The organism is Acidobacteriota bacterium (assembly GCA_026707545.1).
In the GTDB taxonomy this organism is placed as follows: domain Bacteria; phylum Acidobacteriota; class Thermoanaerobaculia; order Multivoradales; family Multivoraceae; genus Multivorans.
This window is the reverse complement of record JAPOWR010000004.1, coordinates 55,269-170,611: the sequence shown is the minus strand read 5'-3', so window position 1 is coordinate 170,611 and position 115,343 is coordinate 55,269. Positions and strand designations below refer to the sequence as shown.

90 protein-coding genes, 2 tRNA genes and 3 pseudogenes (2 of these 95 cut by a window edge) are annotated in these 115,343 nt (G+C 67.0%); 47 read left to right on the top strand and 48 right to left on the bottom strand.

Annotation, left to right across the window (positions count from 1 at the left end):
* From OXG83_15605 to OXG83_15585, 5 genes are all read right to left on the bottom strand, one after another.
* Window positions 1-466, bottom strand: partial view of a response regulator gene (locus OXG83_15605; GenBank protein ID MCY3966457.1) — the 5' portion only. It extends 965 nt beyond the left edge of the window; 466 of the gene's 1,431 nt are visible here — the first part of the coding sequence; the start codon lies at window positions 464-466; its stop codon lies off the left edge, out of view.
* Window positions 463-1,185 carry a HAMP domain-containing sensor histidine kinase gene (locus tag OXG83_15600; protein ID MCY3966456.1) on the bottom strand — a complete coding sequence of 241 codons (723 nt, stop codon included), beginning with the start codon at window positions 1,183-1,185 and terminating at the stop codon, window positions 463-465. Before OXG83_15600 ends, OXG83_15605 begins: the two co-directional genes overlap by 4 nt.
* A gap of 161 nt (window positions 1,186-1,346) precedes the next feature.
* Complete coding sequence (locus OXG83_15595; GenBank protein MCY3966455.1) at window positions 1,347-3,185, bottom strand: AAA family ATPase; 1,839 nt, start codon at window positions 3,183-3,185, stop codon at window positions 1,347-1,349.
* A 180-nt stretch (window positions 3,186-3,365) separates the two neighbouring features.
* Window positions 3,366-3,626, bottom strand: a complete 261-nt coding sequence (locus OXG83_15590; GenBank protein MCY3966454.1) for a hypothetical protein — start codon at window positions 3,624-3,626, stop codon at window positions 3,366-3,368.
* A 77-nt stretch (window positions 3,627-3,703) separates the two neighbouring features.
* Complete coding sequence (locus OXG83_15585) at window positions 3,704-3,847, bottom strand: hypothetical protein (protein ID MCY3966453.1); 144 nt, start codon at window positions 3,845-3,847, stop codon at window positions 3,704-3,706.
* Between the two features lie 283 nt (window positions 3,848-4,130).
* Here OXG83_15585 and OXG83_15580 point away from each other — a divergent pair.
* The 3 genes and pseudogenes from OXG83_15580 to OXG83_15570 all read left to right on the top strand — a co-directional run bounded on the left by OXG83_15580 (window position 4,131) and on the right by OXG83_15570 (window position 7,253).
* Window positions 4,131-4,271 (top strand): annotated as a pseudogene (locus tag OXG83_15580) (excalibur calcium-binding domain-containing protein).
* Between the two features lie 370 nt (window positions 4,272-4,641).
* Window positions 4,642-6,153, top strand: coding sequence for a DNA methyltransferase (locus tag OXG83_15575; GenBank protein MCY3966452.1), 1,512 nt, complete (start codon window positions 4,642-4,644; stop codon window positions 6,151-6,153).
* Window positions 6,154-6,188: 35 nt separating this feature from the next.
* A complete protein-coding gene (locus OXG83_15570; GenBank protein MCY3966451.1) occupies window positions 6,189-7,253 on the top strand; it encodes a hypothetical protein in 1,065 nt (354 codons plus the stop codon).
* Window positions 7,254-8,138: 885 nt separating this feature from the next.
* Here the strand turns inward: OXG83_15570 and OXG83_15565 are convergent.
* The gene (locus tag OXG83_15565) at window positions 8,139-8,339 is read right to left on the bottom strand and encodes an AlpA family phage regulatory protein (protein MCY3966450.1); all 201 of its coding nucleotides are present in this window, start codon (window positions 8,337-8,339) and stop codon (window positions 8,139-8,141) included.
* A gap of 1,612 nt (window positions 8,340-9,951) precedes the next feature.
* Between OXG83_15565 and OXG83_15560 the strand changes: the two genes are divergently transcribed.
* Complete coding sequence (locus tag OXG83_15560; GenBank protein MCY3966449.1) at window positions 9,952-10,275, top strand: hypothetical protein; 324 nt, start codon at window positions 9,952-9,954, stop codon at window positions 10,273-10,275.
* Window positions 10,276-10,424: 149 nt separating this feature from the next.
* A complete protein-coding gene (locus tag OXG83_15555; protein MCY3966448.1) occupies window positions 10,425-11,378 on the top strand; it encodes a replication protein RepA in 954 nt (317 codons plus the stop codon).
* Window positions 11,379-11,644: 266 nt separating this feature from the next.
* Here OXG83_15555 and OXG83_15550 read toward each other — a convergent pair whose 3' ends face one another.
* A complete protein-coding gene (locus OXG83_15550) occupies window positions 11,645-12,859 on the bottom strand; it encodes a tyrosine-type recombinase/integrase (protein ID MCY3966447.1) in 1,215 nt (404 codons plus the stop codon).
* Between OXG83_15550 and OXG83_15545 the strand changes: the two genes are divergently transcribed.
* The 23 genes from OXG83_15545 (at window position 12,858) to OXG83_15435 (ending at window position 42,505) form a co-directional block, all read left to right on the top strand.
* Window positions 12,858-14,198, top strand: coding sequence for a zincin-like metallopeptidase domain-containing protein (locus tag OXG83_15545; protein ID MCY3966446.1), 1,341 nt, complete (start codon window positions 12,858-12,860; stop codon window positions 14,196-14,198). The genes OXG83_15550 and OXG83_15545 overlap by 2 nt on opposite strands.
* Window positions 14,199-14,203: 5 nt before the next feature.
* A complete protein-coding gene (locus OXG83_15540; protein MCY3966445.1) occupies window positions 14,204-15,100 on the top strand; it encodes a hypothetical protein in 897 nt (298 codons plus the stop codon).
* The gene (locus OXG83_15535) at window positions 15,097-15,273 is read left to right on the top strand and encodes a hypothetical protein (protein ID MCY3966444.1); all 177 of its coding nucleotides are present in this window, start codon (window positions 15,097-15,099) and stop codon (window positions 15,271-15,273) included. Before OXG83_15540 ends, OXG83_15535 begins: the two co-directional genes overlap by 4 nt.
* A gap of 1 nt (window position 15,274) precedes the next feature.
* Window positions 15,275-15,580 (top strand): hypothetical protein, encoded by a 306-nt coding sequence (locus tag OXG83_15530; GenBank protein ID MCY3966443.1) that lies wholly within the window; start codon window positions 15,275-15,277, stop codon window positions 15,578-15,580.
* Between the two features lie 4 nt (window positions 15,581-15,584).
* Complete coding sequence (locus OXG83_15525; protein MCY3966442.1) at window positions 15,585-15,902, top strand: hypothetical protein; 318 nt, start codon at window positions 15,585-15,587, stop codon at window positions 15,900-15,902.
* A gap of 33 nt (window positions 15,903-15,935) precedes the next feature.
* Complete coding sequence (locus OXG83_15520) at window positions 15,936-16,256, top strand: TrbC/VirB2 family protein (GenBank protein MCY3966441.1); 321 nt, start codon at window positions 15,936-15,938, stop codon at window positions 16,254-16,256.
* Between the two features lie 14 nt (window positions 16,257-16,270).
* Entirely contained in the window at window positions 16,271-16,432 is a 162-nt protein-coding gene (locus tag OXG83_15515; GenBank protein MCY3966440.1) for a hypothetical protein, read from the top strand.
* A complete protein-coding gene (locus OXG83_15510; protein MCY3966439.1) occupies window positions 16,417-16,731 on the top strand; it encodes a VirB3 family type IV secretion system protein in 315 nt (104 codons plus the stop codon). The genes OXG83_15515 and OXG83_15510 overlap by 16 nt, the downstream gene beginning before the upstream one ends.
* On the top strand, window positions 16,728-19,151 hold the full coding sequence (locus OXG83_15505) for a type IV secretion system DNA-binding domain-containing protein (GenBank protein MCY3966438.1): 2,424 nt from the start codon (window positions 16,728-16,730) through the stop codon (window positions 19,149-19,151). The genes OXG83_15510 and OXG83_15505 overlap by 4 nt, the downstream gene beginning before the upstream one ends.
* Before the next feature lie 6 nt (window positions 19,152-19,157).
* Window positions 19,158-20,000: a TrbG/VirB9 family P-type conjugative transfer protein gene (locus OXG83_15500; GenBank protein ID MCY3966437.1), complete on the top strand. Its 843-nt coding sequence runs from the start codon at window positions 19,158-19,160 to the stop codon at window positions 19,998-20,000.
* Window positions 20,000-21,316: a TrbI/VirB10 family protein gene (locus OXG83_15495; GenBank protein ID MCY3966436.1), complete on the top strand. Its 1,317-nt coding sequence runs from the start codon at window positions 20,000-20,002 to the stop codon at window positions 21,314-21,316. Before OXG83_15500 ends, OXG83_15495 begins: the two co-directional genes overlap by 1 nt.
* Complete coding sequence (locus tag OXG83_15490) at window positions 21,313-22,209, top strand: hypothetical protein (GenBank protein ID MCY3966435.1); 897 nt, start codon at window positions 21,313-21,315, stop codon at window positions 22,207-22,209. The genes OXG83_15495 and OXG83_15490 overlap by 4 nt, the downstream gene beginning before the upstream one ends.
* Window positions 22,210-22,355: 146 nt before the next feature.
* Entirely contained in the window at window positions 22,356-23,450 is a 1,095-nt protein-coding gene (locus OXG83_15485; GenBank protein MCY3966434.1) for a type IV secretion system protein, read from the top strand.
* Entirely contained in the window at window positions 23,447-24,100 is a 654-nt protein-coding gene (locus OXG83_15480) for a VirB8/TrbF family protein (protein MCY3966433.1), read from the top strand. The genes OXG83_15485 and OXG83_15480 overlap by 4 nt, the downstream gene beginning before the upstream one ends.
* A 2-nt stretch (window positions 24,101-24,102) precedes the next feature.
* Window positions 24,103-25,071 (top strand): hypothetical protein, encoded by a 969-nt coding sequence (locus OXG83_15475; protein ID MCY3966432.1) that lies wholly within the window; start codon window positions 24,103-24,105, stop codon window positions 25,069-25,071.
* A 337-nt stretch (window positions 25,072-25,408) separates the two neighbouring features.
* Complete coding sequence (locus tag OXG83_15470) at window positions 25,409-27,844, top strand: TraM recognition domain-containing protein (protein MCY3966431.1); 2,436 nt, start codon at window positions 25,409-25,411, stop codon at window positions 27,842-27,844.
* Window positions 27,845-27,885: 41 nt separating this feature from the next.
* Entirely contained in the window at window positions 27,886-28,860 is a 975-nt protein-coding gene (locus OXG83_15465) for an ATPase, T2SS/T4P/T4SS family (GenBank protein MCY3966430.1), read from the top strand.
* 288 nt (window positions 28,861-29,148) lie between these two features.
* Window positions 29,149-30,297, top strand: a complete 1,149-nt coding sequence (locus OXG83_15460) for a helix-turn-helix transcriptional regulator (GenBank protein MCY3966429.1) — start codon at window positions 29,149-29,151, stop codon at window positions 30,295-30,297.
* A gap of 494 nt (window positions 30,298-30,791) precedes the next feature.
* Window positions 30,792-31,769 carry a hypothetical protein gene (locus OXG83_15455; GenBank protein ID MCY3966428.1) on the top strand — a complete coding sequence of 326 codons (978 nt, stop codon included), beginning with the start codon at window positions 30,792-30,794 and terminating at the stop codon, window positions 31,767-31,769.
* 456 nt (window positions 31,770-32,225) lie between these two features.
* Window positions 32,226-32,483, top strand: coding sequence for a hypothetical protein (locus OXG83_15450; protein ID MCY3966427.1), 258 nt, complete (start codon window positions 32,226-32,228; stop codon window positions 32,481-32,483).
* A 1,451-nt stretch (window positions 32,484-33,934) separates the two neighbouring features.
* Window positions 33,935-37,162, top strand: coding sequence for a SwmB domain-containing protein (locus OXG83_15445; GenBank protein ID MCY3966426.1), 3,228 nt, complete (start codon window positions 33,935-33,937; stop codon window positions 37,160-37,162).
* 191 nt (window positions 37,163-37,353) lie between these two features.
* Window positions 37,354-38,220 carry a hypothetical protein gene (locus OXG83_15440; GenBank protein ID MCY3966425.1) on the top strand — a complete coding sequence of 289 codons (867 nt, stop codon included), beginning with the start codon at window positions 37,354-37,356 and terminating at the stop codon, window positions 38,218-38,220.
* A gap of 94 nt (window positions 38,221-38,314) precedes the next feature.
* Entirely contained in the window at window positions 38,315-42,505 is a 4,191-nt protein-coding gene (locus OXG83_15435) for a SwmB domain-containing protein (protein MCY3966424.1), read from the top strand.
* Between the two features lie 445 nt (window positions 42,506-42,950).
* On the opposite strand, the gene OXG83_15430 is transcribed toward OXG83_15435, so the two are convergent.
* The 10 genes from OXG83_15430 to OXG83_15385 all read right to left on the bottom strand — a co-directional run bounded on the left by OXG83_15430 (window position 42,951) and on the right by OXG83_15385 (window position 51,482).
* Window positions 42,951-43,042 (bottom strand) — tRNA-Ser (locus OXG83_15430).
* 507 nt (window positions 43,043-43,549) lie between these two features.
* Window positions 43,550-43,954 (bottom strand): ATP synthase F1 subunit epsilon, encoded by a 405-nt coding sequence (gene atpC / locus OXG83_15425; protein ID MCY3966423.1) that lies wholly within the window; start codon window positions 43,952-43,954, stop codon window positions 43,550-43,552.
* Window positions 43,955-43,988: 34 nt separating this feature from the next.
* The gene (gene atpD, locus OXG83_15420; protein ID MCY3966422.1) at window positions 43,989-45,497 is read right to left on the bottom strand and encodes a F0F1 ATP synthase subunit beta; all 1,509 of its coding nucleotides are present in this window, start codon (window positions 45,495-45,497) and stop codon (window positions 43,989-43,991) included.
* Window positions 45,498-45,517: 20 nt separating this feature from the next.
* Entirely contained in the window at window positions 45,518-46,426 is a 909-nt protein-coding gene (atpG, locus tag OXG83_15415; GenBank protein MCY3966421.1) for an ATP synthase F1 subunit gamma, read from the bottom strand.
* Window positions 46,427-46,465: 39 nt separating this feature from the next.
* Window positions 46,466-48,004 carry a F0F1 ATP synthase subunit alpha gene (atpA, locus tag OXG83_15410; GenBank protein ID MCY3966420.1) on the bottom strand — a complete coding sequence of 513 codons (1,539 nt, stop codon included), beginning with the start codon at window positions 48,002-48,004 and terminating at the stop codon, window positions 46,466-46,468.
* A 32-nt stretch (window positions 48,005-48,036) separates the two neighbouring features.
* The gene (gene atpH, locus OXG83_15405; GenBank protein ID MCY3966419.1) at window positions 48,037-48,597 is read right to left on the bottom strand and encodes an ATP synthase F1 subunit delta; all 561 of its coding nucleotides are present in this window, start codon (window positions 48,595-48,597) and stop codon (window positions 48,037-48,039) included.
* On the bottom strand, window positions 48,594-49,208 hold the full coding sequence (gene atpF / locus OXG83_15400; GenBank protein MCY3966418.1) for a F0F1 ATP synthase subunit B: 615 nt from the start codon (window positions 49,206-49,208) through the stop codon (window positions 48,594-48,596). The genes atpH and atpF overlap by 4 nt, the downstream gene beginning before the upstream one ends.
* Window positions 49,205-49,627, bottom strand: a complete 423-nt coding sequence (locus OXG83_15395; protein ID MCY3966417.1) for a hypothetical protein — start codon at window positions 49,625-49,627, stop codon at window positions 49,205-49,207. The genes atpF and OXG83_15395 overlap by 4 nt, the downstream gene beginning before the upstream one ends.
* Before the next feature lie 168 nt (window positions 49,628-49,795).
* A complete protein-coding gene (locus OXG83_15390; GenBank protein ID MCY3966416.1) occupies window positions 49,796-50,629 on the bottom strand; it encodes an SUMF1/EgtB/PvdO family nonheme iron enzyme in 834 nt (277 codons plus the stop codon).
* Between the two features lie 40 nt (window positions 50,630-50,669).
* Window positions 50,670-51,482, bottom strand: a complete 813-nt coding sequence (locus tag OXG83_15385; GenBank protein MCY3966415.1) for a protein phosphatase 2C domain-containing protein — start codon at window positions 51,480-51,482, stop codon at window positions 50,670-50,672.
* Between the two features lie 42 nt (window positions 51,483-51,524).
* Between OXG83_15385 and ftcD the strand changes: the two genes are divergently transcribed.
* Complete coding sequence (ftcD, locus tag OXG83_15380) at window positions 51,525-52,406, top strand: glutamate formimidoyltransferase (protein ID MCY3966414.1); 882 nt, start codon at window positions 51,525-51,527, stop codon at window positions 52,404-52,406.
* On the opposite strand, the gene OXG83_15375 is transcribed toward ftcD, so the two are convergent.
* From OXG83_15375 to OXG83_15355, 5 genes are read right to left on the bottom strand one after another with little or no spacing between them, the layout of a single operon-like run.
* The gene (locus tag OXG83_15375; protein ID MCY3966413.1) at window positions 52,374-53,768 is read right to left on the bottom strand and encodes a Mur ligase family protein; all 1,395 of its coding nucleotides are present in this window, start codon (window positions 53,766-53,768) and stop codon (window positions 52,374-52,376) included. The genes ftcD and OXG83_15375 overlap by 33 nt on opposite strands.
* 6 nt (window positions 53,769-53,774) lie before the next feature.
* Window positions 53,775-54,617, bottom strand: a complete 843-nt coding sequence (gene rph, locus OXG83_15370; protein MCY3966412.1) for a ribonuclease PH — start codon at window positions 54,615-54,617, stop codon at window positions 53,775-53,777.
* The gene (gene murI, locus OXG83_15365) at window positions 54,614-55,447 is read right to left on the bottom strand and encodes a glutamate racemase (protein ID MCY3966411.1); all 834 of its coding nucleotides are present in this window, start codon (window positions 55,445-55,447) and stop codon (window positions 54,614-54,616) included. Before murI ends, rph begins: the two co-directional genes overlap by 4 nt.
* A gap of 3 nt (window positions 55,448-55,450) precedes the next feature.
* The gene (locus tag OXG83_15360) at window positions 55,451-56,134 is read right to left on the bottom strand and encodes a GerMN domain-containing protein (GenBank protein ID MCY3966410.1); all 684 of its coding nucleotides are present in this window, start codon (window positions 56,132-56,134) and stop codon (window positions 55,451-55,453) included.
* Window positions 56,131-57,927, bottom strand: a complete 1,797-nt coding sequence (locus tag OXG83_15355) for an N-acetylmuramoyl-L-alanine amidase (protein ID MCY3966409.1) — start codon at window positions 57,925-57,927, stop codon at window positions 56,131-56,133. The genes OXG83_15360 and OXG83_15355 overlap by 4 nt, the downstream gene beginning before the upstream one ends.
* Window positions 57,928-58,028: 101 nt before the next feature.
* Here OXG83_15355 and OXG83_15350 point away from each other — a divergent pair.
* Window positions 58,029-58,104 (top strand) — tRNA-Glu (locus OXG83_15350).
* Window positions 58,105-58,515: 411 nt separating this feature from the next.
* Here OXG83_15350 and OXG83_15345 read toward each other — a convergent pair.
* The 7 genes and pseudogenes from OXG83_15345 to OXG83_15315 form a co-directional block, all read right to left on the bottom strand.
* Window positions 58,516-59,310 (bottom strand): hypothetical protein, encoded by a 795-nt coding sequence (locus tag OXG83_15345; protein MCY3966408.1) that lies wholly within the window; start codon window positions 59,308-59,310, stop codon window positions 58,516-58,518.
* A gap of 63 nt (window positions 59,311-59,373) precedes the next feature.
* Window positions 59,374-60,900 (bottom strand): arylsulfatase, encoded by a 1,527-nt coding sequence (locus tag OXG83_15340; GenBank protein MCY3966407.1) that lies wholly within the window; start codon window positions 60,898-60,900, stop codon window positions 59,374-59,376.
* 4 nt (window positions 60,901-60,904) lie between these two features.
* A complete protein-coding gene (locus OXG83_15335; protein ID MCY3966406.1) occupies window positions 60,905-61,591 on the bottom strand; it encodes a glutathione S-transferase family protein in 687 nt (228 codons plus the stop codon).
* Between the two features lie 43 nt (window positions 61,592-61,634).
* Window positions 61,635-62,207, bottom strand: coding sequence for a protein-disulfide reductase DsbD family protein (locus OXG83_15330; GenBank protein ID MCY3966405.1), 573 nt, complete (start codon window positions 62,205-62,207; stop codon window positions 61,635-61,637).
* Between the two features lie 3 nt (window positions 62,208-62,210).
* Window positions 62,211-62,486 (bottom strand): annotated as a pseudogene (locus tag OXG83_15325) (redoxin domain-containing protein).
* 15 nt (window positions 62,487-62,501) lie between these two features.
* The gene (locus OXG83_15320; GenBank protein MCY3966404.1) at window positions 62,502-62,846 is read right to left on the bottom strand and encodes a hypothetical protein; all 345 of its coding nucleotides are present in this window, start codon (window positions 62,844-62,846) and stop codon (window positions 62,502-62,504) included.
* Window positions 62,847-62,917: 71 nt separating this feature from the next.
* The gene (locus tag OXG83_15315) at window positions 62,918-63,862 is read right to left on the bottom strand and encodes a hypothetical protein (protein ID MCY3966403.1); all 945 of its coding nucleotides are present in this window, start codon (window positions 63,860-63,862) and stop codon (window positions 62,918-62,920) included.
* A 50-nt stretch (window positions 63,863-63,912) separates the two neighbouring features.
* Here OXG83_15315 and OXG83_15310 point away from each other — a divergent pair, with 50 nt between their 5' ends.
* The gene (locus tag OXG83_15310; protein MCY3966402.1) at window positions 63,913-65,544 is read left to right on the top strand and encodes a sulfatase-like hydrolase/transferase; all 1,632 of its coding nucleotides are present in this window, start codon (window positions 63,913-63,915) and stop codon (window positions 65,542-65,544) included.
* A gap of 6 nt (window positions 65,545-65,550) precedes the next feature.
* Here the strand turns inward: OXG83_15310 and OXG83_15305 are convergent, their stop codons facing one another.
* Window positions 65,551-66,708 (bottom strand): alpha/beta hydrolase, encoded by a 1,158-nt coding sequence (locus OXG83_15305; GenBank protein ID MCY3966401.1) that lies wholly within the window; start codon window positions 66,706-66,708, stop codon window positions 65,551-65,553.
* Between the two features lie 49 nt (window positions 66,709-66,757).
* Here OXG83_15305 and OXG83_15300 point away from each other — a divergent pair, with 49 nt between their 5' ends.
* Window positions 66,758-67,672, top strand: a complete 915-nt coding sequence (locus OXG83_15300) for a TauD/TfdA family dioxygenase (GenBank protein ID MCY3966400.1) — start codon at window positions 66,758-66,760, stop codon at window positions 67,670-67,672.
* A 3-nt stretch (window positions 67,673-67,675) separates the two neighbouring features.
* The gene (locus OXG83_15295) at window positions 67,676-68,737 is read left to right on the top strand and encodes a hypothetical protein (GenBank protein ID MCY3966399.1); all 1,062 of its coding nucleotides are present in this window, start codon (window positions 67,676-67,678) and stop codon (window positions 68,735-68,737) included.
* A gap of 87 nt (window positions 68,738-68,824) precedes the next feature.
* Here OXG83_15295 and OXG83_15290 read toward each other — a convergent pair whose 3' ends face one another.
* The 6 genes from OXG83_15290 to OXG83_15265 form a co-directional block, all read right to left on the bottom strand.
* Window positions 68,825-70,483 (bottom strand): CRTAC1 family protein, encoded by a 1,659-nt coding sequence (locus tag OXG83_15290; protein MCY3966398.1) that lies wholly within the window; start codon window positions 70,481-70,483, stop codon window positions 68,825-68,827.
* Between the two features lie 104 nt (window positions 70,484-70,587).
* The gene (locus OXG83_15285; protein MCY3966397.1) at window positions 70,588-71,439 is read right to left on the bottom strand and encodes a tetratricopeptide repeat protein; all 852 of its coding nucleotides are present in this window, start codon (window positions 71,437-71,439) and stop codon (window positions 70,588-70,590) included.
* A complete protein-coding gene (locus tag OXG83_15280; GenBank protein ID MCY3966396.1) occupies window positions 71,436-73,556 on the bottom strand; it encodes a tetratricopeptide repeat protein in 2,121 nt (706 codons plus the stop codon). The genes OXG83_15285 and OXG83_15280 overlap by 4 nt, the downstream gene beginning before the upstream one ends.
* Before the next feature lie 86 nt (window positions 73,557-73,642).
* The gene (locus tag OXG83_15275) at window positions 73,643-75,394 is read right to left on the bottom strand and encodes a VWA domain-containing protein (protein MCY3966395.1); all 1,752 of its coding nucleotides are present in this window, start codon (window positions 75,392-75,394) and stop codon (window positions 73,643-73,645) included.
* A 21-nt stretch (window positions 75,395-75,415) separates the two neighbouring features.
* The gene (locus tag OXG83_15270; protein ID MCY3966394.1) at window positions 75,416-76,567 is read right to left on the bottom strand and encodes a hypothetical protein; all 1,152 of its coding nucleotides are present in this window, start codon (window positions 76,565-76,567) and stop codon (window positions 75,416-75,418) included.
* Window positions 76,568-76,589: 22 nt separating this feature from the next.
* Window positions 76,590-77,621, bottom strand: coding sequence for a LacI family DNA-binding transcriptional regulator (locus tag OXG83_15265; GenBank protein ID MCY3966393.1), 1,032 nt, complete (start codon window positions 77,619-77,621; stop codon window positions 76,590-76,592).
* A 182-nt stretch (window positions 77,622-77,803) separates the two neighbouring features.
* On the opposite strand from OXG83_15265, the gene OXG83_15260 reads away from it, so the two are divergent.
* The 4 genes and pseudogenes from OXG83_15260 (at window position 77,804) to OXG83_15245 (ending at window position 85,573) form a co-directional block, all read left to right on the top strand.
* Window positions 77,804-81,244 carry a carboxypeptidase regulatory-like domain-containing protein gene (locus OXG83_15260; GenBank protein MCY3966392.1) on the top strand — a complete coding sequence of 1,147 codons (3,441 nt, stop codon included), beginning with the start codon at window positions 77,804-77,806 and terminating at the stop codon, window positions 81,242-81,244.
* 275 nt (window positions 81,245-81,519) lie between these two features.
* Window positions 81,520-83,292, top strand: a pseudogene (locus OXG83_15255) (glycoside hydrolase family 3 protein).
* A gap of 135 nt (window positions 83,293-83,427) precedes the next feature.
* Window positions 83,428-83,925, top strand: a complete 498-nt coding sequence (locus OXG83_15250) for a putative glycoside hydrolase (protein MCY3966391.1) — start codon at window positions 83,428-83,430, stop codon at window positions 83,923-83,925.
* Between the two features lie 16 nt (window positions 83,926-83,941).
* Window positions 83,942-85,573: a sodium:solute symporter gene (locus OXG83_15245; GenBank protein MCY3966390.1), complete on the top strand. Its 1,632-nt coding sequence runs from the start codon at window positions 83,942-83,944 to the stop codon at window positions 85,571-85,573.
* Here OXG83_15245 and OXG83_15240 read toward each other — a convergent pair.
* Window positions 85,558-88,155 (bottom strand): sulfatase-like hydrolase/transferase, encoded by a 2,598-nt coding sequence (locus OXG83_15240; protein MCY3966389.1) that lies wholly within the window; start codon window positions 88,153-88,155, stop codon window positions 85,558-85,560. The genes OXG83_15245 and OXG83_15240 overlap by 16 nt on opposite strands.
* Window positions 88,156-88,195: 40 nt before the next feature.
* Here OXG83_15240 and OXG83_15235 point away from each other — a divergent pair, with 40 nt between their 5' ends.
* Window positions 88,196-88,846: a TetR family transcriptional regulator gene (locus tag OXG83_15235; protein ID MCY3966388.1), complete on the top strand. Its 651-nt coding sequence runs from the start codon at window positions 88,196-88,198 to the stop codon at window positions 88,844-88,846.
* Between the two features lie 16 nt (window positions 88,847-88,862).
* Here OXG83_15235 and OXG83_15230 read toward each other — a convergent pair whose 3' ends face one another.
* On the bottom strand, window positions 88,863-90,125 hold the full coding sequence (locus OXG83_15230) for an ATP-binding protein (protein ID MCY3966387.1): 1,263 nt from the start codon (window positions 90,123-90,125) through the stop codon (window positions 88,863-88,865).
* 36 nt (window positions 90,126-90,161) lie between these two features.
* Here OXG83_15230 and OXG83_15225 point away from each other — a divergent pair, with 36 nt between their 5' ends.
* Both OXG83_15225 and OXG83_15220 read left to right on the top strand, forming a co-directional pair.
* Window positions 90,162-91,442 (top strand): aspartate aminotransferase family protein, encoded by a 1,281-nt coding sequence (locus OXG83_15225; protein MCY3966386.1) that lies wholly within the window; start codon window positions 90,162-90,164, stop codon window positions 91,440-91,442.
* Window positions 91,420-92,418 (top strand): phosphotransferase, encoded by a 999-nt coding sequence (locus tag OXG83_15220; GenBank protein MCY3966385.1) that lies wholly within the window; start codon window positions 91,420-91,422, stop codon window positions 92,416-92,418. The genes OXG83_15225 and OXG83_15220 overlap by 23 nt, the downstream gene beginning before the upstream one ends.
* Before the next feature lie 102 nt (window positions 92,419-92,520).
* On the opposite strand, the gene OXG83_15215 is transcribed toward OXG83_15220, so the two are convergent.
* Genes OXG83_15215 through OXG83_15205 form a run of 3 tightly spaced genes read right to left on the bottom strand, consistent with a single transcriptional unit; the run spans window position 92,521 to window position 96,319 of the window.
* Entirely contained in the window at window positions 92,521-93,024 is a 504-nt protein-coding gene (locus OXG83_15215) for a GNAT family N-acetyltransferase (protein MCY3966384.1), read from the bottom strand.
* The gene (locus tag OXG83_15210; protein MCY3966383.1) at window positions 93,021-93,758 is read right to left on the bottom strand and encodes a gamma-glutamyl-gamma-aminobutyrate hydrolase family protein; all 738 of its coding nucleotides are present in this window, start codon (window positions 93,756-93,758) and stop codon (window positions 93,021-93,023) included. The genes OXG83_15215 and OXG83_15210 overlap by 4 nt, the downstream gene beginning before the upstream one ends.
* Window positions 93,759-93,760: 2 nt before the next feature.
* Complete coding sequence (locus OXG83_15205) at window positions 93,761-96,319, bottom strand: DPP IV N-terminal domain-containing protein (protein ID MCY3966382.1); 2,559 nt, start codon at window positions 96,317-96,319, stop codon at window positions 93,761-93,763.
* A 31-nt stretch (window positions 96,320-96,350) separates the two neighbouring features.
* Between OXG83_15205 and OXG83_15200 the strand changes: the two genes are divergently transcribed.
* Both OXG83_15200 and OXG83_15195 read left to right on the top strand, forming a co-directional pair.
* Entirely contained in the window at window positions 96,351-97,643 is a 1,293-nt protein-coding gene (locus OXG83_15200; protein ID MCY3966381.1) for a hypothetical protein, read from the top strand.
* Window positions 97,644-97,777: 134 nt separating this feature from the next.
* Window positions 97,778-99,526 carry a DUF3604 domain-containing protein gene (locus OXG83_15195; GenBank protein ID MCY3966380.1) on the top strand — a complete coding sequence of 583 codons (1,749 nt, stop codon included), beginning with the start codon at window positions 97,778-97,780 and terminating at the stop codon, window positions 99,524-99,526.
* 1 nt (window position 99,527) lies between these two features.
* Here the strand turns inward: OXG83_15195 and OXG83_15190 are convergent, their stop codons facing one another.
* Window positions 99,528-101,438 carry a PQQ-binding-like beta-propeller repeat protein gene (locus OXG83_15190; GenBank protein ID MCY3966379.1) on the bottom strand — a complete coding sequence of 637 codons (1,911 nt, stop codon included), beginning with the start codon at window positions 101,436-101,438 and terminating at the stop codon, window positions 99,528-99,530.
* Between the two features lie 22 nt (window positions 101,439-101,460).
* Window positions 101,461-103,164: a PQQ-binding-like beta-propeller repeat protein gene (locus OXG83_15185; GenBank protein MCY3966378.1), complete on the bottom strand. Its 1,704-nt coding sequence runs from the start codon at window positions 103,162-103,164 to the stop codon at window positions 101,461-101,463.
* Window positions 103,165-103,213: 49 nt separating this feature from the next.
* Here OXG83_15185 and OXG83_15180 point away from each other — a divergent pair, with 49 nt between their 5' ends.
* Together OXG83_15180 and OXG83_15175 are read left to right on the top strand one after the other, a co-directional pair.
* Window positions 103,214-104,236 carry a hypothetical protein gene (locus tag OXG83_15180; GenBank protein MCY3966377.1) on the top strand — a complete coding sequence of 341 codons (1,023 nt, stop codon included), beginning with the start codon at window positions 103,214-103,216 and terminating at the stop codon, window positions 104,234-104,236.
* A gap of 83 nt (window positions 104,237-104,319) precedes the next feature.
* Complete coding sequence (locus tag OXG83_15175) at window positions 104,320-105,303, top strand: hypothetical protein (GenBank protein ID MCY3966376.1); 984 nt, start codon at window positions 104,320-104,322, stop codon at window positions 105,301-105,303.
* A gap of 12 nt (window positions 105,304-105,315) precedes the next feature.
* Here OXG83_15175 and OXG83_15170 read toward each other — a convergent pair whose 3' ends face one another.
* Window positions 105,316-105,720, bottom strand: a complete 405-nt coding sequence (locus tag OXG83_15170; GenBank protein ID MCY3966375.1) for a cobalamin-dependent protein — start codon at window positions 105,718-105,720, stop codon at window positions 105,316-105,318.
* On the bottom strand, window positions 105,717-107,321 hold the full coding sequence (locus OXG83_15165; protein ID MCY3966374.1) for an acyl-CoA mutase large subunit family protein: 1,605 nt from the start codon (window positions 107,319-107,321) through the stop codon (window positions 105,717-105,719). The genes OXG83_15170 and OXG83_15165 overlap by 4 nt, the downstream gene beginning before the upstream one ends.
* A gap of 139 nt (window positions 107,322-107,460) precedes the next feature.
* Between OXG83_15165 and OXG83_15160 the strand changes: the two genes are divergently transcribed.
* On the top strand, window positions 107,461-108,537 hold the full coding sequence (locus tag OXG83_15160) for a hypothetical protein (GenBank protein MCY3966373.1): 1,077 nt from the start codon (window positions 107,461-107,463) through the stop codon (window positions 108,535-108,537).
* 11 nt (window positions 108,538-108,548) lie between these two features.
* Here the strand turns inward: OXG83_15160 and OXG83_15155 are convergent, their stop codons facing one another.
* Window positions 108,549-110,042, bottom strand: a complete 1,494-nt coding sequence (locus OXG83_15155; protein MCY3966372.1) for a sulfatase-like hydrolase/transferase — start codon at window positions 110,040-110,042, stop codon at window positions 108,549-108,551.
* 53 nt (window positions 110,043-110,095) lie between these two features.
* Between OXG83_15155 and OXG83_15150 the strand changes: the two genes are divergently transcribed.
* A complete protein-coding gene (locus OXG83_15150; protein ID MCY3966371.1) occupies window positions 110,096-112,057 on the top strand; it encodes a PQQ-binding-like beta-propeller repeat protein in 1,962 nt (653 codons plus the stop codon).
* 70 nt (window positions 112,058-112,127) lie between these two features.
* Window positions 112,128-113,717: a tannase/feruloyl esterase family alpha/beta hydrolase gene (locus tag OXG83_15145; protein ID MCY3966370.1), complete on the top strand. Its 1,590-nt coding sequence runs from the start codon at window positions 112,128-112,130 to the stop codon at window positions 113,715-113,717.
* Window positions 113,718-113,735: 18 nt separating this feature from the next.
* On the opposite strand, the gene OXG83_15140 is transcribed toward OXG83_15145, so the two are convergent.
* Both OXG83_15140 and OXG83_15135 read right to left on the bottom strand, forming a co-directional pair.
* Window positions 113,736-114,914 carry an ABC transporter substrate-binding protein gene (locus tag OXG83_15140; protein MCY3966369.1) on the bottom strand — a complete coding sequence of 393 codons (1,179 nt, stop codon included), beginning with the start codon at window positions 114,912-114,914 and terminating at the stop codon, window positions 113,736-113,738.
* On the bottom strand, window positions 114,911-115,343 hold the final stretch of the coding sequence (locus OXG83_15135) for a long-chain fatty acid--CoA ligase (GenBank protein MCY3966368.1). The gene runs 1,352 nt beyond the window's last position; the window shows 433 of its 1,785 coding nt (coding positions 1,353-1,785); its start codon lies off the right edge, out of view — the gene reads right to left on this strand; the stop codon is at window positions 114,911-114,913. Before OXG83_15135 ends, OXG83_15140 begins: the two co-directional genes overlap by 4 nt.

Below are 115,343 nucleotides of genomic sequence, written 5' to 3'. Positions count from 1 at the left end.
TGCCCTCCACCTCGACACTGGCAAGCCCCTCGATAGCCTTGGCAACGGCGCCGAGCATCTCGGGGCACTGATCAAAGTGGTACTTCGTGAGAAACCGAATAGTTCCTCGCTTCTTCCCCTCGCTCCAAATGTCGACCTGCTGCTGACTCTTCATAGCGTGGTTTACGAGGAAGTCCTCGGCAGGAGAGCCCGTCAACACCAAAACCGGTGTGCCTGGAGCCGCAGTACGGATCTTGTTGAAGACGGCATAACCGTGCTGCGGATCCGCGTCGAGAGCTCCTTTCACTGTCGGTATCTTCAGATCTAGGATCACGAGATCGAAGAACGAGGACGTCAGCGCCTCGTACGCGTCATCTCGACTACCTACTACGCAAGCCTCTGCTTCGCCCGGAAGGTCCTCCACGGTCCGCTGTAACTCCTCAACGAAGTCATCGTCGTCCTCAACAATGAGCAAGTGCAGCGTCATCGCTCCCAGCGCAGCTCGAACCACGCTCCTCCTCCCAATGCGCGCTCGAGCGTGCACGTGCCACCCAAGGTCTCGATCGCCTGTCGAGCGATAGCCAGTCCGAAGCCGCTGTGCCCCTTCTTACTGGACTGACCCACACCAAACGCAGACTCCACAGGACCGACCAGTCCGGGACCGCGGTCAAGAACCGCGACCCAATAGTCGACGTCTGTCTCACCCCAAGTCACAACTATGGAGTGCGCCTCCTCAGCCTCCGAACTCGTGACAGCCTCAACGGCGTTCCTCATGCCGTTCGAGACAGCCAGGCGCAGCAGCGCTGGGTCGGAGCTAATCAGCGTGGGGCGAGCGCCCTGAAGCGAGACATCCACAGCTTCACCACCGACCACCTCCCACACGAGGTCCTCTAGCCATTCGGCAAGGTCGAACTCCGTCGGGTTCGGGAGCGTCGTCGCACGTTTCAATTGCTCAATTGCCTCTAGGACCCCCTTGAGAGAACCCACGTGCCTCTGGGTCTCAGAACCTTCGTATGCCCGAACTTCCCGTCGTGCGGAAGTAGCTATGAGTCCGACAAGTGGCGTAATCTCGTGAAGTAGCTGCCCGGTAACGCGCTCCACGGCCACTTTCTCAATCTGTGTACGCGTATCCCGCGGAATCTCGAATTCACCGGAGGCTTCTGCCGGCAGGGACCACTCTCTACTCAGAATCCTCTTGATGGCCAATTGCAGAGCCGTGCGCACATACGAAACGGGCTCTCTCCTCAGAGCTTCGTTCAGCGTACGAAGATCGGCAGCTTCGCACTTCCGCACGAGAGTGCGTGCCGCCCGTAGTCGTTCATGCGCAGATTCCGAACGAAGCTGCGCTAGTGCTTCTTGGCGAGTCACTACTTCACATGACGACGATAGAATCTAGCGCGTCTCCTGAAAGCCTCGGCACCACCTTCCATCACCGTCGTTATCGCATTGACAACTTCCGGGTCATCCAAGCCGGAAGCCAGTAGCGAGAAGCCGCGCCGGCCGTCCGAGCCAAGCTGTATCACACGGTCCGCATTTCCGAGTACCGGGATGTTCGCGTTGTGAGTCGTCACGATGATCTGACTGTCCAGGCTCCTCGCTAAGACGGAGATGATCAGCGTATCTGCGATGAACGCGTTGTCGATGTGATCTTCGGGTTGGTCAATAAGCAGGACCCGCCCGGTATGCTGAAGGACTAGCGGCAGGACGACAGTGCACCGTTGCCCGGTGGATAGGTCGTGAATTCCCTTGTACGCCCTCCCGTCAAGTAGCTCCAATGCAACAGTGTCGTCTACCGCAGCAGTACCGATTACGCCTAGGTCGCACTCGCGTAACCAACTTAGCACTCGGCCAGCCCGAGCTTTGGTGATTCCGGCTGCCTCGGCAATGAGGTCGTCATCATTCGAGTCGACGGCCTCGAGCAGCTCGCGCGGGCTCACGCTCTGGGCCAAAGTGGTAGACAACTCGTTGTAGCGGAGTCCACTCCCACGCAGCGCGTTCGCTATCGCGGAAGCGAAAGCGTGGAACTGGCCGGCGCGGGAGACTCTGACCCGGATCTGGGGACCGAGAATCTCGTTGAGTCTCTCTGCTACAGACGAGCGCCGCTTGAACCTCTCCTCCCTGATGGAGTCCAGGGACTCCAGCGCGACGTCGCGCATAGCCAGCGGCGATTCCAGCCCCTTCTGCCCGTCGGCCAGGATCTTCTTGAGCGACTCTAACTGCGCCCTTCGCTCCCGAAGCTGCTGCCCCTGCCGAATGATTGTCCCCGCCCCTTCCCGCAGGGCTTCGACCTCCTGCCGCAACTCTCTAGCCTGGCTCTCAACCGTAATCTTGTCTTCCTCCGCTGAACGAAGGACCGCCTCCGACTCGCCCACCGCTTCCCCAAGCTCCCGGAGTGCCTCCTTCATGTGCGCCTTCGCCTGCTCAACGCTTGCGCGGCAACTCGCCAGTAAATCAGGGCCAGCCGACGCAGAAGCGGACTCGACTACCGGCTCGGCCGCCAAGGCCGACGAGAGAGAGGTCTTCCACCGCATCAGGCCCTCGTGGAACCGCTCGGTCGATACGACGCGGGCTGCAAGATCGGCAATCTTCACTGACACGCCGTCGAGGAGGTCCTTTTTCTTCTTCGCCGCCGTAGAGGTCTTTGCCACTTCCTGCTCCTGAGGCGCCAAGGAAGCGATCTGCCTATCAACAGCTGGTATCTCCCTGACGCGTTCGGCTAGGTCGTCTATCTCACGCCGCTGCGCCCGGACCTCAGCCGTTAGCGAACGCACCTCGGACTGTGCAGCCGCCTCACTAGTCTCGGAGTCGCTCGGACTGCCGTTGAAGCTGTCCAGTAGCCTGACTCGCCCCTCCTGCCGAAGGCCAACCGTTTCTATCTCTGTCTGCGAGAACACGATTGGGGTAGCGAATGGCGCTGAGGCGCGAGGTTCATCTTCGGCAGCAGTGCGTGTCACAAGAACCTCTCTGTCGCCATCGGATAGCGTGACGGTCACTTGTCCGCTCCCTAGAACCGACAGAGCATGATCCAAGCTCCTCTTCTGCGACTCCCCTGTGTATCCCGGTACAGCCAAACAGAACCGAATGAGCTCAACGAGAGACGTCTTTCCAGTACCGCGCGCACCGATAACGACGTTTAGCCCCGACGCGAACGACACGTCGAGACCGTCTAGGAAACCTTCCTCTACCTGTACACGCTGTATTCGCATCACTACGCCCCTCGAAACATCTCTTCTCGACTGGGAACCACGAAGCGCTCACTCTTACGTCCGACAGACACAATCTTCGCGCCGTCCCAATCACCTCGCTAGCTATCCTGAACGGCCCCTGCTACGTAGTTTCGGGCCGAGAGGTGCGGAACCGGGGATCCTACCTGAGAGCTGTCGAGTCTATGAAGATGCCCGAGAAGGAGCTCTGCCCTTCATGTAGCGACGACGACCGTCTCCAGTGTACCCCTCGCCCGCCTGCCGATTGACGGCCAGCGCCTCGCCCAGAGTGATGGTCAAGGTCTCCAGCAGCTCCTCGCGGCTTCGTTCCTGGCAGTTGACGCCCGGCACCTCATCGACCCAACCGATCCACCAGTCTCCGGCGCGTTTGACGACGGCGTTGTACTCCTGCATCTTGCTCCGGTTCCTCTCTCGACGACACATCTGGCCGGCGCCCGTGCACCTAGACAGCCACGTAGAGTCGACTCTATCCCGGTGAAGAGCAGCGATCCTCCGTACCGTCACCCGCTCTTCGCCCGCCGCCCGCCGAGACTGATCGAGTACGAAAGCAAGAGGCCGGCGAGCACTCCGGGTTGTCCGCTGCAACGCTCAACGCCGACCACCGCGAGCAGACCCATGTACACGATCTCGCCGATTCTGGACATAGCAGGGCGACGGGCCGGACTAGACCAAGTCCGACTTCCGTCTGCATAGGCCAGGGACAGGTCGGCGCGTACCGGGGCCGTCGTTTCCCCCAGTGGCTTCCACGGTCCCGGTTTAGGGCGAGGCCGGTGGTTTGACGCCCTGAACGGACCGGTCTAGGGTCGCGCCTCCCTCCAGTCCACAAGGGAGGCCCCCATGAAGAAGGCGCTGCCGTGCGCAGCGGTTTTGATGCTGCTTGTCACGGCCTGCGACAGTCTGACCGGACCCGATCCCGACTGCGGACCGTTCCAGAACTGCACCGAACTACGTCGAGTCCACCGGAACGGCGTCCCAAACGGCCACTGCGCCTACCGCTCCGAACTCGACCGAGACAACGACCGACACGCCTGCGAGACCTCAGCCGACCAAGGCCAGGGACCTGGTTAACCAGCGTTGTGACCCCCGGCTCTCTGCCCTTACACGTCTGCCCTCGCCACATTCACGGCCTACGAGAGCTCGTTCGGTGTACCTAGGCTCCCGGTGCCAAGATACCGAGTCGCCAAGCCGATGCACTTGGGTAAGCGCTTCTCCGCTCCGGACTCGTCAGAGGTCCTTCCCCCAAGTATGGTCCCGCTTCGCCACCGAAGACCGATCGAGCGACCATCGACTCGACGAGCTGCCAGAAGTGGCTACCGAGATGGCGTACAATGCTGCGCGTCGACGGGTCTTGGTGAGGACTTACCGTTGGCCCGATCCTCGATACGCTATGGCCACGCCCCCCCTTGACACCCTCTGCTACGGGGATTGTCTGGATTGGATGGCACGCTGGGACGATGCTTCGGTCGACCTGATCTACCTCGACCCACCCTTCAACTCCAACGCCAGCTACAACCTGCTCTACGCGCGGGACAGTGCCGGCGGTGCCCAAACACGAGCGTTCGCGGACACGTGGTCCTGGGACGCAGCCGCAGGTGAGCGGCTAGCACGTTTCGAGGGGGCGACCGCGCGACCGGCGCACCGAGCCATCCTTGGCCTAGCCAAGATTCTCGGGCCGTCAGGGATGCTCGCCTATCTGACTTACATGGCTGAACGGCTGGAGCACATGCACCGGCTCTTGAAGCCGAGCGGCTCGCTGTACCTGCACTGCGACCCGACGGCGAGCCACTACCTGAAAGTGCTGTGCGACGCCGTGTTCGGGACGGACAACTTCCGCAACGAGATCACCTGGCGACGCTCCAATCCGAAGAGCCTCATTAAGATCAACTTCCCGAATTGCCGGGACACGATCCTCCGCTACAGCCGGACGGCAGACTGTTGCTTCAACATGGTGTACGGAGAGCACGACCCGGAGTATGTGAAGAGAGCGTATAGGCATCGAGACGCCCGAGGACGCTATCGGCTTCTTCCCCTCCTGAATCCAAACGACGACCGACCAAACCTGACCTACGAGTTTCTCGGCGTGACACGGGTCTGGCGATGGACTCGCGAGCGGATGCAGGCCGCCTACGACGATGGCATCGTCGTTCAGACCAAACCTGGCGCGGTTCCTCAGTACAAGAAATATCTCCACAAGTCGCGTGGTCGGACCGTCACGAACGATTGGCACGACATCCGACCGGTGGCGGGCAAGGAAGAACTCGGTTATCCGACGCAGAAGCCCCGTGCGCTCTTAGAGCGCATCATTGCCGCTTCCTCGAACGAGGGCGACTTCGTGCTGGATCCGTTCTGCGGATGCGGAACGACAGTTGATGCCGCGCGCCGATTGAAGCGTCGCTGGTGCGGCATCGACATCTCGGCGTTCGCTATCGACTTGGTGAAGGATCGGCGTCTAAGAGACCCGACGATTCCGACCCTCGGGATTCCCGCCGACTTGGCGAGCGCTCGGAAGCTCGCCGCCGAGCAACCGTTCGCGTTCGAGTCGTGGGCCGTCACCCGGCTACCGGGCTTTGCGCCTAATGACCGGCAACGCAGCGATGGTGGGGTCGACGGGCGCGCGACGCTGGCCGTCGCACCTGACGACGTCGATTCGAGGCTCGCCCTGGCGCAAGTCAAGGGCGGTCGCTCGTTCAAAGTGTCACACTTCCGGGACTTTCGGCACGTCATGGAACGTGAACGCGCTGCATTGGGTTGCTTCGTGACTCTCGAGCCGGCTCCAGCTCGTCCGAGGGCAGACGCAAAGACGGCGGGGCGTGTACACGTGGCCGGGCGGCCGTACGATCGGCTGCATCTGTGGTCGATGGCCGACTACTTCGATGGCCGTTGGCCGACGCTGCCGATCATGACTGATCCGTACTCGGGCCGACCACTCCATCAGACTGAGCTGTTCTGACGTCCGATGATTACCGGCCGGGGGAGTGCGGCGCGATGACGAGCGCGTTCGTGGCCAGTGGACCGGCCGGTACTTCCTACAGGACACTGTTCCGCAAGCAGATCTTGCGTGTCAGGCCGCGCGTGGTTGGCATGGCGGTAGCATACGTATCTGCATCAGGCTTCAGCCTCGTCAAGAAGATCCTCGATGAAGGAGACGTCGGTGAGGTCAGGCTAGTCACGGACACCAAGGACGGTGTGACGCACCCGAAAGCGCTACGGAGTGCGCTCGAAAACGGCTGGGAAACTCGCATCGTCCACAATCCGGGCGGCACGTTTCACCCGAAACTCTACGTGGGCGCGACCCGATTCGACGACGAGGCGGGCTTGGCGGATGTTTCTCTCGCGATCACAGGTTCGCCGAACATTAGCCATGGCGGCTTCCTGAGCAACTGTGAATGCGCCTTCTGGAGTTCCGCCCCTCGTCATCGCAGATCTGCGGCTAGGGCTTGGCATGAGTGCTGGAACGCCGGCGAGGAGGCCACGGAGTCGAGGATTCAGACGTACGAGGAGTACTTCGCAAGGCGCAATCGAGACCGGAGCCTCCACGACCTGGTCACTTTAGGCATCGTGGACAACGTGCCCAGCAGCACTAACGGAGCGCCGCCCAAGAACGCGCGGCGGCCGAGTTCCGAGGACAGAGCGATCTCGGAAACGGTCGCGTCAGTAGCCTGGGCGGGCCTGGAGACTTTCACCGGCGAACACACGCTTCAAGTTGAGTTTCCCAGGGAAGCCGGCCAGGTGCTTCGTCGCATCCTAGAGGATTTTCTGGACCACGATTCCGTGGCGATCTCCTGCACGGACGGCGACCGCTATGAGTTCATCTACAGGTACTACCGCAGCAATGGCATGTACCGGCTCAACGTCCCGAACACCGCTCCCCATGTCGATTGGGCGCGTAAGCACAAACGAGGCCTCGCCTATGTCGAACGCCGCGGGACACCGGAGGGCCTTCACTTCGCCATTGTGCCTCCCGGTCAGGCGATGGACGAGATTGTGGGCCGGTCTCTCATGCTCGGCACGTGGGGGAGGACACCAACGAGACTCTACGGTTGGTACTGATCTACTCGCACTGGAACCCCACCCGAGTCTCGGGTCATCAGCCGAAAAGATGGTCCCGAACCGCCCGCCTGTCCTGCTCCGCCTTCTCGGTCAAGTCCGCGGCGCGGCACCGCGTAGCCGGCCTCCTCGTACCCGGCGATCATGACGGCGCGGTCGCAGACGAGGCCTCTGGCGGCCCGCTGGAGGAGGTGGGTGGTCGATGGCGGCTCGCTCGGCGACGTCGGCACGCCGAGCAGCTGACACAAAGTCGACGAAGTGCTCTTGGGAAGCGGAGCGCTCCCCCAAACGTGGCGGCCCGCCGCATGGCGATGAACTGGTGCGCCGTCAATCGCGAAGTCAGCGTAGTCCATCAGAAGCTCGAGCCCCAAGCCAGGCGGCTACACAATCTCGCCGCGTCACGTGCCACTCCCCGATACCGCAGAGGCGGCCGCCTCGGGCTATGCGGCGGTGAAAGCTGGGTCGACAAAGGGACCATCGTCGTGGAAGTCACGGCTCAATCACGAGCCACACCGCATGCCGCACCAAGCGCCGAACAGAATTGACCCGCAGCGCTACGCGCCTCCACCCCGTGCTGATGACAGAGTCGCGGCCAAACCGTAGACAATACGACTGAACAAAAGAAAACGCCAAGGCACTAGACGCCCGAAACGAGCTAGCCAGACGTAGCACCTCAGAAGTCGGGACAATGCCTCGCTTCCACACGCGAGGGATGACCGCTGCGGCTGCCATGTCCATGCGGCACGCGGTTCTCGAATCCGGTCTTTACCAAGCCAACGATGCCGGAGAGCAAAGACCTCGGCGTGAATGCACGGCACACTACACCGGTCGATCTACGGACCACGCTTCGCGACGGCGGGGCTTGTTAGTCAGATGGTCCTAGGCCGATCACTTCGCGCGAGGACCGTCCTTCTTGCTCCGCTTGCCAGCGATGAACGCTTCGATCTCGTCGACTGGCCATCGCTTCGACCGAGGCCCCAGAGCAACAGGTTGTGGGATTAGCCCTTCCCGTTGCCAGCGATACAAGGTCGCCTCTGAGATCTGTAGTAGGTCCATTACTTCGTCCCGTCGGAGGAGTCGTTTTTCCATAGCACAGACAGTTATACACGAAAACGGCGGGTTGGTGTACAGCCTTGCGGAGAGAATCGCAACGTGAAGATCGCAGGACTGAGCCTGCGATTGCATGGAATCGGTCTTTCCCGTTCCAGCTTCCGGCTGCCGCGAAGCTCTCATCCTTGGTCCAGCTCTCTTCCACTCAGGAGCGCGAAACTCCCTCTCAAGGAGCGAAGGATCGCGCCGGCCGCTCACTTTGCCCCCCCTCGACATTCCTCACCTGGAAGGCCCGCCTCTCCGGTATCGGCGAGTGACACGTGACGCGGCGACCCCGACCCGGTCGAACACACGCCACACTCGGATCGTCGGAGACGACACTCACCAGTAGCTGCCGGCAAGGGGTGCCCGGGGGAACGGCGCGACAAACTGCCCAACGGAATCGAGAACTCGGCTCTCTTGAGGCACGTACCAAGCTAGGTCGGCCTACCTGTCGACGAGCCCCTACAGGCGCGGAGCACCCTCGTCAGGCCAGTGCACGACACACAGCCGTAGAGACCGTCCCGCGGCAACCTACCGCGCGACCGCGGCTCCGCCCCCACCTCGCGTACCGCTTGCTTGGCCGGCTCGAGATCAAGCGACCCACCAACAACGAGGCGAAGGCGGAGTCCGCTCCTCCTCGCGACTAGAGGCGCTAGACTGCACGGTCTGTGACCGCAGCGTAGGCGCCGATGTCGGGTCGCCTGCCGAATACAACAGCCCTCAAGAGGCCGCGGGTAGCTCCCGAAGCCGGCGAATAGGCGGGACCTTCCATGCCTACGCGTGGCGGTCACATACGGCCCGGCGCCAATTCGGGCGCCAGGTCTCTCCTCCAAGGAGAACGACCGTCATGCTGGCTCGAAGGGTCAAGCCCGTACTAGCCCCCGCTCCGAGGCGCCTCGCACGCGACACCCGCAAGTCCTGCGTAGGTGGCTCGCTTCCGAGCCTCAATGGGCTCTTCACTGGGGCACCATCCAAGCCGCCGCAGATTGCTCCTCACAAGACTGGATCCTGGATCCGGTCCTTGAGGACCGGCTCGACCGCAGGGCACCTGCCTTGAGTGGCAGCGAGAAAGTCGATAATCGTCAAATGATAGCCCCTTGGGTCAGCGAGAAGGTTGACTGTCAAGCCGAAGACTCTCCTGGGCCTTCCGGACGGTCCGAGAGGCGTAGTCGGCTGGGTTGAACTTATCTTGACGGTGTTCCTCGAGGATGGCGACCAGAGCACCTCGATCAGCGCCTTTCCGCAGACGGTCGCGCACGAACGCCCAATCGCGCTCACTCTGGCTGATTGCGGCGTGGGTCACGACGCGGCGGCCTGCGGGCCGCGGGTCCGGCCTAACCTGGGCGTCACAGGCTGGCAAGTGGCCGAAGCTTGCAGGCGCGACCGGGTCGCCGCCGTAGTCCGTCCATGTGGCAAGGGCGTCGTTGCGGAAACCGGGGAAGCGCATGACGCGCGCTACGTCGGCAACGGAGTGATCGCCTACGTAGTGATCAGCCAGACGCTTCATAGCGTCTTCCGCCTGCTCCGGCGTCCAGGCCCCTGGCGTCGTGTGCCAGAGGACTTGGTAGTTGTGCCGGGAGCTGCGGATCACGATGGCCGGCGTGGCTAAGTGCGCCAGCTGCACGTCTGCGAGGAGGCGCTTGAGAGAGTTCGCGCCGTCCGCATCGAGGTCAAGTTGGAGGCGCCGAACCCCGACTACGTCTCGCTTTTCACGCCTCCCTCGCGCCGGGTCGATGGGGTTCACCCCGAGGAAGAGGTCATACCCCCGCGAGTTCAGGTGGCGAAGCCAGGCTTGATAGCGCTCGCCGGCCACACTGCCGGCTTCTACGATCCGCTGAAGAACCGCCGGCCCCTTGGGGGTCGCGCGACAGACGGCGAGAACGGCGACGTGCTCGACCGGCTCAAAGAGCGCGCGGACGTAGGCAGCGGCTGAAGCACGAGGTTGCATGGTGAGGTTGGATAACATGGTTATCACACACTCAACGACATGACAAGGGAGAAGAGGGTGAACGCTCGCCTGCGGCCCCGAGCAACGCCGATAAGGCTGTGTGGAGGAACTACGACTACGTGGGAGTCCTACTCATGAGACCGCTGTCAGACGTGCTGCTGACGGAAGACCGCCGCAGGCTCTCTAGGAGGCTTCAGCGGTTGCCGGCGCCCCGACAAGGGGGGCTAGAGCGGCACGACCACGTCGAAGTGGCCTTCATGGCGCGACTGTTGACGCTCTGTGCGCTTCCCCGCCGAGATCGAGGCGACGAGCGGCAGTACATGCGAAGAAACGGGCCGTACACGATGATCGTGACGGCAACCGGACGATCCGGCCTCCCGTTCGGAACGCTCCCGCGCCTACTGCTGGCGTGGATCTGCACCGAAGTCGTGAGGACTCAGGCCGCGAGACTCCGGCTGGGCGCAACGCTCGCGGAGTTCATGCGCGAGTTGGGAATCACGAGCAGGAGCGGCGGCGTTCGCGGGGATCGGACGCGGCTCCGGGATCAGATCGAGCGGCTCTTCAACGCGTCGATCCGGCTGAGCTATGAGGGGGAAGGCGTCACGCGAAGCGTGGCGTCGATGATCGCGGACCGATCGGAGCTGTGGTGGAAGGTAGAATCGCACGACACACCGAGCAGGTGGGTGAGCACGGTTCGCTTAGGGAGCGGCTTCTTCGCGGAGATTCTCCGCCGACCAGTTCCGGTGGACATGGCGACGCTCAGAGCGCTCCGGCGCTGTGCACTGGGACTCGACCTCTACCTCTGGCTGACCTACGCGACGTTCAGATTGGACCGGCCGCGGCGGATCACCTGGCCGGCGCTGTATCGCCAGTTCGCGGATCAACCGAGCGAGCTCTACGACAAGAACGAAGTGCAGATGTTCCGTCGGCGAGCGCTGCGCGAGCTACGGAAGATCAAGAGGACCTGGCCGGCGCTGAACTACAGCGTGGAAGCTGGCCAACGAGGGCACAAGAGCCGGGCGGGAGCCCTGGTGTTGGGACCAACGGCACCCAAGATCCCGGCGCGGCGGAGTCGCGTCGCTCGCTAGGGCCGGCTCTCTCTCCTCGCTGTGGTTCCTCCGCATTATCCACTCGTGTGGGCGCCTTCCGCAGGTGCATCGCGCCCTACTTGCTAGGCAGGTCTAGTTGGATCTACTTGCTAGGTGTACGTTTTCAGCGAAGGATCGCTGGCTTAGGTGTACGCTTTCAGCGCCCCAAGATGGACCTTAGGTGTACGTTTTCAGCGACGAAACTGTGGAGCGGTTCCGCGGCCCCTTAGCGCCGTCAGGCGCTTGGCTGTCGCTCTCGGAGTGGTTCAGACGGAGATTCGTCCGACGAGGTTACGGGTGACGCGGCGCCTCCGGCGGTCGTAGACCTGGGTGGTCGAGGGGTGGGAATGGCCCGCGAGGTGCTGGACTTCCTCGATCGGCACGTCCTGACTCAGGAGATCGGTGACCACCATGACGCGGAAGCTGTGCGGCGTGATGATGTCAGGCAAGCCGGCGTCATGGAGGCGTCGCTTGAGAAGCGTGCGGATGGTCCACGGCTGAATGCCACGGTTCGTGAAGCCTGTAGCGGTGGAGTGGGACATCGTGCGAAAGAGCGGAGCTCTCTTGGGGCCGCCTTCCGGCACCGCAGCCGCCATGTACTCGGAAACCCATTGATCGAGGTCTAAGCGGAGGGGTATCTCGCGCTCCTTCCCGCGCTTCTCCCGGAAGACGAACGATCGACGATCTCCGTAGTCGCGGAGATCTTGGAGCCGGAGTCGGGCTACCGCACCCACGCGCTGGCCCGTGTAGGTCAAGGTACCCAGTATCGCGCGATCGCGGAGCCCCACCGGCCTGGCAGTGTCGAGAGAGTCGAGGAGCTGTCGAGCTTGCGGGACAGTGATCTCGGGCGTTTTACCCTCACGGGTTTCGCGTCGTGGCCCGCGGACGGAGCGAAAAGGGTTGAGCATCACGGCATGACGCGTCACGAGCACGTCGAAGAACTGGCGTAGGGCGGCTATCGCGAGCTTCTGGACCGACACGGATGGAAGGCTGTCGATAAACCTGGCGGCGTCGCCAGGCGCAACGGAACGCAGGTCAAGCTCGTGATCCCTACACCACTCTAGGAAGAGCATCACGGGGCGCTGGTAGGCCCGGCGGGTGTGGGCGTTTCGGATCCTCGCGGTGAAGAACTCGTCGGCGGCAAAGAGAGCAGCGGGACCGGCTTGACGTAGACCCTCGGGGTAGTCCTGAGAGTCGCGGCGAACGACTTCCTCAGGTCTGTCAAGCAGCACGGTCATGTGGCGATAATCGACTTTATCGCACCCGGAAACACCGAACTCCAAGACATCGACGGCCAGCCGGTAATCGAGGCCCTCACCGAAGAAGGTCTCGCCACCGCCCTGAGCGCCTCGCTCTCGACCGGCATCCTCGTCGCTGTCTCCCCGGGTCTCGCCGAACGCTTCGGCCTCGTCGATCATACCGACGGCAGCGCCGAGTTCGCCGACGTCCTCCACGCCGACATCGACGCGGGCTCCTGACATGGCCCCCTCCAAAGACCGCGTCGGCGAGTACCACAAGACGTTCGCCCGCCAGATCATCCGGCAACTGAAGGAGGGAACGGCCCCCTTCCAGAAGCCCTGGAAGCCCGGCGAGCGCTCCCTGCCGGAGAACCTCGCAACCGGCCGGCGCTACGCGGGAGGCAACAGCCTCTACCTCGGCGTCGCCGCCCAGATGAAGGGCTACACCGACAACCGATGGGCCACCTACCGCCAGATCAGAGAGGCCGGCGGCCACGTCCAGCGGGGCGAACGGGCCACTCAGATCCTCTTCTTCTCCACCACCAAGCTCGTCCCCGCCAAGGACGACCAGGGAAACCCCAAGCTCAACGATGCCAGCGAACCGGTCTACACCGTCCTCGAACGTCCCAAGCCGTTCGTCCGCACCTACTCAGTATTCAACGCCGAACAGACCGGCGGCCTCCCCGAGCGACCGCCCGCCACGGCTCCCCCCGAATGGGAGGGCCACGCCGCGGCCGACGCCATCATCGAGACCAGCGGCGTCACCGTCAAACACCAAGCCGGCGACCGCGCCTACTACAACCTCCGTACCGACGAAGTTGTCCTGCCTGAACCCGGCCAGTTCCCCAGCACCGGCAGCTACTACCAGACCGCGATCCACGAGCTCGGCCACGCAACCGGCCACCCCGATCGCCTCAACCGCAACACCCTCGGCAAGAAGTTCGGCAGCCCCGAGTACGCGAGGGAGGAGCTCCGCGCCGAGATCGCCGCGATGATGACCGGCGAGAAGATCGGCCTGGGCCACGAACCCCAGAACGACAGCGCCGCCTACGTCGCTAGCTGGGTAAAGGCGCTCGAAGACGACCCCAGGGAGATCTACCGCGCCGCCGCTGACGCGGAGCGGATCTCCCGATACTTGATCGAGCCCGCGCGCGAGCGCATCGAACAGCTCGAGCGACGCGAAGGAGTCGAGCCGACTCAGGCTCTGGAGGCAGCAGCGGCCCAACAGCAAGCCGCCACCCGCTTCAACGAGAACATCTCGCGCGCGGCTGAGGCCGCGCTGGACGTCCTGCGCCCCAACGGCAACGAGGACCGCCCGCCCGAGAAGTTGATCCGCGACCTCCAGGCCGTCCACTTGACCGCCTCGCAGAACATCTACACACCGAAGACGGCCGACTTCCGCGGTCTTCGCGATGACCTGGAGAACCACGCGATCGACGCCCAATCGCTCAGTTCAGACGAGCGCAAGGCCGTCCTCACCGTCGCCAACAGCTTCGCCAACCAGGCCCAGAACCACGCGCTTCACGACCGGGCGATCGCCGAACGAGCGCACGGCCGGGACGTCGGACCCACTCGCGGGTAGATCCGATGACCCGCTTCTCCGACGCCAGAGCGGAGCTTCGGCAGGCCCAGCGGCCGCCGTCTCGAGAACGAGGCCACCGCCGCGAGCTCGCCGGCCGGGAGCCTGAGCGCCGCTCCTTCCAGGACCGGCTCCAGGCGTCTCTGGTGGACGTAGCCGTCCATCGCGCCGTCGCCTCACGCGACCTGATCGACCGCCAGTTCGACGGCCATCTCTTCGCCGGCCGTCGCGGCATCGACAACCTCAAGAAGGCCGGCCTGGTCGAGGAGCACGAACTCCCAGACACCAAGACCGCTCGGGTCACCAACGTCCTCACGGCGACACCGGCAGGCGAACGCCTCGCCAGCGACGTCGCCCCTTTGCGCGGCTGGGCCTCCGACCAACGCACCTGGAGCGGTCTGGGCAAGAGCGCCGACCTGAAGCACGACCTCGCTCTCTACCGGGCCGTCGCCGCGGCGCGTGAACGCCTGGCCGAACGTGGTCTCCACCTGCGACGAGTCCTGCTTGACGCCGAGATGCGCAGCGAGATCATGAAACGCACCGAGGCCGTCCGCACAGCGCGCGGCCGTGACGCGGCCGACGCCCTGCGCGAGGAGATCGCCGCGCGACTTCAACTGCCCCTTGACGACAAGGGAGCGATCCTCTGGCCCGACGCCCAGATCGAGGTCGCCCGCGAGCCGGACGGCCCCACGGAAGGCCGGGTCAACATCGAGATCACCACCGAGCACTACACCCGCGCTTCGATTGCCGCGAAGAGCGCAGCCGGCTTCGCTCTCTTCGCGTCCAGCCCCAGGGCCGCCCGCCACCTGGCGGGTGCGCTACGCGGCCTCTCCTCTCCGAGCAGCGGCTCCGCCAATAGCGGCGGACGCCGCGGCGGCATCGAGGACGGCCTCCTCGACCTATGACCGGCGAACTCCCTCTTCTCGGCACCGAAACCGGCCCCGTGGCGCACGTCGTGGCCGTTCTGACGCTTCTTGTCCCGTTTCGCGTCTATCTCGACGCCCCTTGTCCCGACCGCCCCCTCGACGCGGCCCAGCGAGCCTGGGCCCGCGTCACTGGCCGCAACAAGGACCATTGACATGGGCTATCCCGCCATCCCGCTCGCCAGGTTGCTCCAGGACACTCTGAGCGGCTGGTCGCTGTACGCCTGCTTCGCTCTGGTCCTCGCCGTCGCCGTGGCCGTTGCCGTCGCGGAGCGCCGGGAACGCCGCCGCCTGGAGCGCGATCTAGCTGTCGCACGCCGGCTGCCGGCTCTACCCCGGACCTGGACCCCGCAGCCGCCGCCAGAACGTGGGGCCGCCCGCCTCTGGCTGTTCCCGATCGTCGCGATCGCCCTCGGGCTGATCGTCGGCGTCTGGTCCATCTGGAACGTCCTCAGCGACTGATCCCGTGCATACCTGGCGCATCAGCTTCGGCGTGACCCTCTCCCTGACAGCGATCCTCGCCTTCTACGCCTTGGCGCGCTTGGACTTCCTCGCGCCCCATGGCCGCTTCATCCTTCAGGAGTACTGGCTACCCATCACGCTCTACACCTTCCTCGCCGCGGCCACCTTCATGGTTGCCCTGGAGGCCGTGCTGCGCCGTCTGGGCCTGCACGACGTGGGCAGGAAGGTCGACCTGGTCGAACGCTCTTTCCGCCGTGGGGAGGGCGACCCGGACTTGACGCGGCGCCTCGCCGATCAAGAGCAAGGCGAGTTCGTCGAGTAGACCCGACAAACCCCCTAACAAGGAGGACATCCCATGACCCCGGAAACCGTCGACGCGAAGCCGCAGGCTCCGCCTTCTCGACTCCAGAGCCTCTCCATTCGGTTCACGACGCTCCTCTTCCTCGTTCCCGCCCTGGCCATGGCCCAGGGCACCAGCCCGTGGCAGACCGCCGTCACCCGGCTCCAGACCGTCTTCACCGGTCCGATCGCTCGAGGCCTGAGCCTCGTGGCCCTCGTGATCGGCGGCTTGATGTTCGCCTTCGGCGAAGGCGGCTCGAAGAAGCTCCTGGCCGGAATCATCTTCGGCCTGGGCATGACGATGGGCGCGGCGAACTTCCTCAACTGGCTCTTCTGAGCGGAGCGAGTTGGATGCCCGAAGTCGTCGCTCTCCTCCCCTCCCCGGCGTTCATGGTCTTCGCCACGAACTCTCTCCTCGCCGCCTTCAGCTACACACGTCGGCGCCGGTTCCCCGCGGCCCTCGCCATGGCCGCGCTCTCCACCGGTCTGACTGACCTATGGGCCGGTTCCTAGCTTCCCTCTTGCGCGGCGAAACACCCTGGTACGGCCACCCGGCGCTCTCACGCCCCATGAAGATTCTGGGCGTGGAACGCCGGTGGTTTCTCCTCTCCATGACGCTCGGTCTGGGCGTCTGGAACGGCCTCAACTCGATCATCACCGGAGCGCTGATCTTCGCGGTCCTCTACGTGGCCGGCTTTCTCGCCTGGAAGCGCGATCCCAACATGCTCTCGATCCTTGCGAAGGCCGGCTCCAGCCGCACCCGCTACGACGCCGGCAAACCGTCCACCTGGCACCTCCATCTCATCGAATGAACCTGGACGCTGAACGCGCCAACTACGAGGCCGCCGGCAGCCTCGCCGAGGAGCTTCCCTATTGGGGCTGGCTCCAGGACCACCCGTTCTGCCTTACCCGCAACGGCGAACTCCTCGCCGTCGCCGCCCTCTCCCCGGCCGTCGTCGACGGCCGCACTCCGCAGCAGATGGACGAGGTTCTCCGTCGCTGGCTCCGGCTCCTCAGCAGCCTCGATCCCCACACCCGTCTCTACTTCTATCTCCTCCGCCGCCCCGGCCGGCTCTCGCCGATCGAGGGTCTGGACGGCATCGCCGCCCTCTCCCAGGAGAAACGGCGGCGCTTTCTCGAGCGCCGCGTCCAGGACCTCCGCGCCTACGTCGTGTGGTCCCATGACGCCCAACTCAAGAGCAACGCCCGCTCCGGCAACGCCGGCGTCCTCACGGCCGCCCAGGAGTGGATCAAGAACCGCACCAAGCCGGACGAGTGCGCCTTCCTGCTACGCCATGTCACCGACGCGGCCGAACGCTTCCGTCAGCTCGTCGACGCCTCCGCCGCGCTCGCTTCCGACGTCACCCCTATCCGGCTGTTGCCCGCGGCCGAGGCCACCGGCGTCCTTTCCGAGCTGGTCAACCGGCCTGGTCAACCCTGGCACGGCGACCACATCGCGAGCGCCCTGAACTGGCGACTCGGCCTGTCCCAGCTCGAAGCCGAGCGGCGCTTCCTCCGCCTAGACGGACAGCCCCTCATCCTCTACAACCTGACTTCGCCCCCCGTTCAGGCCAGGGCGAACCTGTTAGCCGAGCTCTACCGCCTCGAAGCGACCCTCACCGTCTCGCTCGAGTGGCGGCCGCAACCCCTCGCCGCCTCGCGGCGCAAGATCCGGAGCGTCCAACGGCACTACTTCAGCAAGCGCTACTCGATGGTCGCCCACATGCAGGACGCCCAGGGTACGGCCGCCGCCATGGTCGACTCCGCGGCGGACGCGGAATCGGCCCGGATCGCTCACGCTCTCGTCGAACTCGAAACCGAGGGCGTCGCCTACGGCGACATCTCCCTCAACATCGCGCTCCACGGCGACGACCTGGCCCAGATCGAGGCCCTGGACGCCGACCTCTTCCGCATCTTCGGCGCCGCGGACGCCAAGCTGATCCGCGAAGGCTTCGGGCAGCTTCCCGCCTGGTGGAGCCGCTTGCCCGGCCAACCTCGAAAGCGCCAGATCCGGACCGTCTTCAGCAGCGCCGGCGTCGCTGCGTGCCTAGCGCCCCTCTTTGGCCCGCCCCCTGGCCAGGCCGAATGCAAACACCTCCGAAAGCCCGCCATGGCCACCTTCGAAACGCCCTGGCGCACCCCTTACCACTACGACCTCTTCGGCGGCAGCGACGTGGGTCACACCCTCATCCTGGGCGCCACCGGAGCCGGCAAGAGCTTCGCCTTGAACTTCCTCCTCGTGCAGTCCCAGCACTACGGCCCGCGCGTCCTCGTGCTCGACCTGGGCGGCTCCTACAAGTGGCTGACCGACTTCCTCGGCGGCGGCTACCTGGAGCTCAACCCCGACGCCGCCGGCGACGAGCTCGCGCTCAAGCCCTTCAGCCTCCCGGCCGGCGAGCGCACCTTCAGCTTTCTCACCGGCTGGGTCAGCCGTCTCCTCCGAATCGGCGGCTACACGCTCAGAGGAGCCGACACAACCGAGATCCGCGAGCGCATCGAGGACCTCTACCAGGCCGCCGATCCCCGCGAGCGCACCCTCTCCAACCTGGTAAGCACCATGCCCTCCGGCATGTGGCCGGCCATGAGCCGCTGGCACGGCGAGGGGGTCTGGGCCAAGTTCTTCGACGGGGGCGGAGAAGACACCCTCGAACTCGCCGACTGGCAGGTCATTGACCTCGCCGGCGCCGCAGAGCACGACGACCTCTGCGAGGCCGCGCTCTTCTTCCTCCTCGAACGCCTCCGCCTCGCCCTGGACGATCCGGCCGAGGCCGGCCGCGTCAAGCTCATGGTGGTCGACGAGGCCTGGCGCTATCTGAACGATCGCGCCGTCCTCACCTACCTGGCCGAAGCCGCGAAGACCTGGCGCAAGCGCAACGCCGCGTTGGTCCTGGCGACCCAGAGCGCCGTCGACCTGACCGACACCGATGGCGCCCAGGCCCTCCTTGAATCCCTCCCAACCAAGCTCTTCCTCGCGAATCCCGACCTACCCGACAGCGTTCAGACAACCTTCCGCCTGAACGACACGGAAATGCAGACCATCCGCGGCCTGCTACCGAAGCGCGAGCTCTACCTGCGCCGCGCCCAAGAGGCCGGCGTCGTCCGCCTCGAAGTCGATCCCGAGTCCTACTGGCTCTACACCAGCTCGCCCGTCGACAGCGAACGGAGAGCGGAGGCCGTCGCTCAGCACGGCCTCGCCGGCGCGCTGGAGGTCCTGGCAAACCAACGGAGGTAACACCCCTTGTACATCCCGCCCACCATCACGGCAGTCGTTGCTTTCCTCTCCGCTCTTCCCCTGGTCGCCCAGAACGACGCCCACATCCTCCGCATCGATCCTTCCACCGAGGAGGTCTGGCGACTCAGCACCCGCGTACGACACACGACCGTCATCACCCTCCCGGCCGGCGAGAACATCCTCGACTTCGTCGTCGGCGACCTGGAGTACTGGCACCTCAGCGGAAGTGCCAATGTCGCCTTCCTCAAGCCCACCGACGAAGGCGTCGCCACGAACGTCGCCCTGGTCTGTGAATCCGGCCGGATCTACCCGTTCCTGGTCTCCGAATCCTCCGAGACGCCGCCCCACCTCATCGTCCGCCTGGACGACACCGAGGAGGAACCCGCCACCGCCGCCGCTGAAGCCCACCGCCCGGCTTTCGTCGCGGCCGACCAGGTCGCCTCCTACCAGGCCATGGCCCGGGCAGCCGCCGAGGCCGCCGCTGACCACCGGCGGACCGCCGCCGAGGAGATCGCCGCGGCGAAGGCCGACGCGGTTGACCGGGTCAACGGTTTCCGCGCCGAGTACCCCACTCGCGTCCGCTTCCCTTACCGGCTCCAGGACAAGGCCAAGCGCTGGCCCTTCCTTGTCGAAGCGATGTGGCACGACGGCCAGTTCACCTACCTCCGCAGCCTTGCGCAGGAGTCGCCGGCTCTCTACGAACGCAAGGACGGACAGCCGTCCCTCATTCCCTACGACCTGACCGAGGACGGGCTCTACGTCGTTCGACGCGTCGTCGGCGCCGGCTGGCTCCAGATGGGCAAGCAGCGCGCTGCCTGGACTTTCGACGAGCCCCAGCCTCTCCAGTAGTGCCCGACTGGAAACAGATCGTCGCGAGGCCGGCCGGCGCACTGCCGGCCAACCTCATGAACCGCGCGGTTGCCATCCTCGCAGTGGTCCTCGTCGTCGTGATCGTCGCCGCCACCATTGGCGGCGGCGCCGGCAGCGAGGAAGACGTCCCCGATCCCACGCAGGAGATGGTCGACCAGGGCGCGGTCGACGCCGACGTCGAGGAACGCCTCGGCAGCGAGGTCGAGAACCAACGGCGGCAAGCCGCCTTGCAACTGGCACAGACAGAGCTTGATGCCCAGCGCGAGGCGGTTCGCGAGGCGAACATCAACCTCCTGCAGCCGGATCCGGATCCCGGCCAGAGGATCCTCGAACGCCTCGCCGGCATCGCTCCCGAGGAGGAGGGCGACCCCCAGAAGTCCGACGTATTCTCTCCCGAGGAGGCGGAGCTTCGCCTCAAGCTCCACCTTGAGTCCATCGAGCGGCGCCAACGCTCCCTGCTCGCCGCCCCCGTAGCCCACTCGGTCCGCGTCGCTGACGCGGACCGGCCGAGCGCCGAGCCCGAGCACGAAGCACGGTCCCGGGATCGCCTCGACAGCCTCTATGACGCCATCAGCGCCGCCGCGAGACAGCAACAGTCGCCCGTCGACGCCCTTCTCGAGGCCGCCACGGAGCCGCAAGGCGGCACCCTGGACGTTCCCCTCCCCGACTCCAACAATCTCCCTACCTACGAACGTCCGGAGCGCGTGATCGCCTCTGACGACCCGGAGGGCTTCCACCGCATTCACGAGGGCTCCTTCGTCGAAGCCGTCCTCGTCACCCAGCTAAGCGGGGACTTTCCAAGTCCCGTCGCGGCCGTCGTCGCTGTGCCTTTCTACAGCGCCGATCGCCAGACCGTCCTCATTCCCCGTGGCAGCCGCTTCATCGGCACCGTTCAGGCGGTCCGCGACCAGAACCAGAGTCGTCTCGCGGTCGGTTTCCACCGCCTGGTGTTCCCCGACGGCCGTTGGGCCGCTCTCCGTTTCCAGGGCCTCAACCAGATCGGCGAAGGCGCGCTCAAGGACCAGGTCGACCGGCACTACCTGAGCACCTTCCTCGCCGCCGGCGGCGTCGGCTTGTTGAGCGGCCTTGCGGCCGCCGGCACCAATCCCTACGCCGGCACGCAGGAGCAGTTCCAGCTAGGTGCCGCACGGAGCTTCTCGGAAACCGGAATGCAGATCATGGACCGCTTCCTCAACCGGTTGCCCACCATCACCATCCGCGCCGGCCACCGCCTGCGGGTCTGGTTCACCGCGGACCTTCTCCTTCCACCCCAACCCATAGGAGCCGACCAATGAAGAACCGTCCCCGTCTACTCCGCGCGGTAGCCGCCCTCCTACCTTTCCTCATCGTCCTGGCGACTCTCCCGGCGTCCGGCCTTCTGGGCAGCCTCTCCGGTGTCGCCAGCGAGATCACGCAGATCCTCAACGTCGCAGAGAACGCCTTGAGCGCCGTCGAGACCGCGGCCACCGCCGCGGAAGCCGCGAACACAGTCCTCGAACTCAAGGACCAAATCCAGCAGGACCTAGACCAGGCCATGGGCCGCGTCGGTGCCCTTGTCGAGCGCTTCGAAGACCTCAGCAGTGATCCCATGAGCCTGATCGAGGACTCCGCCGGCATCACCTGGGCTGGCGACTTCAACGGTGCACCGCTTCAAGTCCTCAACGCCATGGCCGACATGCAAGACGCCACGGGCAACTCCCTGCTGACCCACTTCCGGCAGGAGCTCGCCACGGCCGACACCGTTTCCCGGCAACGGTACGCGCGCACCTTCCGCGACGTCCCGAGCGCCTCCAACAACTGGCTCGCCCAGCGCCAACGCGCGGACCGCGCGCTGGTCGCCGACTACCTCGTCCTCGACAGTGCCGAACGCGTCGTCGAACTGATCGGCAACGCTTCCGAGTCGGTCGCGCGGAGCCGCCAGCAGACGAACCTGAGCGAGACCGCCCTCGCCCAGGAACAGCATGCGAATGCACTTACCAAGACCGAGATCGACATGGCAGTAGCCCAGCTTCTCGCCCACAACGCGGCGCGCGACATGCTGGCCCAGACCGCTCAGGTCCGGGAGCACCGGGAACAACTAGAGGCCTGGGTCGCCGCTGAGCGCGCGGAGCGACGGCGAGCCGATCGCGCTCAGAACCGCGTCCGCGGCCAGGGGAACGCCTGGAGCCGGGCCTTCCGGCTCAACTAGCGGCATACCCGATGCCCTCCCTCTCTACACTCCCGTCCACGCCCCGCGAGGCGAGGGCTGCCTCCGCGCAACGTCGCCCAGGCAGGCCCTATCCACGCCGGCCGCGCGTTCCCCGCGTTGCGCGGCGCTTCCCGGCGACTCGCGCCTTGCGGCGCAACTCATGCGCACGATCCGGAACTGAAGCGTCCCGCCGACCCCTGCCGCTCATCCTGGCGGTCGCCGGCATCCTCCTCCTGACCGCTCCCCCTGCCCTCGCTCAACCAGGAACGCCCAACGTCAACGAAAACAACGTCGGTCAACTTCCTCAGTTCGTCGACACCGCCATCAACATCGTGCTCTCCGGCGCCGCGCAGAACACGATCCTCGGATGGGGCAACGGCCTCGCCCGCGGCATCGCTCTCATCCTGATCGTCTGGACCGGCGCTCGCATCGCCCTGAGCGGCACCTTCCAGGCGTGGGAGCTCATCAAGTTCATCCTCACTCTCTCCCTCCCTGTGGGCCTGCTCCAGTTCTACGCCACGCCCTTCGCCGGCGGCTTCTCCTTTCCCGAGCTGATCACCGCGCAGGGGAACGCGATCACCGCGCTCTTCGGCACCGACATCCTCGCGCAAGGCATGGGCACCGTCATGGCCCTCGCCAGGGACCACTACAACATCGTCGCCGAGCAGGCCGGTTCCACCAATCTCTGGAACGCGGTCACGACCGGAGGCCGGCAGGTCACCCACGTCGCCCTGCTCGCCGCCATCCTGGGCAGCTTCGTCCTCGGCATGGTGGTGGTGATCGCCCTCGCGCTCGCCCAGGTCATCTTCGCCAAGATCGCCGTCGCCGTCCTCGTCACCCTTGGCCCCATCTTCATCCCCTTCATGATCGTCCCGAAGATGGACTTCCTCTTCTGGGGCTGGTTCAAGGCGATGCTCCAGTACAGCCTCTACAGCGCGATCGCGGCGGCCATGATCGGTCTCTGGACCCGGATCATCATGGGCTTTTCGCGCGGCCTCTCGGCCACGGACTTCACCGTCCAGACCATGACCGCTGCTACCGGCGTCTGGCTCGTCCCCGTCTTCGGCGTCATCATCTGCGCCATCGTCTCCATCCTCAAGATCGGCGACATTGCCGGCATGATCGTCGGCGCCGGCAGCGACGGCGCCGGCTTTGTCGGTGGAGCCTTCATGGCCGGCCGCATCGTTGCCGCTCCCGCCCGGGTCGCCGCGGCGCCGCTCAAGGGAGGCCTTCCGGCATGAGCAAGCCGAATCCCGGCAAGGAATTCGCCGACGTGTGGGGCGAGCTGGTCGTCTCCAACCGGCACTTCCGCCTGGCCACATACGTCCTTGGGGCCGTCCTTCTCCTCCTCCTGATCGCGGTCGTCCGGCTCTCCAGCGTCGAGCTCCCCAAACCGATCGTGATCCGCGTCGACGAAGTGGGCCGTGCCGAGGCCCTGGCCTACGACGCGCTCGAAGCCCAGGCCGACCCCCTCGATCCGACGACGAAGTACTTCCTGGCCAGCTTCGTCAGTGACCACTTCAGCCGGCGCACGGCCACCGCTCAGACGGCCTGGGCCCGGTCGCTACGCTTCCTGGCCACCGGTCTCGCGGACGCCGCCTTCCGGCGCGACGGCCAGGCCGTCGCCGGCGTCGCGGCCGGCCTCGCCGAACAGGAGCGCCAGGTCGAGCGGGTGGCACTCTCCATCCGACCCCAACCAGACCCGCCTCATAGCGCTGCCGCCGACTTCGAACTCGTCATCCTCGAGGACGGCGAAGAGGTCTCACGCGAGCGCTGGAGCGTTTCCCTCCAGTTCACGTTCCTGCCCGAGGTTCCGCCGGATCTCCTCCCCGTCAACCCGATGGGCATCCTGGTGACCTACATCCAGGCCGACCAGGTCGTCGACTTCTGAACGTGGCGCTCAACGCCCCGGACGTTCCTCACCTGGCCGGCCGCCACGCCGCGCTCCGCGAGCTCGGTTTCCGACCGCACGAGGCCGCGTGGCTTGCCCTCGTGTGCCTCCACTCGGGCGTGTTCACCAGAACCCAGTTCACCGATCATCATCAATGCTCGCCGGCGACGGCCCGCACCTTCGCGCGTTCCCTGGTCGCCGCTGGCGTCGCGCGCGAGCATCCCCTGCCGAACATCGATACGAGGCTTCACTACACCCACGTGCACGGCCGCAGCCTCTACCGCGCGCTTGGCATCGAGAACGTCCGCCACCGCCGGGCGGCCGAGGACGTCGTCCTGTTCCGTCGTCTCCTCTCCCTCGACCACGTCATACGCCACCCGGACCTCCCCTGGCTCGCAAGTGAGCAGGAGAAGGTCGCCCACTTCACGGGCCGCGGCGTCCGCCGCGACCAACTTCCGAGCCGCCGCTACGGCGGCCCGAAGAAGCGCACCGTTCGCTACTTCGCGCTCAAGCTGCCGATCGCCGCCGACGAACAATCGGCGACGTTCGTCTACATCGACCCCGGCCGACAAACCGACCGGGAACTTCAGGGCTGGGCCGCCGAGCACCGCCCCCTCTGGAGCGGACTCCGCGCCCTCGGAACGGAGGTCCGCGTCGCTGCCGTGGCGCGGACTGTGGCGAAGCAGCACGAGCTCTCCCACAAGGTCGCCGCCTGGACCAACGACACGCCGGCGGCCGGGCAGCCGCTCACCCCGGAGGAGAGGCAAACGCTGGCCGATCTCAGAGCGGCCCTCCTCGCGGCCGACCCCGCCGGCTTCGACCAGTGGGGCGGCTTCGAGCCCGCCCGCCAACTCTCCATTCACCTTCGCCAGCGGGCCGAGGCAGAGGACTCAGGCCTCGCCTCCGCACCGGTGATCGACGCCTACTCGAGCCACCACGCTCGCGGCCTCTCGCCGCAAGGTCTGGCGTGACTCCGGGTCAACCAGCGGGTCGCACCAGGACTGAAAAAGGACAGCACCCCCCTTTTTCAGTTTTTCGGCGCGGCCTTTTTCGGTTTTCGTCTCTCGCCGCCACTTGCGGCAGTGTCCTTGAAACACAACGTGTTTCTCGGGCTCTGTTCCCGACATGCGCCCTGACGGGCGCAGCGACCCGACCGCTCCAGGCGGTCGGGTCGGGACGTGAGCGACCCCCCCTTCCGGCCGCCTGGAGCGGCACGGAAGGGTCTCCCTTTTTCAGCCCTGTTTTCAGTGCTGCGGGAGGGTCGCTCACGTCCAGATTGATCCCTGCGGGAAGGCTCGGACCGGAGCGATGACGACCCCGAACGGATCGGCGGCCGCGGCTCCGCCGCGTCTGATGGGCCGCCTACTCTGGCCGACTGCCGTAGGCGTCGGCGTTCTACTCTTGACGCTCCGCTTCGCCGCCTGGCCAACCCCTGGAAGCGTCGCCTGGCTCGACTCTCTCGCTTTACGAACCGACCTCGACTTCGCGGTGCTGCGCGCGGCCTGGTGGGCCACCCTCGCGGCCGCGCTCATCGTCGCGGCCGACCTGGTCCCCGCCGCGGTCCGCCGCGTTCTCGATCGCGGCGGCCGCGTCGCCGGCGCCGGTGTTCACCGCCGTCTCGGCCGACTCCTCCGTGGGCTGCGGGGCATCCTCACGCTCCGCCTGCTCGCCGCCCTGGCGGCCGGCTTCGGAGCGCTCCGGTGGGCCGGCCAGGTCCGGCCCTTCCCGGCTATCGGCGACGACCCGCTCCTCGATTTCATCCTGTACCACGACCCGGCCGCCCATGCCCTCTTCCGCGCCTGGCATCAGGCCGCTCCCGGCGTCCTCGCCTTTGGAGGGGTCCTTCTCCTCTCCGGCGCGGCCCGAGTCTGGCTCGGCTCCCGCACCGAGTCCGCCAGCCGCGGCCGCGGCGTCCTTCCCGCCTGGCCGGCATCCACCGACGACCAAGCTCCCTCCCTCGTCTTGGGTGAACTCCATCACCCGATCGAGCCCAGGGAGGCCAGTCGGCCGCGGTGGCTCAGGATCCCCGAGCGCGGTCTCTATACCGGAGTCGCCGTCTTCGGCGCCGTCGGTACCGGGAAGACCAGCGGCCTCATGCGCCCCGCCGCCGAGCAGCTCTTCTCCTGGCAAGCCCACGACCCGCAACGGCGCGCCGCGGGCCTCGTCCTCGAGGTCAAGGGCGACTTCTGCCACGACATCCGCCAGCTCCTCGCCGACAACGACCGCGAGGACGACTACGTCGAAATCGCCCTGGGCGGCCGCTGGCAGTGGAACCCCCTCGACTCCGACATGGACAGCTACAGCCTTGCCTACACCCTGGCCAACCTCCTCAACCAACTCTTCGGCAAGTCCAAGGACCCCTTCTGGCAGCAGGCGTCCACCAACCTCGTCCGGTGGATCATCGAACTCCACCGAGTCTTCCCCGATCCCTGGGTCACCCTCCGCGACGTCTATCGACTCACGATCGACGCTCAAGCCTTCCAGACGAAGATCACCGTCGCCCGGACCCTCTGCAACCCTTCGGCTTCCGAGCCCCGGATCCGGATCGGCGCTCAGGACATCGGCCACGCCGAACTTCCCGAAGGAACCTTCAAGCCCGACCGCGGCGGCTACATAGCCGCCGGCAGCGCCGAGCTCACGGAGCGCCTTGACCAGCTCGGCGTCCGCTGGGAGCCCGTGGCCCCGCGGGCCGCACCGCCGAACGACCGCCTGGCCAGGCTGGAAGCCGTCAACCGGTGGTACCAGAACGACTGGCTGACCCTCGACAACAAACTCCGCAGCTCCATCGTCGAGAACATCAGCGTCTTCCTCTCCATCTTCGACCTGCCCGACATCGCCAGGCTCTTCGCCCCGCCGTCTCCACTCGAAACCCCGGCCACGAACGCCCCTAATCTGCCCTGGACCCCCGGGGAAACGGTGCAAACAGCCCCCGAAACGGAGCCTTCTGACGCCGATCGCGACGAACAGGCCACCGAAACGGACGGCCGCGTCGCTGGCGGAACGCTCGCGCCGCTGCCGCCCCTGGCCGACCTCATCGAGGGAGGCAAGGTGGTCGCCCTCAACATGCCCGCGGGCGCCAATCCCGCTCTCGCGCGAGCCATCGGCGTCCTCCTCAAGAACGCCTGGCTCCAGACCCTGCTGAAGAGGCCGGCCCAGATGAAGCGCGATCCCGATCGCTACTTCCGGCCGGCCGTCTTCCTCTGCGACGAGTACCAGAGCTTCGCCACCGTCGGCGAGGACGATCCCTCAGGCGACGAGAAGTCCTTCGCCCTCACGCGCCAGTGCAAGTGCATTCCCATCGTCGCCACCCAGTCCATCGCCTCGCTGCGCTCCGTCCTCGCCGGCAACGACGCCTGGCGCACCCTCCTGCAGACGCTTCGCACCCGCATCTTCCTCACCCTCAGCGACGACAGCAGCGCCGATCTCGCCTCCAACATGTGCGGCAAGGTCGCCCGGCTCTCCCCCTCCTACTCCTTCTCCGAGTCGAGCAAGCCCGGCTTCTCCCTCGTCGCCGCCCGTCCGGGCGGCGGTCAGGGCGGCAGCCTGGGCGCCAGCAAGACCTACCGCGAGCAGCGCGAGCCCATGTTCCACCCGCGCACCTTCACGCTCCTCCAGAACTACCAGGCGATCGCCCTGCCCTACGACGGCTCGCGGTCCCTGCCCGCCACCAGGCTCTACCTCAAGCCGCACTACCTCCCGCACGACCGCTCCTACTGGCGGCAGCGCGACGCCGGCGAGATCTGAGATTCCGTAGCGACGATTCACACCGTCCGCGCCGACACTCCATGACCGACAGCCTCGCCACCCTCAAGACCTTCCTACCCGGCCTCGAAGCACTCCTCGAGGATCCGGAAGTCACCGAGATCATGATCAACGGCCCCGGCAACGCCTGGGCCGAGCGCGCCGGCGCCGGCCTCGAACAGGTCGAAGCGCCCCAGCTTGACGACGGGGCGCTCCGCAGAGCGGCCATCAGCATCGCCCGACCCCTGGGCCTCGATCCCAAGACCGACCCGGCCCTGGACGCCCGCCTCCCGGACGGCTCCCGAGTCGCCATCACCACGCCGCCCGCCGCGCCGCACGTCGCCATCACCATCCGCCGCTTCGGCAACCGCTCCTTTTCGGTGCAGGACCTGGTCGACAACGGCAGCCTCACTCCGGCCATCCTTGACGCCGCCAAGGACGCCCTCCGCAACCGCCAGAACATCCTCGTAAGCGGCGGTACCGGTAGCGGCAAGACCACTCTTCTCAATGCTCTCATCGAGCTGCTGCCGCACCACGAGCGCATCGTCTCCATCGAAGACACCCTCGAACTCCGCATCGAGCAAGCCAACACCGTCCGCTTCGAAGCCCGCGAGCTCGGCGAGGGCTCCCTCACCATCAGGGACCTGGTGAAGCACTCGCTCCGCCACCGACCCGATCACATCGTGGTCGGAGAAGTTCGTGGTCAGGAAGCCGCCGACCTCCTCCAGGCCCTCAACACGGGCCACGGCGGCTCCCTGACCACCGTTCACGCGAACAACGCCCGCGCCGCGCTCTCACGCCTGGCCAGCTGCGCCATGCAGGCCGGTGAACTCCCCTGGGAAGTCGTGTGCCGGAGCGTCGTCGACGGCATCTCCCTCGTCCTCCACATGACGCGCCTCAAGGGCCGGCGCTACGTGGAGGACGCCCTTCTCCTCCACGGTTGGCAAGCCGAGGATAACGCCTGGATCACCGACCAGGTCCCGGCGCGGTCGCATCACTCTCCCTTGTCTGAAACCTAGCAAATGCGATGCGTCACTGACTTCGTTCTACACACGTGTCTTCACGGATCTACACCACCAAAGTCCGTCGATTTGTACCTAGAAAACGCGAGATGCGTGGCACCCCGACCCTGTTCTATAAGTCTTCTTGCAAGTTGGGCGGCCCTTGCTCGGAACATGCCCCGCGCGGCGTCCGAACGCCGACTCTTCCTGATGTATGCCTAAGCCTGAGCCCGCATCTCCCCAGGCCCGGATATCTCGGGGTCTAGCGTCAGCGGAAGCTCGGCGGTCGTTCCGGAGCATGGTGCCGTGAACCCTCTCGATGCCTTCGAGCGGATACTTCAGTCGGTGTACCGGGCCGCACTCGACGACGCCCACTGGCCCGCCGCGGCCTCCCTGATCGAAGAGGCCGCCGGCGCCACGGGCAATCTGTTGGCGGTCGGCGAAGTGTCGGGCGACGGTTCTCGGGTCCGTTTCGTCCAGCAACTCTACCGCGGCGAGCCACGCCCGGACCTGACGCAGAAGTACTATCAGCTCTACTACCGGCACGACGAAGCGCCGCCCCGCCTCAGGGAACGGCCGTCCGGCCAACTGATCCACGTCCCCGACCTGTACACCGAAGTAGAGTTGAGGAGGTCGGTCGCGTACAACGAGGGATGGCGCGCCGCCCGCATTCAGAACGGCCTGATCACGCGCTTGGATGAGCCGGACGGCCTGCACCTCGTCTGGACCCTCGGCGACCCGTTGGACGGTGGCGGTTGGCAGTCCGCTCAGGTCCAGTTGGTCGAGTCCCTGCTGCCGCATGTCCGCCAGTTCGTCCGCTTCCGTCAGGCGCTGGTCGCCGCCGATGGCCTGAGCGCCGGTCTGACCGGTCTTCTCGACAACAGCCGGATCGGCGTCCTGCACCTGGATCGCGGCGGGCGCGTGCTGGCGGCGAACGACGCCGCCGTGGACATCCTGCGCCTCCACAAGGGGCTGTCCGACTGCGGCGGTGCCCTGCGCGCCTCGCTGCCGGCGGACGATAGCCGCCTGCAGAAGCTGCTGAAGCGCGCGCTGCCGGTCTTCGGGAGTTCAACGCCGCCGACCGGCGGCTGGATGAGGATTCAGCGTCCCAGGCTGCGATCGCGGCTGGAGCTTCACGTGCACCCCGTCGATGCCGGGTCGGCGGACTTCGGGGGTCGCCGGGTAGCGGCGCTGGTGCTGGTGGTCGATCCGGAGAGTGGTCCGCGAATCGACCCGGCCCGCGTGGCGACGCTGCTCGGCCTGTCGCCGTCGGAGGGTAAGGTGTCGGCGCTGCTGGCCGAGGGCCGGTCCGTGCGCGAGATCGCCGCGATCACCGGCTTCAAGGAGACCTACGTGCGCTGGCTTCTGCAGCAGACCTACAAGAAGCTGGAAATCTCCGGTCACGGCGCCTTGGTGGGGCGGGTTCTGACCGCATACGCGTTCCCGTGGCGCTGACCGCCCTCGGGCGGTCCTGGCCATGCCCGTCCTCGAACTCGGTGTCGGCTGCACACGATTCATGCGTATGGGCGGAATCGGGAACGGCGTGCAGCAGACCCTTCTTCCCGACCGCTGCCTTCGCGGACCGTGGCCTTGGCCTTGACGGGACTCCTCAGAGAGTGCGATAATATTGTTATCCAAACTCACAGCGCCCCCCTCCTCCCGGCCGAACTACCGAGTACGTCCTCACTGCCCACCGCCGTTCGGACTTCGCGACGCCGTCCGCAAGTCGCCACGCTAGCCAACGCCATCGTGTCCTTGGACAAGCAGGATCGAAGAACCGTCCCAGTGGCTCCATCCCAGCCCGGAGGACTCCCTTGACGACCGTGGCCGACTCGAACCAGCGGTGCTTAGACGAGCACCGAAGCCTCGCGCAGCGCGGGTCCGAAGTGACCTGACCCGACAGGCCCTGCCACGTTCGCCTAGTCCCACGAAACCAAGGACGTGCAGCCATGCTCTCACCCAAGATTTCGCACCTGGCTGGCCGCGACGCCGCCCTTCGAACACTAGGCTTCTCGCCCACCGAGGCCTCCTGGCTGACCCTCGTCTGCCTCCACTCCGGCGTCTTCACGCGCCATCAGTTCTGCCGCTTTCACAACTGCCGCGAGAACGCCGCACACCGGTTCGTCCGTCGCCTGGTCAACGACGGAATCGCCCGAGAACACCCTCTTCCCGCCAGCCGCCACCGATTCACCCGCGTCTACGGGCGCGGCCTCTATCGCGCCCTCGCCGTCGCGCCTTTCCGCCATCGCCGTAGCGCTACGTCCGCGGTCGTCTTCCGCCGCCTTCTCTCGCTCGACCACGTCCTCGAACATGCGGACTCCCCCTGGCTCGCCACCGAAGAGGAGAAGGTCGCCCACTTCACGGCCCGGGGCATCGAAGCCAACCTCCTGCCTCAACGCCTCTACGGCGGCGCCGTCCGATCGCACCGCTACTTCGCCCTCAAGCTGCCCATCGCCGCGGACGATCACTCCGTGACCTTCGTCTATGCCGACCCAGGCCGAGAGACCCAACGCGAACTCCGGCGCTGGTCCGCCACGCACCGGACGCTCTGGTCCCGTCTCCGCGCGGCCGGCACGGCCGTGCACCTCGCCGTCGTGACCCGCACAGCCGCGGCACAACGCGACTACTCCCGAAGCCTCGCCACCTGGCTCACACGACCGGGCGGCGATGCGGCACCAGCACCCGAGGACGAGGCCAACCCGGCCTCCACCGAAGCAGCTACGCTCAATGGAAACAGCCGCGGTCTCGCGAGGTGGGGCCGTTCTCAAGCCGCCGACCGGATCGCGGTGCAGCCGCGACGACGCGTCGACCAGGCCGATGCCACGGAGACGGTCATCGACAGCTACTCCACGCACTACGCACGCCACCTCGCACCCGCGGGCGGAGACGGTCAACCATCTCTCGTCCGCCGCGCCGGCCCTCGGTGACGAAGTCGCCTCTGCATCCCGTAGCGGCGCGCAACCTCCCGCCACGACCCCTCTCTGGCCCGCACCGCTTCCGCACTCCGCTCAGTCCTCTCCGTTGCCTCTCGTGGCTCCCGCGGTGTCCGGAGCGAGCCCTCCTCACCTTGCGCCTGCAGCAATGCCCGTCGTCGCCGACTCCGTTCGACCGCGACGTTGCCGACCGCGAATCCCGTTCCGCTGGTCGAGGGTGACACTCAACAGCAGCCTCGGCGAGAACGCCCCGCGGGCCGGCGCAAGAAGCCGCCAGACCGCTTCGCATCGGCCCAAGGACCGTCTGTCACCCCCTTGCCTCGTGCCGGCTGCCTCGCGGCGCGCAATCGCCTCCGCTGCATCCTCCTATGGCGCGGGACTGTTGCTCGCCGCCAAAGGGGGGTGAGCGGCGAAAGCCACAGACCCACTAACCAAGGAGGAGAGAGAATCGTGTCCACCCCAACTCCCATCGACGAGGTCCGAATCGGATCCGTCAAGGCCGCGATCTGGAAGAACCAGGTCGGCGACGACGGGGCCATCCGCTACAACGTCACCTTCGGACGGCTCTACCGCTCCGACGAGGACGGCCAGTGGAAGACCACCCGGAGCTTCGGCCTCAACGACCTGCTCGTGCTCAGCAAGCTGGCCGACCAGGTCCACACCCGCATCTACGAGCTGCGCGAGCAGCCCGCGGGAGACGACGCCTAGAGCGTCGTCAGCGCCGGCGGCGGCTTCGGCCGCCGCCGGCCTTCACGCATTCCCCTTAGGCTCTTATCCTCGCAGCGCCCTTGTCCGGTGAGTTCACGAACGGAGTTCGACGCTTGGCGGGGCCTGGCTTGTCCGTTCCTCGTTCGGGTGGCCGGACGGCCTGGCCGCCCGTGACCCGTAGGTGATGGCGCACCAGCTCTTCCCCAACCGCTCGGAGCCCTGGACGCGGCAGGCAACGGCTGTTTGACTCCCTTCCTGCGGCAACCGCGTGGAGCGCTCCGGGAGCGTCCAGCTGCAGGTCAAGACCGCGATACCGCCCCGCCCGGCACCGTAGGTGCAGGTCCCAGGTCGGCTCGCCTTGTCGAATCCGACCGCCTGGCTGGCGGCGGCTGATCCCCAAACGCTAGGCGAGTAGAGGGCGCCTCCACGTCCATACCCCCCCCCCCAACAAAACGCGAGATGACAATTCCCGTCTGGTTCGCCGAGCGTGAATCCGCATCTCGCCCCCCACCGCTACTGCATGTCGGCCAGTTCCTCCACGCCCGCCAACCCCTAGCGGGCCCGGCGGTACCAGCTCACGCGGCGCTGACAATGGATCAGCGCCGACGCGGAGAGGGTCTTCAGGAAGCCTGCTCTCCTGGTTCGCCTGACCGTCCCGGCACCTTCAAAGTGCGAGATGACACCGCCGCAGGAGTGTGCGTAGATCCGCTTGTGGCTACCAACTTGCCTTACCTGAGATTGACGCGCAACCACATGAGCACGCTCTTGCGGCACCCGGTGCTCCCGACCCGCCAAAGGCGACCTGCAGGACTTCCGTGATGAATCGGGCAGCCCTCAGGAGACTAGTGGCGTTCACGTTCGTGTGGGCGTTGCTAGGCGGCCTGACCGCGACCAGCGCCATGGCGCAACCCACGCCCACTGGGGGTGGATTCTACCGCAGCGGGAACGACGGGGGGAGAGCAGAGGTCGCCGTGAGGTTTGACGGGAGACTAATGGACGCATGGGGCGACGAGAATCTGTCATTCGCCACGTGTACCGGAGGTATCGACAAGACTCATTTCAGCGTGGACCTGGAATGGACGAAGGAGGATGGAACTGTAACAAGACACCAAGACGAGCCAATCTGCGTCGTGCACGCGTCAGGCGAGTGGCTCGCCATCCACACCGTAGACACTTACTCCCAGGTTCTCGACCCTCGAGCCCATATCTACAAGGTCACGGTGTCGTACGACAAGCCGTCCGAGGGTTTGCTCAAAGCGTGCACCGGTGAAGAGGGCGTAAACCCTTGCACAGAAGGAGGGGCCGAAGTCGCCTCATTCACCAACCTCCAGGTTTGGAACCGTCGCTCCTCGGACCTAGATCGAGATGCAACCGACACGACGCCCCCGACCATCTCGTCGGTGACACTCAACGCGACCGGCGACAAGGTAGAGATTCGGTTTAGCGAAAACATGGACGTTCAGGCAGCAACGGCAGCCTCCCTCTTCACTCTCTCAGGCACCAGCGCCGTTGTTACCGGTGACCCCAACTTCAACGGCACCTACGACACCTTGAGCCTGAACCTCAGCCCCGTAGTTCAGACAACCGACACGCCGACGCTGAGCTACGCGCCCAAGACGAGCGGCGTCACGTACTTTGGCTGGACTGCCGAAAACGCGGATCTCCCGACATTTAATCCAGACACCAAGGCCCTGTTGCGAGACCGCGCCGCCGGCAACGCCCTGCCGAAGTTCACGCGCCCCCTTGTCCGCGAGAATGGGACTGACACGACCGCGCCGACCGTGGTGTCGGCCAAAGCGGAGGGCTCGGTGCTGACGCTGAAGTTCACCGAGGACCTGGACCGATCGGCCGCTCCGGACAAGTCCCGCTTCACCCTGACCAAGACGGGGGTTACAGCCCCGACGGTGACCGCCGTGACGTTCGGTAGCGACGACTCGACCGTCCTGAACCTGGCCCTAAGCCGGTTGGTCAGCACCGCCGACGCCGGGACTACCTTGGCTTACACCAAGGGAACCGATTCGAACCCGCTCAAGGATACGGCTGCAACCGCGAACGAGGTCGCGAACTTCTCGGGCCAGTCGATAACGTTCGGCGACACGACGGCACCGACAATTCTCGACCTTGGGGTGATCGGGACGAAGCTGACGATCCAGTTCAGCGAAGAACTGGACACGACGACGGCCCCGGCCGCGTCGCGCTTCACCATGAGCGGGACTCCTGTCACCACCGTGGACGCGGTGGCGTTCAAGGACGGCGACGCTTCGTCCCTGGTGCTGACGATAAGCCCGGCGTTCACCGCAAGCACGGGGGACACGGCCGGCGTGAGCTACACGCCAGGGACGGAAGCGAACCCACTGCGGGATCCCATCGGCAACAAGGTCGCAGCCTTTGGCGAAACCGCGTACAACCTGACCGGTAGACCGAATCTGGCGTCGGCCGTAGTGGACGGGACGTTGCTGACGCTGACCTTCACGGAGGACCTGCGGACGGGGTTGGCGGCACCGGCCGTGGCGGCCTTCACCTTGTCCGGCCCAGCCATTACCAGGAGCGTGACCGCCGCGACGTTCAAGAGCGGCGACGCGAAGTCAGTGGAGTTGACCGTCTCGCCGGCAATCGAAGAAACCGACACCTGGATCACGCTGGAGTACAACCCCTCGTACGCAGTGCGCGCGCTGGCGAACACGGAAAACAAAGGGGTCGAGTGGTTCGAAAGGCGAGTGTTCAACGAGACGGACAATACGGTCCCGACCCTGAGCTTCGGCACGGTCAACGGGACGCTGCTGACATTGACCTTCTCCGAGGATCTCGACACCACGACGGCCCCGGCCGCGTCGCGCTTCACGGTCGTCGGGACTGAGAGTTCCACGACGGTGACTGCCGTGAAGTTCAAGACCGACGACGCGACATCGGTGGAGCTGACGCTTTCCCCGGCAGTGACGAGAAGCGATTCCGTCTTCGTGAGCTACGTCCCAGGGGACGACGCCAATCCGCTGCAGGATGACGCAGCCACACCGAACAAGGTTGCCCAAATCTTGGCCGCGAGGACGCGAAACTTGACGCCGCCGACAGCGTCGATCGCGAGCGACGGGGACGTCACCGCGGGCAGCCCGGCGACGTTCACCCTGACCGTAACGCCCGCGCCTACCTCCGCTATCTCCGTCCTCTACGACGTCACGCAGACCGGCGGCGTCGCGACGCCGGTGCGCAGCCATCTGAGCGTCGAGACCTCGGGTTCGGCGACCGTTTCGGTGCCGACGAATGCCGGCACCACCGGCAGCGTGACCGCGACCGTGGAGGCCGGCAACGACTACACCGTCTCCTCCACGGCCGGCTCGGCCACGGTCAACGTCACCGCCGCCACCACGCCGCCGGATCCGACGCCGGATCCGACGCCGGACCCGACGCCGGACCCGACGCCGCCACCGCCAGGACAAGACCTGGAGCCCGCCGGCGCCACCGCCAGCGGAGCGAGCGTGACGCTGGACTTCGGCCAGAGCCTGGACACAACGTCGGTGCCGGATCCGGGCGACTTCACGGTGACGTCGACGTCACCATCGGTCGCCTCGGCTTCCTCGTCGCCGAACGAGCCCGTTTCCGTCGCGGCCAGCCAGACCGTGGAGCACACCGTGACCGCCGTGCACATCCGTGGCAGCTCGGTGCTGCTGACGGTGTCGCCGCTGATCCGCGCCGGGGACTCGGTCACCGTGACCTACACGAAGGGCGCGATTCCCCTGCGGACGGAGGCGGGAACGGAAGCCGACGACTTCAGCTTCACGATTCCCGGCGGCGCGCGGCCCGCGCCCGCCGCATGCGCGTCCCACGTGACGCCGTACTGGCACGGCACGGGCGGTTTCGCGGTCAGGCCCATCGACGGCAGGTCGGCGATCGTCTCGATCGAGTGCGGCCGCTACCGCCACTCGTTCCGCGAGTATGCCGGCGAGGACGGCCTGATCGTACGGGGGATCGGGCCGGTCTGCGTGGCCGAGGACGGCCGGCCCACCGCGGGCGAGCTGACGTTCGAGGGCATCGACGGGGACGGCTGGCACTGGGTCAACGGCGACCGGAACGTGGCGGTCGCCCCCCTGGTCTGCGACGCGCAACTGAGTCCGCAGTTGCGTCCTCTGGTCCCCGGCGGCGTCACGGCGCGGCCGAGCGGCAACGAGCTCTTCGACTGGAGCATCCTGGGACGACTGCGTGGCACTCTGATGGAGCATGATGCAACCGGGTTCATAGGCATCGTTCCACACCTGAAGGACCTGGAGGGAGAAGGCGAGCACGTCGCACCGTTCTGGAAAGGCGGCGGCGGAATCGTCGGCCGCGCGGCGAACGGCGAATGGGCCGCCGCACACCTGGTCTGCGGCGAGGACGACCCGGAGAGCCTCGCGCTGCGCGCGGGCGAGGATGGCCTCATCGCCGTGCTCGTACCGGGCTGCTTCGACGCCGATGGCGAGGCGGTGCAGGGTCGGCTGGAGACCATCGGGTTGGCGGATGGCGCCTGGTACTGGCTGAAGATCGGCAGGGTGCCCGCAGTGGCGCCGCTGGTTCGACCGCGGCCAGGCGTCAACCTGACCACACCGGTGCTTCCCGCCGGCGTGGAGGCCGAGGAGGGTCCGCTCGGGACCTTGTTCACCCGTCGCGACCTGATCGGCATCGTCCCCAAGGTGCAGGTTCCGCCGTGACGCACCGCCAGCCCGACGGCCCGGACTCTTGGCCAGCGAACGGAACCAAGACCCACGCACCGCGACGATCCAGCGGCTCCTGGAAGCCACCATGGAGGACCAGCCTCCTGCCTAGAGTACCTGGGTCTCTCGCACTGTTCCTGCTCTTCCTCTCGCTGCCGGCGGCCGCGGCGGCCGCATGCGAGTCCCACGTGACTCCGTACTGGCACGGCACAGGCGGGTTCGCGGTCAGGCCCACCGACGGCAGGTCGGCGATCGTCTCGATCAAGTGCGGCGGCAGCGGGCTACAGAGCCGCGAGTACGCCGGCGAGGACGGCTTGATCGTGCGCGCCGTGAGCCAGTCGACGTGTATCGCCGACGACGGACGGCCGATCGACGGCGAGATGACGTTCGAGGGGATCGACGGAGACGGCTGGTACTGGCTCAACGGCGACCGGAACGTGGCGGTCGCCCCCCTGGTCTGCGAGTCGTCGTTCAGTCAGCGGGTGGCGCCTCCGATTCCCGGCGGCGTCACGGCGTGGCCGGACGCCAATCGCCGCTTCTCGCTGTCAATCCTGGGCCGATTGAACGGCACGCTGATGGTCCACGACAACACCGGGTTCATGGGCATCGTCCCCCACCTGAAGGATCTCGAGGCCGAAGGCGAACACGTCGCCCCGTACTGGAAGGGCGGCGGCGGAATCGTCGGCCGTCCGCTGAACGGCAGGTGGGCCGCGGTGCGCCTGGCCTGCGGCGAGGCCGATCCGGCGATCCTCGCGCTGCCGGCGGGCGATGATGGCCTCATCGTGGAGCTCCTGCCCGGCTGCTTCGACGACGACGGCGAGGCGGTGCAGGGTCGGCTGGAGACCATCGGGTTGGCGGATGGCGCCTGGTACTGGGTGAAGATCGGCACAGTGCCCGCTGTGGCGCCGCTGGTTCGACCGCGCGCCGCGCATGTGGACTTGACCACCCCGGTGGTTCCCGGCGGCGTGGACGCTGATGAAGGCCCGCTCGGGACCCTGTTCGCTCGGGGCGACCGGTTGGGCATCGTCCCCAGGCTGCAGGCGCCCCCGCCGTAGGCGCGCCGCGCGCATCAGACCGACTACTGCCAAACCAACCTTGGCGCCGCGACGACTTGCGGCGTTCCACAACCACTACGGAGAACCAACCCCCATGCCCAGACTGCCTGGATTCCTAGCACTGCTGCTGACGTTCGTCTCGCTGCCAGCGGCCGCCGTTGTCTACCTCGTGCCGCCCGACGAAGCCTTGGTCGACGACACGCCGTTCATCGTCTACGGCGAGGTGTTCCATTCGATGCCAGCCCCGGAGGCCGGCTTTACCGACGCTCTGGTCCGCGTCGAAGCCCAAATGAAGGGGCGAGCGGTCAACAGCGTGATCACGGTCCGGCAGCTGGGCGGCATAGTCGGCGACATGGTGACCGTAGTCCGGGGTCTACCGATGCTGGGGCCTGGACAGCGTGTACTGCTGTTTCTGGAGCCGGGCGACGACGGCGTTTTCGAAACCGTGAGCTGGGGTCTCGGCACGTTCTTCGAGCATCGAGGTGTACTGAGTCGCTACGGCGTCGCCGGAGACGCTCCGCGCAGTTCCACGCTGTTTCGCGAGTGGATCGGCGATCGCGTCCTGGGCGTTGATCGACTGGTTGACTACAGCACACCGTCCTCCCGAGATTCGGACGGACCGCAGTCCGTCACAAGTGCCTTCACGCTTCGACGCGCCACCGACTGCGGATCGAGCAACAACCGTTTCATTCGGTGGACGAACTTCGACAATGGCGGGAACCTGACCGTCACGATCCACGGCGCCCAGCCGCGTCTCGACACAGGCACCAGGGCCGCTGTTGACGCGGGAGTCCACGCTTGGAACGCCGTGCCGGGATCGACCGTGTCCTTGAAGTCGACTATCTCAGCCGAGCCGTTCCCCACCCGGACGTCTCCCGTCCCGGGCGTTCAGATCGGCTTCAATGATCCGCACAACGAAGTCCCCGGATCGGTTTACGCGGTTACTCTGCTCTCCTACCCCTGCCGCCGTGAACACACGATTCCAGGTTCGGCCGACAGCTCCTACCAATTGGAACAGGCACGGATCATCACCAACAACTTCGACTTCAGCGACCATTTGCCGAGTGTTGTCGCCGATCTCATGACGCACCAACTGGGTCACGCCCTCGGTCTCGATCATCCGTGTGATTCCCGCGCATGCACCAGCGAGGAGAGCGATTCCATCATGCGGCCCATTGATTTCTCTCCCCAAAGAAGAAGTGGAGCCGCCAGATTGGGAATCGACGACCAGCGGGCAATCCAAGCCCTCTATCCGGAACGGCAGGTGAGCGTCACGCCGAGCGCGGCGGTGACCGAGGGCACCGCGGCTACCTTCACGATCCGCATGTCTCATGCCTCGCAATCGGCGACGACAGTCGAACTGACGGTCAGCCAGACCGGCGACTTCGTGGCATCGAGCGATCTTGGAGCGAAGACGGTAAGCGTACCGGCTGACGGCCAAGTGACCTACACCGTCCCCACCGTGGACGACAGCAACGACGAAGTGGCCGGAGCCGTGACCGTGACCGTCACGAGCGGCACGGGCTACACGGTTCCCGACACTCCGCCTTCCGAGAGCGTGAACGTGCATGACAACGACAACCCGCCGTCGGGAACGCCCCTCGTAAGCATTGCCGGCGGCGCGCCGGTGTCCGAGGGAACCGGCGCCAGCTTCACGATTCGCGCGGCGCCGACCCCGTCCACGGCCCTGTCGGTCAAGCTGGTCATCTCCCAGACCGGCGACTTCGTGGCGGCCAGTAACCTGGGCGAAAAGACCGTGACGGTACCGACCACGGGTGAGGCGACCTACACCGTGCCCACCGTGGACGACGACACGACGGAAGACAGCGGATTGGTGACGGCGACGCTGGTGTTGAACACGGGCTACGGGTTGCACAACGTGGACTCTTCCACCGTCCACGTCACGGTGGACGACCCCGATCGTTTTCCCAGGCCGGTCACCGCATCCGTGTACGGCCGGAAGCTGACGGTCGCGTTCTCCGAAAACCTCGACGGCATGTGGGCGCCAGCCAGCAGCGTCTTCACGGTGACAGCCACGCCGCTAGGCAACTCCGGCCGCACCATCGTCGGCGACGGCCTCATGGCGGTTCGCGCCAACACGGCAACGGTGCCGCTGGCCGGGTCGGTCGCGCACGGCGAGACACTGACGGTGGACTACGCGAAGCCGTCCAGCAGGCCACTGCAGGACGAGGACCGGACCGAGGTGGCCGGCTTCACCGGCCTGGTGGCGACGAACCGGACCCCGCCGGCGCCGGCGGGCATGCTTGTCAGCAACACAGATCAGTTTCCTGGTCCCTCCAGCGGACTCTCCGCCCACCTTGCACATTCGTTCACGACTGGCGGCTACGCCGGCGGGAGCCGCCTGATCAGTGTGGACGTCCCCATCGCGGCGCGACCGGCGTCGGGAGCGGTCGCCAACGTGGACATCGTCAACGCCATGTCCGGCAGGCCTGGCAGTACCGTGCTGGCCACGCTGACGCCTCCTCCCAATCTGGTCGTCGGCCTCAACAGGTTCACCGCTCCAGGGGAACGGGGAATCCGGCTAGCCGCCAGTACGGAGTACTTCGTGGTTCTGAGACTCCAGGGCGCCGACACGGGCGACTGGCAAGTCAGCACTACGGGTTCCGATGGTGAAGATCCCGGCAACGCGGCGGGTTGGCACCTCGCGAACGACTCATACAGTCGAGCTCCAGGGTCGAGCGTCTGGGCATTGCTAGGTGGTGGTTCCACCTTGAAGATCGCCGTCAACGGCTATGCCGAACGGTCGAAGGTGCTGGCGAGCAACAGCGGGCAAGCCTCCGCCGCCGGTTCTTCGGATGCCTCCTTCAGCAACGATCACGGCCAGCCGTTCACCACCGGCAGCAACAGCAACGGCTATCGGGTCACCAGCGTCGACGTCGAAACCGACATCGCCACACCAGGCAACTCGACCGACCCGACCTACACCGTCAGCATCCGATCCGACTCGTCGGGCGACCCCGGAACCGAACTCGTCACACTCACGAACCCCGCGACACTGGTTGCGGGGGCCAACACCTTCACGGCATCAAGCCCCGGGGTCAAGCTGGACACCAGTACGAAGTACTTCCTGCTGGTGGACGTCAGTGCCGCGGGCAACAAGGGCGTCAACGCAAGGCGAACAGCTTCGGACGCCGAGGATGCGGGTGCCGCAACCGGGTGGACGATCGGGGACAGCTACCGGAGGAAGGGAAACACGGCCACGGCCTGGGCCGACGACAGCAACGCGATGAAGGTCACTGTCCGTGGACACGGCGTGGGCCCGATCTTCGAAAGGGCGGAAGTGAACAGGGGTCACTTGATCGTGATCTTCGATGGACATGTGACCGGGAACCTCGCGGTGTCCAGCGCGGCGTTCGACCTTATCGCCACGAACGCGAATGGCGAGTCCCGCGGTATCGGCGGGACAGGCGCGGTCACGACTTACCACAACGAGTTGAACGTGCCGCTCGCTCTCGAAGTGGCCGCGGACGAGACGGTGACGCTCACCTACACACCGCCAGCCAGCCAAAGTGGGGCACCGAGGGACGCTAGTGGCAACTGGGTAGACGGCTTCTCCAACAAGCCAGTAACCAACAGGACTCCCGCCGCTGCCGCCGCGGCACCAGTCTTCAAGCGTGCGGGAGTGAGGGGAAATCGCTTGGTCGTGATCTTCGATGCACACGTGAGCGGGAACAGCTCGGTGCCCGGACGGTCGTTCAACGTCGTCGCCACCAATGCCGATAGCGAATCCCGCAGCATCGGCGGAACAGGCACGGTCTCGATGAATCGCAACGAAGCGAACGTGACGTTGGCCCTGGCTGTGGCGCCAGGCGAGACGGTGACGGCCAGCTACACGCCGATACCCGGGCATTCCCTGACGGGCAACAACGGCAACTGGGTGAACGGCTTCTCCAATAGACCAGTGACCAACAACAGCCGCCTCGCAGAGCCACCGGTCTTCAAGCGTGCGGAAGTGAGGGGAAGCTACCTGATCGTGATCTTCGATGGACATGTGAACGGGAACAGCGGGGTACCCGGATCGGCGTTCAATGTCGTCGCCACCAATGCCGATGGTGCATCCCGCAGCATCGGCGGGCTAAACACTGCCGTGATCTATCGCAGCGAAGTGAACGTGAAGCTGGCTCTAGCTGTGGCCGCGGACGAGACCGTGAAGCTCACCTACACGCCGCCAGCCGCGAGGGCCCTGTCGGACGATAACGGCAACCTGGTGAACGGCTTCTCCAGCAAACCAGTGGCCAACGAGAGCCCCGCAGGGAACCAGTAAGAACCCGAGCAAGGAGCGAACTGAGCAACCAGCGGCCTTCGCACTTGGTCCGTGCTCAACTGACTGGCCGATCAGGTCCAACACCCTAATCTACGAGCCGCGCGAGCAACCCGCGGGAGACGACGCCTAGTGCGTCGTCAGCGCCGGCGGCGGGTCCGACCGTCGCCGGTCTTCCATCCGGGCTCGAGGACGCTCTTCGACCCACCTTCCGACCTTGACCGCGGGCTAAGCCAGGGCCGGTACCGAGCCGGCGCCGTTTCCTGCCCCCGCCAACCCGGCTAGGGCCTCCCAGCCACGAGCGTCACTCGCCCCGGCGGTAGGCGACCGAGCCGGGGATCTAGCCGCTTCGCCCGTGCATTCCATCCCGGATGTGGGATCTCTTGTGGGATCGTCCGATAGAGGATTCCTCTAAGTAACTGATATATCTACACTTATCTGAGTGACTTGGCGGAGAGGGAGGGATTCGAACCCTCGGTCCGAGTCACCCCGGACAACTGCTTAGCAGGCAGCCCTGTTCGACCACTCCAGCACCTCTCCCGAGCGGGGGAGTGTAGCAGCGGAGAGCGTGGTCCTGGCGCGGGCGGGACTCGGGTTGCGGCTTCCTCTACTCCATCCGGCACGGGATTCGCTAGGTCCTTTGCTGGAGGCGGAAACGAACCCGCCCGAGGAGGAAGATGTGACTGACACTCGCGGGATTGAGCGGAACCTGTACGAGATCGCGCGTCAACTGGCGGCGCTCCGGGCGGTGCTGGAGCGCATTGAACGAAGGCTTCGGTAGCCGACGGCTGGCGGCGGGGTGTTGTCGCCGCTTCGCGGCGCGTCTTCTGGCCGCCTTCGGCGGCAAGCGGACCAGAAGGTCCGCGCACCCAGAGAACGGCACCGGTGTGGCGGGGTTCTCTACATGCAGTTGACATGGCGTCACTGCGAGCAATGGGATCGCAGTCGAGACTCTCCCACCGGCCAAGGTCGTGCTCTGGGTGCGCGGACCCTCTGGTCCGCTTCCGAGGGACACAGCCGCCGGCCAGGGGCCGGCGACCTTCGACCCTAGGCCCGCGACGCAACGTCGACCCGCGCCTGCGCGGTATCCACGCGGTCCTTGAGTCCCGCCTGATCCTCGAAGCTCGCGCGGGCGTACTCCGCAGCCAGCTCGTCCCGCTCGGTCGCAGCCGCGGCCGCGTCGATGTCCTCGGCCCTCTGCGCGGTCTCGGTCAGCACCGTCACGGTGTCGTCCGCGACCTCGCAGAAGCCCGGCGCCACGGCGACGAAGCGGCGCGCGCCGCCATCCGCCGGCTGGTAGCTGAGCTCGCCGGGACGCAGCGTGCTGATCAGCGCCGCATGGCCGGGCAGGATGCCCATGTCGCCCTTGCGGCCGGGCAGACCGACATCCGAGCACTCGATCTCGAGCAGCTTCTCGGCGTGGGTTACGAGGATGAGGTTCAAGCCGGCCACGTTCGTTCGCTCCGCTGGTTTCGCCTCTGCGGCGCTAGGCCGCCAGCAGCTTCTTGCCCTTGTCGACCGCTTCGTCGATCGTGCCGACCATGAGGAAGGCCTGCTCGGGGAGCTCGTCGAGGTCGCCGGAGAGGATCGTCTTGAAGCCTTCGACGGTGTCCTCGATCTTGACGTAGCGGCCTTCGAGGCCTGTGAACTGGGTCGCGACGAAGAACGGCTGCGACAGGTAGCGCTCGATCTTGCGCGCCCGGGCGACGACCAGCTTGTCCTCTTCGGACAGTTCCTCGACGCCGAGGATGGCGATGATGTCCTGCAGGTCCTTGTAGCGCTGGAGCACCTGCTGCACCTGGCGGGCGACGGCGTAGTGCTCGTCGCCGACGATGGCCGGCTCGAGGATCTTGGAGGTCGAGTCGAGCGGATCGATCGCCGGGTAGATGCCCTTCTCGACGATCGCGCGCGACAGGGTCGTCGTCGCGTCGAGGTGGGCGAAGGCGGTGGCCGGCGCCGGGTCGGTCAGGTCGTCGGCGGGGACGTAGATCGCCTGCACCGAGGTGATCGAGCCCTTCTTGGTCGAGGTGATCCGCTCCTGCAGGGCGCCCATCTCGGTCGCCAGGTTCGGCTGGTAGCCGACGGCGCTGGGCATCCGGCCGAGCAGCGCGGAGACCTCGGAGCCGGCCTGGGTGAAGCGGAAGATGTTGTCGACGAAGAGCAGCACGTCGCGGCCTTCGACATCGCGGAAGTACTCGGCCACCGTGAGCGCGGAGAGACCGACGCGGAGCCGGGCGCCGGGCGGCTCGGTCATCTGGCCGTAGATGAGCGCCGCCTTGCTGTCCTTGAGCGCGGCGTGGTCAACCTTCGTCAGGTCGAAGTTGCCGGTCTCCTCGTAGTTCTCGAGGAAGCCCTCGCCGAAGCTGACGACGCCTGCCTCGACCATCTCGCGCAGCAGGTCGTTGCCCTCGCGGGTGCGCTCGCCGACGCCGGCGAACACGGAGAAGCCGCCGCCCTGCACGGCGACGTTGTTGATCAGCTCCTGGATGAGGACCGTCTTGCCGACACCGGCGCCGCCGAACAGGCCGGTCTTGCCGCCGCGGGTGTAGGGATGCACCAGGTCGACGACCTTGATCCCCGTCTCGAACATCTCGGTCGAGGTCGCCTGGTCCTCGAAGGCCGGCGCCTCGCGGTGGATCGGCCAGCGTTCCTCGGCCTCGACCGGGCCCAGCGTGTCGACCGGCTCGCCGAGCACGCTCAGCACCCGGCCCAGGGTCGCCTCGCCCACCGGCACGGAGATCGGTTCGCCGAGGTCCCTGGCCTCCATGCCGCGGACGACGCCGTCCGTCGGCTCCATGGACACCGCGCGCACCAGGTTCGAACCCAGGTGCTGGGCCACCTCGGCGGTCAGGTCGATGCTGCCGTCGTCGTTCTTGACGCTGACCGCGTTCAGGATCTCGGGCAGTTGCTCGGCCGGATACTCGATGTCGAGGACCGGGCCGATCACCTGGACCACCTTGCCGGTGGCCCCGGACGAGTTGTTCGTGTCGTTCACGGTTTGTGCCTCTCTTGTCTCTATCCCTCTAGGGCGTTCGCGCCGGACACGACCTCGATCAGTTCGGTCGTGATCTCGGCCTGGCGCGAGCGGTTGTATTGCAGGGTCAGTGTGTCGATCAGTTCGCCGGCGTTCTTCGTCGCGCTGTCCATCGCCGTCATCCGGGCCGCGTGCTCGGCCGCCTGCGACTCGAGCAGCACGCGGTAGATCTGGAAGGTGACGAAGCGCGGCAGCAGCTCGTTCAGGATCTCGGCCTCGGACGGCTCGTACAGGTACGGGCGGTGGCCGTTCGCCGACGCGTCCTCGTCGCCGAGGACGTCCTCGCGGGCGATCGGCAGCAGGCGCTCCCAGCTCACGCGCTGGCTGAGCACCGAGATGAACTCGTTGTAGACGGCGTACACCGCGTCGTATTCGCCGTCGGCAAAGGCCTTGGAGACCTCAGCCGCGAGTTCCTGGGCAGTGCCGTAGTTCAGGTCCTTGAACAGCCCCCGGCGGGCGCCGCGCATCGGCGCGCCGCGGTGCGTGAAGAAGTCGGCCCCGCGGTTGCCGAGCGCGAGGATCTCGCCGCCCCCGTTCAGGGCGGCCATCTCCTGCTCGGTCCGGCGCTGGACATGGGCGTTGAAGGCGCCGCACAGGCCCTTGTCGCCCGTGACCACCAGGACCAGGGTCTGGCCGGAACCGGCCTCCGCGGCCTGTCCGTCTTCGCCGCCTCCGGCCGGAGTCAGCAGCGGGTGCTCCACTTCGCCGGCCGCCACGGCAGCCAGGTGCTCCGTCACCTTCCGCAGCTCCAGGGCGTAGGGCCGCGTCGCGAGGATCTGGTCCTGGGCCCGGCGCAGCTTCGCCGCGGCGACCATCTTCATCGCCTTGGTGATCTGCTGGGTGTTCTTCACCGAGCGGATGCGCCGGCGAAGATCGATCAGGCTCGCCATCGTTCGGGCCTACCTCGGAACCTTCCCGTTCGTCTCGTTCTAGTTCTCTTCCAGCGCGGCGTCGGGGTTCTCGGCCACGAAGAGCTGGAAGGCCCGGCCGATCGCCTCCATGATCTGGGCGTCCAGCTCGTCGCTGAGCTTGCCCTCCGCGCGGATCCGGTCGCGGAGCTCCGGTTCCTCGTTCACGAAGTGCCGGTGCATGAAGTCCTCGAAGGGCCGCACCGCCTCGACCTTCAGGTCGTCGAGCGCGCCGCGGGTGCCCGCCAGGATCGAGAGCACCTGGTCCGCGATCGACAGCGGCGCGTACTGCCCCTGCTTGAGGAGCTCGACGAGCCGCTCGCCGCGCGCCAACTGCTGCAGCGTGACCCGGTCGAGGTCGGAGCCGAACTGGGCAAAGGCCGCGAGCGACCGGTATTGCGCGAGGTCGAGCCGCAGGGTGCCGGAGTTCTTGCGCATCGCGCCGATCTGCGCGTTGCCGCCGACCCGGCTGACCGAGATGCCGACGTTCACCGCCGGCCGCACGCCGGAGAAGAAGAGGTCTCCCTCGAGGAAGATCTGGCCGTCCGTGATCGAGATCACGTTGGTCGGGATGTAGGCCGAGACGTCGCCGGCCTGGGTCTCGATGATCGGCAGCGCGGTGAGCGAGCCGCCGCCGTTGGCGCGCGAAAGCTTCGCCGCCCGCTCCAGCAGCCGGGAGTGGAGGTAGAAGACGTCGCCCGGGTAGGCCTCGCGGCCCGGCGGACGCCGAAGCAGCAGGGAGACCTCGCGGTACGAGGCGGCCTGCTTCGAGAGATCGTCGTAGATCACCAGCGCGTGCTGGCCGTTGTAGAGGAAGTACTCGCCCATCGCGCAGCCGGCGTAGGGGGCGATGAACTGGAGCGGCGCCGGCTCGGAGGCCGAGGCGGAAACGACGATCGTGTGCTCCATCGCGCCGTTGTCCTCGAGCGTCTTGACGACCTGGGCGACGGTCGAGCGCTTCTGGCCGATCGCGACGTAGACGCAGATCACGTCGCCGCCCTTCTGGTTGATGATCGCGTCGACGGCGACGGCCGTCTTGCCGATCTGCCGGTCGCCGATGATCAGCTCGCGCTGGCCGCGGCCGATCGGGATCATCGAGTCGATCGCCTTGATCCCCGTCTGCATCGGCTCGGACACCGGCTCGCGGTCGACGACGCCGGGGGCGATCCGTTCGAGCGGGTAGTTGTCGGCGGCTTCGATCGGCCCCTTGCCGTCGACCGGGTTGCCGAGCGGATCGACCACGCGGCCGACCATCGCCGGTCCCACCGGCACTTCCATGATGCGGCCCGTGCGGCGGACCTCGTCGCCCTCGTCGACCAGCCGGGACTCGCCCATCAGTACGGCGCCGATCTGGTCCTCTTCGAGGTTCAGCGCCAGTCCGTAGACGTCGTTCGGGAACGCCAGCAGCTCGCCGGCCATCGCCTGCTCCAGCCCGTAGACGCGGGCGATGCCGTCACCGACGCTGAGGACGGTGCCGACCTCGGCGACGTCGACCTCGGCCTCGTAGCCCGCCAACTGGCGCTCGAGGACCGCTGCGATCTCATCGGCTCTTACCTGCATGTTCTATCTACTCCCCTGACGTCGTGTCGTCGCTAGGCTCCCGCCGCCGTTGGCGGCTCGGCCGTCAATCTGGTTTCCAGCACGGCCAACTGGCCGCGAACGCTTGCGTCGTAGCGGTAACTCCCGAACTGGGCCACGAAGCCGCCGATCAGGCTCGGGTCGACCCGAGCTTCCAGCCGGACCTCGGCGCCGGACAACCGCTCCAGCGCCTTCTCCAGCCGCGCGCGCTGCTCCTCGTCGAGTTCCTCGGCGGCGGTGACCGTGGCGCTGACGACCCCGTGGGCCCGATCGAGCAACTCGTCGATCGCCTCGAGGATCGCCGGCAGATGGATGAGGCGGTAGTTGTCGAGCAGCAACCGCAGCATCCGCTGGGCCAGCGTGCCCGCGCCCTGCATGCCGGCAATCTCGTCGACCACGGCCCGCTTGGTCGCTGGCGGCACGCCCGGATTCGACGCCATGCGGCCCAGGCGCGGCACGGCCCGCATCGCCTCCGCGAAGGCGGCGAGTTCGTCCCGCGTCGCCTGCGCCGCCTCGAGCGAGCCGGCGGCGCCCATCAGGGCCTGCGCGTAGGGCCTCGCGTACCGGTAGATCATCGCGCGTCGGCTCCAGACGAGGTCTCATCGGCGCGGGTCTCCAGGCTGATCAGCCCGCGATCGAGAATCCGCCTGCGCGCCGCCGAGTCGACTTCGCGCTCCAGCCGCGCCGCGGCGAGCGACGTCGCGAGTCGCGCGGCGTGCTCCGCCAGTTCGACGCGGGCCCGTGCCGTGCGGCTCCTTATCTCGGCCCGGGTCTGCTCCATCATCCGCTCGCGCTCGCGCTCGGCCAGGGCGACGATCTCCCTCGCTTCCCGTTCGCCTTCCCGTTCCGCGCGGGCTACCGCCTCTCCGACTTCAGCTTCCAAAGCGGCCAGTTGACCGGAAAGACCCTCGCGAAGCTCCTCGGCGTCGGCCCGCTGGCGGCGGGCGGTCATCAGGCTGTCGCGAATCTGGATTCGGCGGTTCTCGAGAGCCGCCACGACCCTCGGCACGATCAGATAGCCGAGGCCGCCGAAGAACACGAGCATGTTGAACCAGGAGAAGATCCACCGCGGCACGCCCAGGAAGTGAGTCGCTTCGCCCACGTCGGCGCCGAACGCCGCGGCGGTGCCGGCGAACACCATCGCAAGCAGGGCCCCAGCGACGGGCCTCGCGCTCACCCGCTTCATGACGGTGCACCCATCAGCTTCGATGTCATCTCGGCCGCGAGACGCTCGGCCCGGCCCTCGAGGGCGCGGCGCTGCTCCGCGGTCTCGGCCTCCAGCGAGGCCAGAGCCTGCTGAAGCTCCGCATCCGCTTCCTGCCGCGCCTCGGCGACCATCCGTTCTCGCCCCTGCTGGGCCTCGCGACGCACCTGGTCGCGGCGTGCGACTGCTTCTGCCCGGGCTTCCTTGAGCTTCTCCCGCTGCGCCTCGATCCGCGCCTCGACTTCGGCCCGTGCCCGATCGAACGTCTCCTCAGCGGTGACGATCTCGCTGTCCCGCTCCCGGAGCATCTTCATGACCGGGCCGATCAGGAACACCCGAACCACCAGATAGGTGGCCCAGAAGATCGCCATGATGACCAGAAGGCTGGCGTCGAAATCCACAGCTACTCGTCCCGCGGTCGTCCGGGTCTGTTTCGACGAGCGCAGACCTCAACCAACGCCTGCCAACCTGTCTCGCCCGCGCCCGAAAGCGGCGGTAACGTAACACGGCAGTAAGGGTCGGTCAACGTCCGAAGCGGGCGCGGGAAACGGCCGAAAATCTCTTGTCGCTCAGGGAGCCAGCTCGCGGACGACGCGGAAGTTCTCGCCCTTGAACATGCGCTTCTCCACCGGGCGACGGAAGGCGGAGCGAAGTTCCGTCGGGCCGTCCCGCCAGGACCCGCCGCGGATGACGTGATACGAGCAATCGCCTTCCAGCCGGGCAGTTCCATCGGAGGGAGCGCCTTCGTGATTGTCGTTCCAGCAGTCCTCGACCCACTCCCAACCGTTGCCAACCGCGTCGTGGAGGCCCCACGCGTTCGGCGCGAACTGGCCCACCGGCGCGGTGAACTCGAACTTGTCGTCACAAGCCCAGCAGTTCGCGTGGTTGGCGCCGAACGCCTCGCCCCACGGATATGGGGTCGTCGAGCCCGCCCGGACAACGTACTCCCATTCGGCCTCGCTCAGTAGGCGGTACTTCTCACCCGTTTCCTGAGACAGCCACTCCGTGTAGGCGCGGGCATCGGCCCAGGACACCCAACTCGCCGGGCTCGTGCCTGGACCCTCGAACTTGTAGCCGGCCGCAGCTCGACCCGGCGCGAAGCGGTTGAACTGTTCGAGCGTGACGACGTACTTCGAAACCGCGAACGGCCGGTGGATGGTTACCTCGCGGACCGGAAGCTCGTACTCACTGCACCCTTCGGCCGAGAGGCACCCCATGCGAAACACGCCGGCTGGAACCACGACCATCTCCGGTCCGGCAGTACCGGACGTCAGGGTGTCCGAGAACGTGTTGCCAGGCTCCAGGGCAGTGCGCTCCTGACGCGCGGGCACGGCCTTGAAGCCCGCGGCGCCCGCCGCCAGCAGAACTGCCAAGAATGCGACATGAACGAAGGTCCTCTTCATCGGCTGCATCCTCCCTGTCACATCAGCGCTCGGAACCCGGTCAATCTACCTCAGCGGCCGCTCCCTCGCCCTGGTTCGCAGGCCACCGCGGGCACACGACCACGACCGTCGCGTTGTCCTGCCAGGGAATCGCGCGCTGCTCTATGCGCCGGATGATCGCCCCGGCGATCCCCGAAGCGCCCGACGTTCCGTGCGTGCCGCAGACGGCGGCTATCTCCTCGCTGGACAGCGTCTCGACGCCGTCGCTCGCGAGGATGACGACATCGCCCGCTGCCAGGTCGAGTTCGTCCTCGGCCACGTCGGCGAGCGGCCGGCCCATCACGGCGCTGGTGATCGCGGCCCGATCGGGATGGAGGGCGGCGCGGACCGCGCTGATCTCGCCGCGCGCGGCCCGGGCATCGAGTTCCCGCCCGTAGGTGTGGAGCGGGTTGATCCTTCTCAGCTCGCCGGCGCGCCAGTGGAAGACGAGCGAGTCGCCGACGCTGAGCCAGCGAAACCGGTCTTCGAAGAACAGCGCGGCCACCAGGGTCGAGCCCATGCCCCGAAGCGACGGATCGTCCTCGATCGCAGCCGCCATCTCTCCGTTCGAGCGGACGAGCGCAGGGCGCAAGCGCTCGGTGGGCGGCTTCGCGATGAGCCCGAAGTTGCTGACGAAGGCCCGGATCGTGATCCGGCTCGCCCGGTCGCCCGCAGGCAGGCCCCCCATGCCGTCGGCGACTGCGGCGAGCAACACCGGTTCGTCGGTCCCATCGTCCGACATGACCTGGACGCTCCAGTCGTCCTCCTGGCGCTTGCGCGCACCGATCATGGTGGCCGCCGCGAAGTCGCGGCCTTCGATCATGCTCGAGTGCATCCAGTTCAGGAAATTAGCTCGACACTCGGCTAGCGTGAAGGTATGACCCGACTGGAGTGCGTGCCGAACATCAGCGAGGGGCGGCGCCGGGACGTCATCGACGGCTGCGTGGAGGCAGCCTCGACGCGCGGCGTGCGGGTGCTCGACGTGTCTTCGGACCCGGACCACAACCGGACCGTGCTGACGCTGCTGGGCGAGGGTGGCGATCTGGTGGCGGCGGTCACCGGTCTCGCGGCCGCGGCGATTCGGCACATCGATGTGAGCCGGCATCGCGGAGTTCACCCATTTCTCGGCGCGCTCGACGTCGCGCCCTTCGTGCCCCTGGAGGCGACCCAGATGCCCGCGGCGGTCGGCGCGGCCCACCAATGCGCGGACGCGCTGGCAGGTCTCGACCTGCCGGTCCTCTTCTACGGCCAGGCGGCCTCGGCCCCCGGGCGTGCCGCGCTCGCGGACCATCGCAGGGGCGGCCTCGCGCGGCTGGCCGATCGCATGGCGACCGGCGATTGGCCGCCGGATCGCGGGCCGAACCGGCCGCACCCGACCGGGGGCGCGACGTGCGTCGGCGCCCGGCCACCGCTGGTCGCCTTCAACCTGCTGCTCGACACGGACGAACTCGCCGCGGCGAAGCGGATTGCGGCGTCGCTCCGGGAGTCGGGCGGCGGACCGCCGGGCGTGCGGGCTCTCGGTCTCTATCTCGAAAGCCGCGCGCAGGCGCAGGTCAGCGTGAACCTGACAGACTGCGACCGGACATCGCTGCTTGACGTCGTCCGGAGAGCCGACGAGCTGGCGGCCGCGGCCGGTGTGCGCGTGGTCGAAACGGAACTCGTCGGACTGGCGCCGCGCCGTGTATTGGCGGCGGGCGGTGCGGCGGCGCTTCGATTGCCCGGGTCGTTAGACAGGCAGATCCTGGAGAGCCATCTGTAGGCGACCGGGCATGCCGTCGAAGGATCCTGACGACATGGTGACCAGGACGTCGCCGGTCCGGGCCTCGGCGAGCACCTTCTCCAAGAGGGCATCGTTCGACGCGCCGGCCGTAGCCACCGCACCGAAGCGTTCGATCTCCGCGGCCACCTCTTCCGGGTCGAATCCCTTCTCGCCCAGACGTTCCCGGTGGAAGACAGGAGCCAGGAACACCCTGTCCGCCGACGCCAGAGCCGACGCCAAGTCGGCAGCGAACTGACGGCGACCCGCACTCAGGCTTCGCGGCTCGAACAGGGCGACCAGCCGGCGGCCGGGGAAGCGCTGCCGGAGCGCCGCGAGGGAGGCCGCGACCTCCGAGGCGTGATGGGCGAAGTCGTCGATCACGACCACCCCGGCCGCCTCGCCGATCACCTCGAGCCGCCGCTTGACGCCGCGGAACGTGGCGAGCGCGTCCAGGACCGCGTCCCGCTCCAGTCCGTCGGCGCGAGCAGCCGCCCACACCGCCATCGCGTTCAGTGCGTTGTGCTCGCCCCAGACGCCGAGGTCGACCCGCTGCCGCCGGCCCTCCTCCTCCAGTTCGAAGGAGACGCCGTTCTCGCCGCTCTCGACCGGGCCGGCCAGCCGGACGTCGCCCGTCTTCACGCCGTAGGTCACGACCCGGCACGGGCTCGCCGGCAGCAGCCGCTCCACCGTCGGATAGTCCGCGCAGGCGATCAGGAGGCCCGTCGGCGGCAGGCGCTCCACCAGCCCGCGGAAGGCCCGCTCCAGGCCCTCGAAATCAGGATAGAGATCGACGTGGTCGTGCTCCAGGCTGGTCAGGATCACGGTCTCCGGCCGGTAGTGCCAGAACTTCGGCCCGCGGTCGAAGTAGGAGGCGTTGTACTCGTCGCCCTCGATCGCGAAGCGCGGACCGCCGCCGATGGCGAATCCGGACGGCAGGCCGATCGGCGCACCGCCGATCAGATAGCCGGGATCCGCGCCGGCGCGGGAGTAGACCCAGGCCGCCATCGCCGTCGTGGTCGTCTTGCCGTGGCTGCCGGCGACGACCAGCGGCCGGCGGTCCCGGAGCACGAATCGGTCGAGCGCTTCGGGCATCGACAGCCGAGGCAGGCCGAGTTCCTCCGTCGCCACCGCCTCCGGGTTCGTGCGCGGCACCGCGTTGCCGACGATGACCAGGTCCGGCCGCGGCTCCAGATGAGCCGGGTCATAGCCGACCAGGGGCTCGATCCCCGCGCCCGCCAGCAGTTCGCTGGTCGGTGGGTACAAAGGTCCGTCGGATCCGCGGACTTCGTGGCCCAGATCGCGCAACAGGCAGGCCAGCGGCGCCATGCCGGTGCCGCCGATCGCGATCAGGTGGATGTCCAAGGGCCGCTACGAACGGGCAGGGCGATCCCAGACACTCGCTTCGTCCTTGGTCGCCGCGGGCCCGCGCCGGCGGCGTTCCAGGGCCTCGTCCACCTCGGCCAACCGCGCCGCGAGGGAGCGTTGCTGCAGCTTCCCCAGCTCGGCGATGCCGGCAAGGGCGAGATCGAGCAGACTGTCGAACTCCGGCCGCGTGAACACCCTGCCTTCCGCGGTGCCCTGCACCTCGATCAGGTTGCCTTCGCCCGTCGCCACAACGTTCAGATCGACCTGGGCGTCCCGGTCCTCGACGTATTCGAGATCGAGCAGCAGCTCGTCTTCGCAGATGCCGACCGACACCGCGGCCACCGAGTGAACCAGCGGCCACGTCTTCAGATCGCCTTCCAGCAGCATCTTCGCCAGCGCGGCAACCGTCGCCACGTAGGCGCCGGTGATCGACGCCGTCCGGGTGCCGCCGTCAGCCTGGATCACGTCGCAGTCGACGGCGATCGTCACTTCCGGGAGCTTGCCCAGGTCGACCGCGGACCGGAGCGACCGGCCGATCAACCGCTGGATCTCCGCGGTCCGACCCGACGGTCGGCCGCGTGACACTTCTCTCCTCGAACGCGTCAGCGTCGCACGCGGCAGCATGGCGTACTCGGCGGTGAGCCAACCGCGGCCCTTGCCAACCAGGAAGGGCGGCACCCGCCGCTCGACGCTGGCCGAGCAGAGCACCCGGGTCTCGCCGCACTCGATCAGCGCGGAACCTTCCGCGTACTTCATCGCGTCGAGTTCGATCGCGGCCGGCCGCAGAGCCGACACGGATCGTCCGCCGCTGCGTGCGAAACCGCCAGACCGTCCAGTTCCAGTCACCGTCTCTCCACCTCCTGCCGTTGCCCGTCCGGCCCGTTCACGTCGATCAACTCCAGGGCCACGGGTTCGCCCAAGATCCGCTCCGCGAGTTTCGCAAATCGCGGACCGGCGTCGGTGGCGAAGAGTCTCACACTCGGCGAGCGGCCGGCGCCGGCGCCCGCACCGCTCCCGCTGCCGAGCTCCCGCTCCACCTCCCTGCTGGTGGACTCGGCCGAGTCCACCAGGGTGACCGCCGGGCCGCATGCGCGCTCGAGCACCCCGCGCAGCAGCGGATAGTGGGTACAGCCCAGGAGCAGGGTATCGATCCGGTCCCGCAGCAGGGGCTTGAGGTAGCGGGCGACGACGCGTTCGGTGATCTCATCCTCCTCCCAACCCTCCTCGACCAGCGGCACGAGCAGCGGACACGCCTGTTGGCTGACCCGCAACCCCGGGTCGAGGCGCCGAATCGCCTGCTCGTACGCACCCGACCGGACGGTCGATTCCGTGGCGATCACGCCGACGTGCCGGTCCGCGGCGACGACGGCCGCCGACGCGCCCGGCTCCAGCACGCCCCAGTGCGGAGTCCGTACCCCGAGATCCTCGAGCGCCATCGCCGACGCCGTGTTGCAGGCGACGACCAGGGCGTCGACCCCGCATCGCTCCAGGAAGTCCACGTTCGCCTGGGAGTAGCGCAGCACCGTCCGCCGCGACTTCGTGCCGTAGGGCAGGCGCGCCGTGTCGCCAAGATAGACGATGGATGCCCGCGGCAAGCGCCGGCGCAGGGCCGCGACCACGGTGAGGCCGCCGACTCCCGAGTCGAAGACGCCGATCAGGGGTTCGGGAGAAGACACTGATCAGGCGCCGCCGGACGGCTCGGCGTTCCGCTCCAGGTCGGCCATCAGCGGTCTGGTCGTGTCGACGTGGCCGGCGAAGGTCGGGCGCTGCTCTCCGTTCCACATCAGCACGACGCGGTCGATGCCCAGGCTGTTCGCGGTCAGACTGTTCACCACGCTGTAGACGGCCAGGAGTTCCTCCGTCAGCCCCATCGCCGGGCGCTCCAGGACCAGTGCCGAGCGGCGCGGCGCGGCGGCTCGTTCGCCCCTTCCGTCACCGACTTCGGCCATCGTCAGGTCGACGTACGCCACGTTGTCGAGCACTTCCAGCGCCAGGAGCCGGACTCCGGCCGGCAAGGCCGGAAACACGTCGTCGAGCGGGTCGGCCGGATCGGTCGGATCGCCGTCTTCGTCATCTGGTTCGCCCGCGATCGCGTCAGGGGCCTCGACCCGCTCCGGACCTGCGATCAGTGCTTCGATGATGACGACGGCCGTTTCCTCCGCGCTGTCTTCGGCGGGGATCGACCGCTCCTCGCAGCGGAGCAAACCGAGTCCCGTCGGAAAGCACAGCGTGGCCAGGAAGTCGTCCCCGGGTGCCGCGAGTTCCACTTCGCCGTCGCCGTCGCCGTTCTCGCCCGAGCCGCCGCAACCGGCCAGCAACGCGATGGCCACGACCGGCCACACGCGCGACGACGCGCGGGTCACGACCCCGCCCCGTCGGCGGCCCTGTCGGCGCCGGCGCCGGCCACGACGCCACGGTACAGGCGGATCGCCCGCCCGATCGCCTCGATCAGCTCGCGCCGGTGGAACTCGTCGAGCAGCGGTGTTCCTTCCTCTTCCTCGTCGCCACCGAGTGAACCGAGTTCGATCAGAACCGCGGGCATCGAAGCGCCGGTGAGCACCCGTAGCGGCGCTCGAGAAACGCGGCGGTTCGGCTGCTCGAGCACGTCGCTGACATGGCTCTGGATCAGCCGCGCCAGCAGCCGGCTCCTCTCGAGTTGGCTGTCCTGCGCCCGCTCCCAAAGCTCGAGCGCAGGAACGGCGACGTGAATCTCCTGCGCGTCTTCCGCCTCGGCGCCCAGGTCGTCGAACGTATCCTCTTCAAAGTCCGTCGCGTCTTGCTCGTTCCGTCGCAAGCCGGCTTCCGGCGGTTCGGGATCGTCCTCCCCGGCCGGTTCGCCCCAATCGTCGTCGACCGGCGCTTCCTCCTCGTCGTCGGCCGTCTCGAACAGTGCCGGCGGCGGATCGAGGACGTACGTCTGAAAACCGTCCCCGGCGGCCCACGGAGAATCCGGACTCACATGCAGGGACAGGAAGAGATCGGCCCGGCGCTGGTTGGCCACCGCCGTCCGGTTCTCGAGCGCCACCTCGGCGTCGTCGGTCCGGGTCAGCACGACCCGCGCGTCCAGGCTGTCCGCCAGGTGCGACCCGAGTTCCCGCGCAATCTCGAGCACAAGGTCCTTCTCCGTCACGCCGTCGGGCGACGAAACGCCGGTGTCGGCGCCCCCGTGGCCCGGGTCGAGGACGATCCGGAACTCGCCGGTTTCCTCCGCTCGCCGCGACAGGGCGCGGGGTGTGCTCCGCATCCGGTCCCGGGTGATGTCCATGACGAGTTGAACCCGGGGCGGTCGTCCGAGGATGTACGGCTCGGACGCCTCCGCCCTTGGCGCCAGACCGATATCGATCGAGCGTTCGCGGACTTCCAGCCAGCGCACGAGCGGATCGTTGAGCCGGACGCGAGGCCGCGGCTCCAGGACGCCGCTCAGGAGCCGGAGCCGTACGCCTCCACGGTAGTCGTCGACGCGGTAGCGGGGCCGACCCGAGAAGGTCACGACCAGCGTCGTCGCGCCGAGATCGTGCACGCGGTCCACCTCGACCGCGAGCCGGCGTTCGCCGATCCGGTCGACCTGCAGCCGCCCGCGCCGACGGTCGAAGTCGAACCGGTATCCCTGCTCCTCCGGATACGCGCGCACCAGCGCGTCGACCGGGACGTACAGATGACGCGGAGGCAACTCGATCGGCGGCAGTTCGGGCTCCGGCTCTTCCGCGTCGGGGCTCCCGGAATCCGCGTCGCCGTCGTCCTCCTCGTCGTCCTTCGGGCGCAGATGCTCGGGGAGTTCCGGTTCCGGTTCGAGCCACGGCCTGATCGACAGGCTGTGCATCTCGCCGTCGACCAGAACGATCCGGCCCAGCGGCCCGAGCACCACCTCGCGACCGGCGACCTGCAGCGTGTGCGCCTCGCCCAGAGGACCGATCTCCAGCTCGCCTCCCAGCACCTCCACGACCGGCGCCAGGGCCACGAGCGGACCGAACGAGGACCGAGCCCAGGGCAACGGCTCCCGCTGCCGGCCCATCACGATCAGCCCATCCTCATGCGAGAGAATCTGCGTCTCCGGCTCGTCGTCAGCCTGCGGCCACGCCGGCGAGAACGGCGCGAGCGTCAGCGTGGCTGCCAGCAGCCCGCGGGCCCACAAAAAGATGCCGCGTCGAAGAGGCACTACGGCAACCTAACACCATGGCTCGAAGGTGAGATTCCGAACTCGCAGGACCGAGGCACCTGCACCGCGCTGTGCTAAATTCCGCGGCCCTGCGCACGCGTGGCCCGTTCGTCTAGGGGTCTAGGACGCTGGCCTCTCACGCCAGTAACACGGGTTCGAATCCCGTACGGGCTACCAGCGCGCGCCGCAGCGCGCGCTGACAGCCCGTACGGGATGTCGGCGCCACATCAGCGCAAAGCGCTGATGTGGCGAACGAATCAGCCCTTCAACTGGCAAACGTGCCGGCCTACGGCCGGCGCGTGGTTCTGGCCGCCTTCGGCGGCAGCGGACCAGAAGGTCCGCGCACCCAGAGAACGGGCGTGGGGTCCTGCGGGATTCCCTGCTGCAGTTGGAATGCGCCCGCAGCGGCGTCATGTCAACCACATGTAGAGAAGCAGGCCACACCCGGGCAGTGCTCTGGGTGCGCGGACCTTCTGGTCCGCTCCGGGGCGGAGCCGCGAAGCGGCGTAGCCCCAGGAAAACTGCCGCCGGCCGTCGGGCCGGCTCCACTCCCACCGCCCAGACAGGCGCAAGAGGCGACCAGTAGGTCTAAGGCACCTCTGAACCACCGTCGACCGCAACCCGCGTGTCGGGATTCAGGTCCTGATTGGGGTCGACGAGATGACCACCCGGGAAGCTCACGGAGACCGCCGGGGCGGACGTGTCGAGGCACAGAAGGTGGTTGTTGTCGTTGTCGCCCAGATCCGCGAGCGCCGCTGGGACGATCTCGTCACTCGAGCCGTCCGGACGCTTCACGGTCACCCGATAGAGCGCGCGCTCGCCGTCGCCAGCGTCGTCGCCATCCGGCAGTCGTACGCCTCCGGCCCAGGTCGCCCGGACCACCTGTTGGATGCCTTCCGGACACGCCGACCCCCGGCTCTCCGTTGACCATCCGTCCTCGGGTACCACCTCCGCCAGCACGAGAGAGGGTCCGGCCTCCAATGGCGTGACACTCGTCTCTGTTCCGCGGAAGTTCATCGGATCACCCGTCACTCCGTCCGAGAACAGGTCGCCGACAATGAGCACTTTCGCCGGCGGGTCGTCGGCCGCGTCGCCGAACTCACCGATGAGGAGCACGGTCCTGAGTTCGCCTGGATCGCTGGCCGGGCGAAGGGTTGAGCAGATGGGAGTGCGTTCAGATCCGGACCGCGTGACGATCCGGAAGTCCTCGGCCTGCAGGGTTTCCGCGTCCACGGTATGGGACAGCACGATCGGCATGCCGTCCTGCCCGGATGCGCCCTGGCAGAGGATGTTCGCAACGCCTGGCAGGGCGTTGTCCAACCCGAAAAAGGCGGACAGCGGGCGTGCCGTTTCGCCGTTCGCAGCCTGCGCGACCGGCATCATCGCTGCCAGGCCTCCTGCAACAAGGTAGAGAAACGTCTTCATACGCCACCCACGCGGGTCAGCTTACTCCGCAAACCGCCACCTCTCCGGCGCGACGAAACCGTCGCGTCCCTCCCAGAAGATCGGCACGTGCTCGTCGGGCTGCAGGGCGCGGAAGGCAAGCGCCTTCCCGGTCAGACGCTCGACGATCTCCGGGTGCTCGGCCGACAGGTCGTTGCGCTCGCCGGGATCCTCGCCCAGGTGAAAGAGCATGGTCTGGGACTCGGCGAGCGCCGCGCGGTCGAGCGGCTCGGGTCCGATGACGATCAGCTTCCAGTCGCCTTCCATCGCCATGAGTTGCTCGCGCTCGCTGCTCAACTGGGCGCAGTAGGAGTAGAAGTCGCGGTCGCCGGCGACCTCGACACCCCGAAGCGCCGGCAGGGCATCGCGGCCGTCCAGTTCAAGATCGACAGGATCCGAAGCGGCCGCTGCCTCCATGAGCGTCGGCATGACGTCGAGGTAGTTCAGCGGTGCGGAAACGGCGCTCCCGCCACTCACGCCGCCGGCGGGCCAGCGGGCCGCCGCCGCCACTCGGATGCCGCCTTCGAAGACGTTGCCCTTGGAGCCGCGGAACGGGCGGTTGTCGCCGATGCCGGTGTCGCCGCCGTTGTCCGAGAAGAACCACACCAGGGTGTCGTCCGCCACGCCGGCCTCGTCCAGGGCATCGAGAATACGGCCGATACCGACGTCCATCGCGTGGACCATCGCGCCAGTGATCCTGCGGTTGCGGAGCCGGCCTTCCACGTCTTCGAGGCGTGCCCGGCTCATCGCGTGGCCCCCGAACCACTCGTACTTCTCCGGCGGCACGCCCGCGCCGACGACCGCCTCGATCGCCACCGGCTCGAGGCCCTCGTAGAGCGGCAGATCCTCTTCCTTCGCCTCGAAGGGTGAGTGCGGCGCGTTGTACGGCACGAACAGGAAGAAGGGCGCCTCGCCGCCGGCGTGCTCGCGGACGAACCGCACCGCGTGCTCGGAGATCAGATCCGTGCTGTAGCCGGGCTCGTCGACCGACTCCTCGTCGTGGAACCAGTCGACCTCGCCGTAGCGCTCGTGCGTGAAGTAGTCGAAGCCCCAGCCGAGGTGGCCGACGAAGCGCGTGAAACCACGTTCCAGGGGGTGGTACTCCCGGCGCGACAGACCCAGATGCCACTTGCCGACGAGGCCCCTGTGCTCGTAGCCGGCCTCGGCAAGCACCTGCGGCACGATCGTCGCCTCGGGATCGAGACCGTAGTCGTGGTACCCCATGACGACGCCGCGCATCATGCCGTAGCGAATCGGATGTCTGCCGGTCATCAGGCCTGCGCGCGTCGGCGAGCAGATGGGCGCCACGTAGAAGCGATCGAGCCTGACGCCCTCCGTGGCGATCCGGTCGATGTTGGGGGTGGCGATGTCGCCGCCGTTGAAGCTGACGTCACGCCAGCCCAGGTCGTCGGCGACGATGAGCACGACGTTTGGCGGCCGCTGCGCCTCCGGCGCCTCGACCTCCTCGCCCGCCGCGCAGCCCAGCAGGACGATGGCCATGAGCAGGATCCACGGCATCGGCTTCGTCACCGATCTAGGACCTCAGATCGATGGGCTCCTGCTTCACGATCTTCCGGCAGATCGCGAGACAGGGCTGAAAGCTGTCCCGCCCGGTCAAGCGCTCGACGAGGACGGCCACTCCGGGCCACCGCGACGCGTCGAGCGGCCCGGCGACGAACTCGAACTGAGCGACCTGACACGCGAGGGAGATGTCCGCGATCGTGAGCGCGTCTCCAACCAGGAACGGTCCGTCACCGACTTCGCCTTCGAGATAGTCGAGGCGCCGTGGAAGCCGCTCCGCATACGTCTTCCTGGCCGTGTCCACATCGGGCTCCTCGCCCATGAAGCGCTTGAACTGGATCGGGCGGAAGATCCCGAGGCCGATCGCCATCGCCAGCTCGGTGTCGCAGTACTCCTCCAGCCACACCGCGCGGCCGCGTTCGTAGGGATCCGCCGGATAGAACGCGGGCTCCGGGAACTTCTGCTCGATGTAGGCGCAGATCGCGGACGAGTCGGGGATCGTGCCGGCAGGACCTTTCTCGCCCACATCCGTATCGCGCAACACCGGAATCCGACGGGCCGGACTGATCTCCTTGAACCAGTCGGGCATCGGCATGATGTTGACGCTCTTGAGTTCGAAGGGCACTCCCTTCTCGCGCAGCAGCGCATCCGCCTTGCGAACGAAGGGAGAGAGGTGGGCTCCGTAGAGGATCAGGCTCATCTTGACCGCCGGACTGGAGTCGGAGGCTGAGGGTTTGCCGACGCTATCTCCGACGACCCGGCATCACCAGCGGTTCGATCGGCGCCTTGAGCACGACCGTCTCTTCCTTCGGCACGTAGCAGACTGTCTCGCTGCAGGCCTGGTAGACGATGTCGACCGGGATCTCGATCTCGGTCGGCTTGTCCTGCATCGGCCAGTTGAGAATCTCGGCGTTCAGCGCGATCGGGATGGCGATGTCGGTCGTGCCTTCCTCGTACACATTGAGCGTCACGCCGAGCTGGGGAAACTCGCGCTCGGACGTCGCCGGGTAGACCGGCTCGCCTGTTCTCACGCCCTTGGTCGGTACGACGGTCGCCGTCGAGGCGATGAAGCCGTCGGGCAGGGGTTCCGCGTAGATGTGGTAGCCGTCGGCGACCTCGAACCGCACGTGAAGAGTGCTCGTGTACTCGAACTTGAGCGCCTCGTCGGCGAGGAAGACGGAGACCTCGACATGCTCGTCGCCCAGTTCCGCGGCCGGAACCTCGTGCTTGGCGAGGATGCGGCCGATCGCGCTGTCGCGAATCGTGCCGGCGGAAGTGCGCGTCGCGTAGTGGCGGTGGAAGAACTTCTCCGTCACCTGGCCGTCACGGTCCGTGACGTAGACGCCCGGGAAGGGAATCCCGTAGAACCCCTTCTGCGTCGCCCGGTTGAGGACATCCGCATCGGGATCGATCGTCGTGTTCAGAATGCCGAAGCGCTTGATGACCGCCGAATCGGCATCGGAGAGCAGGTCGTATGTGACGCCCCGATCCTCAGCGAAGGCCTTCAACTGCTCCTGCGTGTCGTAGCTGATGCCGTAGACCTTGATGTCCTCGGCGTCGAAGAGCTCCAGGTTGTCTTGCAGCTCGACCAGCTGCGTGCGGCAGTACGGTCACCAGACCGCGGAGCGGTAGAAGACGACGACCGCCTTCGAGTCGCCCCGGTCCGCGTGGAAGTCGATCAGCTCGCCGTCCTGGTTCGGCAGCTCGAACTCGGGCAGTCGCTCGCCGATGGCCGGGCCGGTCGGGAACTCGTGTTCCGCCGGGTAGCGGCGGCCCGGGTGGCTCGTCGGCACGGGAACCGTGATGCCGAGATCGTCCTGCCGCGCCTCCGGCGACTGGTTCTCGTGCGCGCCCTTCACTCTCTCGTTCTCGTTCTCGTCGCCGTCCTGGGAAAACGCCGGAACGGCCAGGAACATCGCGACAAGGGCGAGCAAGGCAAGTCGGCCTCTCTTCATGGGTCGAACGCTCCCTCTCTCTGATTCGGATGCCGGAAGCGGCATCCGTCTTACTCTAGCCCTGAGCCCGCCTAGAACGGTGACCAGGCGGGGTTGCTGTTGGATATGGCTCTGCTGCCGTCAGACCTCTCGATTCCTGTGCCCGTCAGTCGAATCGGATTGGAGCCATCCAGGTTCATGACATAGATCTCCCTCCCTCCGCCGCGCGAAGAATCGAAGGCGATCCGGGTGCCGTCGGCCGACACCGAAGGGTTGGAGTCGGCACCTGGGGCGGTGGTCAGACGGCGCTTGTCGGAGCCATCGACGTTCATGATGTAGATCTCATAGTTGCCGTTCTGCGGTGCCCCGTCGCGATCGGTGGAGTAGACGATCTGCCTGCCGTCGGGTGTCCAACTGGGGACCTCGTCAAGAGCACGAGTGAACGTCAATCGCTGCTGGTTGGTGCCATCGACGGCGTTGGCTAGATAGATCTCCGGGTCGTCGCGGTCACGGTCGGCTTCGAAGGCGATCCACAAACCGTCGGGCGACCAGGCGACGAAGTTGTTTACGCGCCCCAGAGGATGGTCTTCGGTGAGCTGCGTGAGGTTGTACCCCCAGTTTCCGGCGTCGACGTTGGTACGCCACACCTGAGAGCTGCCGCTGCGATTCGAATCGAAGGCGATCATCGAGCCGTCGGGCGACCAGGAGGGGCCGCCGTCGTTGGCCGCGTGGCTGGTGAGACGGACGACGTTGGAGCCGTCGGCGTTCATGATGTAGATGTCGGCGTTGTCGTTGCGAGATGATGCGAATGCGATCCGGGTGCCGTCGGGCGACCACGTCGGGGCACCATCGAAGCCCGGATTGTTGGTCAGCCGCGTCAGGTCGGAGCCACCTTCGTTCATGACGTAGATCTCCGGGTTGCCGTCCTGAGTGGATACGAAGGCGATCCTGGAGGAGTTGTTCTGTGCCGCCGCTGGCTGCACATGTGTTGCAGTCGTAACGGCAAACAGAAGGCAGATGAAGAGAACGGGACCCATCGCGTTGATCTCGTAGGCTATCGCCCCAACCACTCGAAAGGACAAGAATGATGAATCGATGCGGCGCACGACGCGGCCTGGTCGCCCTCGGGCTCGCCGCGACCTTCGCGGCCGCCGTGGGCGTGGCCGCACAGTTCCAACCGGCCGAAATCGGTCCGACCCAGACGATCGACTGGCAGTCCGGCGCCGATCCCGAAGGACGGCCCGCCGGCGAGCGGCCGCCCAACATCGTCGTCATCCTCGCCGACGACCTGGGCTGGAACGACCTGAGCTGGCTCGGTGGCGGCGTCGCGGGCGGCACGGTCCCGACCCCGAACATCGACTCGCTGGCCCGTGACGGCGTCCACTTCGCCAACGGTTACTCGGCCAACGGCACCTGCGCCCCGTCGCGGGCTGCGCTCATGACCGGCCGCTACGGCACCCGCTTCGGTTTCGAGTTCACGCCGACGCCGCCGGGGTTCGCCACGATGGTGCCCCGGCTCTCGAGCACGGAAGGCAGGCTCCGGCAGACGAGCGGCAACCCGGAAGGGGCGACGGTTCCCATCGACGAGAAGGGCGTGCCGCCGTCCGAGATCACGCTCGCCGAGCTGCTCAAGCCGGCCGGCTACCACACCGTGCACATCGGCAAGTGGCACCTTGGTGTGGGCGACGGCATGCGGGCTCACGAGCAGGGCTTCGACGAGAGCCTGCTCATGAGGAGCGGCCTGTACCTGCCCGAGGACGACCCGAACGTCGTCAACTCGAAGCAGGAGTTCGACGGGATCGACCGCTTCCTGTGGCGCTTCGTGCGTTACGAGGCGTCCTTCAACGACAGTCCCTCCTTCGAACCCGGCGGGTACCTGACCGACTACTACACCGACCAGGCGGTTCAGGTCATCGAGGCGAACAAGGACCGGCCCTTCCTTCTCTACCTGGCGCACTGGGCGGTGCACACGCCCCTGCAGGCGCTGCGCGCCGACTACGAGGCGCTGTCCCACATCGAGGAGCATCGCCTGCGGGTCTACGCCGCGATGGTCCGTTCACTCGACCGCAGCGTCGGCAGGGTGCTCGAGGCGCTGCGCGAGAACGGTCTCGAAGAGAACACGCTCGTCTTCTTCACCTCGGACAACGGGGCGCCGGCCTACATCGGCCTGCCGCGCGTCAACGAGCCGTTCCGCGGCTGGAAGATCAGCTTCTTCGAGGGAGGCATCCACGTGCCCTTCCTCCTGAAGTGGCCGGCCCGTCTCAGCGGCGGCCAGACCTACGAAGCCCCGGTCCACGGCTTCGACATCTTTTCGACCGCGGCGGCCGCGGCCGGAGTCGATCTGCCCGGCGACCGGAAGATCGACGGCGTCGACCTGGTGCCGCACGTCCTGGGTGAGGTCGAAGGCGCGCCGCACGACCGTCTCTTCTGGCGCACCGGCGACTATCAGGTCGTCCTCGCCGACGGCTGGAAACTCCAGATCAGCGAACCCCCCGGAGGAGTATGGCTCTTCAACATGAAGAAGGACCCCACCGAGCAGCACAACCTCGCCGACAGGGAACCGGAGCGGGTCGCTGCCCTGAAGAAGCTCCTCGCCGAGCACAACGAGGAACAGGCGGCACCGATCTGGCCCTGGGCCACCCAAAGCCCGGTCAACATCGACAAGACGCTGCTCGACCCGGACGCGCCGGACGACGAGCACATCTACTGGTACAACTGAGTTCTGCTACCGCGACAGGTGCCGGTCGAGGAAGCGCACGATCACGTTGTGCACTTCGTCCGACTCGGGCAGGCGGGGGTTGAACGCGAAGGTCGCGTGCCCGAGGCCTTCCCAGACGTGCAGGTCGGCCTCGACGCCGAGACTGACCAGCTTGTTGTGGCTGGCCAGTACGCCGCCGAGCGCGAAGTCGCGGGTGCCGCTGATCAGTAGCGTCGGCGGGAAGCGGGCGAGCAGGTCGTCGTGGTCGCCGGGAGCGACGACGGGATCGCCGGCTTTCACGCCGCGGAAGTAGCCGCTCGGCTGGGGCGGCTCCGCCGGCTCGACCGGGCGCGGGAAGCCGTTGATCGCGGACACGAGGAAGGCGCTCTCGCTGCGGCCCATCTTGAAGACGCCCGGGGTGTCGCCGTCGGTCGTCGGTATCCCGGCGCAGAAGAGGCCGATCGCGCCCGGCAGCGGCAGGTCGTTCTCGAGCATGTACGCGACCGTCTGCGCGGTGAGCATGGCCCCGGCCGAGCAGCCGTAGATGCCGATCTTCGCCGCCTCGTAGTCCTCGAGCATCGCCTTGTAGACGGCGATGACGTCCTCGACGCCGGCCGGGTGGGTGGCCTCGGGCGCCATCCGATAGTCGGGGCTGATCACCTTGTAGCCGCCCATGTCGGCGACCTGCATCGCCTCCGTCTGGCTGAAGTAGCGGGCGCCGACGCGGAAGCCGCCGCCGTGAATACTGATCAGCAGCCGGTCTTCCTTCTTTTCGGCGACGCCCCCCTCGGGGACGAACACCTCGGTGTAGACGCCGGCGATCGTCTCCGCGGTGATCTTCACCGGGTGCTTGGCGACGGTGTCCCGGTAGATGGCCGTCTTGTAGTAGCCGTCGGCGACGCACTGGCGCGCGGCCCCAATCGCCTCCGGGTCGTCGGCGACGTCGTTCAGGTTCGCGCAGCCCTGGGAGAAGGTGCCGAACTCCGGTCCGTAGACCTCGCGGAAGTGCTTCATCGCCGCCCGCGACTCGTCGCTGAAGTACGAGGTCTCGGGCAGGTCGAAGGCCGGGACGTGAACGGTGCCGTCGGCCTCCACGCGGGGACCTTCGGCCTGCTCCGCGAGCTCCGAACAGGACAGGACGACCGCGGCGAGGGCGGCTGTGACAAGGCCGAGTTGGTTGCGCATGACCCGGAGTCTAGAGATAGCCTCGATCCTCAACCGCAGGAGAACTCCCATGAGTCATCGAGTCGTACGCCTCTCCGGGTCCCTGGGCGCCGAGATCCACGATCTGCCGCTGGCTGAGGCCGGCCCGGACGAGGCCGCAACGATCCGCGGCCTGCTGCTGGACCACCAGGTGCTGTTCTTTCCCGACCAGCATCTGGACGTGGCGCAGCACGTCGCCTTCGGCCGCCACTTCGGCGAGCTGGAAGGACACCCGCACCTGAACAACCCATTCCTCGAGCACCCCGAGGTGTTCGAGCTGGTGGCGACCCGCGGCGGAGTCGCGGACGAGTGGCACAGCGACATCAGCTTCCAGGAGAGCCCCTCGGTGATGGCGATCCTCAACATGGTCAAGTGCCCTGAGGTCGGCGGCGACACGATGTGGGCCAACATGTACAGGGCCTACGAGGAACTCTCGCCGCCGCTGCAGGAGCTCTGCGAGGGTCTGACCGCGCTCCACGACGCGACGCCGCACGGCAAGCCGGAGAAGATGACGATCCACCCGGTCGTCCGCGTTCACCCGGAGACCGGCCGCAAGTCGCTGTTCGTCAACGAGCACTTCACCCGCCGCATCGTCGAACTGAGCCATGAGGAGAGCGACCACCTGCTCGGCTACCTGACCCGCTGGGCGACGAACACGCGCTTCACCGTTCGGTATCGCTGGCAGCAGGGCACGCTCGCCATGTGGGACAACCGCTGCACGCAGCACTTCGTGCTGAACGACTTCAACGAGGAGCGCATCATCCAGCGGGTCACCGTGATGGGCGACCAGGTCGAGGCCGCCGGCGAAGCCCGCTGGGAGCCGTACGTGCGCGTCCGTCACGCCGGCGCCACCAGCCGCTACGACCGGCAGTTGAACAAGTACCTGAAGCGCAAGGTCCAGTCGCTGGAGTCGAACGCGAAGAAGGAAGTCGTGCTGGAGATGTAGGCCGTGCGAGCACTCACCGCCCTGCTTCTCGTCGTTGCCGCTGGGCCGGCGTTCGCGCAGTCCGCGCCTGCCGGACCGTGCACGCCCGAGGGCGCGAACCCGCCGATGCCGAAGAGCGCCCGCGCCTACGCCGCGATGTGCGAACCGCACGTGGGCGTGGCGCCGATCGTCGACTGCGGCCAGGGCGCGCGCATCCGCATCCGGCAGGACGGCCGGGAGATCTTCGAGGACCCGGGGCTCCACGCTTGCGACGACGGCAGCCTCCAGATCGGCGACTGCATGCCGGGTTCGAGCCTGCAACGCCACGAGGGCAGGAACGCCGACGGCACGCCCCGGCCCGAGGTCGTCTGGGTGAGCTTCTGTCGCCACGACGGGCGTGACGACGTCTTCAACGTCGACATCGGCGACTCGGTCCAGATGATCGGCTACAACTACGACAGTGGCGCCACGTGCTTCTTCGAGTCGGGCGACAACAGCCCCTGGACCTACGTCGGCGAGAACAACCGGCTGCTCGGGGTCCTGCCCGGCCCCAACGACCCGGATTTCGACGACGCGTACATGCCGGCCGGGGATATCCAGTGCGTCCGCTGCCACCAGGCGGACCCGTTCATCCACAATCCCTGGATCAAGTCCGCGCGGCTTCCCGAGAACCCGCGTCAGCCAGTCGTCCCGGTCCTGCCCGGACCCAACCCGCCCTACTACGTCGTGGGCGCGCCGACCTGGGACATGCGGACGATCCACATCGAAGACAACGGCTGCGTTGGCTGCCACCGGATCGCGATGGAGACGCTGGAGGAGTTCACGGGCGATTTCTGGGACCCCAACGAGCACATGCCGCCGCACGATCCGGGCTCACTGGCCGCGGACCTCGAGGCGCTGGAGCAATGCTGGGCCGACGGCCCGGAGAACACGCCCGGCTGCGACTGGGTGATCCCGCCTGCCGGCGAGTGCGCCGGGGGTGTGGTGGGGCCCGACTATCCGCATGCGGCGGAGAGGTTCAACCGCGGATCTCGAAGCGCGCCGCACAGCTCGGGCGAGCGCTGGATGACTCGGGACGAGAAGTAGTCGCGCTCGCCGCTCCGCGGCATCGCGTTTGATGCGGACCAGAAGGTCCGCGCACCCAGAGAACGGGCATCGGCCAGGCGATGCTCTCTACTGCAGGTGACCTGCCTGCTCGACGACAATCAACTGGTCGGCGGCGACGTTTTCTCGCTCCGTCGTCGAGCCGTCGGGCCAGGTCACGACGACCGAATCGACCGTGGCGGCGGCGCCCAGGCCGAAGTGCTGCCGGAAATCGTCCTGGGACAGGTAGCTGGTGCCGCTGCGGATGTTGCGGATCTGGCTGCGTCCATCAGCCGTCACCCGAATCACCGCGCCGATCGCGTCGGTGTTCTTGCCGGCCCCGACCAGCCGCACCTGCAGCCAGCGGCCGCCGCCGGCCTCGTTGCGCAGCACCATCGGCGAGCCGTCGAGGTCGTTGATCACCAGGTCCACCCGGCCGTCGTTGTCCAGGTCGCCCATCGCCAGACCGCGGCTGACCGTCTGTTCGAGGAAGGCCGGCCCCCCTCGCTTGGCGACCTCTTCGAAGGTGCCGTCGCCCAGGTTGCGGTAGAGGAGCTTGCGCTGACGGTAGCCGGCCGAGGCGCCGAGCCGGGCGCCGTCGAGCTGAGGATAGACGTGGCCGTTCACCACCACGAGGTCCTCCCAGCCGTCGTTGTCGTAGTCGAAGAACGCCGTTCCCCAACCGACGTAGGGCAGGCTCGACGCGCCCGTCCTCGACCGGAAGGAGGCGTCGCTCGAGTAGTCGCCCTCGTTGCGATAGAGCGCGTTGTACTCCTCGGCGAAGTTGCTGACGAACAGGCTCAGGCGACCGCTGCCGTCGTAGTCGCCGACCGCGACGCCCATGCCGCCCTGCTCGCCGCCATCCTCGCTCACCGCGACGCCCATGAAGAAGCCCGACTCTTCGAAGGTGCCGTCCTTCCGGTTCATGTAGAGGTAGTTGGGCGTCGAGTCGTTGGCGACATAGAGGTCGAGCCAGCCGTCGCCGTCCATGTCGACCCAGGCGATGCCGAGGCCGAAGTAGCCGTCCGGATCGCGAACCCCCGCCTCCTCGCCGACCTCGGTGAACGCGCCGTTCGCTTCCTGCCGGAACAGGAGGTCGGAGGTGCCCGGCAGGCCACGCGGTCCGCACTGCACGGAGACGCCGCGGTACTGACAGGTCTTGTCGCTGCCGAACTCCGGCAGGTTGTCGAGATCGAACTCCACGTAGCGGCTCACGAACAGGTCGAGATCGCCGTCGCGGTCGTAGTCTGCGAAGCCGCAGCCCGTCGACCAGCCCGAGGCCGCGACGCCAAGCTCCGGCGCCACGTCGGTGAACGTGTCGTCGCCCGAGTTGCGATAGAGCCGGTTCCGGCCGATCCCCGTCACGTAGAGGTCCTGCCAGCCGTCGCCGTCGACGTCGGCGATGCACAGGCCCATTCCCCAGCCGGGGTGGGCGACTCCGGCCTCGGTGGCGATATCGCGGAACGTGCCGTCGCCCAGGTTGCGGTAGAGCGCGCTGTGGGACGACTCCGGGTCGTTCGCCGTGTCGACCGTCAGGGAGTTGACGAGGTAGATGTCGAGCAGGCCGTCACGGTCGACGTCGAAGAGCCCCACGCCGCCGCTCATCGACTCGACGATGTACTTCTTCTCGGGCGCCGAGTTGTGGCGGAAGGCGATGCCGGTGGACTCGGTGATGTCGCGAAACAGCGGCGCGTCGCCGGCGCCCTGGGCTAGCGCGGAGGCGGGGCAAACGAGGAGGGCTGCGACCACTGTAGCGGCAGCGTCCGGGAGACCGGCGCTGGCGCGCCGGATGCCGGCGGGGGCGCCGGCGCACCCAGTGCGTACCGGTCGAGCTCCTGGTACGCCGGCGCCGTTCAAGGCTCCGTCCTCGAGCCCAGCGGCGGCTGGGCGCGCAGACGCTCGATGTGCTCTTCGATCGCGGCCTGAGCCTCCCGGGAACGCTGCAAGTGGCGCTCCGCCCCCTCACGGTCGCCGAGGCGGGCCAGGGCGAGGCTGAGCTGGTAGTGCCCCTTGATCGAATCGGGCTCGGCGGTCACTGCTCGCGCCAGCGCTTCCCGGGCTGCCTCGAAACGACCGTCCTTCAACTGGGCCGTTCCAATCGTCACCAGCGCCGTCGGGTGATCGGGATTGACCGCCAGCGCCCGGTTCGCGAGTCGAGTCGCTTCCGCCAGCATGCCGAGCCCCTCGACGGTCTCCGACATGGCGGCCAGCGCCTCGACGTTGTCCGGCTCCAGCCGCAGAGCCGTGGCCAGAGCTTCCCGGGCCTCGTCGAAGCGGTCCACCCGGTTGAGGGCCAGGCCGAGGGCGATGTGTGTCAGGACTCGATGCGGATCCAGGGCTGCCGCATCGAAGAGCGCCTCGGCGGCCTCCGCCATCTCGCCCACCTGCATGCGGGCCACGCCGAGCAGATAGGCGTACTCCGCCTCCCCGGGGTGCATCCGCGCCAGCGGCTCGAGCGCCAGCGTCGCCTGGATCGGGTTGCCCCGGGCGAGCGAGAAGCGCGCGTAGGCGTTCAGGACGTCCTCGGAGTTGGGCGCCAGGGCGATCGCCCGGCCGAGCGCCTCGGCGGCCGCCTCGCCTTCGTTTCGCGAGGCAAGGGCACGGGCCCGGTCGAGCAGGCCTCGGACCGACTCCGTCGCAGCGGCTTCGGGCTGGGCGACGAGGGCGGCCGGCAGGAGCAGCAGCGAGACGAGCACCACCTTCACTGGTCCGACCTTCCCTTGAGTCTCTGAAAGATCTCGAACTGCTCGCGCGCCTTCTCCCGATCACCGAGCTTCTGGTACGCCTGACCTAGCTGGTTGCGGATGTTCGGATCCTCGGGCGCCAGTTCCGCGGCCGCGCGCAACTGCGCGGCCGCCTCGGCGACGCGGCCGTCCTCGAGCAGGATCTTGCCCCGGAGGTAGCCGGCGTCGGCGAAGTCGGGTTCCGCGGCGAGCACCAGTTCCACCTCGCGCAGCGCGGCCTGCGGCTGGTTGTCGAGTTCGAGGACGGTCGCCAGGACGTAGCGTGACCGGTGGTCGACGGGGTGTGAGGCCAGTTCCGCACGCAGCGCGGCGCCGGCCTCCTCGAGGCGCCCCTGGCGGAGATAGATGTTGCCGAGCGTGGCCTGCGCCTCCGCAACGCCGGGGCGAAGTTCGATGGCCCGTTCGAGGTGCTCCACCGCAGCGTCGAAGTCGCCTTCCTGAGCCGCCGCCTGGCCGAGCAGCACGTTGAGCTCGGGCCAGTCAGCGTGCTCGGCGAGCAGCCGGTCGAAGATCGGCTGCGCATCGACGGTCCGGCCGCTCCGGACCAGGGCCAGGCCGTAGGCGTACTGGAGCGCACGGTCCGCGGCGCGGCCCGGGTCGGTTGCCAGGAGCTCCGCCGCGCGATCGTAGACCTCGGCGTTGAGCCAGGCCAGCGCGAGCATCCGCCGCACGGCCGCATCGTCGGGCGTTTCAGCCAGCGCCTTCGACAGCGGCAAGGTCGCCCGGTCGAAGTGACCCGCGTTGAAGCGGGCCACGCCCAGCGAGTACTGGACCCTCGGAAAGTCCGGATCGACCGAGGCAGCCTGCTCGAAGTGGTCGGCCGCCCGGGCGAAGCGCCGGGCCTGCGTCGCCATGACGCCGAGATTGAACGAGGCACGGGCCAGAATCGTTTGCGCTGTCCGAGCGAGCTGCTCGCGAACCTCCGCGGAGAGGCCGGAGACCGGCGTCTCGCTGAAGACGGACAGGCCGACGACCCCAGCCGAGGGTTCCTTGCCGTGCCCGTCCAGGTAGTTCGACATTCGATCGCGCGAACTCCGGGCCAGGGCCACCGAGAAGCGTTCGGCGGCCTCGAAGTGAGGCATCGCCCGCGCCTCGTCGCCCGAGCGACGGAGGGCCAGAGCGAGCTGGTAGTGAAGGCTCTCCATCTGGTTAGCGTTGAACGAGCCGCCGTACCCGCCTTCCGCAAGATCGATGGCGCTCTCGAGCGCGGCCGCCGCTTCCCTCGGCCGGTCGAGGCCGAGCAGGGCCCGGCCCAGATGATGCAGGGCGTTGGGTCGGGTGGACTCCGATTCCACCGCGATCTCAAGGGAGGTCAGGGCCTCCTCGAAGCGCCGCGCATCGACCAGCACCATTCCGAGATAGAGCGAGTTCACCGGATCCTCGGGCGAGATGCGGCGCTCCTCCTTGAAGTGGTCGATGGCCTCTTCGACGGCGCCGCGGCCCCGGTCCAGGAGCTCCACGGTTCCCAGGTAAAAGCGGGCCCGCGGTACTCGCGGGTCCTGCACGATGGCCCGTTCGAGCGCCCCGCGGGCCCGCTCGTACTCGCCGTAGTCGCGATAGGTCCTGCCGATCAGAATCCAGGTCTGCGGAATCGGACGCTCCCCGGCCACCTCGCGGAAGAGCTTCTCGGCGGACTCCGGACGCTCCAGCCGCAGGTAGCCGCTGGCGAGCGCGAACCGGGTCTCGACGTCTTCAGGCATGGACTGGGCGGCGCCTTCCAACTGCTGCACCGCCAGCTCCGGCTGGCCGGTGGCGTTGAAGGCCCGGGCGAGCAGCCGCACGGCACGACCGTCTCCCGAGCTTCGCGCGAGCAGACGCAGGAGAACCTCCACCGCGCCTTCCGGATCGCCGCGCTCAAGCGCGAGTTCGGCGAGGGCGAGCAACGGTCGCCGGGCTTCGAGGGCCGAAACCAGTGCCCGCTCGTAGGCCGCCTGCGCTTCGGCCGGGGCGCCGCCGGCACGGTGCAGGTCGCCGAGCAGCAGCCAGCCTTCCAGCAGCGCCTCCCGGTACCAGCTCTCGGCCGCCTGCGGTTCGTCCCGGCGCAGCATGCTCTCGGCCTCCACCAGGGCGCGCTGCATGGCAGCGTCCGGCGGTTGCTCATCCTGCGACTGCGTGGCCGCCGGTAGCCCAGCGGCGAGGATCAGACCGAGAGCGCTTGCGCGGATCAGCGGCCGCCCTCGCCCACGGCCAGGGTGGTCGAGACGAACGCGGTCTCGCGGGTGGCGTCGTCCCGGACGCCGACCGCGACCAGGTTGAGGCCATCGGGAATGTCGATGTTGAAGACCAGGTCGAGAAGACGCGTGTCGCGATCCGGGGGTGCTTCCACCTGGAAGGTCTTCTCGTCCCTGACGACCTTCGAGGTTTCCGCATGGCGGCTGGCGACCTCCACCCTGATCTGCGCCATCTCCTTGTCCTCGAAGGGCAGGAAGGCGACCCGCGCGGCCGGCACCATGACGTGGAGCGGCAGTCGCCGCTTGCCGCCGCCGGCCGCACGCACGCGGCCCGCGCCCAGCCGGACGCCGAGAGGATTCTCGACCAGGCCGAGATAGAGCGCGCCGTCGAGCTGCTCGCTCATTCGTTGATCGGCACTCTTGTCGCGGTAGCCGCGGCGGTGACGCACCTCCAGATTTCGGCCCCGCACCCGTACGCGGATCTGGTGCTCGCCGCGGTCGCCGCCGTGGGGCGGGCGGTACGCGAGAGAGTAGTAGCTTGCCATCTCGTTGGCGATCTGTTCGAGTTCGCCGTCGAACTGGTTGCGGTTGAAGATGGCGCGACCGCCGGTCTCGTCGGCGAGCACGGCCATCCCTCCACGCTCCGCCTCGCGGATCGAGCTGTTGAACGGGTTCGCCCCCAGGAAGTCGATCGAGGACTGCTCCGCCGCACTCAGGAACGTCGAACGGAGCCCGTTCGTCTGGAGCGAGTAGATCGTCACGCGGTTCGCGTTGGCGTGACGCGTCAGTTCGTGGAAGCCGGTGGACATCTCCTCGACGGGTGTGAGCGAGCGGAACCGGTCGCCGGCCGGACAGAGGCCGGTGATGAAGTCCCGCAGGTCCGAGCCCGGAGTCCGTTCGAGGGAGTCGCTGAGGTAGAGCAGCGTCTTGACGCCGGGCAGCGCGGCCAGGAAGCGGACGGTCGTCGTCAGGTGATCGAGCGTGGCGCCGATCCGGTCGCGGCCGATGCGGGCAGAGTTCTCGACCTCCGGCAGCGCGCGCCGCACGAACGACTCGCAGGGCGCCGGCGCCGTCGTCCGGCGACTGCTGCCCGAGGAAGCGAGCACCTTCGCGTCCTGCCAGAGCTGGTTCAACCTCTGCACCGCGAGCCGCTTCGCCTGCTGCGACTGGCCGCCCATTCCCGGCGAGGCCGCGATGCGCTCGAGCGCCAGGTCGAGGTCCTCGCGGCTGGAACCGAAGTAGGCCTCAGTGATCAGGTCGCGGTCCTGCCGGAAGATGAGGACGCGCTCCGCGGGGAACTTCTCCTCGTCGAGGAAAGCTCGCAGGTCCTCGATCACCCGCTTGCGGCTGGACGGGCCGAGGTGGAGGTCGTCGAAGTAGAGGACGAGATGCGCCGGTTCGGCCGGGACCGCGCCCGCGGCGGCCTGCTGGACAGTGTCGGCTGTCTGATCGCCCGGCTCGGCGGCCGTCCGGGCGGCAACGGCATCCGTCACCTCGCTGAAGAACTCCACGGTGACCGGCCTTCCATCCTCCCGGACCTCGAAGTCCTCCAGGCTCAGACCGGTAACGGGCCGACCCCGGTTGTCGCTCACCCAGACCTCGACGTTGACGAGCTGGACATCGACGACCTCGCTGAAAGCGGGGCGATCGGCGTCCTGCGTCTGAGCCGGAGCGGCAGCCGGCGCCAGAGCCACGAGTGCCGCGGCCAGAACGGGAACGAGAACGTGCCGGTTCTTCGAGATCATCGGGTCAGTCTACTTTCGCCGTCAGGCAGTTTGTGTTTGGACCGGGGTCGAAAAGCGGCGCAGCAAGCCGAAGAGCAGAGCGAGCAGAACCAGTCCCCCGATCGGAGCGACGAAACCGGCCGCCAGCCCGTCGGCGCCGCCGGCAATCCGTCCGGTGAGCCACGGCAGCACCGCTCCCCCCGCGCCGGCCAGGGCGAACACCCAGCCGGTGTTCCGGGAACGAGTGGTCGCCGTGAGATCGGCCAGGAACGAGATCGTCAGCGGGAAGAGGGGCGCCAGGCCCGCGCCCGTGGCGACCGCGGCAACCGCGAGGCCGGCTTGCGATCCGCTCAGCAGCAGGCCGAAGAGACCGCCACCGGCCAGCAGGACGCCGGCGCCGTAGAGGACCGGCTCGGACATCCGGCGCAGCAACAGGGGCGCCACCGCACGGCTGACCAGGAGCGCGGCCCAGAAGCCCGATCCGATCCAGAGGGAAGTCGCCGAGCGCTCGGCCCGGAACTGGTCGGCCAGGCTGACCAGCCAGCCCCCCACCGAGTTCTCGATCCCGACATAGAGGAACATGATCGCCGCGATCACGACGAGACCCGGCAACACGCCTCCCTGCCTGCCCCTCGCCGCGGACGCCGCCTGCGCCGTGACTGCGCCGCCGGCCGGCGCGGCACGGAGCGAAAGGAGGATGAGCCCCGAAGCGGCGGCGAGGACAAGGAGCACCGCATCGCTCGACATTCCCGGGGGCCGAACGGCAAACAGGAGAGGGCAGGCAACCGCGCCGGCGCCCCAGACCATGTTGAGCGACGAGAGCGCCGCGCCCCGGCGCTGCGGCTGCGAGTGGGCGACCCGGAGATTCGTGGCCGGAATAGCCAGCCCGAGCCCGAGACCGACGGCGGCCATCGGCACGAGCGCCAGGGGCCAGCCCGCGAGGGACAGAGCCACAAGGCCCGCGGCGATCAGCAGGTATCCGAGCCGCAAGCTGAGGCCGAGCCGGTAGCTCGACACTAGCGAGCCGGTAGCGCTGGCGAGGAACTGAACGACGAAAAGAGCCCTCAGCTCCTCAACCGGAAGGCGCCACTCAAGGGCCAGGTCCGGCAGCAGCGGGCCGAGGAGCACGGTGACCACACCGGTGATCAGGAACCCTCCGTAGAGCGGCAGCCAACCCGGCGTGCCACCGATCACGCCGGGCGCGATTCGAGGCGACTCAGGCACGGTCGGGCGCGGGACCGGTCGAGTCGCGGACGACCAGGGTCGGCTCGATCGTGATCGCGGGCGGCGAGTCTTTGTCGGGCGCAGCCAGCTTGCGCAGCAACTCGGCGGCCGCTCTCCGCCCCATCTCGTGCAGCGGTTGCCGCACGGTGGTCAGGCTGGGGTTCTGGAAGGCCGCACTCAGAATGTCGTCGAAGCCGACGACCGCGACTTCGTCCGGGATTCGCAGGCCGGCCTCGCTGAGCGCGCGCATCGCACCGATCGCCGAGATGTCGTTGAACGCGAAGAGCGCCGTGAACCTCGCACCCGTCTCGATCAGTTTCCGGCCGAAGACGTGCCCCTCGCGGTAGCCCTCCTCCGGTGAGAATTGTTCGCCGGCCGGCCCTCCCGAAAGCTGGAGAGTCAACCGCGAATCGATCTCGAGGCCGAGTTCCCGCGAGGCCGCGACGATCGCCTGCCACCGTGCCTCGGTGTCCGCGGAGTGCGCATGACCCTTGAAGAAAGCGATCCGCCGATGCCCGAGTTCGGCCAGATGGGCCAGCGCCAGACGCGCGGCGACCTGATGGTCGATGGCGACGTTCGTCACGCCCGTCAGCTCGCGGTGCCCCGCCACGACGACGGCGGGCAAGGGCAGCGGCTCGTCGATCGGCGTGTTCACCAGGATCAGCCCCTCGACCGAGCGCTCCGTGAGGAGCTGCAGGTAGTCGTCGAAGAGGTCGGGCTTCGAATGGTGTCCAGCGACCAGGTAGAAGTAGCCCTCCTGGAGGAGCTCGTCCTCGATCCCCGCGAGCACGCCGGCCGCGTAACCCTCACTGATCTCCGGCAGCAGGACGCCGACCGCAAAGGTGCGCTGACGCCGAAGCGACCGCGCGATGAAGTTGGGGCGGTAGCCCAGCTCCTCCGCCGCGGCGCAGACACGGTCCTGGGTCTCCGGGGGGATCCCCCTGGCCGCCGGCGAACGGTTCATCACCAGAGACACGGTCGTCGGCGACAGGCCCAGATGGGCCGCCACGTCCTTGAGCCTCACGGGCCTGCCAGGTTTTTTCTCGGGGCTGTTCACGCGCTCTTGACAAATCCGACGCGGTGTGTACAGTGCAGACTAGCATGCTAAAACGATTTAGCCAGCCCCTTCCGTCTGCAGCCCGAACGACGCCGGCTTTAAGCACGGCTTCCGGCTAAATCGGTTTACCCCAAGGAGGCACGACGTCCATGGCACGAAGACTGGCTCTCATTCTCATTCTCACGCTGCTTGCGGCACCGCTCGCGGCCCAACGGTTCACCGCCAGCATCCGAGGCACCGTCACCGACCCGAACGGAAGCGCCCTGCCCGGCGTCACCGTGAACCTGGAGGGGACCGAAACCGGTCTCAACCGAACGACGTTCACGAACGAGGCCGGCATCTACACCTTCGGCGACCTGCCGGTCGGCGCGTACGAGATCACGGTCACGCTGGACGGCTTCAAGTCCTCGGTGATCAGCGACATCGCCCTGCACGTCGCCGACGTGCGCGAGGTGAACGCCCAACTCGAACTCGGCGACGTCTCGGAGACGATCACGGTCGAATCCGAGGCCATCCCGGTGGACACGCTGAGCGGCGAAGTCGCCGGCCTGATGACCGGCGAGCAGATCCGCGAGTTGCCGCTCAACGGACGGAACTTCGTCCAGCTCACCCTGCTGCAGCCTGGCGTCAGCGCGCCCGAAGGCTTCGACACGAAGAACAAGGGCCTGCTCGCGGGCGTCGATCTTTCAATCAGCGGCAGCGGCACGACCGGCAACATGTGGACGATCGACGGCGCGAACAACAACGACGTCGGCTCGAACCGCACCATCCTGATCTACCCCTCGGTCGACGCGATCGAGGAGTTCAAGATCCACAGCAACAGCTACAGCCCCGAGTTCGGCGGCGCCGCCGGCGGCCAGATCAACATCGTGACGCGCGGCGGCACGAACGAGTTCCGCGGCAGCGCCTACGCGTTCATGCGCGACGACTCCTGGAACGAGACGAACTACTTCCTGGAGCAGTCCGGCCTGGACACCGAGCCGCTCGACCGCCAGGACTACGGCTTCACCCTCGGCGGCCCGATCCAGCAGGACAAGCTGCACTTCTTCCTCTCCGGTGAGTGGAACATCGAAGAGCGCGGCATCGCCCGCACCGGTTTCGTTCCTACGGCGGCCGAGCGCGCGGGTGATTTCAGCGGTCCCTCGATCCCCGGGTGCACCCCGGCGATCCCGACCGATCCCACCACCGGCCAGCCCTTCCCCGGCAACGTGATTCCCGCGGATCGGATCAACGCAGGTGGCCAGGGCATGCTGAACCTCTACCCCCTTCCCAACGTGACGCCGGTGGCCGGCAGTTGCAACAACTGGGTCGAGGCCGTGGTGACGCCCATCGACTGGGATCAGGCGAACCTGCGGCTCGACTACGACGCCACGGACCGCAGCCGGTTGATGCTTCGCTACACGCGGGACAACTGGGTGAACGGCGCTCCGAACGCCGGCGAGGCGAACGGCCTGTGGGGCGACGACCCCTACCCCGCTGTCGATACGAACTGGGACCAGCCCGGCCACTCCCTGGTGGCCCAGCTCAGCCAGACGATCGGCGACGACAGCGTCAACACGGTCACCTTCTCCTACTCGGGCAACGAGATCAGCCTCAACCGGGGCGGCACGAATCCCGGGCTCAACAGCCAGATCAACGCGGCGATTCCCGCGATCTGGGACGGCAAGACGGGCGGCGCGGACCGTAGCCACCCGGTGTTCTGGGGCGCCGCCGGCTACGGGGCGCTGTGGAACATCGCGCCCTGGGAGAACAAGCAGGACCTGATGGTGCTCAAGGACGACTACTCCCAGGTCTTCGGCAAGCACTGGCTCAAGGTGGGCGCCCTCTACAGCGAGAACAAGAAGGAGGAGTACATCGGCGGCAGTTCGGCCTCCGAGACGCCGCAGTTCTGGGGCCCGAGCACCGGCCACAACGGCTGGGGCGCCAACACCGGCAACATCCTGGCCGACTTCCTGCTTCAGGACATGACCTTCGGCTACGCGGAGGCATCGCACCAGCCGGCGCCGGAGTTGAATTGGGAGGACATCGAGTTCTACGTCGCCGACTCCTGGCAGGTGAACCCCCGCCTCAACCTCGACTACGGCGTCCGTTACTCGAACTACAAGTGGCCCTACGCCAGCGACGACCTGATCACGGCGTTCGATCCGAATCTGTTCGATCCTGCCCTGGGAGGCGACCCGTGCAACGGTCTGATCCAGGTACCTGGAACGGACCCCTGCGGTGATGCGGGCTTCCTGGGCGGCTCGACCGGTCCGGGCCGCGGGCTGGTGGACAGCGACACGGACAACTTCGCGCCGCGGCTCGGCCTGGCCTACGACATCTTCGGCAACGGCAGGAGCGTCGTGCGGGCCGGCTTCGGCCAGTTCTTCCAGCGCGACCGCGTCAACATTCAGCTCGAGTTCGCGGGCAACCCGCCCTTCGTCTCCCGCCTGAACGGCATCCGCAAGCTCGACGAGACGCCGGAACCATGCGTCGGCTGCGGCGTTGGAGGACCGACCAAGGCGATCGACCCCGGTTTCGTGACGCCGTACAACCTGCAGTTCAACGTGGCCTGGGAGCAGCGGGTCGGCCGAAGCAGCACGATCGAGATCGGCTACGTCGGCACCCGAGGGCGCCACATCATGCGGCGTGCCGACATCAACCAGGTGCGCTCGGGCGACAACAACGGCAACGGCATTCCCGACCGGCTCGAGTACGTGACCGCCCCGGAAGGTGACGGCGGCGCCGCCTTTCGCGGGACCCTGCGACCCTTCTCCGTCTTCGGCGACAGCAGGATCCTGTTCTGGGCAACGAACGGCATCTCGGAGTACGACGGTCTCCAGATGCAGTACGTGCAGAGGTACGGCGCCGGATCGCAGTTCCAGGCCTCGTACACCCTCGCGAGCTTCAAGGCCAACGACCCGATGAACGACGCGGGCGCCGGCGAGTTCCCCGGTCTGGTCACGGACCTCGAGAACCCCGATCTCGACTGGGGCTACGCGGGCCTTCACCGGGATCACGTGTTCAACGCGAACGTGATCCACAACCTGCCGACGCTCGAGAATCAGGGCGGCGTCGTCCAGGCGTTGTTCGGGGCCTGGCAGTTCAGCGGCATCGTCCAGTACTCCTCCGGGCAGGCCTTGACGGTGAGGACCGGAAACCTGACCGGAGTCAACGGCGCCGGCGGGACCGGTTTCGTCGAGAACATGCGGCCGCTCCTCACGGGCGCCTCCTGCGGCGGAAGCGGACTGCAAGTGATCAATCCCGACGCCTTCACGCTGGTCGGCTGGCAGCTCGGCACGCTCAGCGACACCCGGCCCGGCGTGTGCGAGGGAGCGGACTTCTTCCAGGTCGACTTCTCGCTGAACAAGAACATCCGCATCACCGACCGCGTGACCGGCCAGTTCCGGTTCGAGGTCTTCAACGTGACGAACCGCGACAACTTCGTGGGCATCAACTCGGTGATGAACCCGAGCAGCGTCACCTACGACAGCGTGAACGCCACGGAGAGGCGGATGATCACCGGCTATACCCTGCCGAACAACTTCGGGCAGGCGCAGGCGGCCCGCGACCCGAGGCAGATTCAGGTCGGCTTCAAGCTGTTGTTCTAAAAGCGACAACGAGATGCAGGCCAGCCGGCCGGCTTTGGCCGCGCCGTCTGGCCTGCCCTTCGCCCGGGAAACTGAGGTTCACAACCGTGGGGGGTCGGATGAGAGCGGCACGAACTGGACGACTCCGCTCCGCGGCAGCACCGCTGGCGCTGCTAGCTGGACTCTGGGCCTCCGAGCCGGCGGCCGCGCAGGAAGGGGCCGAGAGGGGCACTCCCGTACGCGCCGAAGCCTGGCCTGAACTGACTCCGCCGGTTCCGGCCGATCCGGAGCTCGAGGCGCGGGTCGACGCTCTGCTCGAGCGGATGACCGTCCGCGAGAAGGTCGGGCAGGTCATCCAGGCGGAAATCGGCTCGGTCACGCCGCGGGACGTGCGGCGGTACGACCTGGGCTCGGTGCTGAACGGCGGCGGCTCGTTTCCCGACGAGAACAAGCACGCCTCGCCGGAGAGCTGGCTGGCCCTGGCCGACGCGTTCCACGAAGCCTCGACCGACACCTCCGACGGTGGAGTCGGCATTCCCGTGATCTGGGGCGTGGACGCGGTGCACGGCCACAACAACGTGATCGGCGCCACGATCTTCCCCCACAACATCGGGCTCGGCGCGGCGCGCAATCCGGACCTGATCCGCCGCATCGGCGAGATCACGGCGCGCGAGGTGCTCGCCACCGGACTGGACTGGAACTTCGGGCCGACCGTCGCCGTGGCCCGGGACGATCGCTGGGGCCGCACCTACGAGAGCTACTCGGAAGACCCCAAAATCGTCGTCGAGTACGCACGCGCCCTGGTCGAGGGGCTCCAGGGCGCGGTCGGCAGTCCTGACTTCCTGGGCGAGGAGCGGGTGATCGCCACGGCGAAGCACTTCCTGGGCGACGGCGGCACCTTCGAAGGCCACGATCAGGGAGACACGCGGGCCAGCGAAGAGGACCTCCGCGACATCCACGGCGCTCCATACGTCGCCGCGCTCGATGCCGGTGCGCAGGCGGTGATGGCCTCGTTCAGCAGTTGGCACGGCCGCAAGCTGCACGGCCACGCCGGGCTCCTGACGGACGTGCTCAAGGGCCGCATGGCGTTCGACGGGCTCGTCGTCGGCGACTGGAACGGCCACGGCCAGTTGCCGAACTGCACGAACGAGAGCTGCGCCGACACGCTTCGAGCCGGCCTCGATCTGTTCATGGTCCCTGAAGACTGGCGGGCGCTCCACAGGAACACGCTCCGCCAGGTGCGTTCCGGCGAGATTCCCGAGGAGAGGCTCGACGACGCGGTCCGGCGCATCCTGAGGGTGAAGGCCCGAGCCGGCCTGCTCGACAGCAGCCGGCCCTCGGAACGGGCACTCGGCGGACGCTTCGAGCTGCTGGGCGCTCCCGAGCATCGCGAGGTGGCCCGCCAGGCGGTGCGCGAGTCGCTCGTCCTGCTGAAGAACAACGACAACCTGTTGCCGCTCGCTCCAAGCTCGCTCGTCCTGGTCGCGGGGCCGGCGGCCGACGACATCGGCCGGCAGAGCGGCGGCTGGACGCTGACCTGGCAGGGAACGGAGAACACGAACGACGACTTCCCGGGCGCCACCTCCATCTGGACCGGCATCCAACAGACCGTCGAGGCGGCGGGCGGCGAGGCCGTCCTCTGCCAGGGATGCGCGTACAGCGGCGGGCTGCCGGACGCCGCCATCTACGTGACCGGCGAGACGCCCTACGCCGAGGGCCAGGGCGACGTGACCAGTCTCGAGTACAGCCCGGGCGACAAGTCCGACGTCGAGCTGATGGGGAGGCTCCGGGCCGCCAACATTCCGGTCGTCACGATCTTCCTGTCCGGGCGACCGCTGTGGACGAACCCGGAGATCAACGCCTCCGACGCGTTCGTCGCCGCCTGGTTGCCGGGCTCCGAGGGCGGCGGCGTGGCCGACGTCATCTTCAGCGCGGCCGACGGCGAGGTTGCTCACGACTTCCAGGGCAAGCTCTCCTTCTCCTGGCCGCGCTCGCTGGACCAAACGGTCCTCAACGTCGGCGACCCGGACTACGACCCGCTCTTCCCCTACGGCTACGGCCTGACCTACGCCGACGACGGCGATCTCCCCGAACTGGACGAGACGCGGCCGGCCGGAACGTCGCCCGTTCGCACGACCGACGCCGGCGCGTCGTCCGGGCGCGTTCTGTTCGAAGGACGGACGGCGGAAGGGTGGCAATTCTACGTGGGCGACGAGGCGGACTGGCGGGTTTCCGCACCCGACGGCCGCGGCCAGACCCGCCGCCGCGTGTCCGGCGTCGTGCTCTCGGCCGTCGACCGCCGCGTCCAGGAGGATGCGAGGAAGGCGCAGTGGCGAGGCCGCAACGAGGCCCAGATCTACCTCCAGTCCAGTCCCATCGACCTGCGCACCGAGACGGCTGAAGGCATGACTCTCGAGATCGACTTCCTGGTGGAGCAAGCGCCCGCTCGGCGAGTCCAGATGCGGATGGACTGCGGCTACCCGTGTACGGGCGGTCTCCTCGTCTCGCCCATCTTCGCGGGCGTGCCCGAAGGAGCATGGGACACTCTGCAGATTCCTCTCCGCTGCTTCGAGGCTTCTGGAGCCGAGATGGACCGCATCGACACACCCTTCCTGATCACGACGGACGGGCCGTTCACGCTTCGTTTCTCACGCATCGCGATCGCACCCGCTGATCCCACCGCGCTGACGGCCGGTTGCTGAGCGAGGAGAACCCGCCATGCTGACGGCGAAGATCACCACCCTCGACTGGACGGTCGTCGCCCTCTACTTCGCCGGCGTCTTCGCCATCGCGCTCTGGGCCATCAGGCGCGTCCAGCACGGCGAACGGACCTCGTCGAGCTACTTCCTGGCCGGCCGCAACGTCGGCTGGTTCGTCGTCGGCGCGTCGCTGTTCGCCTCGAACATCGGCTCCGAACATCTCGTCGGCCTGGCAGGCACCGGCGCCGAGAGCGGCCTCGTCCTCGGGCAGTTCGAGCTCCAGGCCTCGCTCATCCTGCTCATCCTCGGGTGGCTGTTCGTGCCGTTCTACGTGAAGAGCGGCATCTTCACGATGCCCGAGTTCCTCGAGCGGCGCTACTCGCCCGCGGCGCGCTGGTACCTGTCGGTGATCTCGGTCATCGGCTACGTCCTGACCAAGATCTCGGTGACGATCTACGCGGGCGGCGTCGTCTTCGAGACCCTGATGGGGATCAACTTCTGGACCGGCGCCCTGGTGGTCGTCGTCATCACCGGGGTCTACACCGTGCTCGGCGGCCTCCGAGCCGTCGTCTACACCGACCTGCTGCAGGCCATCGTCCTGATCGTCGGCGCCTCCACGGTGACGATCCTCGGACTCGCCGAACTCGGCGGCTGGCGGGTCATGGTCGAGACCGCCGGTGACGGCTTCTTCGACATGTGGAAGCCGATGTCCGACCCGGACTTCCCCTGGACCGGGATCGCCTTCGGCGCGCCGATCATCGCCGTCTGGTACTGGTGCACCGACCAGTTCATCGTTCAGCGCGCACTCTCGGCGCGCGGCATCGACGACGCGCGGCGCGGGACGATCTTCGCCGGCTTCCTCAAGCAGTTGCCGCTGTTCCTGTTCGTCGTGCCGGGCGTGATCGCCTACTGCCTGTCGCAGTCCGGCAAGCTCGAACTCGCCTCCTCCGACCAGGCGCTGCCGGCGCTGGTCGTCGCGCTCCTGCCGGCCGGCTTCCGGGGACTCGTGGTCGCGGGCCTGCTGGCGGCCCTGATGAGCAGCCTCTCCTCCGTCTTCAACTCGTGCTCGACGCTGATCACGATCGACATCTACAAGAAGCTCCACCCGGGCGTCTCGGAGCGGCGCCTGGTCCTGGTCGGGCAGACGGCGACCGTGGGCCTGGTCGGCCTGGGCCTGCTCTGGATCCCCTTGATGCAGAACATCTCCGGCACGCTCTACCAGTACCTCCAGAGCGTCCAGGGCTACATCTCGCCGCCGATCACCGCGGTCTTCCTGCTCGGTCTGTTCTGGAAGCGCCTCAACGCCCAGGGCGCGATCGCGTCACTGGCCGTCGGCTTCGTTCTTGGCATGGGCCGGCTGGTGGCGGAGCTCAACAAGGACAGCCTGAGCGGCTTCCTCTACACCTTCGCAGACATCAACTTCATGCACGTCGCGATCTTCCTGTTCCTGATCTGCGCGGCCGTGCTGGTCGCGGTCAGCCTCTGGTTCCCGCCGCCGTCCGAGCAGCGCGTCGCCGGCCTGACCTGGAGCCGGGCGGGCAATGCCGAGCTTCTCGCCGAGTCCGACCCGGCGAAGCGACGGCTGGACCGGACGCTGTCCGTAGTGCTGGTCCTGATCGTCGCCGCGGTGATGGTCTACTTCTCGGGGTAGGCCGGCCGCGACCCCAGCAGAACCTCCATCATGCGATGCGCCGTTTCGGCGCCGCTGTTCTGGTTCTGGCCCGTCACCAGGCGTCCGTCGACGACGACGCGGCTCGCGAGCATGTCGCGAAACCTGGTCTCGCTCTCGAACAGCGCTCCGGCGGCGCGCAGGTCACGCTCCGGGTGCATCGGCGTGAAGGTGATGCCGAGTTCCTCGATCTGCTTGTCCGAAACGGCCGAGACGCGGCGGCCGCGCACCAGAGGGTCTCCGGCCGGAGTCACCGCCTGAAGCAGTCCCAGCGGACCATGGCACACGCCGCCGACCACGGATTCGCGGGCGTACGCCTCGCTGACCTTCCTGCCCAGTTCTTCCGACTGGCCGAGGTCGTACGCGGCGCCCCAGCCGCCGGCGAGAAACACGATGTCGTAGGCGCTTCCGTCCACGTCGGCGATCGCCAACGAGTTCTCGACCCTGGATTGAAACTCCGCATCCCGGAGATAGCGCTTGTCCTCCGGCGTGGCCACCGGCCACCGCACGGACTGGCGCTCGACCGGGATGGCGCCGCCCTGGATGCTCGCCACGTCGACCGTCATTCCGGCGTCCGCGAATGCGTAGTAAGGCACCGTCATCTCCGACGCCCAGACGCCGGTCGCCTTGCCCGAGTCGCCCAGCGTGTCGTGGCTGGTGGTCACGATGAGGGCGCGGTGGCCGGCGAGATCGATCGCGGGAATCTCGTAGTGGGCGTGAAGGCCCAGGCCGACGAGCACCCTCGGCAACCCCAGCCAGACGGCGGCCGCCAGCACGACGACGGCCAGCCCTGCTCCGGTCCATACTCTGGTCTTCATGAAGGTCTCCTTTGCACGGTCGTAGAAGTAGTTGATCGCTAGCTGTCGAGTCGGCGAGTAGAAGGCAGGCACCTCGAGCACCCCCACGCGCTCGGCGTAGGCCTCGTAGTCCGCCAGCATCTCGGAGAAGCGTTCGGGCTGTGCGGCGGCCAGATCGCGAGTCTCGCCCGGGTCCTCCGCCAGATCGAACAGGCGCCAGCGGCCGTCGCCGACAGGAGCACCGACCCGGACGAGCTTGTGGTCGCCCTTGAAGACGCCCCGGTGACCCGCCGTCTCGAATCCGACCGCCGCCCGCGGCGGATGGATCAGGGCCGAAGGATCGCGCAGCGCCGCGGCCAGGCTGCGGCCGTCGATGGGATGCTTGCCGGACGGAGTGGCGTCGCCCGCGCCGGTGAGCTCGAGAATCGTGGGAACCAGGTCCGTCACGAAGGTGAAGGCCGGAGCGATCCCTCGCGCCTCCACCCCCGGCCCGGCGATGATCAGGGGAACGCGAATTCCCCCCTCGCCGCCGTGGAACTTGTAGTACGCGAGCGGAGCGGCCGCCGCCCGCGCGAAGTGCGGGCCGATGATGCCGTAGCTCCCCTTCTCGCCGAGCGTCTCGAGGTCGCGGCGGTAGCCGACGCGCTCCGCCCACCGGTCGAACTGACCGCTCTGGCCCGGGTCGCCCGCCTCCGGGCCGTTGTCGGACAGCACGACGAAGACGGTGTTCTCCAGGAGCCCCTCGTGCCCGAGGTACTCGACCAGCCGCCCGAAGTGATGGTCCATCGCTTCGAGCATCGCCGCGTTGACCGCCATGTTCTTGGCGGCGAACGCCTTCTCGCCGGGCGAGAGAGCCTCCCAGTCCGCCTGCTCGGGCGTGGTCGACGGCACGGCGCCGGGCGGAAACACGCCCGCTTCGACGGCGCGGCGATGACGCTCCCGCCGCAGCGCGTCCCATCCTTCGTCGTACACGCCCTCGTAGCCTTCGATGAACTCGCGCGGCGCCTGAACCGGCAGGTGGACCGCCTGGAAGGCGAGGTAGGCGAAGAAGGGCTGTCGCTCACCATCCGTAACCCGATCCGTGTCGATGAACTCGACGAGCCTGTCCACGAGGTGCTCCGATGAGTAGAAGTCGGCCGGCAGGTCGGTCGGCTCGCCGTCGGCAAACCAGGGGGGCTCCCCGTAGATGGGCAGGTAGGGCTTCTTCTCGAAGTTGTCGGCGCCGGTGGCGTCGAGCGCGAACGTCCGATCGAAGCCGCGCGCGCTGGGCAGCGAGGTCGGAGCGTGACCGAGGTTCCACTTGCCGCTCAGGTAGGTGCGGTAGCCGGCGGCGCGCAGCCGGCTGGCGATCGTGATCACGTCCGTGCTCAACTCGCCCCGGTAGCCGGGTCGGCCGCGATGACGAAGCGGCGTGGCCACATGCAGGCTGGCGACGTCGGTCAGGTGCGAGTCGACCCCGGTGAGCAGCATGGCCCGCGACGGCGAGCACATCGGCGAGGCGTGGAAGTTCGTGAAGAGGACGCCGCGCGACGCGATCGCGTCGATGTGGGGAGTGCGAATCTCGCTTCCGTAGGCGCCCAGGTCCGTGAAGCCGACGTCGTCCGCGACCACGACGACGACGTTCGGCCGGGGTGAGGCCGGGGCCTCGGATTCCGCTGCCGTCGACGCCGACGCCTGAAGGGCCGCGACCGCCGCGAGCGTCGCCGCCAGGACTCGCCGGCCTGCACAGCGCCTCTTTCGTCGGCTGAAGATGAACCCGGGTCTCATCGCTCTGAACCTCGTCTGCTAATGTCTATCATTAGTCCTGATGGAAGTCATTAGCACGCGAGAGAAGCTCCTACGCGCCGCCGAGAAGCTGTTCGCCGAGCGGGGCGTCGGGCCGACCTCCACTCGCGCCATCCTGCGCGAAGCGGGCCAACGCAACGAATCGGCCCTCCAGTACCACTTCGGCGGCCGCGAAGGGCTCATCGACGCCATGTACGTCAAGCGCGGCGCGCAGATCGGGGAAGAGCGGGAGCGCATGCTGCACGAGCTGGATGAAGCCGGCGGGGCTCAGGACGTGCGCCGCCTGTGCGAGGTGGCGGTCATGCCTCCGGTGCGGATCGCCCGACGCGATCCGGAGTTCGCGCTCTTCCTGAAGGTCGTCGGGCAACTCGTCTTCCTGCCCGGCGAGGAGCTCCGCGAGGGCGCGATCCGCTACACGGGCGCGGGGGTGGGCGAAGTAGCGAAGCGAATCCGCGCGCAGCTTCGAATCCCCAGGGCGCTGGCGGACCGGCGCTTCGACCTGATGCACCGGATGGCGGCGCTGGCGCTCGCTCAGCGCGCGCTTTCCGGCGGCAGCTTCGACGGACCCGATGCCGAGCTGTTCTTCGAAACGCTGTTGGACGCGATGGCGGCCGTTCTTGAGGGACCGGTTTCCCCTTCGACCGAACGCGAGCTCTCGAGGCAGTCTCGATGAACCGGCGCGCCCGCATCTAGCCCGGAGGAGCGAAGAGCCAGGCAGCCGGCACGGCCAGGACTCCCGGCGCCAGATAGCGGACCTCCAGGTCGAGCGACACGACGAGGGCGCCCAGCAGCGGCTTGTCGAGAAGCGGTTCAAGGTCGCGCAGCGTCCTCGCGTCCGCCGACGACACCTTGCGCGACGTCTTGATCTCGAAAGCGACGAAGCCACTCTCGAGTTCGACCAGCAGGTCCACTTCCCGCCGGTCGTACGTCCTCAGGTGGAAGAAACCTGCGACTACGCCCGCGTTTCGCACCTGCTTGACGATCTCCGAGACCAGCGCCGACTCGAACTCTTCGCCTGTCCAGTCGCCGGTGCGATTGAGGATGGTGCGGAGGATCCCCGGATCGACGAAATGCACCTTCGGCATCTTCGCCAGACGCTTCTCGGGGTTGCGGAAGAACGGAGGGAGCTGAATCACCTGGTAGCTCAGCTCCAGATAGCGCAGGAATCGGCGCGCCGTTGCCGGCGCGATGCCCGCCGACCGCGCCAGGTCGCTGAAGTTGACGCCCCTACCGGAGCGGGTGGCGAGGACCCTCTGCGCCACGACGAACGGCTCCAGGTCTCGCAGTGCCGCAAGGTCGGCCACGTCCCGTTCCAGGTAGGTGCGCTGGAAGTCCCGCAACCAACTCCTCCGCTCGTCATCGGTCAGGTCGTCGTGGTGAACGACCGGCATGCCGCCGAAGCGGAGATAGCGCTCCAGGATCTCCGAGTAGCGTGCGCAGGTGCGATCGGTCGCCGGTTGGCCGAGCAGAACCTCATCCGTCCGGCAGCCCTCCTCAAGCCAAAGGACCAGACGCGAGGTCGGCAGCGGATCGTCCCAGGAAGACGTCGCCATCTCTGGCAGAGTGAGGGGCCAGAGTTCCTCGATCGCTGCCCGACCGGCCAGACTCTCCTTCACTCGGGAGAGCAGCAGGATCTGGCTGCTTCCGAGCAGGAAGTAGCGCACCTCCGGCGACTGGTCGTACGCCGCCTTGACGGTCTCGACCAGGGACGGCGCCTTTTGGACCTCGTCGAGGATGGCGTGTGGATACCGCTCGATCCACTCGGCCGCGGTCATCCGGGAGAACCCGGGGCGCACCGCCGGGTCCTCCAGGGAGATATAGGGTACGTCGGGGAAGCACCTCCGGATCAGCGTGGTCTTGCCCGTCTGTCGCGAACCGGTCAGGACGAGAAGCCGAGCAAGCCTGCTGGCGGCGCGCCGTCTCACACGGGACTCCATAGCGCGATTCTTCATGTCAAGCAACGATATTAGCGTAAAATCGGAACAATCGTGGCCGATCTGATCGCTCGGCGAGACGAGCTCCTCGGCGCCGGCGCCCCTCTCTTCTACGAGGAGCCGCTGACGATCGTGCGCGGCGAGGGCGTCTACCTCTTCGACGAAGGCGGGCGGCGCTACGTCGATATGTACAACAACGTTCCCTGCGTTGGGCACGCGCATCAGCGGGTCGTCGAAGCGATGGCCCGGCAGGCGGCGACCCTCAACGTCCATAGCCGCTATCTGCATCCCGGTGTCCTGAACTACGCCGAGAAGCTGCTCGACCGCCACGACGAGTCGCTGACTAGCGCGGTCTTCGCCTGCACCGGCACGGAGGCGAACGAAGTCGCGCTCCTGATGGCGCGCGCCGCGACCGGAAACCGGGGAATCCTCTGCACCGACTCGGCGTACCACGGCAACAGCACGGAAGTTGGTCGGCTGACCTTCGCGCGAAACCTCCCGCCTGAGAGCGAGTTCCGGAGCATCCCGTTTCCACAGACCTACCGCCCGCTGCGCCCGGGCGTTGCCGGGAAGGAACTGACGGACCTGTACCTCGACGAGATGCGCCGGGCGATCGACGACTTCGCCAGCAACGACATCTCCCTCGCCGGCATGCTCGTCTGCCCGATCCTCGCCAACGAAGGCCTGCCGAACATCCCGGAGGGCTTCATGGCGCGTGCCGTCGAACTCGTGCACGAGGCCGGTGGGCTCTTCATCGCGGACGAAGTCCAAGCCGGCTTCTGCCGGACGGGCCGCTGGTGGGGCTACGAGAAGATGGGCTTCGTACCCGACATCGTGACGATGGGAAAGCCCATCGGCAACGGAATGCCGATCTCGGCCGTGGTCGCGTCAAAGGACCTTGTCGACACGTTCCGGCGACGCTCGCGGTACTTCAATACGTTCGCCTCCAGCCCCCTCCAGGCCGCCGTGGGATCGGCGGTGCTCGACGTCATCGAGTCGGAGGGCCTGCGCCGGAACGTCGTCGAGACGGGCGCCCATCTTCGCCGCGGCCTGGAGGCCTTCCAGGAGACCTGCGAACCGATGGCGGAGGTGCGCGGCCACGGGCTGTTCCTCGGCGTCGAGTGGGTGAGCGACCGGGAGGCGAAGACGGCCGACGTCGACGGCGTCGTAGCCGTGGTGAACCGGCTGAAGGACAGGGGTTTCTTGACCAGCAACGCCGGAGCGCTGCGCAACGTGCTGAAGATCCGGCCACCGCTCTGCTTCAGGCGCGAGCACGCGGACGCCTTCCTGGACGCGTTCGGGGAGTCGCTTCGTGAGCTCGGCCACCTCGGCTGAGTCCCGCGAAGCGGAGTTCCACCGGGCAGCCGCGGCTGCCTGGCGGGAGTGGGACGAATCCCCCGCGCGCCTGGAGCTGGTCGCGCACCAGGAGAACGTCGTCTTCCGCGCGGAATCGGAGCGCGGCGCGAGCTTCGTCCTGCGCCTCCATCGACCCGGCTACCATGACCTGCCCGAGCTGATCTCCGAGCAGCACTGGACCGCGGCCCTGAACGTCGCCGGCGTCGGCGCACCGGTGCCGGTTCGGGCGCTGGACGGCCGGCGCTACGTCGAGGTGCCGGTAGGAGCGAACGAGTCGCGCCTCGCCGGCGTCTCGGAGTGGGTCGACGGCGAGGTCCTCTCGGACCTCGTCGACGAAGCGAGCGGCGAGCTCCTGGCCGAGTCCTTCGACGCCCTGGGCCGCATCGCGGCACGCATCCACAACCAGGCCGCCTCCTGGGAGCTGCCGCCGCACTTCACGAGACACTCCTTCGACGTCGACGGCTTCCTTGGCGAAGCACCGTTCTGGGGCCGCTTCTGGGAGGCCTCCGGACTCGACGAATCGGACCGTCGGCTCACTTCACGAGCTCGCGAGCACCTGCGGAAGCTCTTTGTGGACTTCGGCCAGGACGCGGAGAACTACAGCCTGATCCACGGCGACCTCCATCCCGGGAACATCCTGAAGACCAAGAACGGCCTGCGGGTCATCGACTTCGACGACGCCGGGTTTGGATGGCACCTGTACGAGCTGGCCGTCGCGCTCTTCCACTACCAGTCGAACCCGCACTTCGAGATGGTCCGGGACGCACTCGTCGCCGGCTACCGCTCTGAACGGCCCCTGAGCGACGAAGCGCTCGCTCTACTACCGGCCTTCCTGCTCATGCGCGCGCTGGCGATCCTCGGCTGGATCGACGCGCGTCCGGAACTCGGCCGCCGCGACGCCTTCGACCACGTACGCGGCCTGGTTCGGCGGCAGGCGGCGGCTCTGCTGGCCTAGAGCCGCCAAACCCGTCGCTGACTCCGTGTTTGGCCCCAGCCCCCACCTCGCCAGGAGGCCGCGTCGCAAAACTCGCTTCGCAGCGTTCTGCGGCGCAGCCTCCTAGCCGTCCCCCAGCGCCCGCTGCCAGATCGAAACGTCCCAGAAACGGCCGAACTTTCGACCCGCTTCCGACAACACGCCGACCTGGCTGTAGCCGAAGCGACGGTGCAGCCGCTCCGAGGCTTCGTTCGGCAGCGTGATCACCGCGAAGGCGCGACGAAGAGACTCGGCCTCGAGCACCGCCAGGAGCGCCGTGTAGAGGGCCGTGCCGACGCCGCGCCCCGTCTCGCCGTCCAGGCAGTAGACACTGGTTTCGACGCTCGTGGCGTAGGCGGGCCTGGATCGCCACTGCCCGCTCCAGGCGAAACCAACGACTCGGCCGGCCTCTTCGGCCACCAGCACACGGTGCGGACCCGTCGCATCGAAGCGGTCAAACCACTCCAGGCGCCGCTCGACGGACCAGGGTTCCACATCGAAGGTGAAGGCAGTGTGCTCCACATAGTGGTTGTAGAGCGCCGTCATCTGCGGCACGTCGGCGGCTTCAGCCGGCCTGATTCTCGTCATGGCCGGCCCGCTCCGGAACACTGTGCAACAAGCGCCCGGAACAGCCGGCCGCCGTCCTCCGCGGTGGTGACCTCGGGATGCCACTGCACGCCGATGCAGAACGGATGCTCGGGGTCCTCGAGCCCTTCGACGACGCCGTCCGGCGCGGTGGCGACAACTCGAAGACCGTCCCCGATGCGGCCGGCTCCCTGGTGATGGTGGGAGGCGACCTCGTGCTCGCTCCCCTGCATCGCGGCCGCCAGCTTCGTCCCGGGCTCCAGCGCCACCCGGTGGCGCGTGAACACGCCCAGAGTGTCCCGGTGCGGCTTCATGTCGACCCGGTCCGCCAGGTGCTGCTCCAGGTCGCCGCCGTAGAGGATGTTCAGGAGCTGGCAGCCCCGGCAGATCCCCAGGATCGGCATGCGCCGCTCGAGTGCCGCGCGGCCGATCGCGAGTTCGACGCGGTCGCGGATCTCGGTCGCCCGGTCGCTCTCCGGATGCGGCTCCGCACCGTAGATCTCCGGATCGAAGTCGCGGCCGCCCATGAAGACGATGCCGTCGAGATCGGCCAGCGCAGCCTCCGGATCCTCGTCGTAGGGCTCGACGCTGGGGATGAGAACCGGAGCCCCGCCGGCATCGGCGATGGCCGACACGTAGTTGTGCGGAGCCATCGAGACGACTTCGTCCCAAGGTCCCGCAACCGCGCGACTCACGTCGGCGACGATGCCGATTCTCGGTCTGCGGCGCGGGCACATCGTCACGGGCCATCCGGTTCCAGGTTCGGAAAGGCGGACTCTAGTTCGAAGGTCACGCCGCGCGGCGGCTCAGCTCCGAGCAGGTGCTCGACGAAGTAGTCCCAGGTGCGGAGCAGGGTGTACACGTCCCAACCGGCACCGTGGTCACGGTTCGGCAGAGCGAGGAGATCGTACGGCTTGTTCTCCTGGATCAGGGCGTCGACCAGCCGAAAGGTCTGTGCCTGGGGGACGCTCAGGTCCATATCTCCGTACATGAGCAAGAGCCGCCCCTCCAGGTTTCCCGCCATTCTGGTGATGTCGAGGGCCTCCCAGTTCTCGGGAGCCTCGTCCGGTCGGGTCCGGATCCTGCTGCCATCAACGTAGACCGGTGCCCCGATGAAGTTCATGTTGCCGGGGGACATCGCGGCGTAGTCGTAGACGCCGGCTCCGGAAACGGCGACATCGTAGAACTCGGGTCGGCTGAGGATGGCCTGAGCCGCGAAGGTCCCACCCCAGGACCAGCCGTAGATCCCCACCCGTTCGAGGTCCATCCCGGGCTTGAGTTCCGCCCACTGCCGGATCGCGGCCACGTGGTCCTCGATGCCGACGCGCGTGAACTCCGGGTAGCCCGCGTCGCGAAAGGCGCTGGAGCGCCCCGGCGTGCCGCGCCCGTCCGAGACCACGACCGCGAAACCCAGCCGCGCGAGCGCCGCCTCGGTCGCCGGGTTGAATGCGGCCACGGCTTCCACAAAGTTCCGCGGCGCCACGGCCACCTGGGGGCCTCCGTAGACGGCGTCGATCACCGGATGACGGCCGCCCTCGACCCTCCTCTGCGGCGCGTAGTAGACCGAGTAAACGTCCGTCTCTCCGTCCGCGGCGGTGAAGGCCCTGCGCTCAGGCGGTGTGTAGCCCGCCCTGAAGAGCGCCGAGGTGTCGGCCTTTTCGACCTCCGCCAGCACCTCCCCGTCCTCGGTGGACCGCAGCACGGTGACCGGCGCGCGATCGACCGTCGAGTAGGTGTCGAGGAAGACGCCGAGTTCGGTCCGAATCGACGAGTCCGGCCAGGTGAACCCGAACCGGCTCCGCCTGAACCAGAAAAAGTCGGGATCGAAGTGGTGGTCGGCCTCGTTCGGGGTGAGCAAGATCACTTCGCCGGCCCCGGACGAGGCAGGATCGAACGACACACGGTAGAGGTGGCGGAAGTATGGATCCCGGTCCGGCTCGCGGCCGCCGCCCGTGAAGTAGACCTGCCGATCCGTCTCGTCGACCTCGATGATGTCGAGCACCGCCCAGTCGCCCGTGGTGAGCGCACCCAGCAGATCGGCGGAACCGTCCTCGGTGAGTTCGTAGAGATAAAGGTGTCCCCAGCCGGTGCGGTCCGAGTACCACAACACCCATCGTTCGTCCTTCGGCCCCCGCACGAATCGCACGTTCGCGTGGCTGGACGTGCGGGTGTTCCTTTCGACCCGCGTCTCGCTCGTCTCCCACACCAACGGCGTGGCCCTGCCCGACTCGATGTCGACCGCGACCAGGGCGCCACTCTTGCCGGCGTAGCCCGCCGCCAGCAGGTACAGCCGTTCACGCTCCAGGTCCCACTCGACGTCGTGGCCCACGAACTCCAACGTGCGGAGAGCTTCCGGGAGCGATTCACGGTCGAAGTCGACCCGCAACCGCCCGCCTTTCTCGGTATCGAAAAGGAACCAGTCGACACCCGTGGTTTCGGCATCGCCGGCCAGCGGCAGACGTAGCGTGTGCGCGACGGGTCGGCGACTGCCATCGGTGGGCACCCACTCCACGAAGGGGACGGTCTTCACCGATCGCTCGTCGATTCGCGGCACCAGCAGGTAGCGGCCGCCCGGAGACCACTCGGTCAGGTAGGGAGGTAGCGACAGCCCCTTGTTCCTGGCCGCGATCGTCATCGGCGATGAATCCGGCCACTTGCCGTAGGAGTAGTAGGGCTCGCCGTCGAACGTGAGCCGGGTCTCGTCGCCGGTCATGAAGCTGTACAGGAACAGATCGTTGTCACGGGTCAGGACCGCCAACCTTGCGCCCGGGGCCGGCCACTTGCCAGGCTGTCCGTCCGGCTCTCTCGGCGGGATCTCCTCCGCCTCGCAGCGGTAGTCGAACACGGAGCACTCGATGCGGTGGGCGTCAGCGCGGCCTGTCAGCTTCGTCAGGCTGCCCGAGAGCCGGAGGTCGACCAGACCCTCCAGGGTCGGCGGTTCCGCGTCGGCGACCTCCGCGCCGGCCTCGGTCAGAGCCTCGGCGATCGACGCGGCCATCCGCGCATGGTCGAACGCGGGACGGCGTGACCGCGTCTGGAGGTCGAACACCGCGAGTTCGGGGCCCATGTCGCCATGGCGCTGGTACCAGAAACCTGCTCCGCTGCCCGGGTCGAGCCAGTGCGGGGCGACCTCCGCGTTGTGGAGCAGGCGGAGCAGGTTGCCTTCGACGAGCGCCGCCGCGGCCAAGTAATCGTCCGCGTCCGGTCCGGCTTGTCGACCGCTCTCACAGCCCATGACAGCGAGAATCGATGCCAGCACGATGGCTGCCGGAGCGTGGCGGCTGCGGTAAGCTCGCACGGATCCAGACCTGTTCTGCAAGGGAGTAGCGATGACGAGTCGACGCCTGGTTGGTCTTGCTCTCTGCCTGTTCTTCGCCGCGGCCGCGCATGGAGCCGCGGAGGCAGATGGACCGACATTCTACGAGGACGTCCTGCCCATCCTGCAGGAGAACTGCCAGGAGTGTCACCGGCCGTCGGGCGGCAAGATCTACCGTGGCGGCGTGCCGATGTCGCTGACGACCTTCGAAGACGCCCGCCCCTGGGCGCGCGCGATCGTCCGCCAGACGGCCTCGAAGGAGATGCCGCCGTGGGACGCCTCCGAGCACTTCGACGGCGTGTTCAGGAACGAGCGCGGCCTGACCGACGAGGAGATTGCGACGATCAAGCGCTGGGTCGAGGCGGGCGCCCAGCCCGGCCGGCCGGAGGACGGGCCGGAGCCGATCGACTGGTCCGACGATGAGGGCTGGCTCTTTCCCGATCCCGACCTGGTGATCAAGATGCCCGAGCCCTACTACGTCGAGGACGACATCAAGGACATCTACACCAAGCACCGCCTGGTGCTGACCCCGGAAATCCTGCCCGAGGACAAGTGGGTACAGGAGATCGAGTTCCGCCGCGGCAGCGAGCTGGTCCACCACTTCAACATCTTCGTCAAGGGGCCCAACGACGAGGAGACCCGCGGGGACGGCCACTTCCTCGGCGGCGCCACCTCCGGCTCGCCGCCTCACGTGTGGCCCGAGGGCTACGGCTCACTGCTCGAGGTCGGCGCGACGCTGACCTTCGACCTGCACTACCACAAGGAGCCGGGCCCCGGCAGCGGCGGCTGGGACCAGTCGTCGATCGCGCTGAAGTTCGCGACCAGGCCGGTCACGCACCCGGTCCACTTCTTCCCGATCAGCAACTACGAGTTCGAGATTCCGGCCCGCCACGCCTACTGGCACGACACCGCCGAGCGCACCTTCGACCGCGAGGTCACGGTCCTCGGCATGCTCCCCCACATGCACATGCGTGGGCGCGAGTCGAAGTACACCGCCTTCTACCCGGACGGCAGCGAGGAGCTGATCCTCCACGTGCCCGACTGGGACTTCGACTGGCAGGAGATCTACTGGTACGACGAGCCGAAGGTGCTGCCGAAGGGCACCCGCCTGCGGATCGACATGTGGTTCGACAACTCGCCCGAGGAGGCGGAACGCTGGGGCTTCAACCCGGACCGCGACGTCGTCTTCGGCCCCATGTCGACCGACGAGATGCTGATGGGCTTCATCTCCTGCGTCTACAGCGACGGGGAGCCGCCTAGACCGCGAGGACGCGGTCGAGCGACCGAGACCGCCGGCGGCGAGTAGAGGTCGTCCTCCTGAACAGCGCCAAGACATGTGCGCGTAGCGGTGTCTGGCTGACGGCTCTTCTTCTCCTGCCTCTCGGTTGCGCGGATGATCCTGCCGGGGTCCCGGCTCGAGCCAGCGATGAGGCCGCTCCGATGGAGCAGAGATCATCGACTCGAAACGCGTACTTCGGCGACCTTCACGTCCACACCAAGTACTCCTTCGACGCCTACATCTACGGCACCCGCAACGATCCCGACGACGCCTACAGGTTCGCCAGGGGAGAAGCGCTGACCCACCCAGCCGGAATCGAGATGCGCCTCGAGGCCCCGCTCGACTTCCTCGCGGTCGCCGACCATGCCACCTACCTGGGCATGTTCGAGCAGATGGACAACCCCGATTCCGAGGTTGGCCGACATCCGCTGTCGATCGCACTTCGAAGCGCCGAAACGCCCGACGATCGCACCGCCGTTTTCCGGGAAGTGCTGCCGCGCCAGAGAGGATATGTCGACCCGGACGACCTGCTCGATCTCGGCATCGTGGAGAGCGCATGGCGGGAGATCGTCGCTGCCGCTGAGCGCCACAACGATCCAGGCACGTTCACCACCCTCATCGCCTACGAGTTCACTGCCAGCGGTCCCAGCGGGGAGAACCTGCATCGAAACGTGATCTTCCGTGGCTCGAACGTGCCGAGAATCCCTTTCAGTCGCATCGACGCCAGGAACAACCCGGAAAAGCTGTGGGACTGGATGGACCGGCAGCGCGAGCAGGGCATCGAGTCCCTGGCGATCCCGCACAACTCCAACGGTTCAGACGGCTGGATGTTCCGGTTGACCGATCGAGAAGGCAATGCTCTCGACCAGGCCGGCGCCGAGCAGCGGATGCGAAACGAGCCGCTGGTCGAGGTAACCCAGGTCAAGGGCACCTCCGACACGCATCCGCTCCTGTCTCCGAACGACGAGTGGGCTGACTTCGGGATCATCGAGGGGACCATCGGCAATGACTCTCCGAGCAAGCCCCAGGGCAGCTACGTACGCGATGCCTACCTGAACGGCCTGGCCATGGAAGAGGAGCAGGGCTTCAATCCCTTTCGCTTCGGCCTCATCGGCTCCTCGGATACCCACAATGCGGCCGGATCGTTTCGGGAAGAGGACTACTGGAGCAAGGCCGGCCTGTTGGACATCACGCCGGAGCAGCGAGGGTCGGTTCCCCGGGCCGAAACCGGCGAGTACAGCGACGGGTCCAGCCAGTACTGGGGCGCCTCGGGCCTGGCCGCCGTGTGGGCCGAATCCAACACCAGGGAGGACATCTTTCGCGCCTTGCAGCGTAAGGAGACCTTTGCCACTACCGGCCCTCGCATGCGGGTCCGCTTCTTCGCCGGCTACGACCTCGACGAGACGACGCTGGCTGGATCCGACAGGCTCACCAGGGCCTACGCCGACGGCGTCCCCATGGGAGGAGACCTGGTGGCCGATGGCGAGCAACGAGCTCCACGCTTTCTGCTGTGGGCGACCAGGGATCCCGCCGCCGCTCCCCTCGCTCGAGTGCAAGTGATCAAGGGATGGACAGGGAACGGTGAGAAGAAGGAGCGGGTCTACGACGCAGCCTGCTCCGATGGCTCGACCCCGGGCGACACCCACCGCTGCCCCGACAACGGGGCCACCGTGGATCTGAGCACCTGCGCGACGACGGAAGGCCAAGGTGCTTCGGAACTCGAGGCGTTATGGCAGGACCCCGACTTCGATCCTGGCCAACGCGCCTTCTACTACGTTCGCGTGCTGCAGAATCCGACCTGCCGCTGGTCGACGTGGGATGCGATCCGGGCGGGAACGCCGCCGAAGCCCGGCCTGCCAGCCACCATCCAGGAGCGTGCCTGGTCGTCGCCCATCTGGTACGTCCCTTGACCTATTCGAGTCCGAACGCCAGCAGCACGTTGCCCGTCCCTGACGCGTAGCCCGACCCCGTGAACAGCATGCCGTCGACGACGGTTGGCCCCGGACCGTTCAGCATGCCGCCCCTGGCCGGCACATCGTTGACGGTCTCGAACTCCTGGGCCGTGTCGTATTCCCAGATGACGCGGCCGTCGGTGGTCGAGTACGCGCGAAGCATGCCGTCCATGGCGCCGGCGAAGACCACGCCCGGGATCGCCGTCGCCGCCGCGTCCTGCCCGGAGCCGCACCGTAGCGGGGAGGGGTCGGGACAGTTGGCCGCCGGCGTCGGCGTGTACCACACCGGCTCGCCCGTCTCCACGCGAATCGCGGCCAGGCCGCCCTTCGACCGCGACGGCGTAGCAATCCCGCGGTGCTCCGACGGTTGGTACAGGAGGGGGAAGTAGGCGAGCCGCCCGTCGCTGGCACCACCGAACGTGATGTTCGCGCGATTCTCCGTGTCCGCGCCCGCGTAGAGTTCCCACAGCACCGCCCCCTCGCGGTCAGGGTCGAGCGCATAGACCCGGCCATTCTGCTGGCCGACGACGAGAATCGTCCGCCCGTCCGGCAGCGTGTGAAGCATGACCGCCACCACATCGACATCGACGTTTTCGGCAAGCTTCTCGGGATCGGGGCAGTTGAGGTTCGCGATGCGCTCGGGATCCGCTCGCTTGGGATCCCTCGGTTGGCCTTGCACATCGATCCGGCCGGGACACCTGCTGAGGTAGGCATCCATGGCCGTCAACTGGTTCAACCACAGCCGCTTCCCGGTCTCGATATCGAAGGCGATGACGGCGTCGGTGTCATTGGCCGCGGGCGCGGTGTAGCCGTTGCCACTACCGATGTACAAGGCCCCTCGAGCAGCATCGATGACCGGCGCGCCCCAGACCGCGCCCCCGGCCGGGGCCCACTGTTGGGTGCCCTGCGCGTTCTTCGTCGTGGGTCTGGGTTCTTCGGCAATCGCGTAGCTCTTCCAGATCTGCTCGCCCGTGTTCGCGTCATACGCCACCACGCTGCCCCGGAATGTGCAGCACTCGTACCAGAGGTGGCGGCCTGCCAGTTCTTCCAGTGAGGAAACGGGGACGTAGAGCCGGCCGGCGTGCAGCTTGGGGGCGGCGGTGATGCGCGCGATCGGATGAGTGTCGGCGCGTTGCGTCCACAGCAGTTCACCGGTTTCGGCATTGACGGCATAGACGTTCGCCCTGGCGTCCCCGAAGTACGCGGCGTAGCGCGCCGTCCCCGCGCCCGTGACGGGTCCGATGGTGACGGAGGAGCGGACGACCCATTGCGACTCGAAGGACCAGTAGACACAACCGCTCGCTGCGTCCAACGAGTAGACATAACCCGTGTCGGATCCCGCGTAGAGCCTTCCCCCCACGACCGTCGGCGAACCAGCGGCGGCTCTGACCCCGCCCGGGTATCCGAACGCCCACTTCAGCGTCAGGCGCGGCACCTGGTCCGCGGTCAACCCGGCGGCCGCGGCCGGCTGGAAGCGCGAGTTGCCGCCATCCGGGCTCCAGCCGTTCCACCCCGCGCCGGCGAACGGGTCGTCGAACGGTTTGCTCGGACACGGATTGGGCATCGATGCGGCATCCCCGCCAGCCGTCCCCAGCGCACGGCCCGCGGTCCACTGAGCCACCTCCCGCCTCTCCTCGTCGGTCAGCCCGGGCACCTCCACCGACATCGCGCCGGTCGTCAGCGACTCGAGCACGAACTCGGGTGTGAACTGCCGCAGCGCCTCCCGATCCGGGGCTCGGGAACCGGGCTCCGGGCTTCCATGACAGGGCGCGCAGTGCTCCTCGAACAATGAGCCGCCCGGCTGGGCCCATCCAGCCACGGGCGTCAGGATCGCAGCCGTCATCACCGAAACACGAAGGAGTCTCGGCATGGCGGTGTCCTCCCCCCGGACCTCAGGGCAACGCGAACACGAAGACGCCGCTACCGCCCCGCGGGTTGTGTTCGTCGGGTATGAGGTCGGCCGGGAGAAGCGTCGCCCAGCTCGATCGGCTGATCGACCGGCCGGCCACGAACGCGACGAACTGCTTGCCGTCCACGGCATAGGTGATCGGGAACCCGTTCGCCATCGTCGGGAGCCGGCTCTGCCAGAGCGGCTCGCCGTTTCGCACGTCGTAGGCGTAGACGTGGCGGCCCCAGTCGCCGATGAACACGAGGTCCCCGCCGGTCGTCAGCGCCGCCGTGTTGAAGGGCACCCGGAGGCGCTGGCGCCAGAGGGTCTCGCCGGTCCGCAGGTCCAGTGCTCGAAACTCGCCCAGTTCGTTCGGCGCCTGCGGATGAAAGTGATTCGTCCGTCCGGGCCTGCTGCCTCCGCCGCCGCCCCCGGCGCGTTTCTCGACCGGGCCGAATGTGACGGTCTGACAACTGAGATTGAGCGGCACGTAGAACGCCTCGGTCCCGGGGTGATACGCCATCGCCCGCAGGCTTTTGAAGCCAGCAGTACTGGGGCAGAAGGAGAGCTCCTCGCCGACGTCAGCTAGCATCCCGTCCCGGTAAGTCACCTCACCGGTCCGCGAGTCGACATCCAGGATGTTCTGATAGCCGAGGTCGGTCGCGCGCCCGAACTCGCCCGTGACCCGGTCGATCTCCCACAAAATCCCGAGCTTGCCCATCGTGAACAGCGAACGCTTGCCGTCGTAGTCGATCAGGATGCGCTCGAACGACTCGTCCATGTCGTGCGCATCGCCCGGGATGTGCTGGTAGTACCACCTCATCTCACCGGTCGCAGGGTCGAGCGCGAGCGTCGAGTTGCTGTAGAGGGCGGCGCCGTCGGTGCCGCGTGCGTCGCGGTTGTGCGGCTTCGGCTGCGACGTACCCCAGTAGACGAGCCCGGTGACCGGGTCATAGCTCCCGGTCATCCAGGCGTCGCTCCCCGCGCGAAACATGAGCGGCAAGTCGCCCCAGGTGTCGCCGCCGCGCTCGCCGGGCCGGGCGATCGTCGAGGTTCGCCAGAGCAACCGGCCGGTGCGGCCGTCGACGCCGACGACGTAGCAGGTGTCGTCACGGTAGCGCCCGCAGCCTGTCAGGCCGGCGACGATCGTCCCATCGGCGACGATCGGTCCGTTCGAAAAGGTAAAGCCTTCCTGATCGCCCCCGACCGGCGTATCCCAGCGCGCCTCGCCCGTCCGGGCATCCAGCCCGACGATGTGCGCATCGACCGTGTTCAGGATCACCAGATCCTGGTAGAGGGCCATGCTGCGCGTCTGCGCCGCGCTTCGGCGTCGCACGTCCAGCTCACGGCGGTACTCCCACATGAAGTCGCCGGTGCGCGCGTCGAGCGCCTGGACCACATTGCCTGGGTTCGCGACATACATGACGCCGTCGTGCACGATCGGCGTCGTCTGCGACACTCCGGGTTCGAGGCCCCAGGACCAGGCGAGCCGGAGCTGTTCGACATTGCTCAGGTCGATCTGTTCAAGCGGGCTGTACCCCCATCCATTCAGTGTGCGCCGCCAGTTCAACCAGTCCGCCGGGTCGGGATCCTGCAGCATCGCATCCGTCACCGGGGTGAAGTCCCGGCCCTGGGCCTGGGCGAGATTCGCCGTCGCCATGGCGAAGGCGGCGCATATGTAGGCTGTGACCAATGCGCGACCCTTCATGTCAACCTCCAGCGATGACTCTACACTTCACTCAATCCAGGAGAAGGGCATGGCGCTAGAGAACTACGCCGATCTCGTTCAAACAACCTGGTACCCGCCACGAGAGTCAGATGCAGGCGTGCGCTTCAGAGTCCTCGACGAGAAGCCTCGAAGCACGAACGCCCATGGGAACGATAATGTGGGTTTCGCGGCCGACTATCGGGAATACAGTGCTCAGTGCGGAGTCATCCGCCCGGTGAGCCTCTACCGCCGGAACCTAGGTCCTGTCTTTGAAAGGGTTCTGACGGCACCGCCCGGTGCCGTCATTATCGAAACAGGGTGTGGTGTAGGTATCGGAGCGCTTGGCATCAAGAGACAGCATATGGCGCGCGGCCCCGGCGTCGTTCACTACCTGGCCCTGGATGCTCAGGGCCATATGGATCAGGTGTTTCGTGATCTATCACGCCAGGGAGTGGCCGTCGACGGACTGGTTCGAAGGGCCTTGTGCCAGACCCTGGAGTTGCAACCCGATGCAACGGACCGAGCGGTACTCGCGGAGATCATGGCCTGCCTGATGAGCGGACTTGCCTTTCTGCCACATGGCATGGCCGAAGATGTGTTGAGGAATGCACTCATCCCCGAACGAATCGCCCAGCCGGTTCTCTGGTTCGAGCAGCAGGGGGCGCGTCAATACAGTCCTGACAAGCTGCCGCTTTACCTTGGTGTCCTGCGGCAACTGTTTCAGGGGAACGCGGACTCGATGGGGATGTGCCATCTGATCGGGATGGATACCGGGTACAGTCTCGCCTTTGTGGAAGTACCCGGTGGATTCATTCCTCTCGAGTACTACCTCGAGCATCATTTCGGGGATATGTTCCACGTCGAGATGGTGCCGGATGCACAGGGAGTCAAGGTGGAAACATGTGCCGCGATGACGCTGCACCTGTACCGGCCGGGTCGACCGCCTGATGAGATCGACCTGGGGCTTGAGCTGGCTTGTTACATGATCATCGAGATCGACTTCGGTCCAAGCCCGACGACAGGACAGGATCGGAAGGTGCTGGCGCCGGCGAGCTTGTATCGTCGGCCGTAGGCTGACCCCCGAGGGGTGTAGGCTAGGCACTCTCGTATAGAGCACGATCGTGAACCTCTGCCGCAGCGGCGAAGGGAGGACCCATGCGAGGCGTTTTCCTGCAGCTACTTGTTCTGGCTCTCGCGGCCGGGGCGGCCGCCGAGAGCGGCTGGAAAGCGCCGCGCAACGCCTTCGGTCAGCCTGATCTCCAGGGGGTCTGGGCCAACAACATCGCGACTCCGCTCGAGCGGCCCGAGGCCCTGGCCGGTCGGGAGACCCTTACCGACGCCGAGCTGGCCGCGATCCGGGAGCGGGCCGAGTCGCTCTTCGGTCTCGATAGTGGTGATGCCGCGTTTGGCGACAGCGTCTTCAACCTCGCTCTGAACGAGGCAGAGTCGTTCACGTCGACGGACGCCGCCACCGGCAACTACAACCAGTTCTGGGTCGCCGAGCGCGACTGGGACAATCGCACCTCGCTGATCGTCGACCCTCCGAACGGCCGTCTGCCCCCCCTGACGGACGAAGGCGAGAAGCGTGCCGCCGCGCTTCGTGCGGCCAGAAACGCACGGGCAGCGGGTCCGGAGGATCGCAGCCTCACCGAGCGCTGCATCTCCTTCGGCGTACCTCGCCTCCGCGCCGCCTACAACAGCTACACCCAAATCTTCCAGGGCGAGGACCATGTCGTCTTGCTCATGGAGATGATTCACGACGCGCGCGTCGTCCCGATCGACGGCAGGCCCCACCTGCCGGAGGACGTCCGGCTCTGGCACGGCGACTCGAGGGGCCACTGGGAAGGCGAGACTCTAGTCATCGAGACCCGCAACTTCTCGGACACCGGTGGCTATCGGGGAGCGACCGGCAACTTACAGCTCGTGGAACGGCTGACTCGGGTGGGGCCCGAGACCCTGGAGTACGTGGTCACGCTCGACGATCCGCAGACCTGGACGGAGCCGTGGACCGTGATGATCCCGCTCAGGAAGTCGCCCGACGATCTCTTCGAGTTCGCCTGTCACGAGGGTAACTACGGCCTGGAGGGGATCCTCGCCGGGGCGCGGGCAGAAGAGGCGGCGCTGGCGGCATCAAGATAAACGACTGTGGGCTCAGGACGTCGCGGCGCCGGCCGCCAAGTTTCTGACGGTATCGATCATGTCGGTCATCGCGCTACCAGAGCCGAACACTGCCGCGACACCCTTGTCGAGCATCTTCCCGGCGTCCTCCTCGGTAATGACCGAACCACCGAGAACCACGGGCACGTCGAGGTCGTTCTGTTTCAGCAGCTCGAGTAGTTCGGGTGTGTAGTACAGATACTCCCAGGAATGAGAGCTGATGCCGATGACATCCGCGTCTTCTTGCATGGCAGCCTGCACGATGGTCTCCGGGGTGTTGAAGCAACCGGTATAGATGACCTCCATACCCTGGTCGCGAAGCATCCTGGCGATGCCAACTGCGCCCAGTTCGTGCTGGTCCATACCCAGCACGCCGACCAGCACACGAATCGGACTCACTGCGCACTTCCGATGGGCGACTCGAGATAGCCGTAGGGGTCATAGGGCGTGCCCCAGGCTTGACGGAGAATGCCGGCGATCTCACCCATGGTCGCCCCGGCCAGCGTGCACTCGAGCACCGCCTCCAGCATGTTCTCGTCGGTCTGTACGACGTCGTGCAAGCGCTGAAGCGAGTCCAGCAACGGTTTCTGATCGCGCTTGTCGCGGTAAGCCGATACCTCCTCAACTCGATCGAAGAGGGGTTCGATCTTCTCCTCGCTGATATCCCGCAGCAGCGTGTCCTGCTCGGCGGGCATCTGGTGCACGTTCATTCCGACTTTCAGCACTTCCCTGTCGTGCACCTGCCGGTGGTAGCGGCCCATCGTGCCGTGGAAGAACTGTTTGAAGTAACCACTGCTGACCAGCTCGGCCGGATCGCCGAGCGACTCGATCTCGTTGACCATGTCCAGAATCCTGGCCTCGACCTCATCGGTGAGCGACTCCATGAACCACGATCCACCGAACGGATCCTGCACGCTGTTGATGTTGGTCTCGAGATCGATCACCTGCTGGGTGCGCAGCCCGACCAGATGCGCCTCCTTGCTGGGGGTTCGGTAGCCCTCGTCAAAGGTCGAGATCTCGAGCGCGGTGACCCCGGCCAGTCCGAGAGCGACCGTCTGGACCGCGCCGCGCACGATGTTGTTGGCTGGCTGCTCGGTCGTCAGCGAGAGTCCCGAGGTGTGCACCGCGATGTTGACCGCCTGTGAGCGCGGGTCCTTCGCGCCGAACTCCTCCTTCATCATGCGCGCGAAGATGCGACGCATGGCGCGAATCTTCGCGATCTCCTCGTAGAAGTCCATCGAGCAATTGGTGAGGATGGCGATGCGCGGGGCGAAGCTGTCGATGTCGAGACCGCGTGCGAGAAGCGCGCGCACGATGTGCCGTATCTCGACGAAGCCGAGGGCCGCCTCCTCGACCGCGTTCAGGCCCGCTTCACTGAAGAAATAGGTGTCTTCGAGAAAACCGTGGAATTTCGGCATCTCCCTGCTGCAGAACTCGATGACGTCGCAGGACATCCGCAGGTGAAGATCGAAGGGCATCTTGTACGCATAGGAGCAGTGTTCGGAGTAGAACGGCCACTCGATCACGGAACCGCGGAGCACGCCTGGCGAGACACCGCGTTCCTTCGCGAGCAGATAGAGGCTTGCCACCGTGAACATCGACGGACCGGAACTCGAAATCGACATCTGGTCGAGCGGGATGCCGTCGAGCAGTTGGCGGTAATCATCATGACGACAGAGTGAGACGCCCTGCGTGCCAACGGTGTATCGCGCGAGTGGGTGATCGGGATCCATCAACGACATCGTTGGACTGTCACCGATCACATCGAGACCGGTCTGGCCGAGAGTCATCAGGTACTTGAACTGCTCATTCGAGCGTTTGGGATCGCCTTCACCGGACAACTCGCGCTGAATCCAGCCCCGCCCGGAATAGGCACGGGTGCCGCGGGTAAACGGGTACTCCCCCGGATTGCCGAAGCGCCTGCTGTAGTCGCCATTGGCATCGGAGGGCCCGTAAACGGGTGACAGGTTGATACCCGAGCGGGTCACGTTTTCTTTCATGGCGATCTCTCCCGTGCCGAACTGGCCAGTGAAACACAGGGTTTTCTGGAACCGTACGACTATACTCGAGACGTCGGGCCCGGTGTTAGGCTTGCGGGTTGATGTCACGATTGATCAGGATGCAAGAGAGGAAGGGCGTATGAACGGAGTCGTCCGATCCCTGTCGACCGTCGCGCTCGTGCTCGGCCTGAATCCTGGAATCGCCGCAGCCGGCGACGGGGTGCCGCGCACGGCCAGTGGCCGTCCCGATCTCACGGGGAGTTACAACGCCGCGACGGTGACCCCGCTCCAGCGCCCGGAACGCTACGGCGACAACCTCTATCTCAGCAAGGAGGAGGTGGCGCGGATCGAGGGCAACATGGCTGCGCGAATCGAGGAGGAATCGGAGGCGAGCGACCCGGATCGCGAGGCGCCACCCGAGGGTGGCGACGGATCGGACGGCGGTGCTGGCAACGTCGGCGGCTACAACTCCTTCTGGCTCGACCGTGGCACCGAGGCCTTCGCGGTGGACGGCAGGTTTCGTACCTCGATTCTGATCGATCCACCGAATGGTCGTCTTCCACCGATGACCGAGAGCGCGGCCAGGCGTGCGGCCGCGACCAATGCCAAGATCGTGCGCGGCGACAACGACGGCACCGCATTCTGGCTCGACAGCGACGAGCCCGGACCGTTCGACGGCCCGGAGTCGCTGCTGGCCCAGGAGCGTTGCATCGTGGGGTTCACCGGCGCCGCGCCGACGCTCCCCAGCGGCTACAACAACTACAAGACCATCGTCCAGACCGAGGACCACGTCATGATCCTGATCGAGATGGTCCACGACGCGCGTGTGGTGCGGATGAAGTCCGAGGGACGCGCCGTGGCGCATCTGCCGTCGGAGATCAAGAAGTGGGCCGGCGATTCGATCGGGTGGTGGGAGGGCGACACGTTGGTCGTCGACACGACGAACTTCCATCCCGACGCGTTTCTCCTTGGTGGCTCCACCGAGATGCACGTAGTCGAGCGCTTTACCAAGCTCGAGGACGGCGACGTGCTCTACCGCTTCACGGTGGACGATCCCTCATCGTGGACGGCGCCCTGGACCGGCGAGTATGTGTTGCGTTCGACGACCGGCAGAGTCTTCGAGTACGCCTGCCACGAGGGGAACTACTCCATGGGGAACATCCTGCGCGGCGCTCGCGTGCTCGAGGCGGACGCGTTGGGGAACTCCGGAAACTAGGCCACGGAGCCTCAGAAGAAGAGCTGAACCGTCTGACCGTGAAGCGAGTGAAGAGTTCCGCGATGGTTGATCCAGAGTGGTTCGGCGAGCTCGGCCTCCCAGGCGGCGAGCTCGCTCTCCAGGCGCTCGACGATCTCGGGGTGCTGATCTGCGATGTTGTTGGTCTCCCCGATGTCGGCCTCCAGATCGTAGAGAACGGTGGTCTGACCCATGGGTGAGTGGTCGGGTGGGTATTCCATCGACGGCAGGACCTGGCCCGGTGGCCCGGCAGGGATCTCAATGTCCGTGTTGTTCACTTTCCACATCTTCCACTTGCCCCAGCGGATGGCGAGATTCGGCGCCGCCCGCCAATAGAGGAACTCGTGCGGTGGCTCGCTGGTCTCGCCGCGTAGCTGAGGAAGCAGATCGACGCTGTCCGGGCTATCCGCTTCGAAGCCACTGGCGGCGGTGAAGGTGGCGTAGAGATCGAGAGCGCTAACAGGCTCGCGGTAGACCTCGCCCTGAGGGAGACCCGCAGGCCACTTGAGGATGAAGGGGACTCGATGGCCGCCTTCGAGGTGGTAGCGCTTGTAGCCCGCTAGCGGTGCATTGGTGCAGATCGGCTCGGCCATGTAGTCGATGCACCCATTGTCGGAGAGAAAGACGACCAGGGTGTCGCGCTCGAGGTCGTGCTCGCGGAGGGCCGCGACGACGTCGCCGACGTAGTCGTCGAGCGAGACCACCATCGCGGCGTAGACGCGCGCTCCATCGCCTTCGATGTGCTGCACGCGCTCCATGTACTCGTCCGTCGCCTGCAGCGGGGTGTGCGGAGTGTTGGGGGTCAGCATCAAGAGGAAGCGCTCGTCGGCGTGGCGATCGATGAAGTCGACCGCCCTCTCGGCAAAGACGTCCGTCAGATATTCCTCGACCTCGACCACCTCGAAGCCATCGCGGATGACCTGCGACTCGCGGGTGCGGGTGGTGGGGGCTCTCTCGGCGGGCCACTCGTGGGTGCCTGGAAGTCGGGAGTCGATATAGCTGGTGACGCCTCCCAGGATGCCGTAGAACTCGTCGAAACCGCGGTGGAGTGGATGATAGGGCTCGGGCACCCCTAGGTGCCACTTACCGATCAGGCCGGTGACGTAGCCGGCGTCCTGAAAGTGGTTGGCGACCGTTTTCTGATCCAACGGAAGTCCGAGGTCGTGGTCGGTCGGGTTGTACTCCCAGCCGAAACGATTCTGATACTGCCCGGTGTGGAAACCCGCGCGCATCGGACTGCAAACGGCCGCGGACACATGACCGTCGGTCAGGCGCACGCCGTCGCGCGCCAACTGGTCGATGTGAGGCGTGGGGATCCGCGAGCCGTACACGCCGACGTCGCCGTAGCCGAGGTCGTCGGCGACGATGACGACGATGTTCGGCGGTGGGGGAATCGAGGCCTCCGGCAGCGGTTCAGAAGATTGACAACCGAACGCGGTGATCAGTCCCACGGCGAGTACACAGTCCCGGAATCGAAGTGCCATCATCACCCTGCCTTCTCCTTGGAGCGTGGGGTCGTCGACGCTACACCAGCTATGCTGTGAACGTGGTCAGGACCCTGCTCCTCTCCTGTTGCGCGGCGCCGCTGCTCCTTGCCGCTGTCGCGACCGCCGCGGACACCGACTGGCCCAACTACGGCAACGACGCCGGCAATTCGAAGTACTCGCCACTGGCCCAGATAGACGCCGACAACTTCGATCGTGTACGGGTGGTCTGGACCTGGGAATCGGTCGACACGCAGATTCCGAATCTGCCCGACTCGATCAGACTGAGATCTTTCAAGGCCATTCCCGTTGTCATCGACGGTCGAATGTACGTGAGCACCGCCCTCGGTCAGGTGGCGGCGATCGACGCCGCCTCGGGCAAGCCGCTGTGGAACTACGACCCCCAAAGTTGGGAGGCGGGGCGACCGGCGAACATGGGGTTTCACCATCGCGGAGTGGCGATCTGGCACAAGGGAAAGAAGCGACGAGTGATGATGGCTACCCACGACCGGCGGCTGCTTTCGCTCGACGCGTCGACCGGAAGACCCGATGCCGCTTTCGGCAACTACGGCGCGGTGGCGATGACCAGGGATCTGGGGCGCAAGGTCCTCGAGTCGCGAACCACACACAGCTCGCCGCCGGCGATCTGTCGCGACACCGTGATCGTGGGCTCGATCGTGGCCGATATCGCCACCCATCAAGAGGCGCCGCCGGGCTTCGTGCGCGCCTATGACGCCGAGAGCGGCGCCCTGGCGTGGGTCTTTCACACCATCCCCCAGCAGGGAGAGGAGGGCACGGAGACCTGGGAGAACGAGTCGTGGCGCTACAGCGGCAATACCAATGTGTGGTCGATGATCACCGTCGACGAGGAGCTCGGCCTCGCCTATCTGCCGATCGGCACACCGACGAGTGACCTCTACGGTGGTCACCGCCTTGGCGACAACCTCTACGCCGAGAGCCTGGTGGCGGTCGACTGCGAGACCGGCGAAAAGCGCTGGCACTTCCAGATCGTGCACCACGGCCTCTGGGACTACGACCTGCCACCGCCGCCGAACAGGATCGATCTGATGGTGGACGGCAAGCTCCGGAAGGTGGTGGCGCAAGCCAGCAAGCAGGCCTTCCTCTTCGTCTTCGACGCGGTGACGGGAGAGGCGCTCTGGCCGATCGAAGAGCGTCCCGTCCCTCCGAGCGAGGTGCCTGGAGAGCGCGCCTCACCGACCCAGCCTTTCCCCACCAGGCCCTCCGCCTACGATCGCCAGGGCATCACCGTAGACGACCTGACCGACTTCACCCCCGAGCTTCGGGAAGAAGCCCTCGAGATCGCGAGTGCGTACGAGCTGGCGCCCCTCTACACGCCGCCTCGGGTCGCGGGCGAGGGCAAGCCGGTGATCCAGCAGCCCGGTCCGGGTGGAGGCACCAACTGGACCGGCACCGCGGTGGACCCCGAAAGCGGCATGATCTACGTGCCCTCCTACGCCACCCCGAGATCCGTTTCGCTCACCCCGCCCGACCCCAATCGATCGGATCTGCGCTACGTACCCGACGGCTGGTACGAGCACGTCGAGGGTCCTCGAGGTCTGCCGCTGGTCAAGCCGCCATACGGGCGCGTCACCGCGATCGATCTCGCTACCGGCGAGCACGTCTGGGTCGCGGCCCACGGTGAGGGGCCGCGCAACCACCCGGAGATCAAGCACCTGGGCCTGGATCGGCTGGGCTCCCCGAACCGGTTTGCAGCGCCGCTGGTGACCAGGACTCTGTTGTTCGTCACGCATCATGCCGAGGACACCACCGGCGCCGATCCCCCCGCCACTGATCGACCGGCCGAGATCAGCGTTTACGACAAGAAGACCGGGGCCTACCTGGGCGGCATCGAGCTCCCCGACCGGCCCAACTCCAACCTCATCACCTACGAAGTTGGCGGGCGTCAGTATCTCGCGGTGAGCGTCGGCGGCGGAAGGGAGGCTGCCGAGGACAGCATTCCGGGCGTGGTCGCGCTCGCCCTCGACCCCAGTTCCTGACGAAACCTGGAGCAGTACCGGGAAACTGTCGAACCCAGGCCTCGCTGCAGGCAACAAAGGAGAGACGATGATGCGCACTTTCGAGCGATTCCCGTTAGTTCTGGCGGTGGCGATCGGCGCGATGGGGGTCGAGGCCGGCAGCTTGCGCGCCGCTGAGGAGTGCGAGGCCTTGCCGGCGATGGACTTCACAAGCATTCCTGATGCGCCGACGCAGGCGACGGCGACCCGAATGGTGGAGGCCACCGGCGAGGTTCCCGCCCATTGCCGGATGGATGGGTATGTCACGCCCAATGTCCGGATCGTGCTGGACCTGCCCGACAGCACCTCGTGGAACGGCAAGTATCTGCAGGCGAGCCCTGGTGGCCAGGGCGGCTCGACGGAACAGGAGGCCGGCTGGTGCGATGAGGCCTTGCGGAGAGGCTATGCCTGTCTCACACACGATACGGGGCATTTCGGCATGACAAGAAGGTCCTCGTGGGCCTACAACAATCTCCAGGCGGAGCTCGATTACGGCATCCGCGGTCACCATGTCGCCGCTCTGGCGGGCAAGGCCATCACCGAGCACTACTACGGCCGGGCGCCGGCGTTCTCCTATCATGTGGGCTGTTCCGCCGGCGGGAAGCAGGGAATGGTCCAGGCGAGTCGCTTTCCCTGGAACTTCGACGGCATTCTCGCCCAGGAGCCCGCGAACGTAACGGCCGTGGGCGTGATGATCCTGTGGAACGCCCTGGCATCGTACGACGCGGACGGCCAGCCGCTGTTCACACCCGCCGATCTGGACGTGCTGCACGCGGGGGCCATTGCCGCCTGCGATGCGGACGATGGCCTCGAGGACGGGATCATCGGTGGCGATCCGCGCACTTGCCAGTTCGATCCGGCCGACCTCGCCTGCGCGTCGGGGCAGACATCGGGCTGTCTATCGCCGGTCCAGGTGGAGGCGGCCAGAAAAAAGTACACCGGGCCGGTGACATCGACCGGAGAGAAGCTCAGCAAATACTTCCCGTTCTATCCTGCCTTGCCCGGTTCGGAGAAGGGCAACTACTTCTCCATGGATCTCGAGTCAAGGACCTCGTGGGGGCGGTTCAAGGCGTTCCACCCGGATCCGGGACCGAGCTGGAAGGCGTCCGACTTCGATTGGGACCACGATTACAAGCGCATGGGGATTTCAGATGCGCTGGTGAATGGTTTCAGCAATCCCGATCTACGCAATTTCAGGACGGCGGGTGGCAAGCTGCTGATCATCCAGGGTTGGGAAGACTCTGGTTTGCCCTCGCCGCAAGTCAGCATCGACTACTACGAGATGGCGGAACGCATCATGGGGGGACGAGCCAGCGCCCAGGAGGCGGTTCGCCTGTTCATGATTCCGGGCCGTACCCATTGCTATGGTGGCGTTGGCGCGACCAGCGGCGATTATCTCAGCGCTCTCGAAGCCTGGGTCGAAGAGGGGAAGGCACCCGACATGATCGTCGGCTACCGTCCAGAAGAAGACCCCTCCGGCAGACGGACTGCGAGAGCTTATGTCGAAGCGAACACCGCGGTCCCTGAGAGCTTCAGATTCACGCGGCCCCATTATCCCTACCCGCTGCAGGCGCGATACAAGGGCAGCGGCGATCCCAACGACTATCGGAACTTCGAGCCCGTCGAACCGGAGCGTCCCTGAGATCAGTAAGGGCCCACGTCAGTAGGACAGGTTCTCCGTGACGCGCACCCAGCGTCCGTCCTGTACCTCGGCGAGGAACGACTCGTCCGAGCCGACACGCTTCTCCGGCCCGAAGCTCAGGACCGGGCCGCCGAAGATGTCCTGGTAGTCGTCGATCGACTCGATCGCGGCGACCAGCGAATCGACCGTGAGGTCCGGCCCGGCGTCGCGCAGAGCCCTGACCGTGAAGTCGGCGACCAACCAGCCCAGGAGCGAGCCGGTGTTGGGCTCCTGGCCGTAGCGTTCCTCGTAGTCGGCGAGGAAGTCGCGGACCTCCTGGCTGGGATGATCGGCGTAGGGAAACTCGAACGACGTCATCGCGTAGAAACCGTTGGTCACGCCGCCCTCCGCCTCGGCGACCTCGGACTCGAACGCCGCGATCGGGCCGACGAACTCGACGTCCCAGTCGATCCCCCGTGCCGCCGAGATCGCCAGGATCGTGTCGCCGATGATCGTTCCGAGCACGATCAGATCGCAGTCGGCCTGCCGGAGCTTGAGGATCGCCGCGCTGAAGTCGGTGTCGAGAGGCCTGTGGGCGGTCGAGTCGATGACCTCCCGGCCCATTTCGCCGAGCTGATCGTTCGCGGCGTCGGTCATCTCCGTTCCGTAGTCGGTGTCCTGGGTCATCGTGCAGATGCGCTCCTTGCCCCTCTCCTCGACGAAGTACCTGATGGCGGCGCGCATCTGGTCGTAGTACGTGGAGATGCCGGCGAACTTCAGCCGATGCAGCGGTTCCGCCATCGAACGCGCGCCCGAGAGCGGGAAGATGTTCGGAACGCCCGCCTCGAACTGGCTGGTCATGACGGCGTTGTTCATCGGCGTCCCGAGGGCGCCCACCATGGCGAAGATCCTGTCGCGGTGGATCAGCTTGTTGGCAGCCTGGACCGCGCGAGGCACCTGATATTGATTGTCCTCGACGACGAAGCGGATCTGGCGGCCGTGGATGCCGCCTTCCTCGTTCACGGCATCGAAGATCATTCGCGCCGCGTTGATGCTGCCGACACCGATGGCCGCGGCCGGACCGGACAGGTCGGTGTAGGTGCCGAGCACGATCTCCCCGGCCGTTTCCGAGGTCTCGGGATCGGAGCTTCCGCATCCTGCCAGGACGGCGCCAAGCAACATGCAAGCGACGGTGAGGTAACGGTGTCTATGGGTCATGCCTGCTGTCCTCCGTACATCGAATCGATCAGGGGTCGGTACTTCTCATTCACGAACTTGCGCTTGAGCTTCATCGTCGGCGTGAGCTCGTCGTCCTCGGGGGTCAGCTCCTGGTCGATGAGGCGGAACTTCTTCACCTGTTCAACACGCGCGAACTTCGCGTTGACGGCCTCCACCTCAGCCTGGATCAGCTCGACGATCTCCTCCGCCGCACACAGGCTCTGGTAGTTGGTGAAGGGCACGTGATGATCCTGAGCGTATTTGACGACGTTGTCGTGGTCGATCATCACGAGACACGTCAGGAACTTGCGCTTGTCGCCGATCACCACCGCGTCGGCAATGTAGGGCGAGAACTTGAGCTGGTTCTCGATCTCGCTCGGCGTGATGTTCTTGCCGCCGGCCGTGATGATGATGTCCTTCATGCGGTCG

Coding starts and splice junctions, on each gene's coding strand:
- OXG83_15595 (MCY3966455.1), bottom strand. CDS start 3,185: ATGCGAATACAGCGTGTACAGGTAGAGGAAGGTTTCCTAGACGGTCTC.
- OXG83_15590 (MCY3966454.1), bottom strand. CDS start 3,626: ATGTGTCGTCGAGAGAGGAACCGGAGCAAGATGCAGGAGTACAACGCC.
- OXG83_15585 (MCY3966453.1), bottom strand. CDS start 3,847: ATGTCCAGAATCGGCGAGATCGTGTACATGGGTCTGCTCGCGGTGGTC.
- OXG83_15575 (MCY3966452.1), top strand. CDS start 4,642: ATGGCACGCTGGGACGATGCTTCGGTCGACCTGATCTACCTCGACCCA.
- OXG83_15570 (MCY3966451.1), top strand. CDS start 6,189: ATGACGAGCGCGTTCGTGGCCAGTGGACCGGCCGGTACTTCCTACAGG.
- OXG83_15565 (MCY3966450.1), bottom strand. CDS start 8,339: ATGGAAAAACGACTCCTCCGACGGGACGAAGTAATGGACCTACTACAG.
- OXG83_15555 (MCY3966448.1), top strand. CDS start 10,425: ATGAGACCGCTGTCAGACGTGCTGCTGACGGAAGACCGCCGCAGGCTC.
- OXG83_15545 (MCY3966446.1), top strand. CDS start 12,858: ATGGCCCCCTCCAAAGACCGCGTCGGCGAGTACCACAAGACGTTCGCC.
- OXG83_15550 (MCY3966447.1), bottom strand. CDS start 12,859: ATGTCAGGAGCCCGCGTCGATGTCGGCGTGGAGGACGTCGGCGAACTC.
- OXG83_15540 (MCY3966445.1), top strand. CDS start 14,204: ATGACCCGCTTCTCCGACGCCAGAGCGGAGCTTCGGCAGGCCCAGCGG.
- OXG83_15535 (MCY3966444.1), top strand. CDS start 15,097: ATGACCGGCGAACTCCCTCTTCTCGGCACCGAAACCGGCCCCGTGGCG.
- OXG83_15530 (MCY3966443.1), top strand. CDS start 15,275: ATGGGCTATCCCGCCATCCCGCTCGCCAGGTTGCTCCAGGACACTCTG.
- OXG83_15520 (MCY3966441.1), top strand. CDS start 15,936: ATGACCCCGGAAACCGTCGACGCGAAGCCGCAGGCTCCGCCTTCTCGA.
- OXG83_15515 (MCY3966440.1), top strand. CDS start 16,271: ATGCCCGAAGTCGTCGCTCTCCTCCCCTCCCCGGCGTTCATGGTCTTC.
- OXG83_15510 (MCY3966439.1), top strand. CDS start 16,417: ATGGGCCGGTTCCTAGCTTCCCTCTTGCGCGGCGAAACACCCTGGTAC.
- OXG83_15505 (MCY3966438.1), top strand. CDS start 16,728: ATGAACCTGGACGCTGAACGCGCCAACTACGAGGCCGCCGGCAGCCTC.
- OXG83_15490 (MCY3966435.1), top strand. CDS start 21,313: ATGAAGAACCGTCCCCGTCTACTCCGCGCGGTAGCCGCCCTCCTACCT.
- OXG83_15480 (MCY3966433.1), top strand. CDS start 23,447: ATGAGCAAGCCGAATCCCGGCAAGGAATTCGCCGACGTGTGGGGCGAG.
- OXG83_15470 (MCY3966431.1), top strand. CDS start 25,409: ATGACGACCCCGAACGGATCGGCGGCCGCGGCTCCGCCGCGTCTGATG.
- OXG83_15465 (MCY3966430.1), top strand. CDS start 27,886: ATGACCGACAGCCTCGCCACCCTCAAGACCTTCCTACCCGGCCTCGAA.
- OXG83_15455 (MCY3966428.1), top strand. CDS start 30,792: ATGCTCTCACCCAAGATTTCGCACCTGGCTGGCCGCGACGCCGCCCTT.
- OXG83_15445 (MCY3966426.1), top strand. CDS start 33,935: ATGGACGTTCAGGCAGCAACGGCAGCCTCCCTCTTCACTCTCTCAGGC.
- OXG83_15435 (MCY3966424.1), top strand. CDS start 38,315: ATGCCCAGACTGCCTGGATTCCTAGCACTGCTGCTGACGTTCGTCTCG.
- atpG (MCY3966421.1), bottom strand. CDS start 46,426: ATGGCGAGCCTGATCGATCTTCGCCGGCGCATCCGCTCGGTGAAGAAC.
- atpA (MCY3966420.1), bottom strand. CDS start 48,004: ATGCAGGTAAGAGCCGATGAGATCGCAGCGGTCCTCGAGCGCCAGTTG.
- atpH (MCY3966419.1), bottom strand. CDS start 48,597: ATGATCTACCGGTACGCGAGGCCCTACGCGCAGGCCCTGATGGGCGCC.
- atpF (MCY3966418.1), bottom strand. CDS start 49,208: ATGAAGCGGGTGAGCGCGAGGCCCGTCGCTGGGGCCCTGCTTGCGATG.
- OXG83_15390 (MCY3966416.1), bottom strand. CDS start 50,629: ATGAAGAGGACCTTCGTTCATGTCGCATTCTTGGCAGTTCTGCTGGCG.
- OXG83_15385 (MCY3966415.1), bottom strand. CDS start 51,482: ATGCACTCGAGCATGATCGAAGGCCGCGACTTCGCGGCGGCCACCATG.
- ftcD (MCY3966414.1), top strand. CDS start 51,525: ATGACCCGACTGGAGTGCGTGCCGAACATCAGCGAGGGGCGGCGCCGG.
- OXG83_15345 (MCY3966408.1), bottom strand. CDS start 59,310: ATGATGCCGGTCGCGCAGGCTGCGAACGGCGAAACGGCACGCCCGCTG.
- OXG83_15335 (MCY3966406.1), bottom strand. CDS start 61,591: ATGAGCCTGATCCTCTACGGAGCCCACCTCTCTCCCTTCGTTCGCAAG.
- OXG83_15320 (MCY3966404.1), bottom strand. CDS start 62,846: ATGAAGAGAGGCCGACTTGCCTTGCTCGCCCTTGTCGCGATGTTCCTG.
- OXG83_15315 (MCY3966403.1), bottom strand. CDS start 63,862: ATGGGTCCCGTTCTCTTCATCTGCCTTCTGTTTGCCGTTACGACTGCA.
- OXG83_15310 (MCY3966402.1), top strand. CDS start 63,913: ATGAATCGATGCGGCGCACGACGCGGCCTGGTCGCCCTCGGGCTCGCC.
- OXG83_15305 (MCY3966401.1), bottom strand. CDS start 66,708: ATGCGCAACCAACTCGGCCTTGTCACAGCCGCCCTCGCCGCGGTCGTC.
- OXG83_15300 (MCY3966400.1), top strand. CDS start 66,758: ATGAGTCATCGAGTCGTACGCCTCTCCGGGTCCCTGGGCGCCGAGATC.
- OXG83_15280 (MCY3966396.1), bottom strand. CDS start 73,556: ATGCAGCGCGCCCTGGTGGAGGCCGAGAGCATGCTGCGCCGGGACGAA.
- OXG83_15275 (MCY3966395.1), bottom strand. CDS start 75,394: ATGATCTCGAAGAACCGGCACGTTCTCGTTCCCGTTCTGGCCGCGGCA.
- OXG83_15260 (MCY3966392.1), top strand. CDS start 77,804: ATGGCACGAAGACTGGCTCTCATTCTCATTCTCACGCTGCTTGCGGCA.
- OXG83_15245 (MCY3966390.1), top strand. CDS start 83,942: ATGCTGACGGCGAAGATCACCACCCTCGACTGGACGGTCGTCGCCCTC.
- OXG83_15240 (MCY3966389.1), bottom strand. CDS start 88,155: ATGAGACCCGGGTTCATCTTCAGCCGACGAAAGAGGCGCTGTGCAGGC.
- OXG83_15235 (MCY3966388.1), top strand. CDS start 88,196: ATGGAAGTCATTAGCACGCGAGAGAAGCTCCTACGCGCCGCCGAGAAG.
- OXG83_15230 (MCY3966387.1), bottom strand. CDS start 90,125: ATGAAGAATCGCGCTATGGAGTCCCGTGTGAGACGGCGCGCCGCCAGC.
- OXG83_15215 (MCY3966384.1), bottom strand. CDS start 93,024: ATGACGAGAATCAGGCCGGCTGAAGCCGCCGACGTGCCGCAGATGACG.
- OXG83_15210 (MCY3966383.1), bottom strand. CDS start 93,758: ATGTGCCCGCGCCGCAGACCGAGAATCGGCATCGTCGCCGACGTGAGT.
- OXG83_15200 (MCY3966381.1), top strand. CDS start 96,351: ATGACGAGTCGACGCCTGGTTGGTCTTGCTCTCTGCCTGTTCTTCGCC.
- OXG83_15195 (MCY3966380.1), top strand. CDS start 97,778: ATGGAGCAGAGATCATCGACTCGAAACGCGTACTTCGGCGACCTTCAC.
- OXG83_15190 (MCY3966379.1), bottom strand. CDS start 101,438: ATGCCGAGACTCCTTCGTGTTTCGGTGATGACGGCTGCGATCCTGACG.
- OXG83_15185 (MCY3966378.1), bottom strand. CDS start 103,164: ATGAAGGGTCGCGCATTGGTCACAGCCTACATATGCGCCGCCTTCGCC.
- OXG83_15180 (MCY3966377.1), top strand. CDS start 103,214: ATGGCGCTAGAGAACTACGCCGATCTCGTTCAAACAACCTGGTACCCG.
- OXG83_15175 (MCY3966376.1), top strand. CDS start 104,320: ATGCGAGGCGTTTTCCTGCAGCTACTTGTTCTGGCTCTCGCGGCCGGG.
- OXG83_15165 (MCY3966374.1), bottom strand. CDS start 107,321: ATGAAAGAAAACGTGACCCGCTCGGGTATCAACCTGTCACCCGTTTAC.
- OXG83_15160 (MCY3966373.1), top strand. CDS start 107,461: ATGAACGGAGTCGTCCGATCCCTGTCGACCGTCGCGCTCGTGCTCGGC.
- OXG83_15155 (MCY3966372.1), bottom strand. CDS start 110,042: ATGATGGCACTTCGATTCCGGGACTGTGTACTCGCCGTGGGACTGATC.
- OXG83_15145 (MCY3966370.1), top strand. CDS start 112,128: ATGCGCACTTTCGAGCGATTCCCGTTAGTTCTGGCGGTGGCGATCGGC.
- OXG83_15140 (MCY3966369.1), bottom strand. CDS start 114,914: ATGACCCATAGACACCGTTACCTCACCGTCGCTTGCATGTTGCTTGGC.